General features: G+C 50.8%; 91 protein-coding genes and 1 tRNA gene (1 of these 92 running past the window's edge). 63 read left to right on the top strand and 29 right to left on the bottom strand.

Features of this window, described 5'->3' with window-relative positions:
- Positions 1-355 precede the first annotated feature (355 nt).
- A complete protein-coding gene (locus tag GS398_RS12360; RefSeq protein ID WP_160907057.1) occupies positions 356-526 on the top strand; it encodes a hypothetical protein in 171 nt (56 codons plus the stop codon).
- A 252-nt stretch (positions 527-778) separates the two neighbouring features.
- Here the strand turns inward: GS398_RS12360 and GS398_RS12355 are convergent, their stop codons facing one another.
- Entirely contained in the window at positions 779-1,306 is a 528-nt protein-coding gene (locus GS398_RS12355; RefSeq protein WP_160907056.1) for a DUF4199 domain-containing protein, read from the bottom strand.
- A 107-nt stretch (positions 1,307-1,413) separates the two neighbouring features.
- Positions 1,414-1,887, bottom strand: coding sequence for a response regulator transcription factor (locus tag GS398_RS12350; protein ID WP_160907055.1), 474 nt, complete (start codon positions 1,885-1,887; stop codon positions 1,414-1,416).
- Between the two features lie 40 nt (positions 1,888-1,927).
- On the opposite strand from GS398_RS12350, the gene GS398_RS12345 reads away from it, so the two are divergent.
- The gene (locus GS398_RS12345) at positions 1,928-3,826 is read left to right on the top strand and encodes an AAA domain-containing protein (RefSeq protein ID WP_160907054.1); all 1,899 of its coding nucleotides are present in this window, start codon (positions 1,928-1,930) and stop codon (positions 3,824-3,826) included.
- Entirely contained in the window at positions 3,774-4,763 is a 990-nt protein-coding gene (locus GS398_RS12340; protein ID WP_160907053.1) for a family 43 glycosylhydrolase, read from the top strand. Before GS398_RS12345 ends, GS398_RS12340 begins: the two co-directional genes overlap by 53 nt.
- 5 nt (positions 4,764-4,768) lie before the next feature.
- Here GS398_RS12340 and GS398_RS12335 read toward each other — a convergent pair whose 3' ends face one another.
- Positions 4,769-5,563, bottom strand: coding sequence for a 3-keto-disaccharide hydrolase (locus GS398_RS12335; protein WP_160907052.1), 795 nt, complete (start codon positions 5,561-5,563; stop codon positions 4,769-4,771).
- A gap of 67 nt (positions 5,564-5,630) precedes the next feature.
- On the bottom strand, positions 5,631-6,923 hold the full coding sequence (locus GS398_RS12330; RefSeq protein ID WP_160907051.1) for a DUF3472 domain-containing protein: 1,293 nt from the start codon (positions 6,921-6,923) through the stop codon (positions 5,631-5,633).
- A 246-nt stretch (positions 6,924-7,169) separates the two neighbouring features.
- Here GS398_RS12330 and GS398_RS12325 point away from each other — a divergent pair, with 246 nt between their 5' ends.
- Genes GS398_RS12325 through GS398_RS12315 form a run of 3 tightly spaced genes read left to right on the top strand, consistent with a single transcriptional unit; the run spans position 7,170 to position 9,077 of the window.
- Positions 7,170-7,724: a YceI family protein gene (locus GS398_RS12325; RefSeq protein ID WP_160907050.1), complete on the top strand. Its 555-nt coding sequence runs from the start codon at positions 7,170-7,172 to the stop codon at positions 7,722-7,724.
- Complete coding sequence (locus GS398_RS12320; RefSeq protein WP_160907049.1) at positions 7,721-8,641, top strand: DUF5777 family beta-barrel protein; 921 nt, start codon at positions 7,721-7,723, stop codon at positions 8,639-8,641. Before GS398_RS12325 ends, GS398_RS12320 begins: the two co-directional genes overlap by 4 nt.
- A gap of 4 nt (positions 8,642-8,645) precedes the next feature.
- Positions 8,646-9,077, top strand: a complete 432-nt coding sequence (locus tag GS398_RS12315; RefSeq protein ID WP_160907048.1) for a QcrA and Rieske domain-containing protein — start codon at positions 8,646-8,648, stop codon at positions 9,075-9,077.
- 98 nt (positions 9,078-9,175) lie between these two features.
- Here GS398_RS12315 and GS398_RS12310 read toward each other — a convergent pair whose 3' ends face one another.
- Together GS398_RS12310 and GS398_RS12305 are read right to left on the bottom strand one after the other, a co-directional pair.
- Positions 9,176-10,657 carry a SusD/RagB family nutrient-binding outer membrane lipoprotein gene (locus GS398_RS12310; RefSeq protein WP_160907047.1) on the bottom strand — a complete coding sequence of 494 codons (1,482 nt, stop codon included), beginning with the start codon at positions 10,655-10,657 and terminating at the stop codon, positions 9,176-9,178.
- Between the two features lie 11 nt (positions 10,658-10,668).
- Positions 10,669-13,797 carry a SusC/RagA family TonB-linked outer membrane protein gene (locus GS398_RS12305; protein WP_160907046.1) on the bottom strand — a complete coding sequence of 1,043 codons (3,129 nt, stop codon included), beginning with the start codon at positions 13,795-13,797 and terminating at the stop codon, positions 10,669-10,671.
- Between the two features lie 275 nt (positions 13,798-14,072).
- On the opposite strand from GS398_RS12305, the gene GS398_RS12300 reads away from it, so the two are divergent.
- The 6 genes from GS398_RS12300 (at position 14,073) to GS398_RS12275 (ending at position 23,602) form a co-directional block, all read left to right on the top strand.
- Complete coding sequence (locus GS398_RS12300) at positions 14,073-14,780, top strand: DUF4397 domain-containing protein (protein ID WP_160907045.1); 708 nt, start codon at positions 14,073-14,075, stop codon at positions 14,778-14,780.
- Positions 14,781-14,921: 141 nt separating this feature from the next.
- Positions 14,922-16,100, top strand: coding sequence for an SGNH/GDSL hydrolase family protein (locus GS398_RS12295; RefSeq protein WP_160907044.1), 1,179 nt, complete (start codon positions 14,922-14,924; stop codon positions 16,098-16,100).
- Between the two features lie 224 nt (positions 16,101-16,324).
- Positions 16,325-19,708, top strand: coding sequence for a ThuA domain-containing protein (locus GS398_RS12290; protein ID WP_160907043.1), 3,384 nt, complete (start codon positions 16,325-16,327; stop codon positions 19,706-19,708).
- A gap of 379 nt (positions 19,709-20,087) precedes the next feature.
- Positions 20,088-22,442, top strand: coding sequence for a TonB-dependent receptor (locus tag GS398_RS12285; protein ID WP_160907042.1), 2,355 nt, complete (start codon positions 20,088-20,090; stop codon positions 22,440-22,442).
- 10 nt (positions 22,443-22,452) lie between these two features.
- The gene (locus GS398_RS12280; protein WP_160907041.1) at positions 22,453-22,830 is read left to right on the top strand and encodes a transmembrane 220 family protein; all 378 of its coding nucleotides are present in this window, start codon (positions 22,453-22,455) and stop codon (positions 22,828-22,830) included.
- Positions 22,831-22,897: 67 nt separating this feature from the next.
- Positions 22,898-23,602, top strand: coding sequence for a DUF4397 domain-containing protein (locus GS398_RS12275; protein ID WP_160907040.1), 705 nt, complete (start codon positions 22,898-22,900; stop codon positions 23,600-23,602).
- A 256-nt stretch (positions 23,603-23,858) separates the two neighbouring features.
- Here the strand turns inward: GS398_RS12275 and GS398_RS12270 are convergent, their stop codons facing one another.
- On the bottom strand, positions 23,859-24,035 hold the full coding sequence (locus GS398_RS12270) for a hypothetical protein (RefSeq protein WP_160907039.1): 177 nt from the start codon (positions 24,033-24,035) through the stop codon (positions 23,859-23,861).
- Positions 24,036-24,480: 445 nt separating this feature from the next.
- Here GS398_RS12270 and GS398_RS12265 point away from each other — a divergent pair, with 445 nt between their 5' ends.
- Both GS398_RS12265 and GS398_RS12260 read left to right on the top strand, forming a co-directional pair.
- Positions 24,481-25,143: a sensor histidine kinase gene (locus GS398_RS12265; RefSeq protein ID WP_160907038.1), complete on the top strand. Its 663-nt coding sequence runs from the start codon at positions 24,481-24,483 to the stop codon at positions 25,141-25,143.
- On the top strand, positions 25,140-25,862 hold the full coding sequence (locus tag GS398_RS12260; RefSeq protein ID WP_160907037.1) for a LytR/AlgR family response regulator transcription factor: 723 nt from the start codon (positions 25,140-25,142) through the stop codon (positions 25,860-25,862). The genes GS398_RS12265 and GS398_RS12260 overlap by 4 nt, the downstream gene beginning before the upstream one ends.
- On the opposite strand, the gene GS398_RS12255 is transcribed toward GS398_RS12260, so the two are convergent.
- A complete protein-coding gene (locus GS398_RS12255; protein WP_160907036.1) occupies positions 25,859-28,873 on the bottom strand; it encodes a lantibiotic dehydratase in 3,015 nt (1,004 codons plus the stop codon). The two genes, GS398_RS12260 and GS398_RS12255, sit on opposite strands and share 4 nt — an antisense overlap.
- 83 nt (positions 28,874-28,956) lie before the next feature.
- Here GS398_RS12255 and GS398_RS12250 point away from each other — a divergent pair, with 83 nt between their 5' ends.
- Together GS398_RS12250 and GS398_RS12245 are read left to right on the top strand one after the other, a co-directional pair.
- Positions 28,957-29,430, top strand: coding sequence for a MauE/DoxX family redox-associated membrane protein (locus tag GS398_RS12250; RefSeq protein WP_160907035.1), 474 nt, complete (start codon positions 28,957-28,959; stop codon positions 29,428-29,430).
- Positions 29,431-29,503: 73 nt separating this feature from the next.
- Positions 29,504-29,791, top strand: a complete 288-nt coding sequence (locus GS398_RS12245; RefSeq protein WP_160907034.1) for a DUF6520 family protein — start codon at positions 29,504-29,506, stop codon at positions 29,789-29,791.
- 40 nt (positions 29,792-29,831) lie between these two features.
- On the opposite strand, the gene GS398_RS12240 is transcribed toward GS398_RS12245, so the two are convergent.
- The 3 genes from GS398_RS12240 to GS398_RS12230 are packed head-to-tail and all read right to left on the bottom strand — an operon-like array spanning position 29,832 to position 35,772.
- Positions 29,832-31,208, bottom strand: a complete 1,377-nt coding sequence (locus GS398_RS12240) for a RagB/SusD family nutrient uptake outer membrane protein (RefSeq protein ID WP_160907033.1) — start codon at positions 31,206-31,208, stop codon at positions 29,832-29,834.
- 19 nt (positions 31,209-31,227) lie between these two features.
- On the bottom strand, positions 31,228-34,422 hold the full coding sequence (locus tag GS398_RS12235) for a SusC/RagA family TonB-linked outer membrane protein (RefSeq protein WP_160907032.1): 3,195 nt from the start codon (positions 34,420-34,422) through the stop codon (positions 31,228-31,230).
- A gap of 21 nt (positions 34,423-34,443) precedes the next feature.
- A complete protein-coding gene (locus tag GS398_RS12230) occupies positions 34,444-35,772 on the bottom strand; it encodes a TlpA family protein disulfide reductase (protein WP_160907031.1) in 1,329 nt (442 codons plus the stop codon).
- A 592-nt stretch (positions 35,773-36,364) separates the two neighbouring features.
- Here GS398_RS12230 and GS398_RS12225 point away from each other — a divergent pair.
- The 14 genes from GS398_RS12225 (at position 36,365) to GS398_RS12160 (ending at position 48,451) form a co-directional block, all read left to right on the top strand.
- Positions 36,365-37,099 (top strand): hypothetical protein, encoded by a 735-nt coding sequence (locus GS398_RS12225; protein WP_160907030.1) that lies wholly within the window; start codon positions 36,365-36,367, stop codon positions 37,097-37,099.
- 43 nt (positions 37,100-37,142) lie between these two features.
- Entirely contained in the window at positions 37,143-38,015 is an 873-nt protein-coding gene (locus tag GS398_RS12220) for a TolB family protein (protein WP_160907029.1), read from the top strand.
- 101 nt (positions 38,016-38,116) lie between these two features.
- Positions 38,117-38,581 carry a (2Fe-2S)-binding protein gene (locus GS398_RS12215; protein WP_160907028.1) on the top strand — a complete coding sequence of 155 codons (465 nt, stop codon included), beginning with the start codon at positions 38,117-38,119 and terminating at the stop codon, positions 38,579-38,581.
- Positions 38,578-40,683 carry a xanthine dehydrogenase family protein molybdopterin-binding subunit gene (locus GS398_RS12210; RefSeq protein WP_160907027.1) on the top strand — a complete coding sequence of 702 codons (2,106 nt, stop codon included), beginning with the start codon at positions 38,578-38,580 and terminating at the stop codon, positions 40,681-40,683. The genes GS398_RS12215 and GS398_RS12210 overlap by 4 nt, the downstream gene beginning before the upstream one ends.
- Positions 40,684-40,761: 78 nt before the next feature.
- Positions 40,762-41,907, top strand: a complete 1,146-nt coding sequence (locus GS398_RS12205; RefSeq protein WP_160907026.1) for an XdhC family protein — start codon at positions 40,762-40,764, stop codon at positions 41,905-41,907.
- The gene (locus tag GS398_RS12200) at positions 41,904-42,491 is read left to right on the top strand and encodes a nucleotidyltransferase family protein (RefSeq protein WP_160907025.1); all 588 of its coding nucleotides are present in this window, start codon (positions 41,904-41,906) and stop codon (positions 42,489-42,491) included. Before GS398_RS12205 ends, GS398_RS12200 begins: the two co-directional genes overlap by 4 nt.
- A gap of 3 nt (positions 42,492-42,494) precedes the next feature.
- The gene (gene moaA / locus GS398_RS12195; RefSeq protein ID WP_160907024.1) at positions 42,495-43,475 is read left to right on the top strand and encodes a GTP 3',8-cyclase MoaA; all 981 of its coding nucleotides are present in this window, start codon (positions 42,495-42,497) and stop codon (positions 43,473-43,475) included.
- Between the two features lies 1 nt (position 43,476).
- The gene (locus tag GS398_RS12190) at positions 43,477-44,661 is read left to right on the top strand and encodes a molybdopterin molybdotransferase MoeA (protein ID WP_160907023.1); all 1,185 of its coding nucleotides are present in this window, start codon (positions 43,477-43,479) and stop codon (positions 44,659-44,661) included.
- 23 nt (positions 44,662-44,684) lie between these two features.
- Entirely contained in the window at positions 44,685-44,912 is a 228-nt protein-coding gene (locus GS398_RS12185) for a MoaD/ThiS family protein (RefSeq protein WP_160907022.1), read from the top strand.
- The gene (locus tag GS398_RS12180; protein ID WP_160907021.1) at positions 44,909-46,012 is read left to right on the top strand and encodes a HesA/MoeB/ThiF family protein; all 1,104 of its coding nucleotides are present in this window, start codon (positions 44,909-44,911) and stop codon (positions 46,010-46,012) included. Before GS398_RS12185 ends, GS398_RS12180 begins: the two co-directional genes overlap by 4 nt.
- Before the next feature lie 15 nt (positions 46,013-46,027).
- A complete protein-coding gene (locus GS398_RS12175; protein ID WP_160907020.1) occupies positions 46,028-46,477 on the top strand; it encodes a molybdenum cofactor biosynthesis protein MoaE in 450 nt (149 codons plus the stop codon).
- The gene (gene moaCB, locus GS398_RS12170) at positions 46,474-47,379 is read left to right on the top strand and encodes a bifunctional molybdenum cofactor biosynthesis protein MoaC/MoaB (protein WP_160907019.1); all 906 of its coding nucleotides are present in this window, start codon (positions 46,474-46,476) and stop codon (positions 47,377-47,379) included. The genes GS398_RS12175 and moaCB overlap by 4 nt, the downstream gene beginning before the upstream one ends.
- Positions 47,380-47,484: 105 nt before the next feature.
- Complete coding sequence (locus GS398_RS12165; RefSeq protein WP_160907018.1) at positions 47,485-47,934, top strand: BlaI/MecI/CopY family transcriptional regulator; 450 nt, start codon at positions 47,485-47,487, stop codon at positions 47,932-47,934.
- Positions 47,935-48,097: 163 nt separating this feature from the next.
- Complete coding sequence (locus GS398_RS12160) at positions 48,098-48,451, top strand: response regulator transcription factor (protein ID WP_160907017.1); 354 nt, start codon at positions 48,098-48,100, stop codon at positions 48,449-48,451.
- Positions 48,452-48,576: 125 nt separating this feature from the next.
- On the opposite strand, the gene GS398_RS12155 is transcribed toward GS398_RS12160, so the two are convergent.
- Entirely contained in the window at positions 48,577-49,032 is a 456-nt protein-coding gene (locus GS398_RS12155) for a PA2169 family four-helix-bundle protein (RefSeq protein ID WP_160907016.1), read from the bottom strand.
- Between the two features lie 126 nt (positions 49,033-49,158).
- Here GS398_RS12155 and GS398_RS12150 point away from each other — a divergent pair, with 126 nt between their 5' ends.
- Positions 49,159-49,554, top strand: a complete 396-nt coding sequence (locus tag GS398_RS12150; RefSeq protein ID WP_160907015.1) for a hypothetical protein — start codon at positions 49,159-49,161, stop codon at positions 49,552-49,554.
- A 43-nt stretch (positions 49,555-49,597) separates the two neighbouring features.
- On the opposite strand, the gene GS398_RS12145 is transcribed toward GS398_RS12150, so the two are convergent.
- The 4 genes from GS398_RS12145 to GS398_RS12130 form a co-directional block, all read right to left on the bottom strand.
- Positions 49,598-50,110: a glutathione peroxidase gene (locus GS398_RS12145; RefSeq protein WP_160907014.1), complete on the bottom strand. Its 513-nt coding sequence runs from the start codon at positions 50,108-50,110 to the stop codon at positions 49,598-49,600.
- Positions 50,111-50,161: 51 nt separating this feature from the next.
- The gene (locus GS398_RS12140; RefSeq protein WP_160907013.1) at positions 50,162-50,671 is read right to left on the bottom strand and encodes an RrF2 family transcriptional regulator; all 510 of its coding nucleotides are present in this window, start codon (positions 50,669-50,671) and stop codon (positions 50,162-50,164) included.
- Positions 50,672-50,743: 72 nt separating this feature from the next.
- Entirely contained in the window at positions 50,744-51,331 is a 588-nt protein-coding gene (locus GS398_RS12135; protein WP_160907012.1) for a precorrin-2 dehydrogenase/sirohydrochlorin ferrochelatase family protein, read from the bottom strand.
- Positions 51,332-51,419: 88 nt separating this feature from the next.
- Positions 51,420-53,513, bottom strand: coding sequence for a nitrite/sulfite reductase (locus tag GS398_RS12130; protein WP_160907011.1), 2,094 nt, complete (start codon positions 53,511-53,513; stop codon positions 51,420-51,422).
- A gap of 163 nt (positions 53,514-53,676) precedes the next feature.
- Between GS398_RS12130 and GS398_RS12125 the strand changes: the two genes are divergently transcribed.
- Together GS398_RS12125 and GS398_RS12120 are read left to right on the top strand one after the other, a co-directional pair.
- Positions 53,677-54,642: an isopenicillin N synthase family dioxygenase gene (locus GS398_RS12125; protein WP_160907010.1), complete on the top strand. Its 966-nt coding sequence runs from the start codon at positions 53,677-53,679 to the stop codon at positions 54,640-54,642.
- Between the two features lie 94 nt (positions 54,643-54,736).
- Positions 54,737-55,363 (top strand): Uma2 family endonuclease, encoded by a 627-nt coding sequence (locus tag GS398_RS12120; RefSeq protein ID WP_160907009.1) that lies wholly within the window; start codon positions 54,737-54,739, stop codon positions 55,361-55,363.
- Positions 55,364-55,369: 6 nt separating this feature from the next.
- Here the strand turns inward: GS398_RS12120 and GS398_RS12115 are convergent, their stop codons facing one another.
- On the bottom strand, positions 55,370-55,849 hold the full coding sequence (locus GS398_RS12115) for a hypothetical protein (RefSeq protein WP_160907008.1): 480 nt from the start codon (positions 55,847-55,849) through the stop codon (positions 55,370-55,372).
- Between the two features lie 2 nt (positions 55,850-55,851).
- Positions 55,852-57,189, bottom strand: a complete 1,338-nt coding sequence (tilS, locus tag GS398_RS12110) for a tRNA lysidine(34) synthetase TilS (RefSeq protein WP_160907007.1) — start codon at positions 57,187-57,189, stop codon at positions 55,852-55,854.
- Positions 57,190-57,241: 52 nt separating this feature from the next.
- Between tilS and GS398_RS12105 the strand changes: the two genes are divergently transcribed.
- Complete coding sequence (locus GS398_RS12105) at positions 57,242-59,254, top strand: OstA-like protein (RefSeq protein ID WP_160907006.1); 2,013 nt, start codon at positions 57,242-57,244, stop codon at positions 59,252-59,254.
- 39 nt (positions 59,255-59,293) lie between these two features.
- Here the strand turns inward: GS398_RS12105 and GS398_RS12100 are convergent, their stop codons facing one another.
- From GS398_RS12100 to GS398_RS12090, 3 genes are all read right to left on the bottom strand, one after another.
- Complete coding sequence (locus tag GS398_RS12100; RefSeq protein WP_160907005.1) at positions 59,294-60,022, bottom strand: head GIN domain-containing protein; 729 nt, start codon at positions 60,020-60,022, stop codon at positions 59,294-59,296.
- A 78-nt stretch (positions 60,023-60,100) separates the two neighbouring features.
- A complete protein-coding gene (locus tag GS398_RS12095) occupies positions 60,101-61,756 on the bottom strand; it encodes a M1 family metallopeptidase (protein WP_160907123.1) in 1,656 nt (551 codons plus the stop codon).
- Positions 61,757-61,758: 2 nt separating this feature from the next.
- A complete protein-coding gene (locus GS398_RS12090) occupies positions 61,759-63,624 on the bottom strand; it encodes a CocE/NonD family hydrolase (protein ID WP_160907004.1) in 1,866 nt (621 codons plus the stop codon).
- 141 nt (positions 63,625-63,765) lie between these two features.
- Here GS398_RS12090 and lpdA point away from each other — a divergent pair, with 141 nt between their 5' ends.
- The 3 genes from lpdA to GS398_RS12075 all read left to right on the top strand — a co-directional run bounded on the left by lpdA (position 63,766) and on the right by GS398_RS12075 (position 66,983).
- Positions 63,766-65,169: a dihydrolipoyl dehydrogenase gene (gene lpdA / locus GS398_RS12085; protein ID WP_160907003.1), complete on the top strand. Its 1,404-nt coding sequence runs from the start codon at positions 63,766-63,768 to the stop codon at positions 65,167-65,169.
- 95 nt (positions 65,170-65,264) lie between these two features.
- Positions 65,265-66,281 carry a UDP-N-acetylmuramate dehydrogenase gene (gene murB, locus GS398_RS12080; protein WP_160907002.1) on the top strand — a complete coding sequence of 339 codons (1,017 nt, stop codon included), beginning with the start codon at positions 65,265-65,267 and terminating at the stop codon, positions 66,279-66,281.
- 162 nt (positions 66,282-66,443) lie between these two features.
- The gene (locus GS398_RS12075; protein ID WP_160907001.1) at positions 66,444-66,983 is read left to right on the top strand and encodes a sigma-70 family RNA polymerase sigma factor; all 540 of its coding nucleotides are present in this window, start codon (positions 66,444-66,446) and stop codon (positions 66,981-66,983) included.
- Between the two features lie 105 nt (positions 66,984-67,088).
- On the opposite strand, the gene crtID is transcribed toward GS398_RS12075, so the two are convergent.
- Entirely contained in the window at positions 67,089-68,573 is a 1,485-nt protein-coding gene (crtID, locus tag GS398_RS12070) for a bifunctional phytoene desaturase/3,4-desaturase (RefSeq protein WP_160907000.1), read from the bottom strand.
- A 117-nt stretch (positions 68,574-68,690) separates the two neighbouring features.
- On the opposite strand from crtID, the gene GS398_RS12065 reads away from it, so the two are divergent.
- The 4 genes from GS398_RS12065 (at position 68,691) to GS398_RS12050 (ending at position 71,047) form a co-directional block, all read left to right on the top strand.
- Positions 68,691-69,530: a phytoene/squalene synthase family protein gene (locus GS398_RS12065; protein ID WP_160906999.1), complete on the top strand. Its 840-nt coding sequence runs from the start codon at positions 68,691-68,693 to the stop codon at positions 69,528-69,530.
- Between the two features lie 107 nt (positions 69,531-69,637).
- Positions 69,638-70,141: a hypothetical protein gene (locus GS398_RS12060; protein WP_160906998.1), complete on the top strand. Its 504-nt coding sequence runs from the start codon at positions 69,638-69,640 to the stop codon at positions 70,139-70,141.
- Positions 70,134-70,808: a lycopene cyclase domain-containing protein gene (locus GS398_RS12055; protein ID WP_160906997.1), complete on the top strand. Its 675-nt coding sequence runs from the start codon at positions 70,134-70,136 to the stop codon at positions 70,806-70,808. Before GS398_RS12060 ends, GS398_RS12055 begins: the two co-directional genes overlap by 8 nt.
- Complete coding sequence (locus tag GS398_RS12050) at positions 70,805-71,047, top strand: cytochrome b5 domain-containing protein (protein ID WP_160906996.1); 243 nt, start codon at positions 70,805-70,807, stop codon at positions 71,045-71,047. Before GS398_RS12055 ends, GS398_RS12050 begins: the two co-directional genes overlap by 4 nt.
- Before the next feature lie 46 nt (positions 71,048-71,093).
- On the opposite strand, the gene GS398_RS12045 is transcribed toward GS398_RS12050, so the two are convergent.
- Positions 71,094-72,239 (bottom strand): M28 family metallopeptidase, encoded by a 1,146-nt coding sequence (locus GS398_RS12045; protein WP_369410256.1) that lies wholly within the window; start codon positions 72,237-72,239, stop codon positions 71,094-71,096.
- Between the two features lie 183 nt (positions 72,240-72,422).
- Between GS398_RS12045 and GS398_RS12040 the strand changes: the two genes are divergently transcribed.
- The 4 genes from GS398_RS12040 (at position 72,423) to GS398_RS12025 (ending at position 84,073) form a co-directional block, all read left to right on the top strand.
- Positions 72,423-73,268, top strand: coding sequence for a hypothetical protein (locus GS398_RS12040; RefSeq protein ID WP_160906995.1), 846 nt, complete (start codon positions 72,423-72,425; stop codon positions 73,266-73,268).
- 167 nt (positions 73,269-73,435) lie between these two features.
- The gene (locus GS398_RS12035) at positions 73,436-82,858 is read left to right on the top strand and encodes an IPT/TIG domain-containing protein (RefSeq protein WP_160906994.1); all 9,423 of its coding nucleotides are present in this window, start codon (positions 73,436-73,438) and stop codon (positions 82,856-82,858) included.
- A complete protein-coding gene (locus GS398_RS12030) occupies positions 82,855-83,544 on the top strand; it encodes a hypothetical protein (RefSeq protein ID WP_160906993.1) in 690 nt (229 codons plus the stop codon). Before GS398_RS12035 ends, GS398_RS12030 begins: the two co-directional genes overlap by 4 nt.
- 154 nt (positions 83,545-83,698) lie before the next feature.
- A complete protein-coding gene (locus GS398_RS12025) occupies positions 83,699-84,073 on the top strand; it encodes a DoxX family protein (RefSeq protein ID WP_160906992.1) in 375 nt (124 codons plus the stop codon).
- A 69-nt stretch (positions 84,074-84,142) separates the two neighbouring features.
- On the opposite strand, the gene GS398_RS22465 is transcribed toward GS398_RS12025, so the two are convergent.
- Positions 84,143-84,454: a hypothetical protein gene (locus GS398_RS22465; RefSeq protein ID WP_237488160.1), complete on the bottom strand. Its 312-nt coding sequence runs from the start codon at positions 84,452-84,454 to the stop codon at positions 84,143-84,145.
- A complete protein-coding gene (locus tag GS398_RS12015) occupies positions 84,447-85,211 on the bottom strand; it encodes an SDR family NAD(P)-dependent oxidoreductase (RefSeq protein WP_160906991.1) in 765 nt (254 codons plus the stop codon). The genes GS398_RS22465 and GS398_RS12015 overlap by 8 nt, the downstream gene beginning before the upstream one ends.
- 325 nt (positions 85,212-85,536) lie before the next feature.
- On the opposite strand from GS398_RS12015, the gene GS398_RS12010 reads away from it, so the two are divergent.
- Positions 85,537-86,124, top strand: a complete 588-nt coding sequence (locus tag GS398_RS12010; protein ID WP_160906990.1) for a pentapeptide repeat-containing protein — start codon at positions 85,537-85,539, stop codon at positions 86,122-86,124.
- Between the two features lie 73 nt (positions 86,125-86,197).
- Positions 86,198-89,047, top strand: coding sequence for a lantibiotic dehydratase (locus tag GS398_RS12005; RefSeq protein WP_160906989.1), 2,850 nt, complete (start codon positions 86,198-86,200; stop codon positions 89,045-89,047).
- Here the strand turns inward: GS398_RS12005 and GS398_RS22830 are convergent.
- Positions 88,977-90,107, bottom strand: a complete 1,131-nt coding sequence (locus GS398_RS22830) for a sensor histidine kinase (protein ID WP_160906988.1) — start codon at positions 90,105-90,107, stop codon at positions 88,977-88,979. The two genes, GS398_RS12005 and GS398_RS22830, sit on opposite strands and share 71 nt — an antisense overlap.
- Before the next feature lie 91 nt (positions 90,108-90,198).
- Here GS398_RS22830 and GS398_RS11995 point away from each other — a divergent pair, with 91 nt between their 5' ends.
- Positions 90,199-90,342, top strand: coding sequence for a hypothetical protein (locus GS398_RS11995; RefSeq protein WP_160906987.1), 144 nt, complete (start codon positions 90,199-90,201; stop codon positions 90,340-90,342).
- Positions 90,343-90,360: 18 nt separating this feature from the next.
- Here GS398_RS11995 and GS398_RS11990 read toward each other — a convergent pair whose 3' ends face one another.
- A complete protein-coding gene (locus GS398_RS11990; protein WP_160906986.1) occupies positions 90,361-91,113 on the bottom strand; it encodes a LytR/AlgR family response regulator transcription factor in 753 nt (250 codons plus the stop codon).
- A 536-nt stretch (positions 91,114-91,649) separates the two neighbouring features.
- Here GS398_RS11990 and GS398_RS22275 point away from each other — a divergent pair.
- From GS398_RS22275 to GS398_RS11980, 3 genes are all read left to right on the top strand, one after another.
- Positions 91,650-93,023: a hypothetical protein gene (locus GS398_RS22275; RefSeq protein ID WP_202406031.1), complete on the top strand. Its 1,374-nt coding sequence runs from the start codon at positions 91,650-91,652 to the stop codon at positions 93,021-93,023.
- Position 93,024: 1 nt separating this feature from the next.
- Positions 93,025-93,849, top strand: a complete 825-nt coding sequence (locus tag GS398_RS11985) for a glycoside hydrolase family 19 protein (protein WP_202406030.1) — start codon at positions 93,025-93,027, stop codon at positions 93,847-93,849.
- 92 nt (positions 93,850-93,941) lie between these two features.
- On the top strand, positions 93,942-95,015 hold the full coding sequence (locus GS398_RS11980) for an acyltransferase family protein (RefSeq protein ID WP_160906985.1): 1,074 nt from the start codon (positions 93,942-93,944) through the stop codon (positions 95,013-95,015).
- A gap of 273 nt (positions 95,016-95,288) precedes the next feature.
- Here the strand turns inward: GS398_RS11980 and GS398_RS11975 are convergent, their stop codons facing one another.
- Positions 95,289-96,425, bottom strand: a complete 1,137-nt coding sequence (locus GS398_RS11975; RefSeq protein WP_160906984.1) for an alpha/beta hydrolase — start codon at positions 96,423-96,425, stop codon at positions 95,289-95,291.
- Positions 96,426-97,086: 661 nt separating this feature from the next.
- On the opposite strand from GS398_RS11975, the gene GS398_RS11970 reads away from it, so the two are divergent.
- From GS398_RS11970 to GS398_RS11930, 9 genes are all read left to right on the top strand, one after another.
- Complete coding sequence (locus tag GS398_RS11970) at positions 97,087-97,551, top strand: VOC family protein (RefSeq protein ID WP_160906983.1); 465 nt, start codon at positions 97,087-97,089, stop codon at positions 97,549-97,551.
- 151 nt (positions 97,552-97,702) lie between these two features.
- Positions 97,703-98,521, top strand: a complete 819-nt coding sequence (locus tag GS398_RS11965) for an SLATT domain-containing protein (RefSeq protein WP_160906982.1) — start codon at positions 97,703-97,705, stop codon at positions 98,519-98,521.
- 49 nt (positions 98,522-98,570) lie between these two features.
- Positions 98,571-99,908, top strand: a complete 1,338-nt coding sequence (locus GS398_RS11960; RefSeq protein ID WP_160906981.1) for a DUF4062 domain-containing protein — start codon at positions 98,571-98,573, stop codon at positions 99,906-99,908.
- 25 nt (positions 99,909-99,933) lie between these two features.
- A complete protein-coding gene (locus GS398_RS11955) occupies positions 99,934-100,872 on the top strand; it encodes an AAA family ATPase (RefSeq protein ID WP_160906980.1) in 939 nt (312 codons plus the stop codon).
- Positions 100,873-100,882: 10 nt separating this feature from the next.
- Positions 100,883-105,064 carry an OmpA family protein gene (locus tag GS398_RS11950; protein WP_160906979.1) on the top strand — a complete coding sequence of 1,394 codons (4,182 nt, stop codon included), beginning with the start codon at positions 100,883-100,885 and terminating at the stop codon, positions 105,062-105,064.
- 366 nt (positions 105,065-105,430) lie between these two features.
- Entirely contained in the window at positions 105,431-106,480 is a 1,050-nt protein-coding gene (locus GS398_RS11945) for a GAF domain-containing protein (protein WP_160906978.1), read from the top strand.
- Between the two features lie 677 nt (positions 106,481-107,157).
- Positions 107,158-107,493: an ArsR/SmtB family transcription factor gene (locus tag GS398_RS11940; protein WP_160906977.1), complete on the top strand. Its 336-nt coding sequence runs from the start codon at positions 107,158-107,160 to the stop codon at positions 107,491-107,493.
- Entirely contained in the window at positions 107,483-107,935 is a 453-nt protein-coding gene (locus tag GS398_RS11935) for an SRPBCC domain-containing protein (RefSeq protein ID WP_160906976.1), read from the top strand. The genes GS398_RS11940 and GS398_RS11935 overlap by 11 nt, the downstream gene beginning before the upstream one ends.
- Complete coding sequence (locus GS398_RS11930; protein ID WP_202406029.1) at positions 107,935-108,798, top strand: alpha/beta fold hydrolase; 864 nt, start codon at positions 107,935-107,937, stop codon at positions 108,796-108,798. The genes GS398_RS11935 and GS398_RS11930 overlap by 1 nt, the downstream gene beginning before the upstream one ends.
- A gap of 264 nt (positions 108,799-109,062) precedes the next feature.
- Here the strand turns inward: GS398_RS11930 and GS398_RS11925 are convergent.
- Positions 109,063-109,139: transfer RNA gene (locus GS398_RS11925), tRNA-Asn, on the bottom strand.
- A 129-nt stretch (positions 109,140-109,268) separates the two neighbouring features.
- Here GS398_RS11925 and GS398_RS11920 point away from each other — a divergent pair.
- From GS398_RS11920 to GS398_RS11910, 3 genes are all read left to right on the top strand, one after another.
- On the top strand, positions 109,269-110,189 hold the full coding sequence (locus GS398_RS11920; protein ID WP_160906975.1) for a PfkB family carbohydrate kinase: 921 nt from the start codon (positions 109,269-109,271) through the stop codon (positions 110,187-110,189).
- A 169-nt stretch (positions 110,190-110,358) separates the two neighbouring features.
- Positions 110,359-112,758, top strand: coding sequence for an ATP-binding protein (locus GS398_RS11915; RefSeq protein ID WP_160906974.1), 2,400 nt, complete (start codon positions 110,359-110,361; stop codon positions 112,756-112,758).
- 132 nt (positions 112,759-112,890) lie between these two features.
- Positions 112,891-113,288 carry the start of a Gfo/Idh/MocA family protein gene (locus GS398_RS11910; RefSeq protein ID WP_160906973.1) on the top strand. 733 nt of this gene lie beyond the right edge of the window, so the window shows 398 of its 1,131 coding nt (coding positions 1-398); it begins with the start codon at positions 112,891-112,893; the stop codon falls past the right edge of the window.

The following is a 113,288-nucleotide window of genomic DNA, read 5'->3' as shown; positions in this document are numbered from 1 at the left end:
CATGCGTGATGATTGCGCCTGAATGAACGGCCTTCCCGTGCATGCACCGGATCAAGCAATGTTATGGGACCAGGCAAAATAATAGATCCCAAACTTTTATGCTTGGTCCATAGAATGCCCGTGAAATGGCTATAGAACGCGGGCGTTCTTCCCTGGCATCTTATAGATTCCGGGCCGGGTTGGCCGGTGACAATTGGCAGAATTTTTGCCCTGCAAGCAAACCCATAGTTTGAGAAAACCGTACGTTCACGTAACCGTAACCTGGGTATATATTTTACTAAAGGAAATTTTAACGCATTGCGAAAACCAACCTTCTCATTATATTAGCAAACTACCCAATTAACGCTTAGAGAAAGTGAAAGATAAAGATAAAGACAAACGTTTTCGCGTATGCCCCGCCTGTAACGGGCAAAAAGTAGAGCGGATCTCGCGCGGAACGATCCTTAAAACGCTGCTTTTCTGGTTGCCTGTTCAAAAATACTACTGCTTTAAGTGCTTCCGTACGTTTTACAGGTTTGGAAAGTAGCCTCGCGGCGTTTTCTATGGTAACCCGGAAGGTTATGGAGAACATTTGTCAGGATTCATCCGCCTCCGGCGCCTCATCCTCAGCGGAGGATAACACACGGTTAATAAACAAGTAAACAACAATTTGATTGCTGGGCCTTTCCGCTTCAGGGGAGACTGCCGCATGCGTGTTCAATTATTCAGGTTGCCGGAATACATCCGGTTTTTCCGCGAAGAGGCGCCGGAGGCGAAGAAGATATTGATCACAACGAGGTTAGACTACCGCTTTCTTGCTGCTTTTCATCAGCACCAACGCGGTGATGAACGAAATGATGATTCCCACCGGTAATATCTCGGCATAGGTGATCCCGACAAAGAAGAGGGGATTCTTATACATTTCATTCGATTCGGCCATCTTGGCGGCTTCTGCGCTGATCTCGGCCGGGGTATGTCCTTCGGCTTTAAAGTTCTCCAAAGACTTGGCGGTAAACTTATCCATAAAATCGGGGAGAAAGTAGTGGTAGTCGATGGCCCACGTGATCACATACAGGGTAGAAGCTACCAGCGCGATCAGCAACCCCAGTTTTAATGCCTGTCCGAACGAGATCAGGCCCGCGTTCTGCTTGTCGCGATAGTTTTTTACGCCGACGAAGATCATCGAGAATGCAAGGATCATAGAGCTGTAGCCTACCAGCATGGCGTTTACCATGTTGCTGTGGTCGGCGAAGGCCATGGAGACTACCATGAACGCGGATACAAAAATGCCGGCGATGAGGCCGTAGGTGAGGACAGTTTTTTTCATGAGTTCATTATGATTTATGCTCAAATGTGGATCATTTGCTAAAATTTGGGCTCATACTTTCGGGTGATTTTGCATAAAAACCGCTTTTTCAACCTAAAGTGTGAGATTCACGGGATCAGTCCCATCCGCCGGGCTTTATCAATGGCCTGGGTACGCCGCCGTACCTCCATTTTGCCGAACACGCGCGACGAGTGTGTTTTTACCGTATTTAACGAAACGAACAGGCGTGCCGCGATCTCCTCGTTACTAAGCCCTTCGGCGATAAGGGTAAGCACTTCCATCTCGCGTTTACTGATACCCAGCCGCGCGATCATTTCGTTGTTCACGCCTGCGCCAGGGCCCGGTACAAGTACTTCCCTTTCCAGCACCACAACTTTCGGCCGGGTCAGTTTATGCGATAACCAGATACCAAGCAGCGTAAATACCAGGGCGATGCTGCCAATGTACAGTTCGATAGAATAATGGATGAACAGGAAGCGTAACTCGAGCCATTTAAGCAGGAAGAGCAGCGACGCCAGTGCCACGCCATAGAGAAATAGCGATCCGTAGCGCCGTAAAAAAGATAGAACGGAGGTCTTCATACCATTAACTCAACTAAAATAGGTTTTTTTACCTTTGCCCATGTCTTATTTCGAGAACCTGCTCCAACTGCTGCTTACCGAGCGCGGCGCCGACCGCCGGATTTACCAGCTGCTTACGCAAACCGCTTCGGTGCCTGAGCGGCGCGCCAACGGCTTAACCTGGTACCCGGTAGCGATACGGGGATCTGAGTTCGGGAGGGGCGATTACCTCACGGTGGAGCTCGAGCGGACCACCCACCAGGATATTCCTCACCAGTTCCGTTTTGGCGCTGCCGCGGCCCTGTTTTCCAACCACGATGCGGGGAATTGCCGGGTGGAAGGCACAATTACGCATATCAGCGGCAATAGGATGAAGGTGACGCTTAAAACGGATGAACTGCCGGAATGGTCGCGCAACGGCAAGCTGGGCGTAGACCTGTTGTTCGACGAAAACAGCTACGACGAGATGGAAGCCGCTCTGAAGCAAGCCGTTAAACCGGATAAGCCTGCAGCTACCGGCAGGCTCGTGGATATCCTCACCGGGGAAAAAACGCCTACGTTTGCCGAAGAACGGGAGTCGGCACCGGGTTCAGTCCTCAATCGTTCGCAGCGGGCTGCCGTGCAAAAGATATTATCGGCCAACGAGCTCGCTATTGTGCATGGTCCGCCGGGAACGGGCAAAACCACCACGCTGGTGGAGGCCATCTGCGCCATGATCGCGCGGGAGGATAGGCAAATACTGGTGGTGGCGCCGAGCAATACGGCGGTAGACCTGCTGAGCGAAAAACTGGCCGCACAAGGGCTGAACGTGTTGCGCGTAGGCAACCCGGCCCGTGTGTCTGAACGCTTGCTGGCGCTTACGCTCGATAACAGGATGAGCGCCCATCCCGGCATGAAAGATGCCCGGGAGCTGAAAAAGCGGGCCAATGAATACCGGAATATGGCGCATAAGTACAAGCGGAATTTCGGCCGTGCCGAGCGCGACCAACGGAAGGCGTTGTTTGATGAAGCGCATAAGATCATGAAAGAAATAGGCATGATCGAGCAATTTGTAACCGACGACCTGCTGGCGAAGGCGCAGGTGATCACCGCTACGCTGGTAGGAGCCACCCATTACACGGTGAGGGAGCTGCGGTACCATACCGTGGTGATCGACGAAGCCGGGCAGGCGCTGGAACCCGCCTGCTGGATCCCCATCCTGAAAGCGCAGAAAGTGGTGCTCGCCGGCGATCACCTGCAGCTGCCGCCTACCATAAAATCTGAGGAGGCCGCTCGTAAAGGCCTTGCAACCACGCTTCTTGAAAAATGCGTGGCGCTGCATCCCGGCGCGGTTACGCTGCTGGAGGAACAATACCGGATGAATACCAGGATCATGGGGTATTCGTCGGATGTATTTTACCACGGCCGGCTGCGGGCGCATGCTTCCGTTGCCAGCCGGGTGCTGTATCCGGGTGATAATCCGCTGGTATTTATAGATACGGCAGGCTGCGGGTTCGAAGAGAAGGCCGAAGGTACCAGCACCACTAACCCGGAAGAAGCCGCTTTTATAGTGAAACACCTGGCGCAATTGCTCGCAGCGGCGGATGCTGCGGGTGCATTGCCTTCTGTGGCCGTTATTTCCCCGTACAAACAGCAATTGCCCATCCTGAACGGGCTGGTACAACAATCCCCGTCGTTGCAGCCGCACCTCTCCCGCATTTCGGTGAATACCATCGACAGCTTCCAGGGCCAGGAGCGCGATGTAGTGTACATCGGGCTTACACGAAGCAATGCCGAAGGAGTGATCGGGTTTCTCTCAGATACCCGCCGGATGAACGTGGCCATGACCCGCGCCCGCAAAAAACTGGTGGTAACGGGGGATAGCGCTACGCTTTCCGGTTCGGCATTTTATCGTAATTTTATCACCTATGTGGAAGAAAACGGCGCTTATCAAACTGCCTGGGAATTTATGGAAGCTTAGCTATGCGGCGTTGTTATTGCTGGTGGCCGCGTTCCCGGCAGCTGCGCAGGTAAGGGACACGCTAAACGCGCCGCCGCCCGTACTGCCCGGCGTATACGCCGATCCGCATATCGCCGTGTTCAACAAAACGTTTTACCTGTACCCAACTACCGATGGCACCACCGGCTGGCTGTCTGCCAGTTTTACCTGCTGGTCGTCAAAGGACCTTGTCAGCTGGAAGAATGAAGGCGTTATACTCGACCTGCCCCGCGACCTTACCTGGGCTAAAGAACGTGCCTGGGCACCGGCCATCGCTGTAAAAAACAAGAAGTTCTATTACTATTATTCGGCTGATGTAAATATTGGCGTGGCGGTGGCCGATAAGCCTACCGGTCCTTTTAAAGACCCCCTTGGCACGCCGCTCATAAAAAAAGGTACCCGCCGGGGGCAGATGATCGACCCGATGGTGTTTTCAGACGACGATGGAGCGGCCTACCTGTACTTCGGCCAGGGGCAATGCAACATTGTAAAGCTGAACGACGATATGGTCTCCTGCGACACTTCGAAGATCGTTTCCTTTCGCCCGCAAGGGTACAATGAGGGTCCGTTCGTTTTTAAAAGGAACGGGCTTTATTACCTGATGTGGTCTGAATACGACACCCGCGACCCGCGCTACTCCATTGCTTATGCCACCTCATCATCCCCGATGGGACCGTTTAAAAAGGCCGGGGGCTATCCGGTACTTAAAGGCAGCGGCGTGGTGAAGGGCGCCGGTCATCATTCGGTGGTACAGGTGCCGGGTAAGGACGAGTGGTATATCGCTTACCACCGGTTTAAGATCCCGGGAGGAAACGGGTATAACCGCGAGACCTGTATTTCGCCCATGCGTTTTGATGCGGAAGGACATATCCTGCCGGTGAATGTTTTCGAGAAGGTAAAGCCGGTAAAGGTAAGGTAACCGGCTTATTTTTTCGGCGGAAGGACCATGATCTCTACATTCCTGAAGTCGACCGGCTGACCTTCGCTTTGCAGGGCGATGAACCCGCTTTTAAGCGCGGTGCCGTCGATCTTGATCTTCGGATCATACCGGTTCACCACGTCTCCCCCGATCTGCGGTTTGGAGTATTGCATCACGGTTTCGCCGTTGATCTTATGGGTAATGAGCGAATCGCCCAGCACGATCAGCTCTCCCTGTACCCACTGGTCGCCATCATAAGTTTTAGAAGAAGAATCGATGCAATGCCGTTCGTCAAAAACGCCCTTGTACACGATGTTGGTTCCCGGAGAGCACATGTTGCCCGTGGTGCGTGGTTTGCCGTCGCCGAGACCGCCCAGCAGCTGCATTTCGATGGAGATGGGCCAGTCCTGTTCCTTTGGCATGGTGCGCGGGTCCTGTGAGTGGAACATCACGCCGCTGTTTAGGAGCGTGTAACCTGGTGCGCCCTGCTGCAGCTCACCCACAAAACGGTACTCGAATTTAAGATGGTAGTACGAGAACGGTACTTTATAATAAAGGTGCCCGAAGCGGTCGTTAAACGGGCCGTACTGGTCGTAGCGCACCTTAATGATCCCGTCTTCCACCCGGAAGGTGTTGCCGAAGTTCTCCCCGCATTCGTAATGGTGGATCTTTACGATCCAGTCTTTAATGTCCGTGCCGTTAAAAAGCGGGATCCATTTCCCCGTCGCTTTATTAAGTTGCACGGTATGACAGCTTAACAGGAAAACCAGGCTGAAGGCGGTGAGTAACAGAGATCTCATGTGTAGGGCGATTAGGTGACTGAAGGTAACAATATTGCGTTACTTATGGTGACTTTTGACCATTATGTTAGGGCAGTTTCGTGAAATCGATCGCGGGGTGGTCGCCCGGGACAGCGGTCTTGTTCAGTAACGACTTTGCCGGGGTGAAATCGTTGAAAAAGCCGCAGTTGCGCAAGTAAAAGCGATCCCCGGCAACGCCGCCGCTGTAATCTTTGCGGTAGTTGATGTTCGCGGTAGCATCTACGGTAAAAATTGCCGATGCTGCGGGGATCCATTTCCCGGTGGTAGTTACCGCCCATTGGTTGCCGTAAAGCGCTTCGCGCCGGATATTCCCCCGTGAAGGGTCGAAATTTTCGAGGAAAGAATGCATACGTTCCAGGTAAAACCCCGACTGCGGCCGCTTAAAGCTGGCGATCAGCAACCAGTTATCTTGCCCCGTTTCCCTGAAGTAAGCGGTGTAAACGGTTGTTTTTGATGCGGCATCTGCTTCTGCATGCGTTAAAAATGCATAGGTTTTGCCGGCTCGCCAGGGGAAGTTGAGGTAGCTCTGGCCGCCCGAGCCTTCGTTGCCGAACTCGCCGGTGTATACGCCAGGGCCTTTTTTTAACAGGCGGATCTTCAGGCTGTCGGGGATTTTCCCGGGATCGTCCGTAGTGAAGGGCGCCCACACCGAAAACAGCACGTGACGCTCCGTCGGCGAGTTTACCTGCATGCCGAAATAGCCCACATTGAAGCCGTTCGCCATAAAATACGACCCCTGGACATCATTACCTTCCGGGACCGTGATCTCGCTGTAAAACCATTCGGCGGTATTTTTTATTTCCGGGGGGAACTGGTAGTTGAGATGGACCGAGGGCCCGCGGTGCCCCCAGTAAAAGTAATTGCTTTCGTTGTTTTTTACGTAGGCGGCGCCTTTGGATAGCGCGCTGCCGCTGAGCAGGAGGTCGGATACGTCGGCATACGTGTCCAGGGACCTGCCGATCCGCACCAGCCTGACCTGTTGGTAACCCGGCGCCTTTACGGTGATCCCGCCAAACTTTACGACCTGGAAGTCCTTATTGTCAACCTTTTGAATAAACGATCGGTTGTTGACGGCCATTTTTATGCGGCTGGCGCCCCCGGTAACGCGGAGGCGAAGCGACAGGTTGAGCGTTCCCGCCGCTTCCAGCCTGACAAAGATCCCGACCGTGTCGTTGGACGAGACCCAGTTGATGAGCCCCGTATCGGTTAAACGGGCCTTCGCGTTCTTATTTAGCCAGGCGTTTCCGCCTAACGGGACGCTGACGGCTGGGTCCTGTGCGTTACAGGGAGCGGCCAGGGCCATAAAAAGGCAGGTGGTAAGGAGGACGGATCTTTTCATCGCGCGGGTTAACTATTGGCTAACGGTTATTGGCTTGCGTATGATCAATTATAAAGCACTCGGCCGATAATTGAAACGGTGCTGGTCACTAGCCGTCAGCCATCGGTCACTAGCCAACAGCCGTCAGCCATCAGCTAATATATTACGATCGGGGTAAATCTCCGCTATTTTTTTGCCGTCAGGCAACCCTTCGCCTGTTAAATCCGTGTAGGGGGTAAAGGCAAGTCCTAATTAAAACCGGAGATTATGAAAACGTCGGGCTTACTGCTTTGTTTATTTTTCGCTCTCGGCGCCCATGCCCAGGGCACTGTTTATACTTCGAAAGAAATCAAAAGCCGGATCTATTCCGAAGCCCCGATGGAAAATATCGAGGCCGTTTCTGCCAAAGGGATCTCGGTATTAAATGCCGCAACGGGCGAGATACAGGTGACCATTCCCATCCGTTCCTTTCAGTTCAAAAAGAGCCTGATGCAGGAGCACTTTAACGAAAATTACCTGGAGAGTGATAAGTATCCCAATGCAGTATTCAAGGGCAGGATCAACGGCCCGCTAACACTTACCGACGGCGAGTATAAGGTAACCGTAACCGGCGATCTCGATGTGCACGGGGTGAAGCAGCAGCGAACCATCAGCGGCACGATCAGGATAAGCAAAGGCGTTGTATCCATCAACTCGGTATTTATGGTGATGTGTAAGGACCACAATATCAAGATCCCTACGCTGGTGTTCAAAAACATTGCGGAAAGCATCCAGGTCAGCATTTCAGGAAATTACACCATTTATTCAGCCCCAAAACCATGATCAACAAAAAGTACTTTTTTTTAGCGGCCTTATTCGCGCTTAATTATGCCGCATCGGCGCAAACGGATTCGCTGATGAAAGCGATGGAAAAGGAGCAGGGCGGCGCGCGCGAAGTGTCGGGCGCGGCGTTCAAATCCGGCAGGCTCATTCTCTCGGAGACCACGGCGATGGTTAAAAAGTACGACCTGGACTTTAAGGTCGTTCACCGTTTCGGCGACATCGCCGGCACCGATGGCGGGGGTAAGACGCTGGTGGGGCTGGATAATTCGTCTGACATTTACATTAATTTCGAATATGGGATCAGCGACCGCCTGAATATCGGGTTTGGCAGGAGCAAATATGAGCAACTGCTGGACCTGCAGCTCAAGTACGCGCTGATGCGCCAGTCTACCGACGGGCGCGTGCCATTCTCCATCGGCCTGGTGGCCAAAACAGGATTTACGCCGTACGAGGTAACGACCGATATTTACGACGATTATATCAACCGGTTCTCGTACCTCGGGCAGGTGATCATTGCCAGGAAATTTTCGCCGGACTTTTCGCTCCAGGTTTCGCCTACGCTTCTGTTAAGGAACAGGGTGCTGGCGCCTGGCGACGAGGCATCGCTGTTTGCACTGGGCGCGGCCATGCGGTACAAATTCACCAAACGGTTCGGCATCGTGGCCGACTACTACCACCCCTTTTCGAACTACCGCGATAACCATCCGACCACCAGTTTTTATGATCCGCTGGGCGTAGGTATCGAGATCGAAACGGGCGGGCACGTGTTCACCATGAACTTTGTAAACGCAAAATCGGTGGTGGAAAACAACTTTATCCCCAACTCCACCTCTTCCTGGGGGAAAGGACAATACCGTTTCGGATTTACTATTTCCAGGATGTTCACCTTGCACCAATCAAAAACCAACAATAAATAAAGTCATGAGAAGAGATGAATTTTTAAGTACCCTGGGCATCAGCCTTGCGGCAGTTTGTGCAGGCGGATGTTTAGCGGCCTGCGGCAAGAGCGATAGCGGCGAACCGGGTGGGGAGATAAACCCTCCGTCGAACGTAAGCTTTACCGTAAACCTTGCCAGCCAGATCACCGCAGTGGGCGAAAGCCTTGCCAGCAATGGGGTTATTGTGGCGCGCATCGCCACCGGTAGTACCGCCGCCTCTTTTACCGCCGTGCAGCAGGCGTGTACCCACGAAGGGACCTCGATCCTTTACACCACCTCAAAAACCCGGTTTACCTGTCCTAACCACGGAAGCGAGTTCTCTCCCAGTGGCTCGGTGCTTCTCGGGCCAGCCACAAAAAGTCTAAAGGTGTACAACATCGCCATAGCGGGGAATATGATGACCGTGACGGGATAGTGATCGCTATCAGTTATTAGTCAGGCTCCACTACGACAAAGCCTCCGGTCTTTCAACCAAAGGCTTTGTTGTACACACAAACTTTCTCTTCGCGGCAGTTATTTATCCCACCATACCGGGATGATAATGGCCTGCAGGTGGGCCGAAGGGATCTCGGCAGGAATGTTTTCCTGGTTGTAAGACCTTTCGGAGGACGGATAGGGGAACCTGACGGGGATCGAGTTGATCACGGGTGCGGTTCCGCCGGGAAGACCGGTATACGCCTCGTTGTTAATGGGGAGCAGCGGGTAGCCTGTTCTTCTCCAGTCGTTATATGATTCGAACTGCAGGTAGTTGGCGATGTATTTCTCCGTCATGATCTGCGCGTAGGCGGTGGCGGGGACGGCGCTCAGCACGTGTGCGGCGAGATAAGTGGTGATGTCAGCGGCTGCAACGCCATAGATCGTCATGGAGGCGGTAACGGCCTCGTTATAAGCGGCTATAACCGCGGCGTTCACCACTTTGCCGGCTTTGAGGAATTCGGCTTCGGCTTTGATGAAGGCGGGTTCCGAGTTCATGAGCAGGTTTAGCGATGCATCGGCTGCGCTGTAGAAGGGTGCGATAGACGAGTAGTTGTTTAACGCAAAAGGCGGCGCATCGTTCACCACGCCCGAGTATTTACCGGCATTTGCGCCCGCGGCTGCTTTGGATACCTGGTAGGGCAGGCGGGGGTCGTTGCGGTTAACCAGCATAGAAACGTAAAAGATGGACGGCTTATCTGAAGTGCTCCATTTACCGTCGATGGCATATTGGTACCATGGGTTTTCGGCATTGGGCTTGGCGGCGTAGGCTACCTTCGGCATGTCGGCCGTGCCGGTGATGCTTCCTGCGGCCAGGGCGGTAAGCGCCAGGTTTGCCTGCGTAGCGGCAACATAACCCGGGGCATTGCTCAGGCGCAGATAGAAACGGGCTTTTAAGGTGCGTGCCAGTTTTTGCCATTTGGCCATATCGCCGGCATAGATAAAGTCCTCGGTACCGGGTTTGAGACCGGTGGTAGCGCCTGCTTCGGTAATGCCCTCGTCGAGCAGCACCTGGATAGCCTTGTAGATGTCTTCCTGCTTATCATATTTCGGCTTGATAATGCCCGATTCGCCCTTAAATGCCTCGGTTAAAGGGGCGTCGCCGAAGGCATCGGTTACGTACGACATGTTCCAGGCCAGCATGATCTTGCCGATGGCACTGTAACGCGGGTTGTTATTGGTCTTTGCCAGCGCGATCATGTCGTTGGCCGTCTTCATAATGTGCGTGTACGAGGAGGTACGCCAGAAGTTGTTCACGTCGTTGGCAGTGATGAGGTAGTTCCCTTCGTGCGGCGCAGCCGTGGCGGTGGCCAGGTGTTTGGTCCACAAGACCGAGGTGCGCACGGGTAAGCCTCCGGCCACTTCGTAAGCAAAGGTGCTGATAATAGAAGGCGTCATTAATTTTTCCGTCACTTCCGACGGGCTGTTGGGATCCCGGTTAATGTCCAGGTATTTATCGCATCCGCTGAGAGCGGAAACCGAAAGTAATGCGGATAGGATGAATTTATTCGTTCTTTTCATGATCATAGCTGTTAGAATTTAACATTCAGGCCAAAGGTTACGCCCCTGGTACCCGGAGTTACGGCATTATAAAAACCCTGGCCGTTGGTGTTGCCAAGGAGGGCCCCTTCAGGATCGCCAAAGCTGAAGTCAGACTTGGTCCACAGGTTACGCCCGGTTACTGAGAAGTTCACGGCATCGAACGTCGATTTTGCGAGGATTTTTTTACCCAGCGTGTAACTGAGGGTAACCTCTCTTAACTTGATGAAGCTGCCATCTTCAACGAAATTCTGATCGATGGAGGAATACCAGTTCTGGTAGTAAGCCTGGTCGCGCTTGATCTTCACGTCGTTCTGTTTACCGGTGGTCTCGTTTACGCCATCGTAGGTATACATGGTGTTGCGGTTAGCCGTAACCGCCGAGGTGCCGTAGAAGGTAGAGTAGTATAAGTCGAAGTTCATGATGTCCCCGCCTTTGCGCACATCGAGCAAGCCGGAGAGCGTGAGCCCTTTATATGACATGCTGCTGCGGAAACCGGCATTCCATTTCGGGGTGGCATTGCCGATAGGGCCGAGCTCGTCGGCGAGTACGGGCAGTCCGTCGTCGTCAATCAGCAATTTACCTTCGGCATTGTGTTTAAAGCCCTGGCCCCAGATCACGCCGTAACCGTAGTTTTTATCGGCCCTGATCTGCGGCGACGAAAATCCGCCGAGGAAGATGTTGTCTACGCCTTCGGCGATCGATTTGAGTTTATACTTGTTCCTGCCAAAGTTTACGGCCAGGTTCCAGCTAAAGTCTTTGGTCTTAACCGGGGAGCCAGTCATGATCAGCTCGATCCCTTTGTTGGAGATCTCACCGGCGTTGGCAGTCCTAACGGCATAACCGCTGGCAGCGGAGATCTCCTGCTGCAGGATCTGCGACTCGCTCGTTTTATCGTAGTAGGAGAAGTCGACGCCCAGGCGGTTGTTTAAGAAACGGAGATCGGTACCCACTTCTATTTCTGTTACGATCTCTGGTTTCAAACGGTTATTTGCCAGCAGGTCGGAGGTCTGGAACCCGTTCACGCCATTGTAAGGGAATGCGATATTCCCTCTTCGGCCGTCGCCGGGGTTTGCCTGTGTGAAGGTTTGATTAGTAAGGTATTCAGATGCATCATTACCTGCCTGGGCATACGATAGCCGGACCTTTCCGTAAGGAAGGTATTTGTTTCCCGACATTCCCAGGAGATCCGTGAATACAAAACCCGCCGATACCGATGGATAGAAATAAGAGTTATCGCCTGTGGGGAGGGTTGACGACCAGTCGTTACGAGCCGTGGCACTCAGGAACAGGTAGTTTTTATAGTCGAACGTTACGCTGGAATAAACCCCAACCAGCCTTCTCTTAGAATCGGCTTGCAGCGACTCGGTAGTTTCTGCGTTGGTGATGTCGTAGAAGTTAGGGATGCTCAGGTTTAAGCCGCGGATGGTCCTGCGGGCGTAATTCCGAGAGTTGATGTTGTTCCCGATCAGTCCCGAAAAGGTGATATCCGGGCTGATCTTTTTGTCGGCGGTTAAGATCAGGTCGTTGTTAAACTGGGCTCTTTTAATGAGCGATTCATACATTCTCCCGTTGGGGATGCTGATGGTACCGATGTTTACCTGTTCCCGCTGCTCATCTGTGTAGGTATCGACACCAATGCGGTTAGTGAGCTTTAACCAGGGCAGGATCTTCACGGATGATTCGTTGGATGCGATCAGCCTGTCGACGCTGCTTGGCATCAGGATGTTATTTACCAGCCAATAGGGGTTGTTGAACCCGGTGGCGGTGCTCCAGGAAAGGTTGCCGAACTTTTCGTACGCGTCTTTGCTGTCGAAATTAATGGGTGCAAAGTTTAACGAATACAGGAACGAGCGCTTGGTATTTCCTTCGGGCATACGCTTGTTGGCGGAGTTGATGTAGTTTACCGAAGTGCTGGTAGTAAACGCCTCGGTTAGCTGCGAGGAGAAGCTTGCCGTAACGCTGTTGCGCTTAAAGTCGTTATTCTTTACGATTCCTTCCTGGTTTACGTTAGAATACCCGAGTATGTAGGTGGTTTTGTCGTTACCGCCGCTAAGCGAAATGGAGTTGTTGTAAACGCTTCCGGTCTGGTAGAAGGATTTTCGCGGATCGAGCACGGTAGGCCGGCCTACGGCTGCGATCACGGCTGCGCTTACCGAATCTTTGTGCGGCCCCCAGCTTGCCGTACTTTGTGTAGCGCCGCCGGCTGCTTCAGAATAGCCACCCGCACTTGCCGGCAGTCCATTTTTGTACAGGCCCAGGCTTCCGCCTAAATAGGAGGTCTGGTACCCGGTCGTATACGCATTGTCTGCGGCATAACTCGAAGAGAAGGATATTTTAGGGAACTTACCGCTGCTTTTTTCGCCTTTCTTAGTGGTGATAAGCACCACGCCGAAGGCGCCCCTCGATCCGTAAATGGCGGTGGCAGAGGCGCCCTTAAGTACGGTGACGTTTTCGATGTTAGCGGGGTCGATGTCGATCCCGCGGTTACTGCCGTATCCGTTAAAGAGGGCGCTTTCTGTCGCTTCGCCGATGGCCCTGTTGGTGGAATTGTCCACCGGGATGCCGTCGATCACGAATAACGGCTCATTGTTGCCGGTTAGTGAAGTGTTACCGCGGATAACGATCCGTGACGATGAACCTGCCTGCCCGCCCGAGTTATTAATGGATACGCCGGCTACTTTACCAGAGAGCGCGTTGACGATGTTCGTTTCGCGTGATTGTACGACCTCGGCCGGGTCGACCGACTGAACGGAGTATGTAAGCGCTCTTTTGGCTCTTTGGACACCGAGGGCGGTTACCACCACTTCACCAAGCAGCTTGCTGTCGGGTACGAGGGATACGTTGATCACATTGTCTGCTCCTGCCGCGATTTCCTGCGTGGCATAGCCGATGTAGGTAAAAGTGAGTGTTCCGTTGCCGGCCGGCAGGGCCAGCTGGTACTTGCCGTCTGCGTTGGTTTGCACACCGGTGGTGGTGCCTTTCAGCCTGACCGATACTCCAGGGAGCGGTAGTCCGTCGTCTTTTCCGATCACTGTTCCGGTAATGGTCCGGTTTTGAGCAAATGCGTAACCAACGGTTAGCAGGCTCAAAAAAAATAGGGTGAGTAATTTTTGTTTCATAAGTTCTGTGTTTACTTTTTAAAAGCTTTTGTCATCATTTATAAAGGAGATTTCGTAAAACCCTAAGGTTGGAAATTAACGGGCAGCAGGATGTGCGAAACCCACCAAGTTAAGCGGACGAGAAGTTAATGTTAAGTTTTGATGGGGATTTTAGCTCATAGGAGAAATAGGAAATAGACCGTACTTCCCAAATACGCTTGTCGCGTTACACTAATTAATACTTGCTGCCGAAAATGATCGTTCTAATTAGATCAACTATTTATGAAAGAGATCATATGAAATCCAATTTATTAAAGAACAGGTTAAATCTTAGAGGTTTAATGCTGTTCGGCGCGGCGGCCGCGTTTTTTTTATCGGTAGCAGCAGGGTGCAAGTCGGACATAGATGATGCGACGCCGCAAGAGGCGGCGGCTTTTAATGTGTACAACGCCTCCCCGGGCCCGCTGGCGGTGAATTTTTACCTCGATAACCTGCTGGTGAACGGTCCGGCGCTGGCCTTTACGCAGCAGAGCGACTATATCCTGGCATATACCGGCCAGCGGAAGTTCGACATAACGGTTGGCGGTACCAACCAGGTGTTGGCTACGCAAACCCTCAGTTTCACTAACAACCATTATTATACTGCATTTATCGCCGGCTCCAACAGCGCACCGGTAGTGGTAGTCACAGACGATGATCTTGCTGCGCCGGCAAGCGGTAAAGCGAAGATCCGCCTGGTGCAAATGATCCCTGATGCCACATCGGTAGACCTGAACGTTTCCGGCGGGGCCACGCTATTTGCCGATCAGGCTTTTAAATCGGCCTCGGCATTCGCCGCTATCGATCCGGGTACGTATAATTTTACGGTTCAGGCCAGTGACGCAGCTTCGGCGGCGCTCAACAACATCACCATACAAGCGGGTAAAAGCTATACGGTAGTTGCCAGGGGAATGATCGCCGGGAACGGCGATTTCGGCGTTGGGGGAAGCGTTTATTCCAGGTAACGGTGAGTTGCTGGCATTTAATGTAACAGAAGGGTTACAATTTTAAAAATAAGTTGCTGGTTGTCAGTAAATAACTATTTGGTGTAATTTAGCAAGGTGTAATGTTTTCGCTATCTTCAGCACATTAATCTGCCCCAAGTTATGTTTAAACACCGTGGTTCTTTACTGTTACTTACTTACCTGGTTATCAGTTTCTCTGCCTGCAGCAAGAAACCCAAAGACCCTGAGCCTGATGGAATTGACCATACAGACAACTCGCCGCTAACTGCAAATACGGACCAGTTAAAGACCTGGACCGCCTGGAAGAGTTCCAAAAATTCGCGGTTCGACATGGTATTTATCGGGGACTCCTACATACAGGCAAATTTCTTTGCTTATAAGGTACACGACGCGTTGCTTAGCGGCAGTTTTGCCGATGGCGGGCCGGGATATTGCAGTTTTGCGCGATGGAATGCCGATTTGCTTAACTCGATAGACGGTTCTATCGATAATGATCAGCTCACGTTTACTTACGAGCCGGCAAAATGGACGTCGAGCACGGCCGGGGCAGCAACATTAGGACCTTGCGGCTATGTAACAAGCAAAGCTGCCAATGCACCGATCCAGGTCATTGGGAAAGTTCCGTTGGCCTCCCTTACATTGGAATATGAAAAACATCCGAACGCGGGTGAATTCCGGTATAGGTTGAACGGCGGCAGCTGGATAACGGTTGATGAGTCTGCGGCAACCCAGGCAGTGGGAACGCTGGATATCGACGTTTCGGGCGCCGGAAGCAACTTTACCGTTGATATAGAGCCGCTAAAAGCAGGTGAGATCTTTTTTGGCGTGTTAGGGAGGCGCACAGGTAATGTGCTGGCTTTTCATAAACTGGGTATCGGCGGCGCCACCGCCGGCGTATTCGCGCAAAGCACGTTGTGGAGTACCTCTACCTCGCTCATGACTCCCAAAACCGCTATTCTTCTATTTGGGACCAATGAGATGGATGGGAACATCAGTCCGGCGGAGATGAAGGTGACCATGCAGAACCTCGTTGATAAGGTACGCCAGATGAACGCTGCCTGCGATATTATGATCGTCTGTCCGCCGGAAACGAAGTTGCAGAAAGAAGATCCGCGTAAATATAAGCTGGGCGATTACGCAAATATGCTCTACCAGCTGGCGCTGGATAACCAGGCGGCATACCTGAACCTATCCAAGGTTTTAGGGCCATTCAGCCAGGCTTCTGTCGACCAGGGGCTGATGTCTGACGATCGCCTGCATCCCGGGGCAAAGGGCAGCGATAAAATAGCAGACGCGATTCTCGCCATCTTAAATAAGTAGGATCGTGTACAGAGCTTAAGGTTCACGTGAAGGGCGCAGCGTTTTTCGCAAGGGTCGCAAAGTTAATCTCTGCGCCTTTGTGTGAACCGTTGCGTCTTTTGCGTAGCCCCGTCACCTAAATTCCAATAAAAAATACACGACAGTACAGGACAGTTTTATATCTTGCAGCCACTAATCATTAAAGATCCACCTGCAATCGTTTGCATGAAACACCCTGGCTGCTGATGAAAATTTTACGTAACTTGTTGCTTCCCGGCCTTATACTGGTAGCGCTGTATTCGTTTAATAAATGGTATTTACCCGCAAAACCGCGCGTGTTGGTTTTTAGTAAAACGACCGGTTTCAGGCACGGCTCCATTGAAGCCGGTAAAGCCGCCCTGGTAAAAATGGGGAATGAACAGGGCTTTTTGGTAGACACCACCGAAAATGCCGATTGGTTTACCGAAGATTCGCTGAAGCATTATGCGGCGGTGATCTTCCTGAGCACTACCGGGAATGCCTTAAACGGGATCCAGCAGGCAGAGTTTGAACGTTACATCCAGGCGGGAGGCGGCTACGTAGGCGTACACGCCGCCGCGGATACGGAATATGACTGGCCGTGGTACGGGAAACTGGCAGGCGGCTGGTTCCTGAGCCACCCGAAACAACAGGAAGCGGTGATAAATGTAGTGAACGGTGACAATATCGCCACCAAACATTTACCGGCTGCCTGGAAGCGCTTCGACGAGTGGTACAACTATAAAGATCTCAACCCTGATGTAACGGTCCTTCTCAAGCTGGATGAGAAAAGCTATGAGGGTGGTAAGAACGGCGACAATCACCCGATCGCCTGGTTTCATGCCTTTGATGGCGGACGGGCATTTTATACCGGTCTTGGTCATACAGATGCGTCGTACCAGGAACCGCTTTTTCTTGCTCACCTGCTTGGGGGAATTAAATACGCCATCGGCGGGCAGCCGCTCAACTACGCCAATGCCAAAACAGCACGTGCACCCGATAACAATCGCTTCGTAAAAACCACGCTTACGCAGGGAACTTTATACGAACCTACTGAAATTGCCGTGCTGCCGAACCTCGACGTGCTGATCTCGCAACGCAGGGGCGAACTGATGTTATATAAGAACGAAACAAAGCAGGTGAAAAGCGCCGGCGCTCTCGACGTATACGCAAAGACTAAAGTGAATACCAGCGTAAACGCCGAAGAAGGGTTACTGGGCATTGCCGCCGACCCCGATTTCGCGTTGAATAAGTTTGTGTACGTTTTTTACAGCCCGGCAGATACCTCGGTGAACCGGCTGTCGCGGTTTAAGTTTGTGAACGACCAGCTGGATAAAAGCTCGGAAAAGATCATCCTCCAGTTTTATTCGCAGCGGGAGATCTGCTGCCATACCGGCGGGTCCATCGCTTTTGGGCCGGGAAAAACGCTCTTTGTGTCAACCGGCGATAATTCGACCCCGTTTGATGCACCGAAGGAGAAATTTGTGAATAAAGGCTACGCGCCGATGGATAACCGCGAAGGCCTGCACCAATATGATGCCGGTCGCTCCTCTGGAAATACCAACGATTTGCGCGGTAAGATCCTCCGCATCGTGGTAAATTCCGATGGTAGCTATAAGATCCCGCAAGGTAACCTTTTCCCGGAAGGCACCGGTAAGACGCGCCCGGAGATCTATGTAATGGGCGACCGTAATCCTTACCGGATCGCGGTGGACCAGGAAAGCGGGTACCTTTATTGGGGAGAAGTGGGGCCTGATGCGCAGGGCGACGATCCTGCCCGCGGCCCGCGTGGTTACGATGAGGTGAACCAGGCACGCAAGGCCGGTTATTTCGGCTGGCCGTACTTTATCGGCAATAACATCCCGTATAACTATTACGACTACAAAACCGGTGAAAGCGGGGCGAAATTCGACCCGGCAAAGCCGATGAATATTTCTGTGAACAACACCGGGTTAAAGGATCTTCCGCCCGCGCAGCCGGCCTTTATCTGGTATCCTTACGGCAAGTCGAAGGAGTTTCCGGATGTAGGAGATGGCGGCCGTACCGCGATGGCCGGGCCTGTTTACCACAGCGGCAAATACCCGGCGGCCACCCGTTACCCTTCATACTATGATGATAAGCTGTTTATTTATGAGTGGGTAAGGAATTGGATAAAGGTAGTGACCATGAAAGAGAACGGGGATTACACAGGCATGGAGCCATTTATGCCGGGCCTGCCGCTTTCGGCGCCGGTAGACATGGAGCTCGGTCCCGACGGGCGCTTATACGTGCTCGAGTACGGGAAAGGCTGGTTTGCTAAAAATGCCGATGCAGGCCTGTCGCGGATCGATTACCTCGCCGGCAATCGTCCGCCGGAAGTGAAACAAGTAACACTCAGCCAAACCAGCGGGCTGCTGCCGTTCACCATTACCGCAAAGGCAGAAGTTACCGACCCTGACCGGGATGCCGTTACCTACGTATGGAACCTTGGCAACGGGATTCGCAGAACCACCACCACGCCGACGATCAGATACACATACACCAGGGCCGGCGCATACCCGGTGAGCGTGCAGGTATTGGATCCGAAGAAAGCGTCGGCGAAAAGCGACGTCACCACGGTTTACGCCGGGAACGCCCAACCTGAAGTGAGCATAGCCTTGTCGGATAACCAGACTTTCTATTTCCCGGGTAAGCCGGTAAGTTATTCCGTAGCGGCAACTGATAAGGGCGCCGTGGTAACGAAAGCCAATATTTACGTTTCTAACTCTTACCGGGAAGGTATGGACATGGCCGGCGCTGCGTTGGGTCACCAGGTAGTGGCCGATAACCTCGCCGGGAAGGCGTTAATGCAGAAATCTGATTGTATGACCTGTCATAAGATCGATACCAAATCGATCGGGCCGGCATTTACGCAGGTGTCGGCAAAATATAAGGACAATGCCGATGCCATGACTCACCTCTATAACAAGATCCTGAAAGGCGGCGGCGGCGTTTGGGGAGAGGTGCCCATGCCTGCCCATGCCAGCATGCCGGTGGCCGATGCCAAAAAGATCGTGGAATGGGTGCTTTCGTTAAATAACCAGGAAGCTGCAAAACCATCGCTTCCGCTGGCCGGAAAGATCGTTCCGGAGCAGCAGGTAAAAGATAGGCGTATAATGGTGATCCAGGCTTCTTATGCCGACCGTGGCGCCTCCGGTGTGAAACCATTAACCGGGAATGCCGCGGTATACCTGCGCAGCAACTTGTTAGATGCCGCTGAGCTGAAGACCCCGGCAGGGTTAGCCGTCCGCGACTCATCCGGCAATAAGTATCTGGTTTTCCCGGAGAAAACGGGCTCCTTTAAAACGGGGGCGATCGATCTTTCGAACATCGGAAGCATAAACCTGACCGGTTTCTCGCGCGGCGATGCGGCAAGTTATACAGTTGAAGTAAGGCTCGATAAGGAAAATGGCGCATTGATAGGCCATGCGACCTGGAACATTCCTGCAGCCAAACAAGCCGTAAACCTACGGGTACCTCTTCAGCCGGCGGCTGATAAAAAACTGCACGACGTGTATGTGGCCATTAAATCGGCGGGTACCGGCGTTAAGCAAAAACCATTGTTAAAAACGATGGTAGTGGAGCATTTATAAGTCCTGTGTTATCGCTGCAGCGTTGTTTGCGGATTGCTTTGCAGGTTGGTATTACAGGAATTTATGAGGCCTGATCCGAGCAACATCGCCAGGAACAGAGAAAAAAGCCGGAATTTATAATCGGCTGATCTTTTTGGGTAAGTACGGGTTCTTTTCATAGTGTATCTGTTTGTGATCACCAGTGCAAAAAGTGCACCAAATCAGGGAGTTGTCATATCATAGCGGGAAAAAGGCTATCGGATGCATTATGAAAAATTATCTGTAGTATTTGGTAGACACAGTAATATACATTTCATAAATCGTTACACTATTTTTACCTCGCGCGACAAGGCGAAATGATAAATAGTTGCTTAATTTGCCTGCTTAAACAATTTAGCACATGCTTAAAAAAATCCTACTTTTTGTGCTTGCCGTCGGTTTTTCGGTTACTGCAAGTGCACAGCTTGTTTCCCTTTCGGGAAAGGTTACTACGTCTTCTTCCGCCGGCATCAGCGGCGCAACGGTTAATATTTTGAACACGGGCTTCACGGCTATCACGGGCAGCTCGGGCTCATTTTCGATCAATAAGGTTCCGGCCGGTACTTACGAGGTGCAGGTGAGCGCCTTCGGATATGCCGCCGCTACCCGGCGTGTGGTGCTGAAGAACGCCGACGCGCAGCCGGACTTCGTGCTGCGTGAGCAGACCTTACAGCTGGACGAAGTAGTAGTTACCGCCCAAAAGAGGGAAGAGTCGCTGCAATCCATCCCGGCCAGTATTTCCGTCCTTTCCGCTAAAAAGGTGCAGGATTACCGGATCTGGAATACCCGCGACCTTAGCGCACTGGCGCCGAACCTGTATTCGGCCGGCCCTGGCGATAACCGCAACATCACCGCTATCCGCGGGATTTCGACCACTTCTTATGACCAGGCCGTAGCGACTTATGTGGATGGCGTTAACCAGTTCGGTCTCGATACTTACATCGCGCCGTTACAGGATGTTGAGCGTATCGAAATATTACGCGGCCCGCAAGGAACCTTGTATGGCAGAAACGCGATGGGCGGGGTGATTAACATCATCACCAGGCAACCTGGAAGCAAGCCGGGCTTTTTTATAGAAGAGTCTTTTGGTAATTACGGGCAGCAGCGGCTTACCGGCGGCTTGCGTGTGCCGGTGGTAAAAGACAAGTTGTTTTTTGGCGCTTCCGGCCTCTACTCGGGCCTCGGCGGGTTTTATACCAATTCGTTTAACAATTCCAAGTTTGACAAACAGCATTCTACCATGGGTAACTATTACCTGAAGTGGCTTGAAAGCGACCAGTTAACCATTACCCTTAACGTAAAGCATAATGCAAACAGGAACCTGGGAACCTTTCCGCTGGCATCGAGTATTAATGATGCCCTAGAGAACCCGTTCACGTTAAACCAGGACGCACAAACCAGGCTGATCGACAACATCTTTAACACCTCGCTTTCTTTAAACTATTCGGGAAGTAAAGTTAATTTCAGCTCGCAGACCGCTTACCAATACAATAACCGGTATTATAAAACCCCGATCGACGGTGATTTTTCGCCCATTGACGGCGTTACCGTGGTGAACAACTACGGCAATGACTGGAATCATGTAAAGGTATTTACCAACGAGTTCCGGTTAAGTTCGCCGGCATCGTCGGCCTCCGACTTTAAATGGACCGCCGGAACGTTCACCTTTATCCAGGAAACCCCTGTAAAACAGGGAACGCACTTTGGTAAAGACGGAGGCTTGCTTGGGGCGCCGTTCCCTAACTTCACGGCTATTAATATTAACAACGGCAGTGCATCCGGGGCGGCGTTTTTTGGCCAGTTCACCTACACGCTCGCGCCGAAGCTGGACCTTACCGCGGGCATGCGTTATGACTACGAGCATAAGCGGCAGGCAGTGAGGGGAGAGTTCCAGCCAGATGGTACGGATGCGATAATAACACGCCCGGATACCTCCGGGATAGCTGATTTCCATGCAGTATCACCTAAGGTGAGCCTTGCTTACAAGTTTTCTGACCGGCATAATTTATATGGATCTTATAGCCGTGGCTTCCGTGCAGGCGGTTTCAGCCAGTTGTCGTCCGACCCTTCGCAGCCACCTTTGTATGCGTATGAGCCGGAATACAGCAACAGCTTCGAGGTTGGGTTTAAGAACTCGCTCGCCAACCACCGGCTGCAGTTGAATTTAACCGCATTTTATACCGCCGTACGTAATGCACAGGTGCCCACCCTGGTATTGCCCGATGCCATTACCGTTACCCGCAACGCCGGTAAGCTGAACAGCAAAGGCGTGGAGCTGGAATTGTCTGCTGCGCTGGGCCAGGGATTTAATGTCGACTATAACGCGGGTTATACCGACGCCACCTATAAAAGCCTGGTTGTGCCGTCAAACGGTGCCGCGGTAAATCTCGATGGCACGAGGCAGGTGTTCACCCCTAAAATGACTTCGATGTTAGGTGCGCAATATACCCGCCAGCTGGGTAAAAGCGTAAGGATGTTGCTGCATGGCGACTGGAAGTACCTGACCAACCAGTATTTCGATCTTGCAAACCAGCAGGAGCAACCGGGCTATAACCTGTTTAATGCAAGGGCAGGCGCGTATGTTGGCGTGGTAGAAGTATTTGTTTGGGGCAGCAATCTCGGCGATAAAACCTATGTTGATTACGCGTACGATTTCGGCGCCGCACACCTTGGTAATCCACGCACGTATGGCGTATCCCTGGGAATGAAATTTTAACTGTTTGGCAATGAAAGCTTTCAATATCACTTTCTGTGTGCTGTTTATATTGTGTGCCGCGCTGCAGTATAACGATCCGGATCCTTATGTCTGGGTGCCGATCTACCTCTACGGCGCCTGGTTATGTTTCGAAGCTTCACGTAATAAGTTTTATCCAAGGGGCTACCTGGCCGGGATGGCGGTTTACCTCGTTTATGCCGCATACCTGTTCTTTGATAAGACGGGCGTACTCGACTGGTACCAGGAACATAACGCAGAAAACATCGCGCAATCCATGAAGGCCACCAAGCCCTGGGTAGAGGAAACCAGGGAGTTTGGGGGATTGCTGATATTGATCATCGCATTGGCAATAGACTGGGTTTGGAGCGCACGTAAGCTGCGCACCTAACCCGGTTTTTCATTTATTTTTCATCTTCTGCGGATAACTTGCCTCACTAAATCTTAAAGTCAGCTACATGAAAATTAATTTACCCGCCGTCAAATCACGGGCGTTAGCTATGGTGTTGATGCTTGCCGGCACTGCCTCCCTGTTAATTTCTGCTTGTGTTAAATCATCGGACGAGCAACCCATGCTGTACACTGCGCTCCAGGTGGTAAATGCTTCGCCGGGGCTTCCGGCCATCGATCTCTTTTTTAACAATAACCGCGTAAATGGAGACCGTGAGATAAACTATAAGGATACCATCTCTTACAAGAGCTTTATCCAGCAAACGGCAAACATCGTGATCAAGAAGCATTTCTCTTCTACCGCGTATATAAACCAGAACATTACGTTCGATGGGGCTAAATATTATACGTTGTTCCTGATCGGTAAACCGGATTCTCTTACTTACGTTATTACCGAAGACAATACCACCATTCCTGATGCCGGGAATGCCCGGGTGCGCTTTTTACACCTGGCACATGATACGCCTGCATTGGAAATGCGGCTGGGAGCCAACAAGCTCTTTTCAGGAGCTGCGTACAAGTCGGCTTCTCCATACTCGCTGGTGGTACCGGGCACGTATACGCTGGGGCTATACAAGTCGGGCACAGATCAGCTCCTGTCGCAGCAATCCGTTACCATTAAAGACAAAAAGATCTATACTATTTATGCAGCCGGGTATACTACGAATGCGGTAGATTCGCTAAAAATGAGCGCAAAGGTGTTAGAGTACTAAAAGGACTTTACAGCCATGCGTTAACAGGCGCAGGATGACATGATCTGTCAATCCTGCGCCTGTTCTGTTTTAATCGCTTTAGGCGACGGGTGAGGCGTTAACCAGGTAATTAATGATGTTAATCCGGTAACTGTTAATCAGAGCGAGGTTGAGTAATATTCTTTAAGGCAGTAAAATGACGTCCGGCGCCAGCAAAGTTCTTCGGTGAAATCGTTAAGAACTATGCTGGTGCCGGGCTTGTGGTGTAGATCAAACGTTAATTAGGGCAAGTATCGCTGGGTAATTTCGTGTCGTCACAAATTGCAGTTGAAATAGTTGTTAGCGTGAAGGTGCCGGGGTCTGTAGTGCTGCGATAGCCCTGGATTTCGTTTTTTCCAAATTTAAATAAGCTCTTGACTTCGAGGTTTAATTTTTGTTTTGACAGTGTTTTCATGTTATATTTATTTATATCTAAAGATAACTTTTTGAGCTGTGACGCATGCGCGTTTTACATGAAATAACGGTTTGTAATGATGAAAAATAGCTCCATGAATACCGCGGTAAAACCCGCTAAAGTTTTTGATTTTCCCTTAAAATATCATCTTGCCGGGTGGTTGATTTTTCTTTTATATGAGAAGTCGGCCTATCTTTTCATTATACATGATTTTTCCAAAATATCAGGTTACCTGGCTTATGATGCCGTGAATGTTTTTCTTGTATATTCAAATATCTATATCATCAGGTGGGGCGTGAAAAGAACGGCCAGGCCTGCATTTACTGTCCCCCTGTTAATGTTTGCGGAATTGTCGGCGTATGTTTTGTTGTCAATCCTGGCAGGAGTTTTACTCTTATACCTTCTCGGCGCTGAAATTTCTAACGCAGTTACAAGTGTATCAGTCGTGCGAACTGCCTGGCGCGGCGTCTATTTCCTCCTCCTCAGTACCGGCTACTGGTTGGCCACGCGTACCGTAGACCAGCAACGGGAGATCCAGGCTACCCGCAATGCCTTCCTGCAATCGCGGTTAAGCCCTCATTTACTGTTTAATACGCTTAATTATGTGTACGATTGTGTGTATGGGGTTTCGGCCGAAGCTGCGAAAGCGGTGATGTTATTGTCGAACGTGATGCGGTTTTCGCTGAGCAAAGTTTCTGCCGAAGGCAAAATAAAACTGGTTGATGAAGTCGAGCAGGTGCAGCACTTGATTAACCTTCACCAGCTACGGGTAAACAATCGATTGAATATCGATACGCATTTCGGGATCGATGACAATGAGGCCGAAATTATTCCACTGGTTATTCTCTCGCTGGTGGAGAACGTGTTTAATCATGGTAATTTTTCGGAGCCCGGTAAAAAGGCGTTCATCGGCATTTCGTTAAAAGATGGCCGGTTTGAATTTAGAAGCGTGAACCATAAAAAAGAGTTCGACCGGGCCGGTTTTGGTACAGGAATTTCTAACAATAAAAGCCGCCTGGAGAGTTATTATTCAAAGAAATTTTCGTTATCTTTAGTCGACACACCTATTACCTACGAGGTAAAATTGACCATCGACCTAAGACCATGAAAACAATCACCTGTTATGTGATCGACGATGAATTTCGCGCGATCAGCCTCCTGTCTAAATTTATTGAAGAAACGCCGGGTTATGAATTAACAGGTTCGTCAGAAAATCCGATGGAGGCGTTGCCATTCATTTTATCGGCTCCGCCGGACTTGCTGCTGGTTGATATCCATATGCCGCAGATCTCGGGACTCGACTTTTCGAAGATGGTGCCAAAGCAAACCGCCCTGGTCTTTACGACGGCTTACGCCGAGCACGCCATCCGGGCATTTGACCTGAAGGCAACGGACTACCTGTTAAAGCCCTTTACTTATGAGCGGTTTATCGAGGCCGTCACCCGTGTTTGGCAGCCCGCCGAAAGCCCGGTAAACCAGTATAGTGACGATTACTTTTTTATAAAAGTAGAGATGAAAGGAAAGCTGGTACAAGTAGCCTACGAAGAGATCAATTACGTGGAAGCCGCGCAGAATTACCTCACCATTTTTTTAGATGATACCAAGTACCTGACTTACCTCACCATGAAGGAGATGGAGGCGCAATTTGAGGGGCGGCATTTTATGCGGATCCATAAATCGTATATCGTAAATATCCGTAAGATCAGTTCTGTACAAAACAGCGCGGTGATCCTGAAGAACAGGACGATGCTCCTGATCGGCACCAAGTACCGGGATGAGTTTATGAAGCAGGTATCGCTGAAGACCCTGGTAAGCAAACGCGGTTAATGGCCGCGTTTGCGTGCTTTCTGATCGCCCAGGGTAAATTTGTACAGCACGTAGTAGGTGGTGAGCTCGAGCTTGCGGGAATCCTGCACGAAAATGCGGTTCATATGCATGTGCAGGATATCGCGGTAGCGTGCAATATGTTCAGCCGGTGGAAGCTTTGACGTAAGTTTCCGGAGTTGTTTTAACGAACCGCGTATCGCCGCAAAGCCCGACCCCAGTCTTAGTTGCGACAAGTAAGACTGATCTTTTAAGGCGGCTTCAAACTCCTTCCTGAACTTTCGGAACAGCTGATCAAAACTTACTTTCAACTCGCGTTGCCGGCCATATTCGGCCAGGAAACCCTTATAGGTGTGCTGTAAAAAGCTGAGTCTTTCCGTCTCATCGGGAAATAGTATCTTAACCTGCTCGTTCACGGTAACGAGGGCAAAACTGTAGTAGTTATATCGCGAGCGTCCCTCCTCAAATTTTTTTATGAATGTTGCCACCAGCACGCTGCTTCGGTAGAACAGGGTTTCGGTGATATCGATGGTGCGTTCGCCGTACCGCTCCAACTCGCGGACGTAAGTGTCCGTTTGGATCTTTTCCACCTGTTCGCCGTCTACGGCGTTGCCTAGCAGTTCATTGCATTTTTCGAGAAAGTGGGCTGCATCTGCCGGCGAAATTTTTAACCGCACCCTCAGGTGAAATGAGGGGTCCTGGTACCTGACAAAAAACCACTCCCTGCTTTTGCCGGTGCCAGCGATGGCGGGCACCAGGTAACCGGAAAGGATTTCATTCGAACGGTTGGGGTGACAGTATATTTTCAGGTATAGCCAACCGCTTCCGGGTACGAATTTACGTTTAGCAACATCGCTCTTTTTTAACTGGAACGTATAAGGGCGGTAAACCTGTTGGTTGCTGGTGGCACAAGTTAGGAACTGGTTGATGAACGGGTGTCCCTGTTGCCCTTTTACCAGCGCATCTTTTTCAAGGATGAATTCTTTCAGTACCACGCTTCCTGCGTTTTTAACCGTTTCCCAGAATAGCAATACATCCTGTTCGTTTTCGGTATCGAATACCAGCTGATGGTCATTCCTGGTAAGGGAGAAGTAGCGCGGCACGCCGTGTTCCCTGAAAAATCCCGGTTGGTCGCCGGTTAGCTGGGCTGCTTTGAAATGCCATGCGGCCAGGTGCAGGATGCTTTGCCGGTATTCTATCCGCGGGTAAAACCCAAGGCCAGGGAAGAGCCTGGTGAGATCGAGTGAGAAGCTGCTTTTCAGTCCCTGGAACTGCAGGTCGCATAAGAATCGAAACAGCGGCAGGTCATTACGCAGGTAATTAAATGCGGTGCTTAACCGCGGGATCACCCTCTTTTTTAAGCGCCCGGAATAAAGTACGAGCTCATTGTTCTTTACGGCGACAAACAGGTCGTTTAGCAGCAGTTGTTGTTGTGCGGGCAAGGCCGACTGGCAAAGTACGGGGATCTCGAGCTCGTGGATAACGGTACGCCGGTTGATGTTATCTGCGTGTGTATCGCAAAGGTGCACGATCTCCGCGAAGGCGATCCCGGGGTTGGCGGCTTGTTCCTGCCGGGCGAGTGTTTTCGCCACGCACGCCACCTCTTCGCTGAAAAGCGAAAAACGCCCGATCAGTGCGGTGGAGGTTGCACCGCCTGCCTGTTCGATAAGCACCTTGTCGTCAAAAACCCGGAACAGTACCGAAATCCCTGCAGGGTACGGGGAGGTGGGCTCCGGTAGCTGCATCAGGTCGGCATCCGACAGTTGAATGGTGGCCGGTTCGTTCTCCGCATTGGGATATTGTTTCCATTTTTGGAACAACAGGCGGTGGGTGGCGGTCCAGTGTAGTTTCTCGGGCGCCGGGTCTTCCTTTACGAACTGAACGGTTTCCAGGAGCTCGTCGGTATTACCTACTGCGTGCGAGTTCCCGTAGCCCACACCTGCTTCCGGGTCGAGCGCCAGGAGCAGCGGTATGGTCCTGCCTTCGAACTTTTGCTGAAATGCCTCTTTAAACCGTTCTATTGCCGGGTTGATCTCCGGGGCGGGCAGCAGCCGGTCGAGGCATCGGATACCGCTTTTTACGGAGGCCAGTATCGATTGATCCAGTACCGGGTTCATTACCTGGTGCTCATAGGCGCTGTAAAAGCATCCTTTACCCGGTACATCCAGCCCTGAAGCAGAAAGTTTATCCGCTATTCGTGCCGTAAGCGCCTTATCAGGCAAGTGATGACCGTATAACAAGGTGGTAAGTGTTTGTATGTTGTCGATGTCGCTGCCGGCGATACCCAGGTCCCGGCATTTTACAAGTAGGGAGATCTCATAGGAATCGCCGGTTATCGGTTGATCGTCAGCGCTTTCCAGTACCTGTTTAGCAGCCAGCGAATCGATATAATCCATCGCCTCCTGTTCGCTGCAGCCGGCTTTTTCGCAAATAAAGGCCGTAATTTCCCGGGTAGTGCGATACCCGCTGCAGAAGCTTAATATGCCCCGGATCAGCGGATTGCGTGCAAAGGAATCCAGGTTAAACTGGTAGCGGCTTTTACCCTGTACCTTTTGTGCAAACAAATACCGGTATTCCTGTCCCGGGGTATAAATCGTCGGGTTAACGCGGTATTGTGCGAACGGTTTGAGCCTGCTTTTGAGTATCTTACCGAGCGCTGCCGATAGCCCATGATCGGCATGCAGGTGCACCTTTCCGAATGGCGCTTTAATAGTGACCGGGCCTTCTTGCACTCCCCATTGCAGCACGGAAAACCCGGAGAACAGCCCGAAAGGTGTTGGCCTGAAGCACATGCGGTTTACGTATTTCATCAACGTGATTCGCTGGGCGCTGTTAAGCAGGCTCATCTCGAAACGGTTTTTCTCCAGCTCCTGGTAAAAGCTTTCGCTGGCGAGCAGTATCGCCGATTTAAAGAAGTCCGTGCGGCAGAGCGCCTCCGCATATGCCAGCGAGTAGTTCGCATAGCTGATAGCGGGGCTGCGCATCACCAGTTCGGGCAGGAAATGATAGTTCATGGTTGCTTGCTGCGGGTTATACCTTTTTACCACTGTTTGCTCATTGTTGGGGAGAGTTACTTTGTGGTATCAAACCCTGACGTATGCCTGATTATCCTGCCCGTCGTGCCGTTTTTCCCGAGATCGTGGTAAACGCCGCTTGTTTCCTGCTCATTTTGTTGTGGACTTATGCTGCGCTCTCCAAGCTGGCCGATTATTCCCAGGCCCGCCAGCAGATGCTTAACCAGCTGTTCCCATTCTGGCTCTCCGGGATACTGGTATGGCTGGTGCCCGTTACCGAGCTGGTTGCTGCCGGGCTCCTGTCGGCTGCCCGTACCCGCAAACAGGGCCTTTACCTCTCGTCGGTGCTGATGGCCGTTTTTACCGGCTACATTATCCTGGTGATGTGCCGGGTATTCGACCGGGTTCCCTGTTCCTGCGGCGGCATTCTCAGCGCCATGAGCTGGCGGGTGCACCTCGTATTTAACCTGTTTTTCCTGGTACTGGCATTCACTGCCATCTGCCTGTTCAAAATATCCGGGAGCAAGAGCGGGAAGCCCGCTTATCCACATTCCTGATCCAACAGGGGAAAGCTGAAAACCTGCGAAAAGAGTAAGCGTCATTTTTTAATTCTTTTAATTTTTTAACAGTATGAAAACTTTAAAATTTCCTTCGGGCATCATGGCCCTTGCACTGGGTTTGGGATTGGCATTGACCACGCAAAGCTTTAAGGCGGAAAAGACCGGTGAACTGTACGGTTACAATCAGTCAGCTGAACAATGGGAGCAGGTTTCCGAGATCGAAGAAGGTTACACCTACCGGTGCGACCTGAACCCGGCAAAAGAATGTACCGCTGAGTTCACTACCGATCCTAACCAGGACCCGTCATCCCAGGCAAACACTGAGCATGGGGTGTATACCATCGTGGAGATCCAGTAACCCGATCGCCGCTCCTGTTAGTCATGCAGGAGCGGCAATTTTACCTCGGGTTTTGCGCGATGCTATTTCCGGCCAGCTCGTCTTGGGGAATGAGAAACACATACCGCGGATCATTTGGCGGCAGCATGTACGTTTGCGTTCCAAGTATTCGCTTAAGTGTGATCGCGCGGGACAGTTCCAGGTTCAACCTTCGCAGGTCGGTCCATCTCAATCCCCTGAATAAGAGTTGTTTTCTCCGTTCAGTTAAAATAATGTTCAACGCAGCTTCAGCGGTACTGGCGGTGTACGGAACATAGGTGCCTTTCTTGAAGCGCGTAACCAGCAAGGTGTTCAGGTCGGCCAGCGCGTTCACTGCGTCGCCTTTACGTGCATAACATTCCGAACGGACCAGGTAAACTTCGTCCGTGGTCATACCGGTAAAATGATTAGAGAACCCGCTCCCGGAATAAGCGCCCTTGAAAGTGATCACCCCCTTTCCGCGATCATTAAAGAAAATTACTTTTCGCAGATCGTTTGAATTGTACGACCGGTACAGCGTAGAATCCACCATCGTAGTAGTATTTGCGGTGAAACTATAGCTGAGAAAGCACGAGTAGTACAATACCTCGTCATTTGCATAGGGCAATACCGCAGGAAACGGTCTTGTCGAGGCAGCGTTCAGTGTGCTATAATCGATTAATTTAGATTGAAGCGCGAGGCATGACGTGGCAAAACTCAACGCTTTTTCGTAGTTGCCCATCGTTAGATACGTCCTGGCCAGCAACGCGAGTGCAGCGCCTTTGCATGGCCGGCTCTTAACGGGAACGGTGACCGGGAGTACGCCGGCGGCATCTGTAAGGTCGGCAATTACCCGGTCATAAGTTTGCCGGAGCGTTCCTCTTCCTTCCCTCACGTTTACGTCAGACACCATTACAAGGGGAATTCCCGGGGTTTTATCCGCTTTAGCTTCTACATAAGGTTCTGCAAAGATCTGCGCCATCTCATAAAATGATTGCGCCCGGAAGAACAGCGCGGTGCCTTTAGCGAGGTTGTATTCCAGTTGATTTTGCGGTGTTTGTTCAATTTTTTCCAACCCTTCTAACACGATGTTGGCATACTTTACATGGATGTACATGTTGGTCCAATCCCCGATAAACCCTGGAACAGGCTCTTTAGACCAGGTATAAGCGCTTTTTTCGGTCTGGCTGGTTAAACCGAGGTAACCGGCTTCGGTAGTGTAATTGTCGTCCGAGGCAATTTCGCCCTGGATGGGTGTTGTGTTCATCAGCGGGTAGTTGTCCAGCATCGCCTGGAAATCGGAGATGTTTTGAGGTACGAGCAATGCTTTGTCTGCTCGTTTGTCGAGAAAGTCCTTCCCGCAGGCGGACACGAACAATACCGCTGCTCCCAGGCCGATTAGTTGTATGATCTTTTTCATGTGTCTGTTAAATGATTGGTTAGAAATCTGCCCTGAATCCCCCGGCAATACTTCGCGGCAGCGGGGCGACATTAATGTAATCCGGGTCGTAGTTGCTTTTTGTCGCTTTCCATAACACGCCAAGGTTACTCGCATAGGCAAAGAACTGGCCCCCGGAAAGCGCTAATTTTCTCAGCTTCAGTTTAGGAAGATTATAGCTTAGCCGCACGTCCTGTAAGCGGACATGATCTCCCTTTTCCACGTTTACCGACGAATGTGCGAAAAAGGAATCCCGGTTGCTGTTGGCGGCCGCTGGCATAGAGGGGATAGTTGTAAATGCCTCGTCACCGGGTTTCTGCCACCTCAATGCATAGTCTGACCTGCTCACGCCGGCGCCATACAGTACCGTGTAACTCACGGTTGGCCGCTTGAAATAATACCCTAACCGGTAACTCAAGTTTGCCGAGAGCGAAATGCTTTTATAATTTACCGTGTTGCGGAATGCGCCGTATACCACGGGATTTACCGGCCCGTGATAAATAATATTTGCCGGGGTGGAAGACGAGATGATCTTCACGTAGTCTTTGCTCAGCACGCCGTCCAGGTAACCACGCGGATCACCGTTTGCCGGATCGAGACCGCCCCATTGGTAACTGTATACTGCATAAAGCGGTTTACCTTCAAACGGTGCGATGGTGCCGCTGCCGCCGTCGCCGTTGGTTACATACAGTGAACCGGAAGACGCTACCAGGTATTTGGTGATCCGCTCTTTGATGTAGCTCATAAAAAAGTTGCCCTGCCAATTAAAACTTCCCGCGGGGATTTTGGAGGTCAGGTTAAGATCTGCGCCGTTCCCGCTGGTGTTTGCTACGTTGCCGCGAAAGTTGCTGATGCCTGTAGAAGGAGGGAAGGGTGCATCGCCGATCAGGTCGTACCCAAGTTTCCGGTAAATCTCCAGGGATCCGGACAGGAGACTGTTTTTAAGTGTGAAATCAACCGCTGCATTCATGATCTTCACGCGCTCCCATCTTAGTTCAGGGTTAGGGGCGCTGTTGAGGGTGGCAAAAGGTAACCGCGTAAGCGATGAGGCGCCGTTGTTGTAGTTCACGGTGGTATAGGCGGTAAGCGATTTGTTTACGTTCCCGCTATAACCGTAGGTGAGCCTTAATCTCAGGGAAGGGACCAGCCCGGATTTGTAAAATCCTTCGTCGGAAATGTTCCAGATCGCGCCTGCAGACCATAGCGGGACACCTTTCTGGTTGGTGTTCACCCCGAAAATGTTGCTCTGGTCGAACCGTGCGCTGCCCGTTACCGTGTACTTTTTCCTGAACGTGTACCCCGCATTTCCGAACCAGGAGATGAACCGGTCCGTAGTTTCCTTAAACACGTCATCAAAAGGGATTTTAAGCGTCGACGCTGAATTGGTGTACGATTTAAACGAAGTTACATAGTCGACCACGCTTCCCAATGCGTGCACGTCGTCATAGCCATAGGTCGTGTTGTAACGCGAGCTGCCTTCATTGTTCTTCACCTCTCCGCCGGCGAGCGCCGTCACTTCGTGGTCATGATGAGAGAACGAATAGTTTAATTGCCCGCGGGCCGTGTGGGTATACGAAGAAACGTTACCCATTTCGAGTATGGCGCCTACCGGGACAGGGCGTGTTAACGTACCGTCGGCATTTACGATGGTTACCTTGTTGATCAGGTCGCGGGTGGTCCATAGCGCTGTTCCCCGCAGGTTGCGCTCTTCGACCCCGCCTTTCCAGTATTGATAAATTCCCTCGGCGGAAAGCCCGGCAGGAAGCCGGTATTTTAGCGAAATATTCGCCCGGTAGTCCGTGGTCTTGCTGTTGTTGTCGTTGGCGTAAAGTTCCGCTAATGGCTTGTATTCCCAGTTCAGCAAACCCTGTGCAGCTGCGGCAGCGTTCAGGGAAGCCCGGTAACTGCGGGTAACCGTGAGCGGATTACCGTTTTCGTCTGCCAGGCGGCTGTAAGGATAGTTCATGGCTGTCAGGGTGGTAATGATCGGTGAGCCATTGGTAGTGGTAAGACCGCTGGTGTAATAGAGCCCTGCGGTAACATCCAGTTTCTTGTTCATCAGCGAATAAGTGTTCGTCGCATTCAGGGTAACGCGCGAGTATTCGTTGCCGATATTGGTTTCCTTATTCTTATCGTAGCCGCCGGATATATAGTACCGCTGGAATTCACTTCCTCCCGAAATGTTCAGTGCATGCTGCTGCCTGAAAGTGTTGCGAAAGAAGTATTTATCGAGATCGCTGCGTACGTCATGTTCCTTTAAGAGGTCTATCTGGCGGTCGGCTTCAGTTGCGGACAGCTTGCCGTCGCGCCTGGCGATCAGCAGCTCGACCACCGGAGAGAGCGCTGTTTTAGCCACGGCGGTTTCCATCGCTGTGTAATATCCCCTGCTGAAAAGGAGCTTTTCAATGTCTACGAAATCTGCGCTCGACATCCGGCTTACGTAGAATTGATCCCGCTTGTCCGTCGTCGTAAAATTGGAGTTGAAGCTGATCTTTGCGGCCTTGTTATAGCCGCCTTTTTTGGTGGTGATCACAATCACGCCGTTTCCCGCCCGCGAGCCCCAGATGGATGCCGCGGCCGCGTCTTTCAATACCGTAATACTTTCCACATCTGAAGGGTTGATATTATCCATATCCCCTTCGTAAGGGAAATTGTCGACCACGATCAGCGGCTCCGCATTGGAAAATATGGTACTCGACCCCCTGATGCTGATGTCGCTCTTCGCTCCGCGGTAGCGATTAAACACCAGTCCCGGCACCACATCCTGCAGCCTGTCGAGAATATTCGTGCTTATGCTGCGGTTCAGCAACGCATTGTCTACCTGCACAAACGAGCCCGCCGCACGTTCTGCGGAGATTTGCTGGTAGCCGGTAGATACCACAACTTCCTTGAGCTGGTTAGCCGCGGGCTCCAGCGCAATGATAAGCAAACGTGTAACCGGTAACGTTACTGTCGTCGTTTTAACGGAGTAGCCAATGTAGGAGACCGATAACGTTGCCGTTGTGCCTGAAACCGGGAGAGTAAACGTTCCTGTGGAGTCGCTGGTCGTGGCGACGGGGCTGCCTGTAAGCCTAACGGAAGCTCCGGCCAGGGGAATGGATTCGGTGGTGGTTACCCTGCCCTTAAGCTGCTGCTGTGCCAGTACAGGCAAAAGGCCGGCCACACACACTATAATTAGTGATAAAGATCGTTTCATGCTAAGAAAATTTAGGGGTGACTAATTCTTGTCGGAGATAACTAATACATCTATTTCCAGTTCTTTTTTAGTGAAGGTTACATCATATTTGGCGAGCTCGCGGTTGACCGCTTCCAGGTTCCCGAGATTTCCATTTATTTTAAGATCGACCCGGCCGGTAAAACCGGTATCATTTACGATGGGATACGGTAAGTTTTGCAGGTAGTAAAAGTCAAGTCTTGTTATCAGGTGACTGAGAAAGGTATTGGTGAGCGTACAACCAAATCTGTCTGCCGTTACGGCGGGCTCCTCGCCTTTGGTGGTTAATTTGTCCTCTTTTGACGTTCTCACCAGGGCGAGGCAAGTGACGCTTCTCTTTTCCATTTTTGCTGAGTAATCAGGAAAATACCGGTTAAGGTCTTGCCGCATAAGTTCAAAGCCGTAACCAGCCGTGTTTTTAGGTCCCCAAAGTTCGTAGCAATAAGCGTTTTCAGCCACCCATTTTTCTTTGACAGCGGCATCCGCAGATTCGGGAAATTTAACCCGCGCGGAGTCCTTTACATTTAGCATCACTCTCGCATGCATGATTTTCCCTTCACCATAGGCAAGCTCAAATAGTTTTGGGATAGTAGTATTCCTGCAGGTGATCTTTAAAAAAGGAAGCGTATCATGAAGTTTATCAGGAGCACTGCTGCCCGAGTTTAGTCCCGGTATAAATCCGGCCAACAGGGAGCGTCCGATCACGGTGGAGCCACCGCCCCCGTTATTTTCTATGAATAACGGCTTCGATCGGTCATATTTAGTGTAGTAATCTCTTTTAGTCCTCAGCCCCGGTGCCCCCGTCAACATCTTCTCAATGTTATTCTTATTCACATCTGTAAACCCCGTGATCGCCAGCACCGTTCCTGCCCCATCTATCCACACGTAGTGCGGCAGCTCCCGGTGCGGGAAAAGGTTGTGCAGCGCTTTATCTTCATAGAGCTCCGGCACCGGCGACGGCACCCGCTTTCTCATCCGCTCTGCGAAAGGCTTAGCCACGCTTTCCTTTTCATAAGTTACGGCCAGGAACTGCACCTTCCCCGTGAACTCCTTTTGTAAACTGTCTATCTTCGGGATCATCGATAAACAAGGCGAGCACCAGGACGCCCAGAAATCGATGATCAGCAGCTTTCCCCGGAACTCGGAAAGCTTAATGTCAGGCGAAGAATAGTTCCGGAGCCCCGTGAGTGCAATGTCCGGAACTTTCCCGCCTACCCTGATGCCGGTTAATTCCTGTTGTGCGGTTAAGCGTATGGAACCTAACAGGAAAACGGCTGATACCAGGAAATATCTTAGTGATGGTCTTTTTAGACAATTGTATAATGATCTCACAGCGCGCAATGGCGCTGTAAAGCAAGTTTTTAGATTCATTGCCGTGCGTTTTTAGAAATAGATAAGAAAGAAAAATTGTGATGAAAACCAGGCTACTCAGGCGGCGAAATAAGCAGCGTCCAATCCTGCAAAGAAATGCGGGAAGGCGTACCGGCGCGAGGGAACGCGCTGCTGCTGAAATGGATGTTGACCGGTTTCATATCAATAAATAGAACTGTTCGCAGAAATGAGACCTAACTAAAGCCGGCTTCGTTTTAGTTATTTATCTCTTACGAGAATTAGATTATTTAAGAAATGTAATGGTATAAATATTGCAATTATTATGCTTAAGTGCAAGAATATTTCACACATAATGCATAATTATTTCACAATCGGTTGATATTCAGGCGAAATAATTTAGATAAAAATTACGTACCTGTTTCGCTTTTGAATTTCCTGAAAAGAACAAGGGTATGTATGTTCAGATAGTGGAAAGTAAAATTGGTCTATCTAAACTAAATGGTGGTGTAAAAAATGGAAAAATCCGTTGAGATACCCCTAGTTTGATTTTCAGCGAACCATGATTTCGCTCAGATAAACAAAGCCGATGCACATGAACGATACCGGGATCGGGACTAAGCTTACCAGCAGTAATCTTTCGCCTGCTTTTTTCAATGTTATTTCAAGTTATTTTTCAGGTTACAAAACTGGTAAGTCCTCCGTAAACGCCCGCGGCTACCATGCGGAATTATCGGCTGCGATCGATGCTTTTTTCCAGGACCGGCCGCACTGCGATCCCGAAACAGGGTTGACCGACCTGCTCCTCCGTATGAATTTTAATACGTCGCCTTTCATTGCCTTTTACCAGTCGAAACTGCAGGCAGCGGTCGATGCCATTCCCGATGCGTCGCTGCGCCTGGCCGCCATCGCCGATAAGGCAACTAAGCTCCGCAAATCGCCGCTTAGTTCACGCGCCTGCTGCCCTGGTCGCCCTTCGGTCCGCGAAAGTGCGCTGGAAACTCTGCACGAATTGTTCGTGAACACGCTGGTATGCGGGTTGTTTCAGCCGGTCCGCGACGAGCCCGGTACCAAGCTCGCCCTGAATTTTTCCGTTGCGCAGCTTGCCCTGTTTGTAAAGCTGCAGGCCGACGAAGGGCTGTTCCGCGCCTGCTCGGTAACCCAACTGCTTAAGTTTACCGTGCGTAACTACCGGTCAAAGCGGCAGGATGATTTTTCGTACCGCACACTATCCAAAGAGTATTATGGTGCAAACCAGGTGACGGCGGCCGTGGTGCGCGACCTGCTGGTAAGGATGGTGGCCCGGATCGACCGGAATTTCTTCCCATAAATTGCTATCTTGAGCCATCGGCCATAACCGGCCGCCCGATAACATGAAATTTTATCCCTGCCTTTTCTTTTTATTGCTCGCACCGGCTGCGCTTCATGGCCAGGCAGGCTCTGAGATCTACCTGTTCGATCTTTCCGTTGTTCACGGTGTGCCTGCATTAAGCAACCCCATAAATATCACTAACCGGCCAGGCTATGATAACCAGCCTTCGTTTTACAGCTCCCGTGATCTGGTGTATTATGCGTCGATGGATACCACCGGGCATACGGACATCCATACCTACAATTATAAAACCGGCAACGCAGGCATCCTTGCGCGTTCGCGCGAAAGCGAATTCTCTCCCACGGTCACGCCCGATAAGCGGTTCATTTCGTGCATCATCCAGCGGGAAAACGGCGTGCAGGACCTCGCGAAGTTTCCTGTAAAAGGAGGCTTTCCCTCGGTGATCATCAATAACTTAACGGTGGGATACCACGCGTGGATAAATAATACCAAACTGGTACTGTTTACGCTGGAGGCCGGCGATACCAGCGCCCTGCGGGTTTACGACGTACCTACAAAAAAGGACACGATAATTACCACGGCTATCGGGCGGTCCCTGCACCGGGTCCCCGGGCAGCGGGCCATAAGCTTCGTCTCAAAAAGGGAAAAGGATGCATGGAAGATCATGCGCCTGGATATGGCGACCTATAAAATAACGGAGCTGATGCCCTCGCTGCCAGGTAAAGAAGACCTCACCTGGACGAAAGACGGCACAGTGATCATGAGCGACGGGCAAAAGCTTTTCTGGCGCAAGCCCGGAAGCGCTGCCGGCTGGCAGGAAATTAAAACCGGGAATTACCCTTTCCTGAAAGGCATTACCCGCATTGCCATCGACCCCGCTAATAAAAAGCTGGCGCTCGTGGTGAGTGAATGATACGGGTGCGGTGTAATTTTTTTGTGCGGGCGCCCGGCTGCACGGACATGCCTGCCGCAGATGACCATTAAATATTATATTTGATAAACTAAATAAACCTGATGGCAAAGTTTAACCTGTCTGTCAACAACAAAGCAATGTCTGTTGATGTAGATGCCGACACCCCTTTGTTATGGGTGCTGCGCGATCATTTAAACCTCGTGGGAACCAAGTTTGGCTGCGGGCTTGCGCAATGTGGAGCCTGCACGGTCCACTTAAATGGAACGGCAACGCGTTCGTGCCTGTTACCGGTGTCGCAGGTTGGCGCCAATAAGGTCACCACCATAGAAGGGCTAAGCGAAAAAGGCGACCACCCGGTACAGCTTGCCTGGGACGAGGTAGATGTTGCGCAATGCGGCTATTGCCAGTCGGGCCAGATCATGCAGGCGGCGGCCTTGCTGAAACGGAATCCGAGTCCTACAGATGCCGATATTGATGCGGCGATGACCAATATATGCCGTTGCGGTACCCATTTCCGCATGCGGAAAGCGATTCACCTGGCGGCAAAGAAGGGGGTTAAGCGATGAGCACACAGGCAGTTTCCCGTCGTCACTTTTTGAAAGTTACGTCGATCGCCGGAAGCAGCATGCTGCTCGGCTTCCATTTAAGCGGGGGCGCCCGGGCAGCGGGCATTGGCGACGCAGTGTTTGCGCCCAATGCGTACCTGTCTATCGATTCGGCGGGGTTGATCACCCTGATGTCGCCGAACCCGGAAATCGGGCAGGGAATTAAAACGGCCCTGCCGATGATCCTGGCCGAGGAATTGAGTGTTGGCTGGGACAAGATCGTGGTCGACATGGCCCCGCTGGACCCGTCGAAATACGGTTCGCAAAGCGCGGGAGGCAGCGGCGCCATCCGCGGCAGGTTTACCGACATCCGCAAAGCGGGGGCTACCGCCCGCGTGATGCTCATCAACGCGGCCGCACAAAACTGGAACGTGCCCGTAACTGAATGCATAGCCGAGGACGGCGCCGTATTACATAAAACAAGCGGCAAAAAAGCCAGCTACGGCGAACTTTCCGCCAAGGCGGCATCCATGCCTGTTCCGGCAGAGGTCACATTAAAGGACCCTAAAGATTTTAAGATCATAGGCACACGTGTGCGGAACATCGACAATAAGAAAATTATTACCGGTAAACCCCTGTACGGCATAGATACGCGTCGCGAGGGAATGCTGTACGCCATGGTGGTGCGTCCCCCCGCTTTTGGCAAGGTGCTGAAATCTTTCGACGACACAGAAACGCGTAAAGTAACCGGCGTAAAAAATGTAGTACGTGTAAAGAACGTGGTCGCCGTGCTGGCAGATTGTACCTGGGCCGCGAAGAAAGGCAAAGAAGCCCTGAAAGCCGTGTGGGAGGATGCCGGCAAGCTGGAAAGCACCACCGAGCACGAGGTGAACTACAAAGACCTGATGAAAAAGCGGACGGAGAAACCCGTTCGCAACGATGGTAACGTAGATGAAGCCATGGCCGCTGCCGCTAACGTGCTGGAAGCGGTATACGAGGTGCCTGCCCTGTCGCATTCGCCCATGGAGCCGACTAACTTTTTCGCGCATGTAAGCGGGGGCAAGGCGGAACTGTTCGGCCCTACGCAGGTGCCCGGCAATATGCGGGGAGAGGTAGCCAGGGAGCTTGGGATCCCGCAGGAAAACGTAACGCTGGCCATGCCCAGGCAGGGTGGAGGCTTCGGACGAAAATTGCGCCCTGACAACGGCGTAGAAGCTGCCCTGATCTCCGCGGCGGCTAAAGCGCCCGTGCAAATGTTATGGACGCGTGAAGACGACATCCAGGGTGATTTTTATCGCCCCAGCGGAATGTTTAGCTACCGCGCCGCTATTGGCCCTGATAACCAGTTAGCCGCATGGCACATTACCAGTGCGGCACTCAACTCGGGCAGGTCGTCGGTAGCGAATGGCTTCCCTGCGGCTGCGATCCCGAACTTTCGTGCAGATAACCATAACCTGCAGTCGAACATCGCTACCGGCCCGTGGCGCGCGCCAACCAGCAACGCCGTAGCTTTTGCAGACGAAAGCTTCATGGACGAGATCGCACGGGCGATGAAAAAAGACCCGGTACAGCTCCGGCTGGAACTGCTGGACAAAGCGAAGAGCTCCCCGGTAGGACAACCCGGTTACGATGCGGATAAGTTAAAAGGCGTGATCAGCCTGGTGGCTGAAATGAGCAGCTGGGGAAAGAGCCCGAAAGGGGTGTTCCAGGGATTTGCTGCACACTTTTCGTTCAGCACCTATGTGGCGCAGGTAGCGGAAGTGAAGTTGTTTAACGGCAAACCACGCGTTACCAAAGTGTACTGTGCCGTAAATTGCGGCCGCGTGGTGAACCTGAGCGGCGCCGAAGGCCAGATCGAAGGCGCTATTATCGACGGTTTAAGCCATGCTTTACACAGCGAGATCACTTTCGACAAAGGAGCTACCGAGCAAACAAACTTTCATAATTATAAATTTGCCCGTATGAACGAAACGCCGTTCGAGATCGTCGTTAAATTTATGCAAACGGATAACCCGCCTACCGGTCTTGGCGAACCCGGTCTTCCGCCGATAGCCCCTGCCGTTGCCAACGCGATTTTCGCCGCTACAGGAAACAGGATCAGGAAAATGCCGTTTAACGTGTAGGAGGGATCAGGAATCAGCCGTCAGCTTTTAATATGACGCCATACAAAAGCTGACGGCTGACAGCCAATAGTCTAGTCTATGACCAAAGAAATCGACCTCATTCTCGCAGCATACCGCAAAATCGACTTTAACCGCCAAAAAGCGGCGTTGGCTACCGTGGTGCTGGTAGAAGGATCGTCATACAGGCGGCCGGGCGCACGCATGCTCATTACCGATGACGGAAACCTTACCGGCGCTATTAGTGGCGGCTGCCTGGAAGGCGACGCTTTACGCAGGGCGCGCCTGGTAATGCACCAGGGCGAGCCCACCATAGTGACCTATGACACCACCGACGAGGACGATGCTGCCCTGGGCGTAGGCCTCGGCTGCCAGGGCGTCATTCACATTCTTATCGAACCGCTTGACGCGGGTGATCCCCATAACCCGGCGGAGCTACTGCGGATCGCGCGCAGCGAACGGCAAAGCGCAGTGATCGTTACCCTGTTTTCGTTAAGCGGCAAACGCGGGGCGCTACCGGGAACGTGCGGTGTGTATACGCAAAAGTCAGGGTTTGTATTCCGCGGCATGCCGCCCGGGAAGGTGCAGCAGCAGGTGGAAAGCGATACGCTTAGCGCAATGGAAACAGGCTCATCCATCGTAAATTCTTATGGTGAGCAGGGACAATTTACGGGGTTCATAGAATTTGCCCGCCCGGCCATCGCGCTCGTAGTGCTGGGTGCGGGCAATGACGTGATCCCGCTTACGGAAATGGCTTATGTACTGGGGTGGGAGGTGACCGTGATCGATGGCCGTCCCGCATACGCCAAAGCGGAACGGTTCCCGCTGGCCCGTCGGGTGGTAGTTGCCAGGCCCGCACAGGTGCCGGACCATTGCGTTCCCGATGCGCGGACGTTTTTCGTGCTTATGACCCATAATTATAACTACGACCTGGCGGCGCTGAAAGAATTGCTCAACCACCGCGTAACATATATCGGCGTACTTGGACCCCGTAAAAAGATGCAGCGCATGCTCCTCGAAACAGGTGAGCACCCCAATATCTACGGGCCGGTTGGACTGGATATCGGCGCGGAGGCCGCCGAGGAGATCGCGCTGTCTATCATCGCCGAAATAAAGATGGTGGACGGCAAACGAAATTCAGGCTCCTTACGGGAGCTTCCTGTACCCATCCACGCCAGGGAGATACGGGAAGCCCCCATCGGTCATTACCAACCGACTACCCTATGAAAACAGGTATCGTGATCCTTGCCGCCGGTGACTCGTCACGTCTCGGCTCGCCCAAACAGCTGCTCGGTATACGCGACACCACGTTACTGAACCACACCGTAGCGGTTGCGGCCGGGCTGAAAGAAGCAGCACTGGCACTGGTATTGGGCGCATTTGCAGACCAGCTGCTGCCGCGCATCGCCGTTTCCCGTGCCATTATTGTGCATAATAACGGGTGGGAAGAAGGGATCGCTTCTTCTATACGTACCGGGCTCGCCGTGCTTACCGATTATTTACCGGGACTTGACGCGGTGATCTTTATGGTCTGCGACCAACCGTTTGTCACCACCGAGCTGCTCGAACACCTTGTGGACGCAGCCACCTGTAACGATAAGGGCATGGTGGTGAGCCGTTACGCAGGAGCCCATGGCGTGCCTGCACTCTTCAAAAGCAAATACTTTGAGGATTTGCGTAACTTGCAGGGCGATACCGGGGGTGGGCAGTTGTTTGCGCGGTACGCCGGCGACCTGCTTTTCGTCGACTTCGATAATGGAGATATCGACATCGATACCCCGCAGGACTATGACAAGCTACAGGCGAGATGAGAAATGATAACTGATACATTTAACCGGATACATACCTACCTGCGGATCTCGCTTACCGATCACTGCAATTTACGCTGCAGTTATTGTATGCCCGGGGAAGACCAGGTATTTGCCCCGTCATCGCGGCTGATGCAAACGCATGAGATCATTCAGCTGGCCGGGATCTTTGTTAAAGCGGGCGTCACCAAGATCCGGTTAACCGGCGGAGAGCCGCTGGTGCGGAAAGATGCCGGCGACGTGATCATGGGGCTTGCGCAATTACCGGTATCATTGAGTATCACCACTAACGCCACCCGTATTCACGAGCACATTGAAGTGCTCGAAAAAGCAAAGGTGCGTTCGGTGAACATCAGCCTCGATACGCTGGATGCCGACAAATTCAGCATTATCACCAAACGCAACTACTTCCACGAGGTGATTCGTAATATCTCGCTCCTGCTGGCACGCGGCTTCCACGTGAAAGTGAATGTAGTAATGATGAAAGGGGTGAACGATATGGAGATCCCCGACTTTATCCGCTGGACGAAAAATGAGCCCGTGCACGTACGCTTTATCGAATTTATGCCGTTTGACGGTAACCGCTGGAGCAGCCGGCAGGTGATCACGTGGCAGCAGATCCTGCAGAAAGTATCGGAACACGAAAATGTGATCGCGCTACCCACGGATGCGCACGATACGGCCAAAACATATACGATCCCAGGTCATGCCGGAACCTTCTCGGTGATCAGCACCATGAGCGCCCCCTTTTGCGGCTCCTGCAACCGCATGCGGCTTACCGCCGATGGCAAAATGAAAAATTGTCTTTTCTCTACCCACGAAACCGATCTGCTGCAGGCGCTCCGCAGCGGTGAGGACGTCGAGCCGCTTATTCACCAGTGTATTTTAACAAAAGAGGCTATGCTTGGCGGCCAGATGAACGTTCCCTTTGCCGAACTGGACGCCGCTACCCTGCGCAACAGGAGCATGATTGCCATAGGAGGTTAACATGATCAGCGTTAGCCAGGCCGTACAACTTATCACCGACCATTGCATGCCGACGGAACCGGTACGTGCAACCCTGTCAGAAGCTGCGGGACTGGTGCTTGCAGCCGATGTCGTTTCTCCCATCGACCTGCCCCCTTTTAAACAATCGGGGATGGACGGATATGCATTTCGCTTCCAGGACCTCCCCCCTCATACTACCTTAACAGTAACCGGTGTGATCGCTGCCGGCGACTCATCGCCTCGCGCGATCCAGCAAGGCCAGGCGGCACGCATTTTTACCGGCGCCCCCCTGCCGGAAAACGCGGATACCGTGGTGATGCAGGAAAAAATATCATTAGAGGGGGACCAGCTTCGCATTTTGCAAACCGATCTGGCCAAAGGAGATCATACCCGTTTGCCGGGAGCCGAAGTGAGAAGCGGCACAGTAGCGCTACAAAAAGGCGTGGTGCTGGGTCCGGCGGCCATCGGTTTCCTGGCGGGAATGGGTATTACCTCGGTACTGGTTTTCAAAAAACCGGTAGTATCGCTCATTATTACCGGGAACGAGCTTACGCAACCCGGTAACGCGTTGCCGTTCGGCCAGGTGTACGAAGCGTCGTCGTTTGCACTCAGGGCAGCTTTCCGGAATTTACCGGCCGTGCTTAGCGAAGCCGTGTATGTTCCTGATGACCCGGAGCGGATCCGCGAAACATTAAAAGAGGCCCTGCACGCCAGCGATATCGTATTGCTTACAGGCGGCGTGAGCGTGGGAGATTTCGACTTCGTGACCAACGCTGCAGAGGAGGCAGGTGTTACCCGGCTCTTTCACCGCGTAAAACAGAAGCCCGGAAAGCCTTTGTTTGCAGGCAAAATCGGGGCAAAAGTGGTCTTCGGCCTGCCTGGGAATCCCTCATCGGTACTTACCTGTTTTTACCGCTATGTGGTTCCAGCCATCGAAAGACTCACCGGCAGGGGGCAGCTCCTCATTACGCTCACGGTGCCGTTTACCGGCGATTACCACAAGAATGCGGGAATGACCCACTTTCTGAAAGGAAGTTTCCGCAACGGAACTGCTAGCGTATTAACGGCACAGGAATCGTACCGGTTAAGCTCTTTTGCCCATGCCAACTGCCTCATCTGCGCCGAAGAGCACCGCGAACATTATCAAACAGGCGATATGGTAGAAATTTATCTGCTGCCGGATTAAATGATGTGTATTTTTGTATTACTATGAAGATTTCTTTTTTCGGCCAGTTAACGGATATCGTTTCGGGAAGCACCATCGAGATCGACGCGGTGAGCTCCACGGCGGCGCTGGTAGAAGCGCTTAACCGCCGCTATCCCGCCATGCGGCAGGTCAGCTACGCCATCGCCATCAATAAGAAGATAGTTAACGGGAACGCGGAGATAGTTTCGGACGCCGAGATTGCCTTGCTTCCGCCATTTTCCGGGGGATGACCGGGTCAGAAAGATACAGCCGGCAGGTTATCCTTCCCGGGTTAGGAGCCGCCGGGCAGGAGAAGCTGGCCGCCGCGCGTGTGCTCGTGGTGGGCGCCGGCGGCCTTGGCTGCCCCGCGTTGCAATACCTGGCTGCCGCAGGGGTGGGGATGCTTGGCATTGTGGACGGGGATGTTGTAACCGAATCGAACCTGAACAGGCAGCTGCTGTATTCGGCCGCGTCGATTGGCCGGGCGAAAGCACCGGAAGCCGCCGCTGCATTGAAAACGTTGAACCCCGGGCCTGTTTACCAGCCGCACCGGCTGTACCTCGGCAACCGGGATGCCCTGGCGATCATCCCGGACTATGATGTAGTGATCGATGCCACCGATAACTTCGAAACCCGCTACCTGCTCAATGATGCCTGCGTCCTCTTGGATAAGCCGCTGGTTTATGGCAGTATATCGCGTTTCGAGGGCCAGGTAAGCGTTTTTAACCAGGATAAGCAAAGTGCCAACTATCGCGATATTTTCCCCGTTCCGCCTGCCAGGGAAACTATACTTAACTGCGCAGAAAGCGGCGTGTTGGGTGTTTTACCGGGCATCATCGGTACGATGCAGGCGGCGGAAGCCATTAAACTGGTGACAGGCATCGGCAGGACGCTCAGCAACCGGTTAGTTACCTTTAACCTGCTCCGGCAGGAATGGATCGAGCTCGCGTTAACACCCCGGCCGGGTACGCCGGACCTTATTCCCGCGGGTGCGGAGGCCTTTATGGCGTATAATTACCGGGAAAACGGCACTTCGTGCGAGCCGGAGTATACAGACGTCGGCCCCGAAGCTTTTGACGAGCTGCTCGCATCTCCGGGCGCCGTGGTGATCGATGTGCGTGAGCATGGGGAACATCCCAGGATCACGCAGTTCCCGCACGTGGCGATCCCGATGTCGGAAATAGTAGAGAAGGCCGCGGCGTATCGTCATCGCACGATCGTTTTGTTTTGTCACGCCGGTATCCGCAGTGCGGAAGCGGCTGCATTTTTTCCCCGCGGCAACAAGGTCTACCACCTGAAAGGCGGGATCGTTAAATGGTTACGTTATCACCAGCGGCGTGTATCGCACTAAACCCCGGTTATTTATATGGCGGAACATAAAATAAGATCAATTTTCAAGCAGGGGCCGGTTGCCCCGGCGTTCATTGCAGAAAGCATCGGCAAGCACAGTACGAAAACCGGTATCGGGGCGCACAGTATTTTTATGGGGCAGGTGCGCGGCGATACCATCGACGGGAAAGAAGTGATCGCTATTGAATATACCGCTTATGAAGAGCTTGCAATTGCGAAGTTTCACGAAATAAGACAGGAGATCTTCGACAAGTACCCGCTCACCTGTTTACATGTGCATCACAGTCTCGGGCGGGTGAGCGCCGGCGAGCTCTGTCTATTTGTGTTCGCTTCATCCGCACATCGTGCAGCGGCCACATCCGCCTGCGGCGAAGTAGTGGAGCGCATCAAAGCCGATCTTCCCATTTGGGGGAAAGAGCTGTTTGCTGGCGAAAGTTACCAATGGAAGGAAAATAAACCGCTATGAATACCATCACCCGGAAAATAACGACCCTGCGTAAAGCCGTCGCGGAAGCCACCTTGCTTGTTTCGTCGGCGGATACCATCGCCGCCATCCAAAACGGGCAGGTACCTAAAGGGAATGTGTTCGAGTTTTCGCGTGCGGCAGGCTTGCTGGGGGTTAAACGTACCAGTGATATGATCCCAGACTGCCATCCCCTGCCCATCGAGTATACCGCTATTACGCATGCCATCAGCGACCTCACCATCACCGTTACGGTGGAAGTGCACACCATCTACAAAACGGGCGTGGAGGTGGAAGCCATGCACGGCGCTTCTGTTACCGCGCTCACCATGTACGATATGCTGAAACCCATCGATAAGGGCGTAGAGATCACCGGGATCAGGCTGCTAAAGAAAACCGGCGGAAAGTCTGACCGGAAAGCTTTACAGCACTCCGTAAAATGCGCCGTTGTGGTATGTTCAGACAGCATCGCCGCCGGCGAAAAAACGGACCTGAGCGGCAAAGCGATTATCGCGAAGCTGGAAGGATGGGGCATAGACACGGACTTTTACCAAGTGGTACCGGATGACGCCCCCACGATCGAACGTACCGCGCTGGCACTGAAAGCAGCTAACTACCGGCTTGCCATCTTTACCGGTGGTACGGGTCTCTCGCCCAGGGACATTACACCCGATACGTTAAGCGGCCTGGTAGACCGCGAAATTCCAGGCATCATGGAAGCTGCTCGCAGCTACGGCCAATTACGCACACCCTATGCCATGCTCTCCCGCGGCATAGCCGGGTTTGCCGGCGATATGCTGGTGATTACCGTTCCCGGTTCTTTAAAAGGCGCAGAAGAGACGATAGATGCCTTGTTCCCACATGTGTTACATGTGTTCGGTATTGCGGGGGGCGAGGGTCATTAATATCCTGTGTGAGATCCGGGTACTAAAAAAAACCGTAATAATTTCGTGCTTTCGCCGCAAATGATAAATTTGTAGGACACACACACAATTTAATAATTTCTTGATATGCCTAAAGTAACTGAACAGGATGTGGTCACATTCCTGGAAGAGAAGGTTCAGTCGTTGCACGCTGAGCTAAAGAAAGCGCAGGAGCTCCTCCAAGTATTTACCGGGACGCTTTCTGCCACACAAACCAACGCTTTTAAGTCGCCGGTATTGCCATTAAGCGGCGCAAAACGGGGAAGAAAGCCCAGGCCTGCCGGGGCGGATTCGGCCATGATCGTAGCGCCGGCGGAATTTCATCCCAAAGCCAAAATGGAACTGAAGGTAGCCTATGCCCTGTCGCAAACCGGTCCGGCTTTTAAGGAAGAAGTTACCCGGGTGCTAAACGACCTTGATCCGGAGGCGGATCCTAAAAAGCTGGACAAGGACGTTACCGTTAAGCTTTCGTCGCTGTATAAAAAAGGCCGTATTAACGCGGTCCGCGAAGGCAGAAAGTACAAGTATTCTTTGTAATGTTAAACACGTGTTAACAGGAACGCTCTCATGATCCTGTTAACACTTCTGTAACTGAAAAATTTCCCGCTTTGCTAAACAATCTTTCCTTAAGGCTGTAGTGTATACAGGTAGTTACGTTACCATTTAACACCAGTGTAAACACTAAGCATTTTGTGAGAAGATGAGCAGTAAACTAATGATCATTGAGGATGATCACGATATATTATCCATACTTTCGCGAATCTTTGAAGATGAAGGTTACGAAGTGAAAATATCCACGAACGGTGATGTGGAAGAAGTGATACGAAACTACCAGCCCGACCTGGTGCTGTGCGACATCTGGCTGCCGAAAAAGAAAGGTACTGAGCTCTGCCGCAGTCTTAAAGCCGACGAATCTACCCGTACAATCCCTTTTATCTTAAGTTCTACCTCCATGAACCTGCCCAAGCTCGCACACGAATGCGGGGCCGACTCTTATATTGAGAAACCCTTTAATATAAAAGAGGTGTTAAATATTGTGAAGGCTTACCTGTAGCATTATACGTTTTCTATCCTTACTTGTTTGTTATTAGTACAACGTCAAACGTCAGCGTGGCGTATAACTAAAAAAAGCCATCCAGGTTTCCCTGAACGGCTTTTACTCACACATATCCCTCTCACTTAAACTTGCGAATCACGCAATGCTTTTATGCGGTCGTGCGACACTTTAAGCTTTTGCTGTTGGTCAAACACGAGGCTGCTGATGTGGGCCGGAAGATCGTCGTCTTTAAGCGCCATTTTATATGCTTTCTGGGCGGCATCTTCGCCGAACTCGCAGTTAGCCAGCACAGTTTTACGGTCATGCCCGGTAAAAACTGCTTTGATATCCATCCAAGCGCGGTACACTTTACCGCTGTTGGTAGTACCTGTTTCGATGCTTTCGCCGGCTGCGGCAACTTCGGTGGCCAGCGCCATTTTTAAATCGTGGCTTTCGCGGATCATATCAACGAATAAAGCTTTCAGGTCGCTGTCTTCTTCTTTTAATTCTTTGATCGCTTTCTCATAACCGGTGATCCGGTCATTGTTGATCTGTACCAAATCATTCAGGATGGTGGTGGTCATTTCAGTAGTTTCCATGGTAGATAGATGTTGTTTGCAGAGTATATTGCAATTACCATTCCAAGCCTGTTTACTGCGCCGGATGCCGTATATTCGGCCATAAATTGTCTAGTTTTCTGTCTAAACTGCCCCAAACGGTAGCCTATGCGCAAAGAAAATAACCCGGTTGGCAGCGAGCAACTGGTAGCCCGTCTTACCGTACTGATCGCGGGCTTATACCTGTTCCGTATCGCGGTAATGCCGGAGATCATCCAGGCATTGTTTAGCAACTTTCTAAGGAGTTGGCAGGATTGCCTGTATTACCTGTTTAACCAGGTATTAGTGGTGCCGGGACTGGTGGCGTTCTACCGGCGGAAATGGTTAGGGTGGGCACTAATGATAGTTTATACCGGTTACCAGGCGGTGCATAACATCGTCCTGTTATCGTCCGGCAGCCTGCAGGTAATGGGCTACCTTACACTTGGGGTGCTCCTTGTGGCCTACGGGTATGCGTTTATTGCCCTTTGTTTACCGGTCTTAAAAAAAAGGAGCAATGCGTAGGGACGACTGTCCTTGTGCATTGTTCCTTTTTTTGGACAGTTTCTTACAGATACCTGGTAAGCTCTTCCGACATCGGTTTTACTTTCGATTTAAACCGGTGGATCAGTTTACCGTTTTCGTCGACCAGGAATTTTTCGAAGTTCCAGGAAATATCGCCGGTGATGCCTTCCGCATTTTCCGCCGAGATGAGGTATTTGAATAACGGATCAATGTCGTCGCCTTTTACGCTTACTTTTTCGCTAAGCGGGAAAGTAACGCCGTAGTTGGCTTTGCAAAACTCTTTGATCTCGAGGTTAGTGCCCGGATCCTGCTCTTTAAAGTTGTTGGCAGGGAAACCGATCACTACCAGCTTATCCTTGTATTTTTCTGATAACTGCTGCAATTCAGCATATTGAGGTGTGTAGCCGCATTTTGAAGCTGTATTAACGATCAATACCTTTTTGCCTTTGTATTTTTTGAGGTCGATCTTTTTGCCTTCAATAGAAGCCACCTTGTACTGGTAGATAGATGCCGGAGCTGCCAATAACAGCGTAAGCATTAAAGCAATTACTTTCATCTGGTTAAATTTTAGTGGTGCAATATACTAAGGTTCTGTGTTTTAAAAGTGTCACAAATCTATGATGTCTGCCTGCCGCTGTCCTGTGTTGCCGCCAGGCGCCGGCCCGTTCATTTCCTGCCCGGGAAGGCTTTCCGTTAGGGAATCTTCGCGGCTGATCATGTCGGCAATGCTTGTTTCGCCAATGATCTTGAGGGTGGCGTCGCGCACGTCTTTCATCACATCGCGGATGCCGCAATAAGGCTCATTGGAGCATTCTTCGCAACGCTCGTAAAAGTTCAGGCTTACACAGGGGAGCAGCGCGATAGGGCCATCTATTATGCGAATGATCGCCGACATTTTGATCTCAGCGGCGGGTTTCATTAAGTAGTAGCCGCCACCCGCACCCTTTTTGCTGCCAAGGTAACCGCCCCTTTTCAGCTCCAGGAGGATCGCTTCGAGAAATTTCTTTGGCAGTTGCTCTTTCCGGGCGATATCAGAGATCAGCATCGGCCGGTTATCGGTATTGCGGGCAAGGGCGATAAGAGCTTTAAATGCGTATTTGGCTTTTTTGGTTAGCAAGATGATTGAGTTTGGATAAAATTAAAGAATAAACTCTAATACTCCTATGGGGTATTGGTGCTTGGTAGATTTTTAATTCTCCGTATCTGTTTTTTTACCGAGAATGGAAGTGATCTCGTTCAATTGCTTTACCTTTTCGGTAAAATCGCCCGAAAGCGTCCCCCGGATCCGCTCGATATTGTTTAAAACATCGTCAATCTCAGCCGGGAAGCTCTCATTAAGTATGTCTTTTACCCGTTTGGCAACGGTGGGCGATTTCCCGTTGGTAGAAATAGCGATCTTCAGCGCGCCTTTCCGTACGACCGAACCCAGGTAAAAATCGCATAGACCGGGGGTATCGGCCACGTTCGTAAGGATGTTACGGGAAGCGCAGTATTGTTTGATTTCGGCACTTACCGCTTTGTCGTTTACGGCGATAACGGCGATACGCGTATTTTCGAGGTCGCTTTCGCGGAAGGAGCGCTCCTGGAAAGGGATGCTTCGGGCCAGCAGGAACTCTTTTACCTGCGGGTTAATGCGGGTAGCAACCACGCTTACCCTGGGATCGGGGCAATTCTCGTAGAGTGCCGTCAGCTTTTCGAGCGCCACATTTCCGCCGCCGACCAGTAAGAGCCGCAGCGACTCGAGTTTGAGGAAAACGGGAAAAAGGGGGTTGGACATGGGAGGGGTTATCAGTTATCAGCGGTCAGTTACCAGTGCCGGTATGGCGCCATAAAGATACTGATAACTGACCATTGATCACTGACCGTTAAATCAGTTGTCCCCGCCGGAACGCCATCGCATCCTTATTAAACAGTTCCGCCTGCTCCATATAATATCGTGCGAATTCGGCCGAAGGCTCCTGCTGGTTGAGCTGGTAAACGAGCGCCGCAAAAGTTACCGGCAGTGTAAACCGGCCGGTAGCAACCAACAGCTCGTCGAAACTCTTTACAATGCCCGCCTGCGAGTTGGTCTTAACCTCTTCGCTGGTTAGGATCGCTTTAGCGGTATTAATGAAAGAGGTATAGGTGTAATAGATCGAGTCGGCATAGTCGTGCGAGGCCAGGGCGGCAGCCGAATTAGCGAGCTTTTCGTCGCTTTCGGCCAGCAGGGTGGCCACCAGGTCGATCATTACGCCGGCGCACTCGCCTACGCCGATGGCGGTTTCGTAAGGTTTATCCTGCTCCCAATCGATATAATCGGCAGGGGTGATGTTTTCATGGCTGGCGAGCGGGTTTAACAGGTCGTAGAAGTAAATTTTCCCCTGGCGTGCATAGTACTGGTTAAACAGCTCGCCTTCCGCTGCATGTTCGGTATAGTCGTTCAGCAGGGTACGCAGCACCGCAGGTCCGCGGCGGCTGGGTACTTTTATCACCTTGTCGGAAACCGTACCGTGCCCGTTCCCGGTAGGCCCGCCGCCAAGCAGCACCTGCAAAGCGGGTGCAACCAGCTTGTTGACCTTCATGCTCGAGCCGTGAAAACCGATGGCGGCCATTGCATGCTGGGCGCAGGCGTTGATACAACCGCTTATCTTAATGGTAATGTCTTTATTGTAGATCAGTTCCGGGTATTCTTCGAACATTACCCGTTCCAGTTCCCGGGTGATACCGGTGCTGTTTGAAATGCCCAGGTTACAGGTATCGGTTCCCGGGCAGGAAGTGATGTCTACCACGCTTTCAAAACCCGGTTTTGCGAGCCCCAGCTTGTTTAATTCTTCAAATAGATAGGGAAGGCTCTCCGTGCGCACGAACCGCAGCAGGATGCCCTGCGTATTGGTGAGCCGTATGTCATCGGCCGCCGCGGTGCGCACCAGGTTGGCCAGCTTACGCGCAACGGGCGTTTTTATATCCCCGTTTTGCACTTTAATGCCCACGGCATGGAATCCTTCCTGTTTTTGGGTGTACACGTTGCTCTTAAGCCATTGCTCGTATTTCAGCGGATCAGCCGGCGGCGTTTCAAGCAAAATGGCCGGCGTATTCACCTTTTCGGGTGCAACGTGTGCGATCTTAAAGGTTTTGTTCTTTAAGGCAAGCTGCTCTTCAGCCGCCAGGCGGAGAAATTCTTCCAGCCCAATTTCCTGCACGAGGTATTTCATGCGCGCTTTATGCCGTTTTACACGTTCGCCATACCGGTCGAATATGCGAAGTACAGATTCCCCGAACGGGATGATCTGGTCCTCGTGCATAAACTCGCTCACCACCTCCGCAAGGTGCGGCTGTGAACCAAGTCCGCCGCCAAGCACTACCTTAAAACCGCGGACCTCTTTTCCATTCTCTATGCGGATCTTGGGGATGAACCCGAGGTCGTGCATAAAGGCATAGGCGGTATCTGATTCTGACGAGGAAAAGGCGATCTTAAACTTCCTGCCCATTTCCTGGCAGACCGGGTTGCGCAGAAAATACTCGAAATAAGCCTGCGCATACGGGCCGACATCAAAAGCTTCACCCGGATCGATGCCCGCCATGGCAGAAGCGGTTACATTGCGCACGGTATTCCCGCAGGCTTCCCGCAGGGTGATGTCGTCCTGCTCCAGCTCCGCCCATAACTGCGGGGTGCGGTCGAGACTTACAAAGTGGACCTGGATATCCTGGCGGGTGGTGATATGCAGGTTACCGGTGGCGTATTCATCGGATACATCCGAGATCCTGTCCAGCTGCCTGGTACTCACCTTGCCGTAAGGAAGCTTGATCCGGATCATCTGCACCCCGGGCTGACGCTGGCCGTACACGCCCCTGGCTAACCGGAGGCTGCGGAACTTCTCGTCGTCTATCTTTCCTTCGCGGAACAGGCGGATCTTTCTTTCAAGGTCGATAATGTCGCGCTCAACGACCGGATCCTCCAGTTCTGTTCTAAAACTTTGCATAATCTATAGAAATACTATTTTAAGTGCAATGATACAGTTTTCGGCCATGAAGATAAAATATTTGAAGTTGATCATGAGGGAAATGACGTTAAAAACATATATCGTGTTTTATAGGTTCCTTGCAAATACAGTATATTCGTTCATTTAACTAAAACCGTCAGCTATGTCAGCAGAAATTAATATTCCACGACTTGATCTTAATGATTACATCCACGGTACGCCGGAACAGAAAAAGCAGTTCTCCGATGATATCGGCAAAGCCTTTAACGATACCGGTTTTGTAACGATCGCCAATCACGGGATGACGCAGGAGTTAATGGACGCCCTTTACGCAGAGGTGAAGAAGTTCTTCAGCCTGCCCGAGGAAACAAAGCTAAAATATGAGAAACCGGAGCTTGCCGGGCAGCGCGGATATACTAGCAAAGGAAAGGAGAAGGCAAAAGATTCCAAAACTCCCGACCTGAAAGAATTCTGGCAGCGCGGGCAAACGGTCACCGACGGGGACCCGGTAAAAGCCGAGTACCCGGACAACGTGGTGGTGGAAGAGCTTCCGGCGTTTAATGAAACAACCGCGGAAGTGTATAGCCGGCTGGAGTACGCGGGAAAATTCCTGCTTCGCGCCATTGCGGTTTACCTTGGCCTCGACGAGAACTATTTTGATGATAAGGTACATAACGGGAACTCGATCCTGCGCGGTATTCATTATTTCCCGATCGAAAACCCGGACGCGCTTCCGCCGGATGCGGTACGTGCGGGCGCCCACGAGGATATTAACCTGATCACGCTGCTGATCGGCGCCAGTGCCGACGGCCTTGAGGTATTAACCCGTGAGGGAAGCTGGTACCCGGTAAAAGCGCAGGTGGCCGACATCGTGGTGAACGTAGGCGATATGCTGCAGCGCCTTACCAATAATAAACTGGTTTCTACTACCCACCGCGTAGTAAACCCGCCGCGCGAACTGATGAAGACTTCCCGCTACTCGGTACCGTTCTTCCTGCATCCCAAATCAAAAATGGACCTTACCAGCCTGGATTCCTGCATCGACGATGAACACCCTAAGGCCTATGCTGACATGACGGCAGGGGAATACCTCGATGAGCGCCTGAGAGAGATCGGCTTAAAGATGTAGCCAAGAATCACGAAAGCGCCCTTTCTTAATTTCTTTTAAATTACCAAAATTAACTATTGTTATAATATTGGTTGATTTATGCTTTTATTTGTGCATGAAATGGCACGAAGACGAAGCGCATAATATGCTGCATGATCCCGCGGAAAACTACCCCAGGCAAAAAATGACGATAGAAGAGTACCTGGAATTAGATAGGAGTTCGCCGGAGAAACATGAATATTTCGAAGGCGGGGTGTTTAAAATGGAGGGAGCGAATTTTACGCATGGGCAGATCATAGATAACACGAATGTCCAGCTTCGGCAAAAGCTGAAAGGATCGATCTGTCAATCGTATACGTCGAATATGCGAACACATATTCGCGAAAACTCTTTATTCACCTATCCTGATCTGTATGTAATTTGCGGGAAGCCGTTCTTCCTCAATAACGATGAGTGCAACTTGTTAAATCCCACGGTGATCATCGAAGTACTCTCTCCATCGACGCGAAACTATGACCGTGGCGCGAAGTTTAAGCTTTACCGGGATATCCAGACCCTGAAAAGCTATATCCTGATCGATTCCACCGCTATTCACGTAGCGTGTTACCATAAAGACCCGATGACGGGCTGGGGCGATTCGAAAAATTACACGGCGCTCCATGAAGCAGCCTTGTTTGAGCACTTAAATGTTAAGGTCCCGTTGAAGAAAATCTATGAGGATACCAGGCTGGCAGCGGAGTAAGCCGGGTTAATCTTTACGCGCCCATTCTTGCCGGATTGCCTGTTCGAGCTCGGCGGGGCTTTGCGTGCCGATCACATACATCAGCCCGTCCCGGTCGGTAAGCCTGATGGCTTCGCGGCCGCCTGCATAAAAACGGATCTTGCCCTTCTGGTGAAGGTTGTACACCGGGTTGTTGATGATGTAGGTGCTATAGGGCGTACGTTCAATTTTGACGATGCTCTGGAGGTCGATCTTTACCAGCTTGGTGGTCCATAAGCCGTCGAGGATCACGCTTTTATTGATCACGGTAGTGCGGTAATGCAGCATAAACATCATGATCACAGAAGCTACCAGCGTACCGCAGCCCACGAGCAGGAAGAGGTCGCCGCGTTCCTCGGTAATGTAATACGCGGTAAAACAGAACAGGATCACTACCAGCCTGATACTAATGCGGGTATAATCCCTCCCAACATATTGTTTCTCGGTGAAGACGGCGGTATTTTCCATGATTATTTGACCGTTTCGAATATAGTAACTTTTTTAGTATGCTGATTAATTTTATACCTGTCGTCCATACGCCATCCCGCGACCCAGATGATCTCACCATTGCCATTAACCAGGACCGCGATCGCTGATTTCTGGTTCAGCGGTATTTTCTGGCTGGTAAAGAAATCACTTAGTTTCTTTTGTCCTTTCATCCCCAGCGGGCGAAATACATCGCCTTGCCGCCAGGAACGGACCAGGAGCGGGTATACAAGTCTTTCGGTATCGGTGAAAGCCCTGGTCGTTTCGGAAGTGAACATGGTGTTCTCCCTTTCCCTGGTAGTTTGAGAGAATACCAGGCCGTTCCAGGTAATCATCGCATCGGTTGCCTGCAGTACCGTTACTCCTGCCGGATCGTTTTCTTTCACCGGGCTTAAGAAGAGATATTCGCGATCAGCCAGCAACTGATGAGTTTTCGACCGGAAGATCTTTCCGCTGCATGTCGGTAAGCTGCCTGCCAGGTCGTCCAGTACCGCAGCACTGAAGCCGAACGGCCTGAAAAGGCCAAACCACAATAGCTTGCGGGGATGCAAGGTCATTAACCGGGAGATGTTGATCTTTATGAACGGGCTTGTTTCTGAAAACAGCTCTTCCCGGAGTTTATCAACCTGGTAGTTAAGAAATTCTTCCAGCTCCGCGAAATATAGCGCGCCGCTTTCAAAGGTGTTTTCCAGGTCGGGGTTTAATGTTTTCAATACCGGGATCACCTGCCGCCGGATTTTATTCCGGGCATATTTTACCGAGAGGTTCGAGCTGTCTTCGCGATAGGCCAGCCCGTTTTGAGCCGTCAGCTCGTCGATCTCGTCCCGTTTAAGGAACAGGAGCGGGCGGATCAATGACCCGCGCTTCGCCCTGATGCCATGGAGGCCGGCGATTCCCGTTCCCCTGGTAAGGTTTAACAGCATCGTTTCCACGGCGTCGTTCCTGTGGTGAGCAATCGCGATAAATTGATAGTCGTTGGCCTTGCGGATTTCTTCAAACCAGTCATACCGGAGCTCGCGTGCCGCCATCTGTACGGAGATCTTCCGCGTCGCCGCAAAAAAACCGGTATCGAAATGAACTGTATAGAACGGTACCCCGAACCCGGCGGCAAGTTCCCGGGTAAACGCCTCATCGCCGTCTGATTCCGCGCCCCTGAGGGTAAAATTACAGTGCGCAATACCAAACCGGAAACCCGCTTCGTTAAACAGGTGCGCCATCAGTACGGAGTCTTTTCCACCGCTTACTGCCAGCAGGATTTGGTCGGAAGGATCAAAAAGCCGTTGTTCATGGATAAAATCGCGGAAGGCAGGAACTGGCAGCATTGCTCAAAAATATTTAATTTAATATCCTTAGCCAAAAAACTAATTTTGTAAGGTGAAAAAATGGTTCCTCCTGTTCATCGTGTTTATTGGTCTCTCTTCGGCTTATGCGCAGCAGCCTACACGAATCAGCCTGTTGTCTTCAGACCAGGTGCAGGTAACGAATAACAACAAGGATTTGCAGCATATCGGGCACCCGATTGCCCAACACGACGGGTCGACGCTCGCTTCCGACAGCGCCAACCTGAACTTAAAACTAAATACCTTCGATGCTTTCGGTCATGTGGTGATCACGCAGCCGGACGGAACGGTGATCTATTCAGACCTGCTGAATTACGACGGCAATACCCACGTTGCGGTGCTTACCAATAATGTACGCCTGGTAGATAAAGATGGGGCCGTACTTACCACTAATTACCTCACCTATAACACGTCTACCAAAATCGGTACGTATATAAATAACGGAAAGATCGAGAATAAAGGCGATGTGCTTACCAGTAAAACCGGCTATTATTTTGTAAATACCAGGGATGCTTATTTTAGGTATAACGTGGTAATTACCAACAAAGATGCGGTGGTTAAGGCGGATACGATGCGTTATAATACCGGTACTTCGATGGCTTATTTTTATGGTCCCACTCATATTTATGGAAAAGAGGACACCATTCACACAGATTTCGGTGATTACAACACCAAAACCCGGCAGGCGCATGGCTACAAGAATAATCTCTATCAACAGTCCACTAAGTTTTTGAGGGGTGATTCGATCTTTTACGACGATATCAAAGGCTTTGGTCGGGCAAGCCGTAATGTAGTTTTCCTGGATACCGGTTCTCAAAAGATCATGTTATACGGCCAGAAGGGGTTTTATAACCGGCTGGATTCAAGCGCGCTCATCACTGAGCATCCTTATGTGATCTTGCTCACCCAGGATTCTTCAAAGGTGGACTCCATTTACATGACCGCCGATTCGCTGTACACCAGGCTGATCGAGAAGCGAAACTTTGTCCGCGTATCGATGGAGCGTTTCGATCCGGATGAAGGCGAAACCGTTTCGGATGAGCCTGATCCCGCCGACAAGCCGCGACGACTGCTGCCTGTAAAGAAGCCGGCGCCTAAGGTAGTCGCCCGGCCGGTGGAGAAAAAAAAATCGCGCAAAGAAAGAAAGCAGGAGAAGAAGAACAAGAAGAGCGAAGCGGAAAACCCGCCCGCACCGGCGGTCGATTCGGTGGCCGTTAAATCGCCTGTCGCCGATTCCGCCAAAGTGGCGATACCCAGGGTCCGACCCAAAACGGCTGCGCAGATCGCGGATTCGATCCGGGTCGACAGCCTTCGCAGGGATTCTGTAAAGCTATCGCTCGATACGACCAAAACACGGATCGTGCTGGCCTATCACCATGTAAAGATCTTCAAATCAGACCTGCAATCGGTGTCGGACTCAGCGTTCTACAGCTATAAGGATTCCATCATTCGCAGTTATGGCAAGCCGATGATCTGGTCGCAGGGGTCGCAGCTGTCTGCAGACACGATCTACATGCAGCTAAAAAACAAGAAGCTGGATAATATGCTGCTCCGTCGCAACGGGTTTATTGTGAGTACGGAAGGCGACTCCCTCGAATTTAACCAGGTAAAAGGCAAGGTGATCACCGGGTATTTCCGGAATAACGAGCTGCGGGAAATGTACGTGGACGGTAACGCCGAAAGCATCTACTTCATCAGGGATAGTCTCCTGAAGCCCACTTCGCTGAATACTACGACGGGCAGTGTGCTGAGGATCAATTTTGGCGACAAAAAGCTGAAAACGGTAACCGGCGTACATAAAATGACCGGGCGCGTGATCCCCATCGAGGATGCCCGGGAAAAGAAGCTGAAAGGATTTTTATGGCGGCCCAAGGACCGGCCGAAGTCGAAAGATGAGATCGTGCCGCCGTCGCCTAAAAAGAAAACGCCGGCGAAAGCACCCGTAAAAGCCCCTGTAAAAAAGCCGGCGGCAAAGCCTGCCGCAAAACCGACAGGTAAAGCGCCTGCCCAAAGTACGGACACGAAAAAGCCGGCAGCAAAACCTTGATAAGCGGTTCACTGCCGGCTGGTTGAACTTAGTTAAACGTTATATTTTCTTTACGCTGCCCGAGCCGCTTTTTACCATGCTCACCTGTGCGTTACCCGAATATCTTACAGATCCGGATCCGCTAAGTTTGGCATCCAGTGTTTTCTCGGCCGCTACATGTACTGATCCCGAGCCGCTCACTTTTACGCTGGTGGAAGAAGTGCTGAAGTCGCTTCCCCTAAAACCGCCGGAGCCGCTTACCAGGATGGACGCATCGGTTGCCGAACCTGCAATAGAGATCGAGCCCGAGCCGCTGATCACCGCGTTATAGTCTTTGGTATCTGCAGACAACCGGATACTACCCGACCCGCTTACGACGGTGTTCAGTTCGGCGCTTTTCAGGCGGTCTTCCACGGTGATCGACCCGGAGCCGCTGCAGGTTAACGTGCTTAAGGAACGGGCAGTAACGTAAACATTCACTTTCCCGGTATTCCAGCCCCAGTTCATGCCACGTTTAGTGCGGATCACCAGGATACCTTTTTCAACCACCGTTTCGATCTTGGCCAGCACTTCACTGTCGCCTTCGATCTTGAGTGATTCCTGGCTGCCGATATTAACCGTCACGTTAAAACTTCCGCCGGAGGCGATGCCGTGAAAGCCTGAAACCTGGCGCGTTTCACTATCGGAAGGCGTATGTTTAATCACCGGGTAAATGGTCCGTGTTCCTGCCATGGTAAAGAACGGGATCAGCAGCATAAGCCAGCCAAGAGAAGTTGCAATTTTTTTCATGGGAATTTCTTTTAGGTTGTTTGATTTAAAAGCCATCAGCTTTTCTATTAGACGATTGTTCCTAAAAAAGGTTGCAAACTAAATGGCGGTTGTTTTGATATAAAAGTTGTCGGTATCAATAACCAGCGGGCTGGCGGCGTCTTTAACCGAGCTCTTTCCCCATTCGGTGGTAGGGGTGATCCAGGTCCAGCTCCCTGTTTCGCCAAACTTTACTTTTATCGGCATCTTGAAGTCTTTTACATCAGTTGCCCAGCGGAACAACACTTTCCCGTTTTCCTTTTTATATTCAAGGTCCGGGATATTCGGGTAGCGCAGGTATTGGTCGAATACCGGCTGCAGGTCTTTACCCGATTTTTTGGTGATATAGCTTACCACTTCCCCGGTGGTAGTGGTTTTCAGACCGAGGTCTTTATTTAACCCGCGGAGGATGCTTCGCCATTTTTCATCGTCGTTGATCACCGACCGTACCGTATGCAGCAGGTTCGCACCCTTGTCGTAAATATCGGCGCCTTCGCGGTTCACATTATAGGGGCCGATCATGGGGGCACGGTTCCGGATCCGTTTCCGTACGCCGGCGATGTATTTGGCGCCGGCTTCTTTGCCTTCCTGCGATTCCACGAACAGGCCTTCCGAGTACATCGTGAAACCTTCATGGATCCACATATCGGCGATATCTTTAGCGGTGACGTTATTGCCGAACCATTCGTGGCCGCTCTCGTGAACGATGATGTAATCCCATTTCATACCATACCCGGTACCAGACAGGTCCGAGCCGAGGTAACCCTTCATAAACTTGTTGCCATAGGTAACTGCCGACTGGTGTTCCATCCCGAGGTAAGGCGCTTCCACCAGCTTATAGCCGTCGCGGTAAAAAGGGTAGGGGCCAAACCAGTATTCGAAGCTTTTCAGCATGGGCTTCACATCATCGCCGAAGTGTTTTTGGGCTTTCCCGAGATCCTCGCGCAGTACATAGAAATCCAGCGTAAGCGGGCCTTTTTCGCCCGCGTAGGTGTCGCTGAAATGTGCATAATCGGCAATGTTAATGCTCACCGTGTAATTATTAATGGGGTATGACACGAACCAGTTAAATTTGGTATACCCATCGCCGGTGTCCTGTGTCGACCTCAGCCGGCCGTTACTCACATCCATCAGCCCTTTTGGCGCAGAAATACTGATCAGCATGCTGTCGACCTCGTCGGCCTGGTGATCTTTGGTAGGCCACCAGGAGCTTGCGCCGAAACCCTGTACCGCGGTCGCCACCCAGGGTTTGCCCGCCTGGTCCTTTGAAAACACGAAGCCGCCATCCCACGGCGCACGCCGGGCCACTGCCGGGTTGCCGCTGTAGATCACGGTGAACTCGTCTTTCGCACCCTTACGGATCATTTGCGGGAAGTCGACAAACACCGCGTTAAATTCGCGGGTATAAGTCAGTTCAGCGCCCTTATACAGGATCTTTTCAATCTTCATGGCTTGAAAAAGGTCGAACTGCAGGCGCTTGAAATCCTGCGTGGCCGTAAATTTGAACAGGTTGGTGCCGTTAATAAATTTCTCGTCGATATTCACCTTCACATCCAGGTGGTAATAGTTAATGTCGTAACACGTTCGAAGCGGGGTCAGCATCCCGCGGAGCGTATCCGCCCGGGTAAATTGCCTGGCAGGTCCGCCGAGCTGCGCATACGAGGGTAATGTAAAGGCGGCTCCGGTGAGCAAGGCCAGGGTAAAAAGTTTCTTCATCATTATTTTAAGATCTCAAAGTCAATATAACTGTCGCCAAACACCTTATGTGTGGCCTTTATGTAGTCGCTTTCGTTTGCTTTGTAAGGATTAGCGACAAATTTCTGCGGATTACGCGCCATCAGGGGAAACCAGGTGCTTTGCACTTGTATCATGATGCGGTGACCTTTCTTAAAAGTGTGCAAAACATCCTGCAGCTTGAAATTTACGTCGGTTTTCTGGTCAGGAATAAACGGTACAGGCTTCTCGAAACTGTTACGGAACCTTCCCGGCATGATCTCCGAACGTACCATCTGCTGGTAATTGGCCAGCAAAATATTATTGTTCGGCATGTAAGCGTGATTGGGCTCGTCGGGCGGGTAAACATCGATCAGCTTTACGATCCAATCGGCATCGGTGCCGGTAGTGGCCACCTTCAGGTGCGACATGATCTCGCCGCCAAGGGTGACGTCGTTCGTAAGCACTTCCGTTTGGAACACCAATACGTCAGGTCTCTTACCGGCAAATCGCTGGTCTTCACTCATATAATTATGCGGGGTAAAGCCCATGGTGGTGGTATTGTCTTCGGTATGCGGCACGGGTTTTAGCGGATCGCTGACAAAAGATACGAAGCTTGCTGCCGGAGACGGCGCCGTACCCAGCTTACCGTTACTGTTCAGGAACATTTTCTGGTGGACGGCCGCGGGAGATGGCCATTTATCGAAAGTTTTCCACTCTTTTTTACCAGTGTCGAACATATAAGCGTTGGGCAAACCGGAGTTTTTGTCGCCGCTGCCTTTCAGGAAATGATGAAAGAACTTTGCCTCGATGCTGCGCTGGTAAAACGTGGCGATACTGTCGCCAAAGTATACATTGCTATGCAGGGTGTGCCCGGTTTCGCGCGACCAGCGGCCATGCCCGAACGGTCCCATCACCAGGGTGTTATAGGCCGAAGGGTCTTTCTGCGCGATGGTCTTGTAGATCGCGAGGGGACCGGTAAGATCTTCCGCATCGAACATGCCGCCTACGACCATTACTGCGGGCATCACCTTCCCGTAATGTTTCGGCAGGGAGCGTTTCTGCCAGAACTCATCATAATTAGGGTGGTTTACCGTTTCCTGCCAATAGAAATTATCTTTATAAAACTGGTCGAAATTTTTAAGCGGCCCCATATCGAGTAAATACTGGTAGCCGTCTTTGGTAGGCGTTTTAATGGTTTGGTGGCTGTACCACGATTTGCTGGTGGTATCGGTTTTCTGCACACCAAACGTGGGGAATGTAAAAATATAACTCTCGAGAAATGCACCGTTATGGTGAAAATCGTCGAAGAAGAAATCAGAAATGGGCGCCTGCGGCGAAGAGGCCTTTAACGCGGGGTGGTTGGAAAGGATCCCGGCGGCGGTATAAAATCCTGGGTATGAGATCCCCCATTGACCTACGCGCCCGTTGTTAAAAGCTACGTTCTTAACGAGCCAGTCAACGGTATCATAGGTGTCTGAACCTTCGTCTACGTCGGTTTTACTTTTTTTGTCATCGATCACAGGAGTCATGTTCGTCCACTTTCCCTCGCTTTTCCACCGTCCGCGCACATCCTGGTATACCGCGATATATCCTTCCTTCATCATGATCTCCGACGGGCCCAGTTTTGCAGGAAATTTGTCTTCCCCGTATGGAGCTACGCTGTAGCAGGTACGCTGCATGATCATCGGGTACTTCTTTTGCGCCGAAGCGTCTTTAGGCGTATAGATCGCGGTGAACAGTTTCGTGCCATCGCGCATGGTGATGTACACTTCTTTCTTGGTGTAATTCGTTTTGGCGTATTGGCTTTGCGCGAACGCCGGATGGCGGGAAATAAACAGGATAAGTGCTATCAGCAGGGTTTTCTTCATCAATAAAGGGTTATGAATGGACTAATTTACAAGTAAATCCCGTTTCGCGCAGGTCTATCTTAATTCTGTTACAAAAGCCGGGTCCATAAATTGGGGTGCCCCTGAAAATTCTTACCTTTGCGGCGAATTAAATCTATTTACATGCAATACGACGTCGTAGTGATCGGGAGTGGTCCCGGGGGATATGTAGCCGCCATCCGCTGTGCTCAGTTAGGGTTAAAAACCGCTATTATCGAAAAGTATGCTGCCGTTGGCGGAACCTGTCTCAATGTGGGTTGTATCCCTTCGAAGGCGTTGCTCGATTCTTCAGAGCATTACCACAATGCTGCCCATACTTTCGGTATACATGGCATTAAGCTGAAAGACCTGGAGGTCGATCTGCCGCAGATGATCAGTAGGAAAAGCCAGGTTGTGGCAGAAAACGTGGCCGGTATCGAGTACCTTTTCAAGAAAAATAAGATTACCCGTTACCAGGGCCTTGGCTCTTTTAAAGATAAGAACACGATCAATATCACCAAGGGCGACGGCACCGCCGAAACCGTCACCACCACGAACGTGATCATCGCCACAGGTTCCAAACCTACGGCGCTGCCTTTTCTCCCGATCGATAAAAAGAGGATAATCACTTCTACCGAAGCCCTTAACCTGCCCGAAGTACCCAAGCACCTGGTGGTGATCGGCGGCGGTGTGATCGGCCTCGAGCTTGGCTCCGTATATGCACGCCTTGGCGCGAAAGTGACCGTGATCGAATTCCTCGACTCGATCATCGCTACCATGGACAGATCGCTGGGCAAAGAGCTTCAGAAATCGCTGACCAGGATCGGTTTCGAATTCCTGCTCAGTCACAAGGTGACCGGCGCAACCGTGAAAGGAAAAAAAGTAACCGTTACGGCCGATAGTCCTAACGGCGGAAAAGTAACGGTAGAAGGCGATTACTGTATCGTAGCAGTAGGCAGAACGGCGTACTCAGAAGGCCTGGGTCTCGAAAATATCGGCCTTGCCGCGGAAGAACGCGGTAAAAAGATCACCGTGAACGACCACCTCGAAACCTCGGTGAAAGGGGTATACGCCATCGGCGACGTAATAAAAGGCGCCATGCTCGCCCATAAAGCAGAAGAGGAAGGCGTATTTGTAGCGGAAACCATTGCCGGTCAGAAACCGCATATTAATTATAACCTCATCCCTGGTGTGGTCTATACCTGGCCGGAAGTGGCCAGCGTAGGGTATACCGAAGAGCAACTGAAGGAGAAAGGGACCGCTTATAAAGCAGGTTCGTTCCCGTTCAAAGCCAGCGGGCGGGCGCGGGCGAGCATGGATACCGACGGTTTTGTAAAAGTGCTGGCAGACGCCTCTACCGACGAGGTGCTGGGTGTACATATCATCGGTCCCCGTGCTGCCGATATGATCGCAGAAGCGGTTGTCGCTATGGAGTTCCGGGCCTCCGCCGAAGACCTCGGCCGGATCAGCCACGCACATCCTACCTATACCGAAGCGCTTAAAGAGGCCGCATTGGCAGCTACCGCGAAAAGACCTATACATATTTAGTGATCAGCGATCAGTTATCAGTGGTCAGTCCCTGCTACGCGCCTACGGAACTCATAACTGACAACTGACAACTGATCACTGATAACTGACAACCAATGATCCCCATACACGAGCATTACTCCCTGAAAAACCTGAACACGTTTGGCGTGGCGGCCTCTTGCCGTTGGTTCGTGGAGATCAATGAGGAGGGCGACCTGCAGGAGCTTTTTAGTGATCCGCAATGGCTCAGCGTTCCGCGACTGGTATTGGGAGGCGGCAGCAATATCCTGTTCACGCAGGATTTCGATGGATTGTTAATAAAGATCAATATTCCCGGGATCAATTATGTGGAAAACGGCGACGACCTGTTTGTTACCGCAGGCGCCGGGGTGATATGGAACGATTTTGTTAATTACTGCGTGGATCACGGGTTTGCCGGTGTGGAAAACTTAAGCCTGATCCCCGGCTCTGTAGGGGCTTCACCGATCCAGAATATCGGTGCCTACGGCGTAGAGATCAAAGATGTGCTCCATTCCTGTGAGGCTTTCGAGATAAAAACCCGAGAGACACGGCATTTTACAAACGAAGACTGCCAGTTCGGCTATCGCGACAGCATTTTCAAAAGCCGGGTCAAAGGACAATACATCATTACGGCGGTCACCTATCGCTTATCGCGCCGATCCGCCATCAATACCAGTTACGGCGCAATCGCGCAGGAGCTTGGTAATCGCGGCATAGCGCACCCTACCATCAGCGACATCTCAAATATAGTGTCTGCCATTCGCGTCAGCAAGCTTCCCGATCCCTCAACCATCGGCAACGCCGGCAGCTTTTTTAAAAATCCGGTCATCGAGGTAGACAAATTCAGACAGTTACAGTCTGCTTTTCCAGACATTGTACATTTTTCTGTATCCGATGGCATGGAAAAACTCTCCGCAGGCTGGTTAATTGAAAAAATTGGCTGGAAAGGTGTAAAAATCAACGAAACCGGTACCTGGAAAAACCAGGCCCTGGTACTTGTTAATTATGGAAACGCCTCAGGAATAGATGTTTATAACCTGTCTGCCGCAATCATCCAGGATGTGGAAAAACATTTTGGCATTACCCTCGAAAGGGAAGTAAACGTCTTTTAGCCTTGCCGGTCCCGGTTTCTCTATACGGTATTAATACCCGTCTTTACCGGGAAAAGTACTCGTTTCTGCTCATTTGCATAGTTGTTGTATTAAAACGATCACAGGCCGGAAAGTACGCCTGAATAAAAAAAGATTGTTTGACATCACCTGACCTCTAACATTATGACAAAGATCGAATTCAACACCATGGTAATGCGCCAGACCAGCTCCCTGAAAATGTACGCTTTACATTTTACACATGATGCAGATGATGCCAACGACCTGGTACAGGATACCATGCTGAAAGCCATAACTTACTATAACAAGTTTAAAGAAGGTACCAATCTTAAAGGATGGCTCTATACCATTATGAAGAACACCTTCATTAATAACTACCGCAGGTTTGTAAAGATCAGCTCTTTTGTGACCAAATCAGAAGAGATTTCATCCGCTAACCTCGTGTTCAGCTCTACCAAGAACCAGGGTGAATCGAAATTCATCATGGACGATATCAAGATGGCGCTTGGAAAACTGCCCGAAGAATATTATGTGCCATTCAGCATGTATTTCGAAGGACACAAGTACCACGAAATTGCCGATCACCTGAACATCCCGATCGGAACCGTAAAAACAAGGATCCACGTTGCCCGCAAGCTGCTTAAGAAAAGCTTGAAGCCGTATGATAACGGCGTAAAAAAACCGGTGTACGCAGAGATCGATTAATCAGCCCCCTTTTCTAAACTCATCATATGAAGCGCGCAGGATCCCAACCTGGCGCTTTATCTGTTTTAGAGGTACCCGGGCCGGGCAGCGCAAAGTCTATAGAGCTCACTCCCGCTGTTTACCCTTAAGATACCTGATCACTTCCTTTGCCGCCACCTGTCCCGAAATGATCGCCGGGGGTACTCCCGGTCCCGGCACCGTCAGTTGCCCGGTATAAAAAAGATTTTTGACCTTTTTCGAACGCATTTTGGGCTTTAGGAAAGCTGTTTGAAGCAGCGTGTTGGCCAACCCGTACGCATTTCCTTTAAACGAATGGTAATCGGTCGTAAAGTCATTTAAGGCATAGCTTCGTTTTACCATGATGCTGTCCCTGATCCTCTCTCCGGTCACGGTTTCAAACCGGGTGATCATTATTTCGAAATATTTTTCGCGGAGCTCGTCGTTATCGGGGAGGCCCGGGGCCAGCGGCATAAGAAAGAACAGGTTCTCACACCCGGCCGGCGCTACGCCCGGATCCGTAACAGAGGAGCAGGAAACATAAAAAAGGGGTTTCGATGGCCATACAGGCTGTTCATAGATCTCGTGCGCATGGCGTCCGAAGTCCTGGTCGAAGAACAATTGGTGATGACGCGCATCACTAAGTTTCTTGTTGATCCCGAGGTAAAAGATAAGGCAGGAAGGCGACAACGTCCTCGATTCCCAGTAGCGGGTGCTGTAACCGCGAAACTTCCCGGCAAGCAGCTGCTGGTCGGTGTGCTCGTAATCTGCACCGGAAAGTACGAGGTCTGCCTGGAAGATCCCCTGGTCTGTTTCTATCGCGGAAGCTTTATCGCCTGTTACCACGATGTGTTTAACAGCGGTGTTTAACCGGAACTTAACGCCTTGCGCCGCAGCGACGCTCACCATTGCGTTTACTACCTGGTGCATTCCTCCCATGGGGTACCAGGTACCGAGAACGAGGTCGGCATAATTCATCAGGCTGTACATGGCGGGTGTGTTTTGCGGCGTGGCCCCCAGGAAAAGCACGGGAAATTCGAGCAGGCTCACCAGGCGTGGATCTTTAAAGTACTTTCGCACGTGTTTGCGCATGCTCGTGAGCAGTTCGATGCGCAGCGCCTGGATAAGTAACCGGGGCTCCAGGAACTCCAGGATGGAAAGCGAGGGCCTGAAAACGTAGTCTTGCATGCTCACCCGGTATTTGTAAGCGGCCTCTTCAAGGAACTTTTTTAGCGAAGGGGTGCTTCCAGGTTCGACGGCTTCAAATAATTGTTCCAGTTCGGCCATGCCGGCAGGAACGTCGATCGCGTCATTTTTGGCAAACCATACCCGGTAGGAAGGGTCGATCCGCACAAGGCGGTAATAATCGCTCACCTTTTTGCCGAAGAGGGCAAAATAATTTTCGAATACTTCCGGCATCCAGTACCAGCTCGGGCCCATATCGAAACAGAAGCCCCCGCTTTCCCAGGTTCGTGCCCTTCCACCCGGCTGGTCATTTTTTTCGTAAATAGTTACTTCAAAGCCTTCCCGCGCAAGGATTGCGGCAGCAGAAAGCGAGGAAAAGCCGGAGCCGATGATGGCGATCTTATACAAGGAAAAAGGAATAAACAACGATAAATACCAGGTAACGAACAATAAGGATGGCGGTAGTGTTCATGTAAATCAAGATAACGTGATGGTAAATTTAGTCAATTCAGTAAATTTGGAGGAATGCGGGTGAACAATGAACTATATGATGAAGCATGTTTTGCATGCTGCAAGGTAATTACCCGGAAATACAGTACCTCTTTTAGCCATGGGATCCGGGCGTTCGACCGCAAGCTGCACAACCCCGTGTATGCCATTTACGCATTCGTACGGTGCGCCGACGAGATCGTGGATACCTTTCACAGCCACGACCAGGCTGCCATGCTCGGCAGCTTCAGGGCCGAAGCGTTCGAGTCGATTAATAAAGGGTTGAGCCTCAACCCGGTACTTCACGCTTTTCAATGCGTGGTGAACCGTTACAGCATTGATCATCACCTGGTCGGCTCGTTCCTCGATTCGATGGAGATGGACCTTCACCGCACCATCTATTCACCCGAAGGGTATCGCAGTTACATTTACGGCTCGGCGGAGGTGGTAGGCCTGATGTGCCTGTACGTATTTTGCGAAGGCGACAACCGGCTGTTCGGTCATCTCAAGCCCCATGCCATGAGCCTCGGGTCGGCTTTCCAGAAGGTGAACTTTTTGCGCGATATCCGGGCGGATTACGAGGAACGCGGCAGGATCTACTTCCCAGGGGTGGATTTTAAGTATTTTAACGAGGCGGATAAACATCACATCGAGCAGGATATCCAGCAGGATTTTAACACTGCGCTGGAGGGGATCCGGCAATTACCGGAATGCGCCCGTAAGGGTGTGTACATCGCTTATACCTATTACCTGGGGCTTTTTAGCAAGATCAGGCAGTTGCCGGCCGCAGCGGTAACCGAATGCCGCATAAGGGTATCAGACAGGCGTAAGGTGTGGCTGATGGCAAACGCGCTGGTGAAGGAGCGGATGTTGTGAAAAACTATCGGTTGTCAGAGGCCGGTTATCAGCCCGCGGCAGGCCGTTGGTTTCCGGTTGCGGGGTACCGGCTTTTGTGCGGGATTTTATTAATGTGCTGCTGGTTGATGGCCGTGGGGTTCAAGGCAGCCCGGCATAGCCCTGAAGACATTAAGCAAGTTCGCGAAGAGTTTTACGTAGCGGTAAACAATCCGGCGGCTGCCGACAAGTTTTACGATAAACTCAACGGCCTTAAACCTGCCGAGCCGGTATTGATGGCTTATTATGGCTCTGCGCAGGCCTTAAAGGCCCGGTATGCCTGGAACCCATATAAGAAGCTCAGCTACTTGAAACAAGGCAGCAAAACGCTTAGCGCGGCGGTAAAGGCCAACCCGGATAATTTCGAGATCAGGTTCCTGCGGTTTTCGCTGCAGCATTTCGTGCCTGCTTTTCTGGGCTACAGTAAAGAGCTGGAAGAAGACCGCCGGCAGCTCATCGCCCTGGCGGTGAAAAGACAATTCGGGTCGATGGATAGGCTGCTCATCAACCACCTGCTGGAATTTATGATCGATACGAAACGCTGTACCGCCGAAGAGATCACCCTGTTGAAAAAAGCGATGGCCGATGGATAAACAGTATACCTACCTGCTGATCAACTTCCTGACCGTGTTGTTCCCGGTGGCGCTTTCGTTTGATAAACGTGTGGCATTTTACAAAAACTGGAAGTTTATTTTCCCGGGGCTTTTCCTCTCCGGATGCCTGTTCCTGGTTTGGGACTATGTATTCACGCTTACGGGTGTATGGACCTTTAACCCGGAATATATCGTCGGTATCTATTTATACCGGCTTCCGCTGGAAGAGATCCTGTTCTTTTTCACGGTGCCTTTCTCCTGTATATTTATCTATGCGTGCTTAAATCATTACTTTAACAAGCCCATGCCGCTAGGCCCGGGCAGGTATGTCAGCTTTGCGCTGATGGGGGTATCGCTGGTGCTGGTATTGGTGTTTCGCGGCAGTGTGTATACGGTGGTTACATTTTCGCTGCTGCTGGCTTTGCTGTTCTACGCGTGCTTTATCCTCCGGGTAACTTTTCTTAACCGGTTTTACCGTGCATACCTGGTTTCGCTGCTGCCTTTTTACATCGTGAACGGCTTGCTGACCTCCATCCCCGTAGTACTGTATAACGATGCCGAAAACATGGGCGCCAGGGTGGGCAGCATTCCGTTGGAAGACCATTTCTACCTGATGGCCCTGCTGCTTACCAACCTTTTGTTCTTTCATTATTTCAAAAAGAAATGACCGACCACCTCCCGCATTATACCCGCTCACAGCTCGCGCTGCGCAACGGGCAGGACAAACCCCAGGTCTGGGTGGCTTACCAGGGTGTGATCTACGACGTTACCGAAAGCCGCTTATGGCGTAACGGAAAGCATTATGAACACTGGGCAGGACAGGACCTCACCCATGAACTGAAAGACGCGCCGCACACGGTCAGTGTATTCGCACGATTTAAAGCGGTGGGCGTTATCGCAAATTAACTGATAAGTCGCTCACGGAACGTTTTGGTGCAAACAGTTATGCGGGCTACTTCTGCAGCAGAGAAGCAAATTGAGTGAGTAGCCTGAAAAGGTCGTTATATTTATTTAAGGGTAGTGTTTTACTGATGTCGAACACGTCGTGATAGGCTTTAATCCCGCCCATCGTGTAGATAAAAAATGCCGGCACGCCTTTCTCCGTAAAAAAGTAATGGTCGCTGTTGGCCGCTTTACCGCGGGAAACCACTTTTGGTAAGTAACGTCCCTGCCCGTTCAGCTGCCTGATCAAATTGAACTCCTCCGGGTAAACCGTGGCATTTACTACCGTGATCCCTTCTTCGCCGGTACCGGTGATGTCCATATTTACCAGGAAACGGATGTTATTTAACGGGACCAGCGGTTTTTCGGTGAAATGTTTTGACCCCAGGATACCCGCTTCTTCGCCCGCAAAACAGATAAAGAGAACCGAATAGCGTTGCGGATGGGCGGCATAGAATTTCGCTAAACTTAGCAGCATGCTTATACCGCTCGCATTATCGTTAGCGCCGGGAAACCAGGTTTTGGCACCCATACCGCCCAGGTGATCGTAATGGCCGGTGAATACGATAAAGGAATCGGGTACCGCCGTTCCCCTCACCACGGCCGCAATGTTGGCCGCCCGGAAGTTACGGACCACTTCGTTCCCGATATTTACGCTGACGGTGACCGGCGGCCCCTGGATCGATTTCTTATCGATCTTAATAACGGTGTAGTCCGCCGCTTCCTGTGCTACAGACCAGGTGAGCTTATCTTCCAGCGTCACCAGGATCCGGTTGGCCGGGTCGGAGAAGTTTAGGCTGTCCTTTCGTACCAGGGTGCCCGTCGCCTTAATGCCGCGGCTTTCCGGGCTGACGATAAAATCGCGCCCGGGTTCCAGGACGGCGCCATTGACGGTTACCTCCATTCGCCCCGGAAACGTGTTCACATCGTAACCGAACTCCTGCAGGTAGCTTTTACCGTTAACGGGCTTAAGCCCGAAAGCCAGGAACTGTGCGCCGATAAACCTGGCGGCCTTGCCCATTCCATCGTTGGTATAACCGCGTCCCCAGAAGTACCTGGAGGTAAGCGTATCCACGATGCCGCGCGCAAAGAGCGAATCCTGGGCGAATAACGCGTTCGCGGAAAAAAGCAGGAGGAGGGTAAGTTTGAGTTTCACGGGGGGCGTCAGTAATCAGTTGTCAGTAATCAGTTGTCAGTAATCAGCTATCAGTTCCTGCGGGCGTCATGCCGGAACTGGCAACTGATGACTGACCACCGGTCACTAAATTATAAAAATCTTGTTACCGTATCTCTTTTTACGAATAATTCGTAGTTTTACGAAATATTCATAATAATCAAGATGGAAAAAAAGAACAGCTTCAGCTTTATCATGGCCGGTATCCTGTTTACGGCCTTTTTATCACCTGCATCCGCGCAAAAATTACCCGACAACCAGGAGGTGGGTATACGCGCCCCGCAAGCCGTTAAGATCGACGGCAAGGCATCGGAATGGGGAACGCTGCAGGCTTTTAACAAGAATACGGAAGTTGCCTACACGGTGGCTAACGACGACAGTACCCTGTACCTGGTAGTGCAATCAACTGTCGGCAATGTTATTTCTAAGATCACCGGAGGCGGGATTACGTTCTCTATTAACACGGAGGGCAAGAAAAAAGAGAAAGATGCCGTGTCGGTTACCTTTCCTGTAATTGCGCCGCCAAAGCCCGTGGCCGAAACCGCAGTTGCAGGCGGCAGGAGCGGGGCGCCGCTCACGGTGGTAGGCGGCGGCATGTCGGCAGGGCCAGGTATGAACGCGGCGGCGCTAAAAAAACGAAAGGATTCGATCATGTTTGTAAACACCAACAAAAAGATTGATAAATTTAAAGACGTACAGGTATTGGGGATCCCTGCAATCAAAGATACGTTGCTTTCAATTTACAACGAGGAAGGCATAAAAACGCGTTGCACTTACGAGGAAAGCGGTCTCTATACTTACGAGCTTGCTATTCCGCTTAAATACCTCGCTATTAATATCAGGAACCCGAAAGAGTTTCTTTTCAACCTCAGGCTAAATGGTATCAACCTCGGCGCTCCGTCATCCGGAGGATCAATTTCCATCGTGAGCACCAATGGCGGCGGCGGCGATTTCCAGGCGATGTTCTCACCGACAGATTTTTGGGGAAAGTACCTGGTGGTGGCAAAGTAGTTTAGGTTGTACGTTTGACGTGGTAGGTCCCTGTTCCGTTGTTATGAGCCGGTCAGGCGACGGCGTCTAAACGGCTGACGTCAAACGTACAACCTGCTCAATATCAAATAAATCAATCTTCACATCCGTTTTTTTGTGTACCTTTACGGGATTTTAGAATCCTGTAAATGCTCTCAAAATCTTTTATTTCGCTTACGGGCAAGTTGCGACCGTACAGATACTTCCTAGTGTTTGTGCTCACCCTGCTTTCGCAGCGGGGCCTTGCACAAACGCCTTCCGGTTCGTCTGATAATTACCTGGTTCCGATGAACCTCCCGGCCATCCTCCCGGTGAAGGACAATGATGCCGGTAAAACAGGGACTACGGTGGTCGCTTCGGCAAATCCGTCTCATGGTACCGTAACTTATAACGCGAATGGCACGGTGACCTACCAGCCGGCAACCGGGTTTTACGGGCAGGACAGGTTTGAATACAAGCTCAGGTCTTCCGCCGGTGTGCTTTCCGCAAGCATCGATGTACGGGTGGCGGTGAGACCGGCAGGCAGCCCGGATGCCGTGTTTACCCCGTACAATACATCTTTCGTTTTCCCGGTGATTACCAATGATGTGAGTAAGACCGGGACGTCTGTTTTTGCTGATGACCAGCCGCTTCACGGCTCGCTGGTAATCGACAACGCTACACGCGAATTCACTTATGCTCCTTTTAATGACTTTTGCGGGTACGATACTTTTCATTATAAACTGCTCACCACGGTTGACAACGTAGCTTCCGAGCCTATCCTGGTGACCATAGGCGTACGTCCCCTGGGAACACCAGACGTGGCTGGCTTCTCATTGAATACAGACGTGGCGATCCGCGTAAAAGACAACGACCTGAATACGGTTGGTACCTCGGTGAAAATCGTTGCCCCGCCAACGTCGGGAACCATCGTCCTGGCAGATGCGGTAACTAATACGATTACCTACCGGCCTAACACCGGTTTTACCGGGACGGATACTTTTACGTACGCATTGGTAACCACAGACGGGTTGGAATCACTGCCAATAGTGGTGAAGTTAATTAAAAAACCTGCGGGAACTAACGACTACCAGGTGACAACTACCGGGCTTAAGCCAGTGAAGATCGCTGTAAAGAATAATGACGAGTCAAAAAATGGAACGTCTGTGATCCTGACCAGCAACCCGACAAAGGGAACGGCGGTGGTGAACGCAGATAATACGGTCACTTACACACCTGCGGAAGTTTCAGTAGGGCATGACGTCTTTACTTACCAGCTTGAACTGGAAGGCGTGCGGTCTAATACCATTTACGTGGGCGTTATACTAAGTCCTGCCGGCACGGATGACCAGGTGTCGGTACCGATGAACACTGCTACTTCGCTGAACGTGCTGGCGAACGACCCCGATGGTGCAGGCTCACCCATCACCATCAAAGTAGACCCTTCCCATGGTACGGCGGCAGTTTCAAACGCGGCGGTAACCTACCGGCCGGTAACTGGTTTCCACGGGAAAGATTCTTTTAAGTATTATATTACGAAGAATGAGCTAGAGTCTGACCTGGTTACTGTTTTCATAAATGTTAAACCTGCAGGTACAAGCGACACGTTTACTACGGGGGTGAACACACCGGCTGTATTGGCCGTAAAAAACAATGACGCGGGCGCCGTAGGTTGTACCGTGGTGATCTCCACTTCGCCCTCACACGGATCGGTGGTTGTAAACCCAAATGGTACGATAACTTATACCCCCGCAGCAAGCTCCACCGCCGGCGACAGCTTTTTCTATATACTACGCGATGAAGATAACGTGGACTCTGAACCCATCGCGGTGGCGTTGAATATCGCCCTGCTGACCGAGGCGGATGTAGTTTTCACCGATAGGGAGGCTGCTGTAAAAATTGCGGTTAAAGATAACGATGTAAGTAAAGGCGGCACAACCGTGCTGCTCGCAACGGCGCCCATGCATGGTTCGGCAATAATAAACGGCGATGGTACGGTGACTTACACGCCGGTTGCCGGTTTTTACGGCGCCGACAGCTTCAAATATGTGTTAAACAACGCATCAAGTTCCAGTGCAAATACGAATGTAACGATATACGTAAGACCGCGGGGCACACCCGATGCGGTATCTACCGTGATGAGCACCCCTGTGAACATCGCGGTAAAAACGAATGACCCTGATACATTTGGTACCACGGTGGTGAAAACTACCAGCCCGGTAAACGGAACGGCTACGGTTAATGCGGATAATACCATCACCTATATCCCGGCGGCCGCGTTCCACGGAAAAGATACGTTTAGCTATTTGCTGAAAACGGCAGATGGCAGCGAGTCTGCGCCGATCAGCGTAACGGTAAGTGTAATTCCTTCCGGTACGGCGGATGTTGCTTCGGTTATTGCCAACTCCTCTACCGATATCCAGGTTAAGCTAAATGACGAAGGTAAAACAGGAACGGTGGTGTCCTTGTCAACTTTCCCTGAACATGGCACCGCGACCGTTGGAACGGACGGCGTTATTACTTATAAACTTGCTTACAACAGCGTTGACCCATATACCGGGCTGGATAAATTTACTTATACCCTGTCAAACCTCGATGCCTTAAGGTCGGCGCCGATAACCGTCACCGTTCAAGTAAAACCAAGCTCGACCAGGGACATCGTAGAAACCTTGATGACGCAACCGGTGGTTATCCCCGTTACTATAAACGATCTTTATACGTTGGGCACCACGGTGGTTAAGAAGAGCGAAACAACACACGGGACCGTGGTGGTGAATGCCAACAATACCGTTACTTATACACCTGTAGCGGGCTACCTGGGGCAGGATGCCTTTAGTTATGTGTTGAGGACGGCAGACGGGGTGGAATCGAACGTGGTGACCGTCACCATTACGGTGATCAACCCGGTGGCTGCCGCGCCTACCATCGTATCATTTACGCCCTCATCCGCAGAGATTGGTACACCGGTTACCATCACCGGCACTAATCTTACAGGAACCACTGCTGTTACTTTCGGCGGGGTTGCAGGTTCGTTCCTTGTGAATTCTTCCAACTCCATCACCGCAGTGATGACAACCGGTACTTCGGGCAGTATCGAGGTGACCACGCCGGCAGGAAAAGCGGGCAAGGCGGGGTTTACTTCTCTCTCAATCCCGCAGATATCCTATGCATCTCCCAAAGATTTCGGGTCTGGTGACGCGGTCGTTATTTCAGGTAGCCAGTTTAAGAACGTAAGCCAGGTAAAATTCGGAGGTGTTCCGGCTGCTTCCTTTGTCGTGGGGACGAACTACGAAATCACTGCCATTGCCGGGACCGGAGCCTCCGGAGCTGTAGAAGTGATTACGCCCGGCGGGACGGCCACTTACGGTTCATTAACCTACTATGTGAAGCCCACTATAGCCTCATTTTCACCCTCGGCTTCCGGCATGAGCCAGGACGTACTGATCACAGGTACCAACCTGGCCGGGATCAAGAGCGTTTTGTTCGGCGGAAAACCTGCAGCTAGCTGGTCGCTAAGATCGCCGACCCTCCTGGTAGCAAGACCTGCATACGGTTCACAGAGTGGCGACATCACCGTCATCGGCTTCGGCGGAACGGTAAGACTGCCCGGTTTTACTTTTATCCCGGGGCCGGAAATAACGGCTATTACGCCTTCGACCGTAGGTCCGGGTGATACGATGGAGATCACCGGTAAGAATTTTACAGGCATTACCTCGGTGCAGCTTACCAGCGGAGGCGTGGAATCTTTTACGGTTAATTCACCAACCAGTATAACCGCTAAGCTGGGCTCCTATGTTTATGGAACATTGGTAATAACCGCGGCTAATGGTACGGCGACTTTTGAGGGACCTGCTATCGTCCAACGTACTTATATAAGTTCAGTCGCTCCGTCAAGCGGCAAGGAGGGAGATGCCATAATTATTTACGGGGCAAATTTTGACAACGTAAGGAGTGTCAGTATAGGCGGAGTCCCGGTTGACGTGGTCAGCGTGTTCAATAGTTTCGAGATCAGGATCGTGCTCGGCAAAGTACTTAGCGGCGAGGTGAAGGTCGTTACAGATCAGGGTATAGCCACCAAAGCCGGCTTTAATTTTTACCTTCCGCCTTCAATTACCTCGTTTACGCCCGGATCCGCTAAAGCGGGCGGCACGGTAGTTATCAAAGGGAAAGACTTCACGAATGTCAAATCAGTAAAATTCGGCAATATGAATGCCGCTTCATTCAAGGTCGACTCGGCGGCAGGCATCACCGCGACTATTGGAAACGGGGCAAGCGGCGACGTTTCGGTAACTACATTGGGAGGAACCACAAGCGCAGGCGGCTTTACTTTTATAAATATCCCGGCTCCTGCGTTAACTTCCGTTACACCGACGGTGGGAATTGCAGGTACGGTAATCACTTTGACGGGTACCAACCTTAATGATGTAACGAGCGTAACGGTTTACGATACCAAGGTTTCCTCGTTTACCATTTTATCGCCAACTACCATAACGGCCGTGCTGGCCCCGTCGTCCGGTCTTAACGTCGGTTTGGCGATGGTTAACAGTCCCGGGGGCAGTGCGTCGATCGGGTTCAGGTTTATACCAACACCTGGAATTACTTCCTTTTCGCCTGCCGTTGCTAAAACAGGAACAGCGGTTACGATTTACGGATCCAATTTTAAAGAAGTGTCCGGGGTCACTTTTGGAGATATCCCGGCCGCATCCTATGTGGTCAGCCAATCTGGCAATAGCATTACGGCCATTGTAGGGCAGGGCGCTAGCGGCGAGGTAAAGGTGGCCACGCAAGGAGGAAACGCCGTTTTAGGCGGTTTTAAGTTCGCGCTCCCGCCCGTTATTACGTCTTTCAGCCCTACAACTGCTAAAACTGGCGATAGAGTAGTGATCACCGGGGAGAATTTTATAGGCCTTACTACCGTTTATTTGGGCAGCTCTGTATTGGGCAGCTATGAGAAACTTTCCGACAGTTCTATCGCCGTTATCGTTCCTTCTTCGAGTACCAGCGGCGAAGTCTCGCTAACTGCGCTTGGAGGCAGGGCCGCCCTGGCAGGATTTACCTTTATTCCGGCTCCCACTATTGCTTCTTTTTCGCCAACATCGGGTACAACCGGAACGGCGGTCACTATTACGGGCACTAACTTTACCGGTACAACATCTGTAACTTTCGGGGGGGTGCCGGTCTCATCTTTTACGGTTGATTCGCCAACGAAGATCAACGTGGTAATAGGTGCGGGCGCTGCAGGGCCTTCCGTTGTTAATACCCCGGGCGGCACAGCCACACAGAGCGGTTTTACCTTCCTGGGGGGACCGTCGATCAGCTCATTCTCGCCCTACACGGTAAAAACCGGCACCACGGTCACCATTACCGGCACCAATTTTACCGGTGCTACCGCGGTAACCTTTGGCGGGGTTCATGCAAGCTCCTTTGTCGTGAACTCGGCCACCAGCATTTCGGCTGTGGTGGGTGCGGGCGCATCAGGCGCCGTTTCAGTAGTTACACCTGCCGGTACCGCTACCCGGAACAGCGGATTCTTTTTCTATGATCCCCCAAGCATCACCTCATTCAGCCCGGCAAGTGCCGCCGTTAACCAGGAAGTGACTATAAAAGGGACCCACTTTATCCAGATCCATAGCCTTGTAATAGGAGGCAAGCCGGCAGCCAGTTGGCGGCTGGTTACAGACTCACTGGTCATTGCTAAAGTTGGCGAAGGTGCTGCAAGTGGCGACATCGTACTTACCGCCGATGGTGGAACTTTCGCCATTCCAGGATTCATCTTTATCCCCGGACCGGAAGTTACTTCGATCTCCCCGGACCATGCTGCTGTAGGGCAAACCATCGAGCTTACCGGGAAACGCTTCGCCGGGGTAACCAACGTAGCTTTCGCCGGCAATGCGGTAAGCAGCTTTACCGTGAATTCTGATACGCGTATTACCGTTACCGTGCCTCAAAATGCGGTTACGGGACCGGTACTGGTTACCAGCCCGGATGGCCCGGGTAGGAGTAACGTCAATTTAACGATCGTCGAAAACGTGGCTGTACCGGTTATTACCTCCTTTTTACCATCTACCGTGGCAGTAGGGACAACCGTCGAAATTCTTGGGAACAACTTCCTGAATGCCACTGCCGTGAACCTCGGCACCACGCCTGCCGCATCGTTCATCGTGCGGTCGGCTACACGTATCACAGCGGTAGCGGCTTTCGCCCCAAGCGGCGACGTTACCGTTACCACCCCAGCGGGAACAGCCAGGAAAGCGGGGTATGTGGGCATAATGCCGCCGATCGTTGGAGGGTTCTCGCCACATGTTGTTTCACCTGGAGATGTAGTGACCATCCACGGTGAGGGACTGGATGGCGCAACCGCCGTAAGTTTTGGCGATGTGCAGGCAGCTTCGTTCGTGGTTAATTCATCAACCAGTATCACCGCAGTGGTTGCCGGCGCATCATCGAGCCTGGTAACCGTGGTTACACCCGGCGGTATATCTACTTCCAGCGGCCTAACCTTTAATACACCGCACGTAGGCTCCTTTATTCCCCAAACAGGTAAGGAAGGCACGGTAATAACGATTACGGGCTGGAAGCTTGAGAACGCGACTGCGGTGCGCGTTGCAGGGATCCCCGTAGCATCGTTTACCATAAAACCGGGTTCTCCAACGGAGATCGTAGCCGTTCTTGCCAATGGTGTTGGCGATGGCAGTACCAATGTATCTGTAACGGTACCCGAGGGGGTGCTCGTCCAGTCGGGATTTGTGTTTATCCACAAGCCTGTTATTACGTCTTTTGCGCCGCTTACAGCCAAAGCGGGCGATGTTGTAACGCTTACCGGTTATAATTTCACCGATGCCGCGTCTGTAAGTTTCGGTAATACGCCTGCAGCCTCTTTTACCGTCAATTCCCCGCAAAGTATTACCGCGGTAATAAGTAATGGGGCGAGTGGCGATATCGCAGTTACTGCGGCAGGAGGAACCGCCTCCTTTCCTGGCTTTACGTTCGGTTTCGAACCGGCTATCACTTCCTTTTTGCCCACCGTTGCCAAAGCCGGAACTGCCGTAACCATTACCGGTACTAACTTTACAGGTGCCAACGCCGTTTCTTTCGGCGGTGTTGCAGCAGCGTCGTTTGTGGTAAATTCCTCCACCAGTATTACGGCGGTTGCCGGAACCGGCGCAAGCGGCCAGGTTAAGGTAGTAACGCCGCTAGGCACCGCTGCTGCGGAAGGGTTTGAGTTTGCACCCATCCCGGTTATCACTTCTTTCTCTCCGGCTTCAGCGGGACGGGGCACCGAAATTACCATCACAGGCACAGGGCTGGGGAGTACTACGGCAGTGGCAATTGGCGGTGTTGCAGCCACGTCTTTCACCATAAATTCGCCAACGAGCGTTAGCGCCATCGTGCCGGTTACCGCAAGCGGGCCGGTAAGCATAACCACCGTGGGCGGAACGGCCACAAAAACGGGTTTCAGCTTTATTCCGCCGCCCGAACTTTCTTCGTTCACGCCAGAAAAGGCGAAGGCGGGCACAACTATAACTATTTACGGCTTCGGGTTTACCAATGCTACCGCGGTGAGCTTCGGCGGAATTCCCGCTGCTTCGTTCACCGTGAAGTCTACGGCCGAGATCACCGCAGTGGTGGGTACCGGCGAAAGCGGCGAGATATCTGTGACCGCACGCGGCGGAACAGTAACCAAGGCCGGATTTACTTTTATCGCACCACCGGTGATCACTTCATTTACGCCGGCAACTGCAAAATCAGGCGATGCGGTAACCATCACGGGTGATAATTTTACCAATGCCAGCATGGTAACCTTCGGAAATGTGAATGCGGCATCATTTATTGTGAACTCCCCTAAAAGCATTACCGCGATTGTGCGAAATGGCGCCAGCGGAGAAATTGCCGTAACCACCGAAGGCGGAAAGAGCGTAAGCCCGGGATTTACCTATATCCCGCCTCCCGTCATTACCGGTTTTGCGCCGTTAAGCGCGCGTTCGGGCGTACCGGTCACTATCACCGGTACCGGGTTTTCAGACGTTACTTCCGTCACCTTTGGCGGTACGCCGGCTGCGTCTTTCGTGGTTAACTCGGCTACCAGTATCACGGCAGTTACTGCCAACGGATCAAGCGGGGTCATCCAGGTATCCGGCGCCAACGGAACAGCTGCCTTAAGCGGGTTTACGTTTGTGCCGCCTCCGGCTATCTCCTCTTTTGCGCCGTCAAGCGCTAAAGCCGGTGCCACCGTTACCATAACCGGCACGAATCTTACCGGGGTAACAGCGGTAAGATTTGGTGGTGTAGCAGCCACCTCCTTCGTGGTTAGCTCACCTTTCAGTATCCTGGCAGTAGTGGCTGCGGGCGCCTCGGGCGATGTATCGATTGTTGGCCCGGGCGGCTCGGCTAGTACTCCCGGCTTTACCTATCTGCCGCCCCCGGTCGTGACTTCGTTTACACCGTCGGTCGCGAAAACAGGGTCGGTGGTGACCATTACAGGAACGAACCTGGATAGTGCTACTTCCGTTCGGTTCAGTAATGTGGCCGCGGCATCCTTTACGGTAAATTCAACGGGGAGCATCTCCGCCCTGGTAGGCGAAGGAGCATCAGGTGAAGTCACGGTAGTTACACCAACCGGTACGGCACAGCTAACCGGGTTTACCTTTATGCCTGTGCCCGCAATTGCAGCCGGGCAAACCACGTTCGCCACCGGCGGTGATGTAACGCTCCGGGTTGCCCCGGTTGCGGGTCTTACCATTCAATGGGCGCGTGATGGCGCAGATATTAACGGCGCTACAGATGCGGCGTATGTGGCTACTCAGGCCGGATCCTATACCGTAAGCCTCGTGGCAGGTAACCTACGTACAACTTCGGCAGCAGTGGCCTTGCGCAAGATCTTTACGCTGCCTGCCAGTAACTTCAGGTTACTGGTAACCGGGGAAACCTGCAGGACCAGCGACAACGGATCCGTGAAGCTTACCGCCGCGGCATCCTATAATTACACAGCTACACTGGTTGGACCAAATAAGCGGATCACCTTACCGTTCACTACTACGCTAACCTTTGGCGACCTTGCAGCGGGCGCTTATACGCTCGAAGTTACGGTAGAAGGTCAGCCAGACTACAAACAATTATTCCAGGTAACGGTTACCGAGCCCAAAGACCTGGCGCTTATCGCCTCCGTAAACGCGGACGATAAAAAAGTAATCCTGAAAATGGCTGGAGGCGCGATCTATTACGTGCAGCTGAACGGAGAAAGCTACAGCACCGCTGATCCGGAATTGACCCTGCCGCTGGTAAACGGAGTGAACCAACTGACCGTTTCTACCGACAAGGATTGCCAGGGAGCTGTTACTAAAATGATCACGCTCGAAAGCAAACCGGTGCTTTACCCTAACCCGGTAGAAAAGATCCTGACGATTGCCGACAGTCATTTCACGAAAGTGTACGCCGAAGTAAGAACCCTTGATGGCAAACTGGTAATCTCAGGTACTTATATAAGCGAGTTCGGCGTAATAGAAATGGATCTCGGCCAGGTACAAACCGGTGTTTACTTACTGAAATTGGTTTCTGATAACAAATCTATGTCCTTTAAGATCATCAAAAAATGAAGCGACTGATCCTCCTGGTAATATTATCATCGTCACTTTATAGCTGCGGTAGCGCAGGTGACGATCCGCAAACGGAACCTGTACTGCCCCCGGCAAAAGCCACACTATTGACGCCTGCCATGAACGAAGCCTGTACCACCGGTACGGTAATTTCTGATTCCGAGAGCCGGATCACCCTCAAATGGACGGCTTCGGACCATACCGACGGCTACGAGGTGAACATTAAGAACCTCGCAACCGGCAGCACGGTAAAACAGCCCAGCATTAAGGCGGAACTCGAAATCGCATTGCTGAGAAACACACCTTATTCCTGGTTCGTCGTGTCGAGGTCGCTTAAGTCGACCGATATCGCGCAAAGCGACACCTGGAAATTCTATAACGCAGGAAGTGGTGTACAGGCTTACGCGCCTTTTCCGGCGGAAGCCGTAACGCCGGTGATCGGTCAGCAGGTAGCGGCGGGTACCGTTAAACTCGAATGGCGGGGCGGCGATGTAGATAACGACATTACCGGGTACGACGTATATTTCGGTACCAGCAGAACGCCCGGGGTATTAAGCAGCAACTTGACCACCAGTTCGGTAAACGCCTCTACGGCCGCAAAAACCACGTATTACTGGAAAGTCGTTTCGAAGGACTCCAGGGGGAACTCCTCGGACTCGGGCGTGTTCGAGTTTAGTACCAACTAGGACGCGCTACCGGCTTATCTATTCACTTTTTGGTGAACTTTTGGGTTTTTAAAACGGTTTATTGGTTCCCCTGATTTGGGAAATACACATATTTATGTGTAATATCGGTACAAATTACAACCAATTTAATCTCTCAACACTTAACTGACACATTATGAAGATCGCAATGATTGTGGTAAGGAGCCTGATGGGCCTTTTACTGTTGTTCGCCTCGGTGACGTACTTGTTTAAGCTATTCCCCGTACCGGCGATGGAAGGCGCCATTAAAACGTACAACGAAGGCCTGGCAGTAGTGAACATGATGTTTTATGTGAAGATTATCGAGCTGATCTGTGGTATTGCGTTCCTGACCGGTCGTTTCGTTACCCTGGCGGTGGTAGTAATATTCCCGATCATTCTCAATATCGTGTTGTTCCACGCGGTGGTACAGCCGGCCGGTCTGCCCGCAGGCGTATTCCTGCTGGTAGGAAACCTGTTTATAGCCTATTACTACAGGAAGAATTACGCGCCGTTGTTTTCGATGAAATAGGCTAACCTGGGGAAATTAAATATCGCTTTCTATTTCGTCTGGGCATCCGGAGTAACGCTTACGCGCTATTTACTCCTTTATTTTAAAGATGAAAGACGAGGCCGTCATGTACTTTCCGCCCTGCGAAGTAGTAAACAGGTAAGCAGGTTCGCCGTGCTGGAAAAGTAGCTGCGGACGTTCGAACCGGCCGTTTTCGATTGCATCAGCAAGCCAGTTCTCCGCTACCGCTAGACCATTTGCGGTTCCCCCGTACCAGCGGATCGTAGAAGTCTCGTGTTCGCTGGTACGGGGGCCGTGCGCGTCATAGTGATCTTTTTTAACATTGCCGGGCGCGGAATTTTGGCCTGGAAAAAGTACTGCCTTTTTTGGAATGTTAAACAAACATTCCGCCCGAAACCTCGATGCGCTGGGCGTTCACCCATTTGGCATCGTCTGAACATAAAAAGGCCACTACACCGCCGATATCATCGGCCATTCCCGGTCTTCCCAGCGCGGTAACGCTGCTTACGAAGTTCATGAGTTGCTCGCTGTTGCGCAGGTGTGCGTCGTTAAAGTCGGTGGCGATGGCGCCGGGAGCCACCACGTTTGCCCGGATGCCCCTGGGGCCGAGCTCCTTGGCCAGGTATCGTGTGAATACTTCTATCGCACCTTTCATAGACGCGTACACTGAAGATCCCGGTACGCTGAATCGTGCAAGGCCCGAAGAAATATTTACAATTCCGCCGCCCTCGTTAATCAGCGGCAGGATGCGCTGGGTGAGGAAGTAAACGCCTTTAAAATGAACGTTCAGCAGGTCGTCAAACAACTCTTCGGTTACTTCGCCGATCGGCGCATTGCGGCCCATACCCGCGTTGTTTACCAGGAAATCGAGGTGTGCCGCGCCGAATTCCGAACTTAATACTTCCTTTACCTGGTCTGTAAAGGAACCGAAGCTGTTTATTTCACCAGTATTTAGCTGCAGTGCGGCGGCTTTCCTTCCGCTTTTGCGGATTTCGGCGACCACACTTTCGGCATCCGCCGACCGGGTGTGATAGGTAATGATCACGTCGATCCCTTTCCCGGCAAGCCTCAATGCCATGTCTTTGCCCAACCCGCGGCTGCCGCCGGTTACCAGGGCTATTTTTTGTGTTGTTTCCATCCTGTTGTTTTGTAATACAAAGATGGGAAGAATGGGGGGCAGGTGTTTGAAAAAATCAATCGGTTATTTGCGAATTTCAAATAATGGCGTCTTGCGGAGACCGCAAAGTCCTGCAGTTACTTTTTAAGCGCCTGATTTTGTTTTATCTTGGCGTCCTTTCGTGAACGGACCAGGAATAACATGCAGCAGTATCGAAAATGACACCGGGCTGGTGTTTTTAACAACAGGATACCGGTACATGAGGGCAACTAAGCTGCTGTGGTTCGGCAACCAATGGGTTCGGCAGACCCGCAATAAGCACCTGCCAGCCGCGAATTAATTTTATATGGAAGAAAAGGAAGATATACTGCATGAAGGAAAGAGGTTCACGGATGTCGATTATTCGGGGAAAAAGCTGGCGGACCGCGAATTTGTACGATGCATTTTTGAGCGATGCGACTTTTCGAACAGCGACCTGGGCGACGCTGACTTCGTAGACTGTGAATTTCGCGGCTGTAATTTCTCCATGGCAAAGCTACAGGGTGCAGGCCTTAGCAATACGTGGTTTGCCGGTTGCAAGCTGATGGGTGTTGACTTCAGCACCTGCAACAAATTCCTGTTCAGCTTTACGTTTGAAGATTGTATACTGGATTATTCCACGTTTGTAAGAACGAAAATTAAAGGGACGAAGTTTAAGAACACCTCGCTTAAGCAGGTGGATTTCGAGGGAACGGACCTCACTGCGGTGTCTTTCAGCCACTGCGACCTTGCAGATGCCACCTTCGTAAATTCCATCCTTGAAAAGACGGATTTTAGTACAGCGAGGAACTTCACCATCGATCCCGATGTGAACAGGATGAAGAAAGCGAAGTTCGCTTACCGCGATCTGGCAGGCCTGTTAGGAAAATACCAGCTGGATATACGGTACGATTAACCAATTCGCCGCCAGGGCTACCGCCGGTATGCGCTTCAGCGACTTTCGGGCCTTCTATGAAATATCTAGAGATATGAAGTTAGCAACGCTTGACCAGGCCATTTGCCGCACGCCCGCTTTCGCACTGGATGCCACCCTTGCGGAAGTATGGGACGAGCTGAAGGAAAAGATCAAAGCATCATCGCCGGCATTTTACGAGGCGGTTGCTCACCTCTCTGCCGGCGACCTGGACAGTATCGACCAGAAAACCCGCTACTCGATCTGGAAGTACTTTAACCGCTCGAAATACCGGGGCACGCCATTTGGCGAATTTGCAGCTACCACCATCTTCCCGCTTACGTATGATGAACAGTCGCCGGTGGTTATCGCCCGGAACATGCGGCGCCACCGATTTACCGATTGGCGCCAGAAGGAAGCGGTTATCCCGGGTGTACAAGCGCTTGTTAAGACCGCGGCGGCTTTCCACGCAAACACATCCGTTTATTACCTGGAGGAAGAGATCAGGTATATCCGTTTCCGGGACGGGAATTTTGAGCTGGCTGCTGTGCAATCATTCCCGCAGTTAAAGGCATTAATGTCTTTCTGTTCAACCCGGCGGCTTAAGGAGGAAATAGCGAATGAGCTGTTTGCGCAGTTCTCGCTGGACACGGAGAGCGTGGATAACCTGCTCGGGATTTCGGTGGAACACCAGCTGTTGCTAACAGACAGGCACCCCAACATTACCGGGCCCGATTTTTTTAACCGCGTCTGCCCGGGTACCGCGACGAGCGAGAGCAGTTATCTCTTATCAGAGCGCGCACACATTTCCGGCAGTCTTCGGAAACAGGTGTTGAAAGACCTCCCGGAGCTGCTTCAATTTTTAAACAGGGTACTGCCCGCACCCGGTAATCAGGACCTGGACCGTTTTAGAACGGCCTTTCTGAAGAGGTTCGGTCAGGAGGAGATCTCCCTTGCGACAGCCATGGACCCCGAAACAGGTATCGGGTACGGCAACCTGGAGGAGCAGGGTTCGGGGGACCTGGTTGAAGCTATAAAATCCGGCGGCGGCCCGGAGGACGACGGAGAAAATCTTTTCTCTCATCCCTATACTGCCTTCACCAGTTTCCTGGTGAACGGCGTTGTCCGCGGAGCTCCCATCAAACTCGAGCTGTTTGAGGGCGATGCCCGGACAGGACCGCCGGAGATTCCTAATTCATTGAGCGTTATTTTTCATGTATGGCAGGGGCGGCCGGTGATCGCCAACGCCGGGGGCTGTTCTGCAACCGCTTTATTGGGCCGTTTTACGCTGATGGGCGAACGTTTCGAAGACTTCGGCAAGTCTATAGCTGCCGCCGAAGCCCGTGCCAATCCCGGCATCATGTTTTTCGATATCGCCTACCAGGCGGAAAAAGAAGTGGATAACGTGAACAGGCGAAAATCGCTGTACGGAACTGAATTACCTGTACTCAGCTGGTCCTGCCTGCCGGAACCGCTCACCTTTAACGAGATACTGGTAAGCATACACGGGAGCAGCATCATCCTGCGGTCGAAACGCGATGGTGCGCGACTGGTGCCGCGAATCCCTTCCGCCTATAACTATACCCGGTCTGATCTAGCGGCTTTCCGCTTTTTATGCGACCTTCAGTACCAGCAGATCCGCCCCGACCTGGGTTTTAACCCGCAGCATTTTCTTCCCGGGCTTTCGTATTATCCCCGGGTCACTTTTAAAGAAACGATCGTTTCGCCCGCAAAATGGCTGGTGCCCAAAGAACTGCTGGAATATGGAAAAAACGATAGGCCTGAAATAAAAAGATCGTTGCTGAAAGATTGGCTCAGCCGCGAAAAGATCGACTTCCTGTTCAAAGCCGGCGATGCCGATCATACCCTGTGCTTTGATCCGGGCAGTACCTGCGACCTTACCGCTTTCCTGCTGTTTTGCAGGCAGCACCGCAGTGGCGATCTGCTGATCTCGGAGGCCCTGGTGGATGAAGACGAAAGTGTCCGCGATGAAGGCGGGAAACCTTATTTTGCCCAGTTTATAGCCAGTTACGGTCATCCGGGATGTGTTTACCGGGCGGTTACGGGGTATGGCAGCCCTGCGATCGATCCGCGCAAAAAACAACCGGAAGAGATGCTGATCCCCGGCGGTGATTGGTTATACTTCCAGCTATTTTGCTACCCGGCACGAACGAATAGCCTGCTCCTTGGTCACGTGGCGAAGTTTATCGGCGAGATCAATAAGCTGATAAAAGAATGGTTTTTTGTCAGGTACGATGATCCTGCGCCCCATATCCGGTTAAGGGTGCACCTGAAGTCGCCGGATGACGGATTTAGTGTGATCGCTGTGCTTAAAGACATCATCGCGAAAGATCTCCGGTCGGGCATTATCCGGGATTTCAGCATTAAGCCGTATATCCGCGAATTGACGCGTTATGGCATCGCCCGGATCGGGCTGGCGGAGCGTTTTTTTTGGATGGACAGCAAGTATGCGCTTGATCTGCTTTCCCGTGCGGTGTCCACAGAGCAGTTGTATGCTACTACGCTTTACACCGTTCGCTTCTTTTTATCGCTTTGCTTTGCCTCGGCCGCCGAGCAGGCGGAGGTGGTGCAGGCTATTGCAGGCAGTTATGCAAATGAAATGGAAATGGGACCGGCGATTTTTAAAAAGCTCAACCAGTCGTTCGCTCAATTGTATGCGGGCGTTCATCCCGGGGTGGTGCCGCAGGCCGCCAGGCGAGCTGCGAGGCAGGGGCCGCTGCTCAAACGCCTGATGGCGGCATGCACGGACGCCGAAAAGGTACAGCTATTCACAGACCTGGTACACATGCACGTCAACAGGCTGTTCTCCTCAGACCAGCGCGTGCACGAAACCATTATCTATCAATACCTTTTAAAACTGCTGCGGATGCCGGCAGCGCGGTTAAAGGCAATAACGGGATACTGACCGAAACGGTGAAATAGTTATCGTCGCCGGCGCCGTAACTAAACCGCTTCAGGTCGCCATAGGTATAACCGAGGCGTCTTTCGATGTTGTCCAGCCCCGTATGCGGGATATCCGGGTTGTGTTTATGGCCGATCAGGTTGCTGGTATTGAGGTGCAGGTAGTTGTCGTCCCTGTACACCTCTATCAAAGCCTCATGACCCGGGGAGTTAAGGTCGCCGTGTTTAAAGATATTTTCTACCAGGGTGAGCAGTACCAGGGGAATGATCTCCAGCCCGCCCACTTCGGGCGTATGTTCGAAGCGGATGGCCAGTTCGTTATTTTTCCGGAGCTGGTATAAATGCAGCAGGTTTTCTACCTGTTCTATTTCTTCCGAGAGCACCACGAAGTCGCCTTTTTTGTCGGAATCGATGGCATAACGCATCATTTCCGCCAGGGTGATGATGGCGTCGCTGGCGGCGAGCGACAAGGTATTCACCTTATGATAAACGAAATCGAGCGTATTAAACAGGAAATGCGGGTTGATCTGCGCTTTCAGGAAGGCATTTTGCGCTTTTGAGAGCTCGTGCTCAGTTCGCTGCTGGTTGATGATGTTATTTAAGCGGATCCGTTCCAGCTCTTCCGCGCGGCGTTTTTCTTTGTTGTAGGTGATCATAAAATAATAACCGCTGGAGATCCCGATAAAGTAGAGCCCCCGGTAAAGCGCCCGCAGGATGAACTGGTAATCGAATTTCGCCACTTTAATATGGGTGATAGACTTGATGGCAATCAGCACGCTATCCACCGCAAACGTACCGCATACATATACCGCCATTTGAAATACCAGGATCAGCGGTAAACGCCAGAATGCGCCCACACGGGTCTTTTGCGCCCAGGGAAGCGCAATAAGCGAGTGGAAATAAAACAGGGAAAGTATGAGCGTATAATGCGCCACGTAGGTAAGCAGATTGCCGAAGACGCCAAAAACCACGCCTACGATCACCGTTTCGTACATAATGAATATTCCCCAAACCAGCAGGTGGATCTTATTCCTTTTGAGCCATTCTGAAAAGATCTTTTTCACCAGATAATTCCTTCCTAAATAGAATACTGACCGTTCTGTATAACGATTTTTTTTGGGCCGAAATGCCCGGGTATGTTCCGTGAAAAAAATCATGAAACAGAACCAATTTAGCATTAAAGACACTACGCTTGTTGTCTATCGCAGAAACAAATCAATGAGCGGAAACAGGAACACCGACCCAACCACAACTACGATTACCATCACATTAACCGGCATCGCCCGCGGTCGTAAGTAATTATTTTAAGGCATGGCGCTAATTTTTGCGCCCTGCCTTGATTAGTTTCTCGGACACAAACGCCGTGAAATGTTTCCGGTAGTATTCGCCCACGGTAATCGTGATCCCGTTATTCATTTTTATCATATTGCCATCGATAAACTCGATGTGATTCTGGCTGATAATAAAGCTTCGCTGGAAGCGTACAAACCCGGGATATTCCTCTAATATCGCGGAAATTTCGCGTAACGAGATATATGCCAGTACTTTTCGCTTGGTGGTGTGTATCATTACGTAATTGAGTTTGCTTTCCACGGCGATCACGTCGGCAAAAGAGATCCTGATCAGCTTCAGGTTGTCCTCTTTGCTTTTTACAAAGAAAAAGTCGCTTTTTTCCTTTGGTGTTTCCATAAGCAGCGGCTCTTCTGCCGCCATCCTTTTGGGGAACAGCTTGCTGATGGTGGCGGCAAACTTCGCGAGCGAATAGGGCTTGAGCAGGTATGCGTCTGCCTCCGCCTCAAAGGCGTCGTACCCATACTTGGTATGCGCGGTAGTAAATATCAGCTTATTGGTTTTGCCCCTGATGTGCCGCGAAAGCTCGATGCCGGTTATTTTTGGCATATCGACATCAAGAAAAATAATGTCGACCGGGTCGCTTTCGCTGATCTCCCTTAAAGCATCTATGGGGTCCATATAGCTTTTAACAAGCTCTAAATCCGGGATTGAATTGATATAACGTTCCAGACCCTCAATCGCGTGAGATTCGTCGTCAATTATGACACATTTGTACATACACCTGATCCGTAGAACAACGCCCTAAAGATACTGTTTCCTGTTTGATATAGATAATAACCACTTACATATAGAAAATACACCGTTCCGGATAAAATATTACCGGTTGAGGCCGGGGATGCCTACCTTTCTCTTAAGTGCAATGGTCACTTGCTAAAGGCAAAGCAAGCGAGCCGGAATAATCTCAAACCGAAGGGCGTGCTGGTGTGTGTGCACCCCTTCGGTTTATTCTTTTCCGGGGTCTAAAAAAAATCCCGCGTTATTGAAATATTTTAAAAGAACCTTATATTAGTCAACATAAGATTCGCTCCACCCAGCCAGAGTAATGTGCTGTTTTCGGGAAAACATACAGGTGTTTCCAACCGGGCAGGTGCTATCCAATTTGATTTTATTGAAATAATTTGATTTTATTGAATAAGTAATGATCAGTTCACTGCGGATATGATGAGGCTCCTGTGCGGTGGATCGAATAAGCGGCGAAAACGGCTCAATCTGGTTTGATCCAGAACCGGAAAATAACCTAACCCTTAATTAATATGTTCAACAATGTGGTACTGGATGTCGTTATAGGCATCGTCTTTATTTTTATGCTCTACAGCCTGCTGGCGACCTCGATCCAGGAGGCGATCGCCACGGGATTCGCCTTGCGCGCCCGCACCCTGCGGGACGGTGTGATTAACGGCATGCTGTGTAACACGCCTAAGATCTCGCTCTGGAAGAGTATTATTCTCGGTGTCTGGGGCTTTCTGAAAGAGGCTGTGTATACATTTATCCATCGTCCCGCGGTGAGCAAGAAACACAAAAAGCTCGGGCATTTTTTCTACGACCATCCCATCATTAAGAACTACGGCTCGAGCCGGGTATTCCGGTTCCCGTCTTACATTGCCGGCGGCAATTTCTCTATCATCCTACTGGATGTGCTTCGCGACGAGTTCAGTAGGCTGGAGGACGGGATCATTGCCTTTAAGCTTGCCGGAACAGCAGGCAGCACCGAAGACGCCGTACGCGGAGAACTGATCAATGCCGCCGATACGCTAAAGCTGAAAGATCTGTTCAGCTATTATGCAAGTGAGTATAAAAAGCCGGTCGCGGAACGGGTAACTGGTCTTGTGATCGAAGAAGATACGCTGCGCATCCTGCAATTACACCTGCGCAACAGCGCATACAACATGGACGAATTTAAACGGCGCCTGCTGGTTTGGTATGACGACAGCATGGACCGGATCTCCGGTTGGTATAAGCGGCAGGTACAGTTCATCCTGTTCTTCATCGGCATTTCCCTGGCGGTGATATTTAACGTAGACGTTATCCAGATCGCGGGAAAACTGTCCACGGATAAGGACGCACGCAAAAACCTGGTAGACCTGGCGGTTAAAGAGGCCGAAAGTTACCGGACCGTGGTAGATTCACAACGCAGCGCAAAACAGGTGGACTCGGTCAGTGCGCTTTACCGGAAAAGTTTAGACGATGCACGTAAGAAAATAGACTCAGGCGTGGTCAATGCCAACCAGGTGCTGGCACTGGGCTGGGGAGATTTTGGACGAAAAGCGGATAGTGCAGCCATCATTAAAGCGGAATTTGGCGAGGCCAAAGTTGCGGATACGATAAAAAAGCAGCGGCTCGATTCGCTGTACGAAAAACACTACGTGCGATATAAAGCAGGGCATGTGTTGTCGGCCACGTTTACCAATCCCAGCAAGATGACGGGGTTTTTACTAACCGCCCTGGCTATTTCGTTAGGTGCGCCGTTTTGGTTCGACTTGCTTAATAAGCTCATCAATATACGCGCTACAGGCAAACGCGAAGAAAATAATAACAGCAGTGGAAGTACGGCGGGAGTGAGCCCCGGGCATCAGGCCGTAAATGTACACGTAGGTTCTCAAACAACTGACGAGGAGGCAGTGGGATAATATGGCACAATACCAGGTAACCGCAAGCAAATTAAATAAAAGGACCGTTGTTCCCGCAAATTTGCCGGACAAGCGCAACATCGCCGGGACGGTCTTTAAGGGGTTTAAGTTTGAAGGCCGGGAAGCCGATCCTTCGGAAGTGCCCAACCCGGATATCGGGAAATGGATAAAGGACACGGCAGGCTTCTTTTATTGGGGAGGGGCCCTGGCCCGGGTGACCCTAGCCGAAGGCGCCGAGCTGACCGCCGAACAGGTGAAGGCCGCTACCGGCGCCCGCCTGTTAGCTACCGCCCAGAAATTTCTGCCGTTCATTATCGATACCTGTAAGCAATACGACATCGATACACCCGGCAAGCGCCTGGCTTTCCTCGCACAGCTGGGCCATGAAAGCGCCGGCCTGTACTATACCGAAGAACTCGCCAGCGGGAAAGCGTACGAAGGTCGCGCAGACCTTGGCAATAGTGAAGCCGGCGATGGCATCCGCTTTAAGGGACGAGGGCTTATCCAGATCACAGGACGTGCAAATTACAGATCTCTGTCTTCTGCCTTTAAGGTTGACTTTACTGCTAGCCCACCCTTGTTAGGAGGTAAAAATGCGTCTGTTTGTTCACCCGATCAGCTCAAATACGCCACGCTCAGCGCGGGCTGGTTTTGGGACAGCCGCAAGCTAAACGACATAGCCGGCAAGATCGATTTGCTTAAACCGATCGATGCGGATGAGAACCTGGTCTATTTTAAACAGATCACCCGCAAGATCAACGGCGGCTATAATGGATTATCTGACCGGATATCGCGTTACAACGGAGGGATCGACTTGTTTAAATAGGTAGGAGGGGATGCACCGGTAAGCCGGTTCCCCGGATCTTGCGGCTTTTTTCTATCTTGCCGCCGGCTTACCGCGGAGCCTTATCCCTTCTAATGAACAGAATTAAGAGTCTTGACGGCTTAAGAGCGATATCCATTATATTGGTATTAATAGGGCATTGCAGGCCGACCATGCCACCCGTACTTGCTCAAAGCCTCCTTTTTGATATTCTGCCGGGCGGGGCGTTGGGTGTGAATATTTTCTTTGTGATCAGCGGGTATTTAATTACCCGGCTCTTAATCGCAGAAAAGAATAAAACCGGCAGAAACAGCCTTAAGCAGTTCTATTTGAGGAGGATCCTCAGGATATTCCCGGTTTTCTACCTTTATATACTGGTCATCATACTGCTGAAAGTATTCTTCATGCCCGACATTATTAACGGCTTCACGACCGTTGCGGTTGCCGGGCTTTATCTTTGGAACTATGCCGTGTTTTTTCATTTTGACCCGGGGCCCATCGGCGGCTGGTTCCTTGGTCATTTCTGGTCGCTGGCCATGGAAGAGCAATTCTACCTGCTCTGGCCGCTGGCGTTCGTCCTGGCGGCCAGCCTGAAGAAGTTGAAGAAAGCCGTTGTGGTAATTATATTGCTGATGCCGGTCATCCGGGTAGGCAGCTATTTCCTGGTCCCCATGATCCGGCCGGAAATTGGCCTCATGCTGCACACCGCCGGCGATTACATCCTGACAGGTTGTTTGGGTGCGTTGATTGAAATGTCGCCTGAATTTGAGGCCAGGTACTTAAAGTACGTCAAAAGCAAGTTGATCGTCATAGTAGCTTTCTTCTGCCTGCTGGTGATCGATCCGGTGCTCACACATTATTTCGCGGGGGCCTATAACCTTTCGGTAGGCATGAGCGCAAACAACCTGTTCATTTTAATTATCTTATTCTGGAGCATGTATGTGCCTTCCTGGTTTCAGCGTATGCTGAATAAGAAATTGATGGTGCGGATCGGCTTGCTGTCTTACTCCCTGTACATCTGGCAGCAGTTAATTCTGACTCCTCACATGGATACCTGGCTCAATAAGTTCCCGCAGAACCTGGTGGTGGTATTTTTGATTGCGCTGCTATCATACCACGTGGTTGAGAAGCCGGTTTTAAGGTTAAAAGAGCGGTTTAAGGCGGTGTAGCTCATCAAAGCGATTGCTCCTGTAACTTATCTCCCTTATTATGGCAATTCATCTGTAAGACTTTTTTATAAGACGAGATCTTAATCTGCCGGGTTTTATTACCCATGCGGGGATTAATTGTAATAACATGTGTTTTTCAGCCAGTGTCATCACGGCGGAAAGATCTCGGTGACTGTTTACGCCTTGTATGGGCGGCCATGACATTCCGTAGCGTTGGAAAAATTATCAATAAAAAAGCCCCCGGTGAAAGGGGCTTTAAGTTTCGAATACCTGTTACTTACCGAATGCTTTCTTCAGTGCATCGGCGGCGTATTGCTGGGCGTCTTTCGCTTGCGGAACAATGGCCGGCATCCCAAAGAATTCGTGGGTAACGCCCGTATAATTTTTACTATCCACTGAAACGCCGGCCGCTTTCAGCTTATCAGCCAGCATCATCCCATCGCTGTTTAGCGGGTCTATTTCAGCCGTGATAATGGTTGTTGAAGGTAAATTCCTGAGATTTGCCATCACCAGGGAGATCCTTGGATCTTTTGCTTCGGTCATGCTATTCAGGTAATGCCTGGTGAACCATTCCATCATTGGTTTATCCAGGGGCTTTGCAGCTGCATATTTTATATAAGCGGGCGTGTTCATATCTGATTGAGCTATCGGATAAATCAGCACCTGGTAAACCGGCACCGTTATCCCTTTATCCCTGGCCATAATGCTCACGTTGGCCGCCAGGTTACCGCCTGCACTTTCTCCCACTACTGCGATTTTCTTAGGATCGCCCTTCATACTGCTGGCATTCTCCGTCACCCATTTATAAGCGGCAAATGCATCGTTATGGGCAGTAGGGAATTTGTGCTCAGGCGCAAGCCTGTACGCCACGGAAACAACTATGGCGCCCGTAAGATCAGAGAGGCCCTGTGCCGAAGCGTTGTAAACGTCGATATTTGCGATCACAAAACCGCCTCCATGATAATAAACGATAACAGGGAACGGACCGGCACCGGTTTTCGGCGTGTATACCCGCGCGTGAACAGTGCCGCCGTTTACAGGTATCTCCTTTCCGGTAGTATCACACATGGGAGGTGGAATGGTACGATGATGCTCACTGATGAGATCCATCACCGCATCTGTCGGCGTGTGATTTTTACGCGCCTCTGCCGGGGTAAGCTCCGGGATAGGCTTGTCACCATATTCGGCGAGCTTTTCAATCACCGCATGCATTTCGGGTTCGATGGTCTCGCCCCAGGCTGGCTTCGGGCCGGTGGCCGCAATTACCGTATCCGTTGCGGTACTATCTGTCATAACGGCACTTGAGTCGCCTGCGGGCTTTGTTCCTGAACCCGCACAGGAAGCCAGCATCGCGACCATCGCCGGTACAGCGAAGGCCAAAAGAATGGATTTAGAAAGTGTTGTTTTCATAAGTAGATGAATAGATTCTTAATCTACTAACGAGAAGAAAGGGAATACGGTTCTATGGCTGGTTCGATTTTGAGCCATTCGGACCCCATGTCGGTTATGCCGCAAGCCTAAATCCTATGGGGCTTGTTAATAAGCTATCTACTGTATCAGCCAGCGGACAGGCGGATAAAACGATATATGAATTGTTATACAGATACAGCCTGGAAAAAATGATGTAAAATTTGCGGAACCGGAAAGTTGCACATATGCCTGCAATCGAATAGTTGCATATATAAATTTAAAAAAATGAGGAGACATTTCAAGCAATAGCAGATCCAACCAGGCGGCAATGATCGCCCTAATTGCGTTACAAGCAATGCACCCAACGCTATTTGCTATTCTCCTGAAATAAACTATTTTAGAGTTGGGGGCAGAAGATTTTATGCAATGGTAAGCCGGGATGGAGCGGAAATAGGTTGGCAAATCCTTGAGTTTACTTCCATTACACCAAATCAAATTTAAAATGCCTGAGTGTTTTTACTGATAAGGATGAAACGTTACATCTGCGATTGTCTTTTGTTTGACAATTTCTTGTCAAATCCAAATCAGCCAGGTATCCCTGATAACGCAATCAATAAAACCGTAATTGCAAATGATCCGGTGAAAACATTAAAATAAAAGTATGATTACTCAAAAAATTACGCCCTATTTATGGGTAGAGAAAGATGCCAAGGCTGTAGCAGATTACTACCTATCCATTTTTAAAGACGGTAAGCTGAAAGATTTTCGGGAGTTCGATAGTGACGAAAGTGGAAATGATGCGGGCATAGAAACAGCTGTAATTGAAATAGCAGGAATGGAGTTTAGTATATTAGCAGCAGGCCCACTATTCAAATTTAATGAAGCGATTTCTTTTGTTATCAATACAAAAGACCAGGCTGAAACGGATTATTACTGGGAAGCTTTTACTAAAAATGGTGGGGAGGAAGGCTCTTGTGGATGGTGTAAAGATAAATACGGATTATCATGGCAAGTTGTGCCCACTGAATATTTTGAATTAATACATAGCGATGACCCCGCAGTAAGGGAAAAAGCAATGAAGAACACTTTAAAGCAGAAAAAATTGATACTTTCAGAACTCAAATGAACAGATATCATTATTCATGGTAAGTAAGATATATAGCCTGCGGTGAGTCTTTGATTTATCGCTTATTGACTGGCTAACTTAAAAATACTATCTTAAGACCATCGGTTTTCTTACTTAACCGGTAAGTAAAACTGGTGCAAATTTTAACACAGTGACTGATAGAGCAATAGAAGCGGGTTCATTAAAAAAGCTTGTCGACAAGAATTTTTCGGACGTCTCGGCTGAAACGCTGGGCCAGGCGGAATGGTATCAAAGCCGGAAGCAAAATAAAAGCAGGTGGTCGCAAACCATCCGGTTCGCCTCTATTGTCCTGATAGGACTTGGAGGAATATTCCCGTTGATTGGCACGATAAACTTCAGATCGGGTCCTGTCGTGGTAACCAACTGGGGATATATCGCCATTGCAATTGCCGGTGTGCTCATTTTCCTCGATAAGTTTTTTGGGTTTTCTTCAACCTGGATCCGCTATATCAACGCCGAAATGGAGATCAGGAAGTTACTAAAAGAGTTCACCAGCAAATGGCAGATTGAAATGGCGAGGATCGAGCTTTGTAACGTGGAACTTACTTACGAAAAAACCGTGGAATTGTTAGTCTCCCTTCGCGATTTCAGATCGGTTATCGATGAACTGGTGAAGCAGGAAACCCTGATCTGGACATCGGAGTTCCAGTCAAATATTGCAGAGCTTCAAAAAATAGCGAATACGAGGACAGAAGCGACACAACCGGGTGCTGTACGCGTGGTTTTGAAGGATCATACAGCTTACCAGGACATCAGCATTAAGCCCGGCCAAATGGAAAGCAGGCCGTTTACCGGCGGACAATCGCTGCTAAAAAACATGAGCGTAGGCCCGCACGAGATCTGCCTGACTGCAAAAAAGAAGACCGGCCAATCTATCGTAATTGTGAAAGGTGTAGTAGATGTGGAGGCAAACAAAACAGCAGAACTTCAACTGGAATTTCCTGCTTAGCTATGAGAACTTCCACGATTGATCACATCGCGAAAGCAAGTATATCACTATGGCAAAGCCGGTAATTTACTTATCATCTACCTTTTCCGACCTGAGGGAGCACCGGAGTACCTTATTGCAGGTATTACGCGAGACCAGGTTATTTGAAGTGATCGGCATGGAAGATTACGGGACCATAAATGAGACGCCGCTCTACCAATGCCTGAAGGATGTCGCATCGTGCGAATTCTATATCCTCCTTATCGGGAAACGATACGGCTTCATTCCCCCGGGTGAAAAGTGGTCGATCACCAACCTGGAATATAAAGCAGCCATCGACGATAACGATAATAACGTCGCCGCCGTTGCGTACAGGCGTGATAAGGGCAGTAAACGGTGCGTGCTCCCTTTTGTCCTCGATGAACGTTATGAACTTGGTAATGATATCGACGACCTCATAAAAAAGGAAAAAGATGGAGACGGCAACGCGCTTACTGCCCAAAAAGAAGCCAAATACAACGAATTTAAGAACCGCATTTTATCAGATTTTACCATTAGTAAAAGATTTACACGCCCTGCAGATCTTGGCATGATGGTCATGGCAGCGCTCATTCCCGAGCTGGTATCGCGAAACTATGCCTCTGTGAGAGAAAAACTCCTTCTTCCGGATAATGTGGTCAATCGCTGTGACCGTATCGCCCCCACGAACCGCTTCCGGAATACCAATAAGAGTATCAGGAACCAATTTTTTAAATCATTTATTATACACGGTGAGGAGACCGACTTGCCTGAAGAATTTTCGAAAAGTATCTCGAATTTCGAATTGCGGAATAGCGAGATTAAACCGCTGCAGGTGGATTGCAGTTATGTAACCAAAGATGAGCTTATCGAAAACGTCGCGTTAGAATGTCACAAGAATCTCTTTACCGGCGACCCGGCTAACGATCCCTATTCATTCATGGACATGGCCCTTGACCTGGTCGTACACCCGACCTATCAAACGGTAGTATTTCAACTGAGTGTTGGGTATATTGCCTGGGAGCGAACCCATCCCTTGATGCTGCACCTGTTTAGAACGTTAAACAGCATCCAGGTTCCGGGCGACACGAAAGGGAAGTCGGTGTATTTCCTCGTCAACCTTTACTACAACGATCCCGACAGCGAAATTGCAAAACACGAAGAGGTGAACGTGCTGCCGCGCCTCGCGAAAGTGACTGACAACGACATCCGGAACTGGATTCAAACATATTTTACAGAAGAGGATAAGATTGGGCTTCCCTTAAAAATCAAGAAAAAATACTTCCCGGGCGTCGACGCCGAATTCACTATGGCGGAAACTGCCGAACGCCTCGAAAAAATAGTGGCAGACTACAATGCGAAAAGAGAACTGTTCGCCGGAGCTGATTAACCCCAGTGTTTAAAATTATACGATCATGAGCACTTATATTTCATCTTCAACCCTCGATAAAGCGGTTGAAATTGCCTTATTACTAAACAAACCGCTATTGCTTTGCGGTGAACCCGGAACCGGCAAGACAGCGCTCGCCAAAGCATTAGCGACGCGGTACAATAAAAGCGCTCCTAACGGATGCAGCCCTTTCCTGCCAGAACCGTTGATCTTTTCTACCAAAACCACTTCCGCAGCCACCGATCTTTTCTACACCTATGATTCGCTCGCCCGTCTCCGGGATGCGTATAACAATGAAAAAAAAGAGGCTGAAGATTACATCCGTTTAAATGCGCTCGGGAAAGCCATCGCGATCAAACATGGCCGAAATTCAAAAGGCCTGGATAAACTGGTAAAATTGAAAATATTTGACACCGTCAATCTTCCCAACACGGAACCTTTAAGTTCAGTAGTACTTATCGATGAGATCGACAAAGCGCCCCGGGATTTCCCGAATGACATCCTGAACGAGATCGATGAATATGCTTTTGAGATCCGCGAGATCCCGGCGGAGATCCCGGCAGCAGCGAACGATGCGAAGATCCTGGTGATCATGACGAGCAATAACGAAAAATCGCTTCCGGATGCTTTCTTAAGAAGATGCATTTTCCACTACATCGAATTCCCTGAGACGCAGCTGGCCGCGATATTGGAGTCCCATTTACCGGGGATCAGCACTGACCTGGATGTTTTAACCCCGGTGATCGATCTTTTTAACAAATTTCGTGGTCTTGCTGTCATTAAAAAACCTGCTACCGCCGAGCTAATCAGCTGGGTCACTTACCTCCAAACCAACAATCTTCTTAAAACCATACAGACTAAAAATAAAATAGGTGAAAATGAAGCGATAACGGCCGGCCTCGGCATCTTGTTCAAGAACCAGTCAGACCAGCTGAAGGCAAAAGAATTCCTGTCTAGATATTAATTATCCGTCTGTGGCGTCGCCGATCGTAAACAAAGCCCTGTACCTCTGGCTTACCCCTTTTCTCGATGCACTTGAGAAAAAAGGTATGCATTTTGGGCCGGATGCACGCCTCCAGGTGCTCCAGGTACTGGAGGCCTATGCCGGCGAGATCACCAGCGACGAGGACCTTTTCAATTATATCGCCCCAATCCTGGTAAAAAACCGGGAAGACATGCTTCTTATTAAGAAGGAGTTTAACGCCCATTTTCCACCGGCCCCGCATAATGTGGTAGTGGTCAAGAAAACCTGGCGCAAATGGGTGTTCGCAGCGGGGGGCACCCTGCTTGCCCTGCTGGGTTTGTTACTGTATCACCTCCCGGAAAACGAGGTCTATTTAAAATCTTCATTTGATATTCAAGTCATTTCCGTAAAAGAACCGGTAATTGTTTCCGCCTCCGGGTTCGAGAAACCGGCAGACACCATTTATGCCAGCTTTGTATGGGATTTCGGCGACGGGACAAAAGATACCACCACCAGCGCAACCGCCAGGCACCAATACCGCGAACCGGGAGGCTACCAGCTATCGTTACATCTTTTACCGCGTAAACCTGACAAACATATCCATTTGCCCCCGAAGGATACAATACAGTCGGTCAATGTTTGCAAACCGGCATTTACCGTTGAATCCGAAACCGGTGCAAAAGCTACGCTCAACCAGCCGGTCCGGTTTTTTGTCCGTTATGATTCCCTCTATCCGCCGTCGGGAGCCAATACCTGGAAAGTAAACGGAAAAGTGACGGAGCAAAACCAGTCTTCATTTACCATCACTTTCAGTAGACCCGGAGTACAAACGATCACTTATACCGATGCCTCGTACACAACCGGCACGGCATGCGACTCGGTAGCGGAGACCACCATCGACATACAGCCGGCATCGCAAAGCGGTGTGAATATTCTCCAGCGTAACGACTCCGCGTCCCTTCATAATTATGTGAACCCATGGATGATCGCTGTAATTCTTTCCCTGGTCATGCTATTATCCTGGATCTATTTAAAGGCCCGCAGCCGCGGAATGCTGGTGCCTGAAAATTCAGATTCCATCCTGAATAAGCTAAAAGGAAGAGGCCCGCCGTACGAAATCCCGTTTAACGATACCACCAGGCTTATTACCGACGAAACGCTCATCAACCCGGTTGCAGAAAGCTGGAAACAACGGTTCGCCGGTGAAGGGTTTACACTCGACATCAGGAAAACGATCGCCAATATTCCATTGTCCGGTGGCCAGATTGTCCCTGCCTGGAAGCGGCGGACCATTGCGGCCGAATATTTGGTGCTGATAGACCGCACGGTAAGGAACAACCAGCAGGTAAAACTTGCCAGCTACCTGCTCCAGCGTTTTTCGCGAAGCGAAATCTACATCAGGGAGTTTTATTTTTCGGACCTCCCGGACCTTTACATTAACAGCGAATTTCCCCAGGGTTTACCGATCAGCCGGTTGTACGATCTTTACCCCGACCATGTGCTTCTTATATTTAGCGACGGTAAGCCTCTGCTCCGCGATTTCTACCCGGTAACGAATAAGTTCCTGGTAAAACCGCTGGAACGATGGTCGCGCCGCGCTATTATTACCCCGATACCGTTTCCCGACTGGGGCGCCAATGAACAGGCATTACAGGAAAACTTCCTGGTACTCCCTTCCGACCTGAAAGGTCTGATGCTGATATTTACACTCACCGAAGCGGCTGATATTTATGATCAGCGATACAACCGCGGGATCAGCGATAGTTATAAAGCAGCAGGAGTAAATTTTACGAGGATCGATGACGTTAAGAGCTATCTCCGCGAGGATCCGTTCCTGTTTCAATGGCTCTGCGCCTCGGCTATTTATCCTTCAGTAGAATGGAACGTGTTTTTAGGCATCGGCGACGCCCTTCGTCATCAGCGATATACCAACGATCTCGTTTCATATAGTGGGCTACTCAAGCTCGTAAGGATCAGCTGGATGAAAGACGGCATAATGCCTGATTGGCTCCGCCTGGAGCTATTAAAACAACTCGAGCCCCTTAATGAGAAAATAGCCAGGGAAACCACGGTAGCACTGCTGGAATACGTGCTTAAAAATCTCGACGGCATCAAAAACCAGGTGGTAAAACGGATGCAGCTACAGCTGATAACCGATAAGTTCCTGCTCTATGCACATGCACCCTTAAATCCCGCTTATCAACGTTTTGAAGAAGCCTACGCGCAGTTTAAAACGCTTTGGCAGGATAAACAGGTAACCATGGATCCCATCCTGCAAGTATACCTTCAAAAGGACGGGGGATGGAACACCCTTGTAGGTAACCGCTCTTTATCCGACCGGTCGTCAGCCAGCGAAGCCGTCGATACCTTTTTTAATAAGGAGACTACCGCCAAACTACGTAACCTTTCGGTCACAAAGATCGCCGCCTCAGTTCTTTCGACATTGCTGATTCTCCTGCTTATAGCTTTATCTGTCTGGAAATCGGAAATTAAAGGCACCAAAGCGGATAAATGGCTGCATATCGTAAAAGAAGACGAAAGTATGCTAGTTCCATTTACCATTCAGTTCTCGGTAACGGGCTATCCCGAAACGGCCAAACTCCGCGCCGACTCGGTATCCATCTGGCTTTACCTGCAGCAAAATGATTCGGTAAAAGTGGGCGTAACCGACACGGTGATCACCAGGCAGCTTCCCTACCAATGGATCAGGGAGAAAAAAGTCAGGATGAAGATCCTTAACAGGCGGAATTCCTTTAAGCCCGGCACCATCTACCTCCACAAGAACAACGTAACGGTGAAGATAATCAGGGATAAGAACTCGTGCCTGTTCCTGTCGTCATTTATCGATCTTCAACTGCAGAATGATCTTCGGGGGCAATGGGTTGACGGCCGTGATAGGAAAACACCGGTAATGACTTATTCTCGCGGAAGGCTAAACGGCGATACGGTGTTGCTTTACCTGCGCTGTGACCAGAATAGCGAAAAGTTTAAAGCCATAACCACTAACGGCCGGCAATTCTTCACCTATTATTTATCCCGGATAGATAGCCTTGGCCGCCTGGGATATTATAAAGATCCTAAATCGTACACAACGCAAAACGAAGCCCTGTCGCAGCAGCAAAACCCGGCCTTAAGATTGCTGGTGGATCCTTCGGCTGTCGTACCAGAAGTAGCGGCTCAATTGCCGGACTTTACCCAGGATAACTGGAGGAGCGGCACCGGTGAACTGATCGCCATTGACCTGTATTATAACGCACTGTATTACACTACCGGCAACAAAAAGAAATATGCAACCTATCTTTTAGGTAAGGTAACGGTTAAGGACGGAGTGTACCGTGTAATTTCATCGACCGGTCAGAAGACCTATCGGGTGATTTTCCTGAAGGACCTGGGTCCGCAGGCCATTTCGGTGTCGCTTTGCACGCAGACATTTTCAACGGCTGCCGAAGCCGCAATGGTAAAACCAGGCTCATGCGGCAGCTTTAAACGGATGACGGTTTATCACGGCAGCGCACCGGCTAATGCCATTTATGTAAGGCCGGGTGGACAAGGAGCAATATCGCCGAAATCGGAAAGGCAAATAAAAGATATTTACAAGCCTGAAATGATCTACCAGACGGGGACGATAGATATCTATATGAATAGCATGGACTCCCGCGACAATGGCACTGATCAGAAATGGATCGAGGCCTTGTTTTTCTCACATATCGGGATGGATGAAAATGACGCACGACACGTCTCAAATTTCAATTTCGTGATGCACCCCTACTTTGACGGAACGCCATTTGACCGGAGTTATATTGTATATACGAAAGGCATTTCCCTACCTGAGCTGTATGGCAAGATCGGGTTTGAATATAATAGTTTGGTATTGCGAACTTCATCATATCCATTGCTGGATAAGTTAGCGGCAGAAATGAAATCCACCACTGCGCTTTCTGTGTGGCTTCAAGGTTACATGTCGTCCGAAGGAGCTGATGAATATAATTTAAGGCTTTCTGCAGATATGGCGAATTCGGCAAAAACCTACCTGGTAAATTCCGGCGTCGACCCTTCCAGGATCATGGTTAAAGGCTATGGAGAAGCCAATCCAATCGCAAGTAACAACACAGAGATAGGCCGCATACAAAACCGCCGTGTAGAGATCCACCTCAAGTATAATCCCCTTTATCAAAAACCAACCACTAACTAAGCTTACTCACTTTCATTCGCTGTAATTCCCGCTAAATATTTTATTAGGTTCTTATTAGCTGGAATTGATGTTCGTGAAAAAGATTTACCACCTGCTGTTGTTCACGTAGCTCTTACAAGCTCGATCATCTTTAAACAGCTGCTGGGTCCTTCGGAGGAAAAATAACTTTTAAGGATGTTGTAAAAGCCGGCAGCCACCCGCTCCTTAAACGTCGGATAACGATCTATAACGGTGAGTGCCGTTACTTCGCTGGTTGAATAGCCCCAAAGTAAAGGTCTGTCACCAAAACTTATTCTCATGCCCAAACGTACTTAGTTGGATATGCCCAAAAAAGAATTAGAACGGCTACAAGCCGTCAACCGGTTTTTGAAACTAGATATAGACCGCGAAAAGGAGTTGCAGGAGATCGTTGAGTTGGTGGCCAGGATTTGCGGTACACCTACCGCGCTGATTACGCTGATTGCGGAGGATTTGCAGCATATTAAATTTAAGATCGGCTTCGACAAAAGCACGACGAGGCGCCAGGACGCCTTTTGCAACCATGTAATAGAACAAAAGGGGGTGATGATCGTGCCCGATGCGACGAAGGACCTGCGTTTTGTTGACAATACGCTGGTCACCGGACATCCGAATATCCGGTTTTATGCCGGTGCGCCGCTAACCACGAGTGACGGCCATAGCCTGGGTAGCTTGTGCGTGATCGACCGGGAGCCCAGGGAACTTAGTCCGCTGCAAGAACAAATGTTGGCGGCATTGGCTAAGCAAGTGATCCAGTTGTTGGAGTTCGATGCGAGCGTGCAGATTTTGAAACAACAGTTTATCGACGCGCGGGAATCGGAAAATAAGCTGCGTTCCTTTTTCGAGAGCTCGTCTTCATGCCATTTGTTATTGAATCGAGACATGGAGATTGTAGTATTTAATAAAGCGGTAGAAAATTTTCTTCGTGCCGTTAAAGATGCTGAATTAAGAACGGGGGCGAAGATGATCGACTTTATCGATCCTTCGCTAATTCCGGTATTTCATAAAAACTTTAAGAAAGCCCTGGCGGGGAAAGTCACTACTATCGAGCGAATGGTTGATTACAAACACGGCAAGATGTGGTGGTCTATCACGTTCGACCCGGCACGAAATGCTGCCGGTGAAATTATCGGCGTTTCTTACCATGCGAGCGATATTACACGTCGCGTGGAAAAGGAAAAGCAGGTGCAGGCGCAAAACGATTCACTGCGGCATATCGCGTTCATGCAATCACATGAGCTGAGGCGTCCGGTAGCATCCATCAGCGGTATCATGAACCTGATCAAAGCCGGAAACTACGGCGCGGATAAAGAACTTTACCAGCTTATGGAAGCGGCTGTGAATGAGCTTGATGAAAAGATCAAACTTATCGTAAACGAAACGCTCCCTGCAAATTAATCGCTTCGCAAAGCTGCTCCTCATCACAAAGCGTGTAATGCTGTTACAAAGCAATAACGCTTCAACCAGTCGCCGTGGATTCGTCGGTACTCACTCCAACAACTATATGACGAATTAATTATTCTCCTGTTTGAGATCCGGCAATACCCCGATTGCGGCGTATACAGTTTGTCGTTCTAAGCCTCCTCCAGGCAGATTTGAGTAATATCGAATATTGAAAGATACTCCCGTCTCTGGCTATGAGTGATAGTGACTGCATTTCCTGTGAAGCCGCAAGGCCTGCGTTTTTTGAACCCAAATGTGTGAGAAATGTGTGAGAAAAAAGCCTCAGTCTTTAAAGTGGGGCTAACTACTTGTTTCACAAGCTCCCCTGAGTGGGCAGTTTTTGAACCGTTTGATAGAAAATTTGAAACTGTTGGGTGATTTGCCTTGCGCTAACTAATCGGTTCGCGTCTTGTTCCGGCTACCCCAAGTAATAAGCCTTAGCCGAAAGATTAAGACTTTTTTTCGTTAAAGTTAATTTTCACGCTGGTATGAGCCTTAATGGCCATCGATTCGAATCCTGTTTCCGTTGTCCAACTACGGTAAGGAGGGCTATAGAAAAATTCAAGATGAATTTCGATTCTGCTTGCGCAAGCAAATGATTGCGTTTATATTTGCAAGCATATACTTGCATAATGATACAAAGAAGAGATGTTTTTCAGGCAATTGCTGATCCTACCCGCCGGCAAATCATAAACATGGTGGCCGAAAAGCCGCTAAACGTAAATGCCATTGCCGAAAGCTTTGATGTTAGCCGACAGGCTGTATCCTTACATATCAAGGTTTTAATCGAATGTGAATTACTTAAAATTAAAAAACTGGGGCGTGAACGATATTGCGAAGCGCAATTGGATCAGCTGAAAGAAGTAGCAATTTGGGTTGAACAGTATCGCAAGCACTTTGAAAGCAAACTAGACAATTTAGAAACTTATTTAGATAAACTTAAAAAAGAAAGACAGCATGGTAAGTAACACTAAAGACCGCGAACTACGCCTGATGAGAACCCTTAATGCCCCCATCAATCTGGTTTGGGAAGTATGGACAAAGCCCGAACATATAGGGCAATGGTGGGGACCTAACGGGTTTACTAATACGATAACCATCATGGACGTGGTACCGGGCGGTCATTGGCACCTGGTGATGCACGGGCCTGACGGTACCGATTATCCGAATAAAAGCAGGTTTATAGAAGTGATTGAATTTAAACGGATAAGCTATGAACATTTCAATCCGCACATTATAGCCACTATTAATTTCGAAGAGGATGGCGAAAGAACACACCTTGACTGGCATATGTTGTTCGATTCAGCAGAGATTTTTCAGGCCGTGGTCAAAGCGCATAATGCAGCCGAAGGATTGAAACAAAATGTGGAAAAACTTCAAGTTTACTTAACTAATCAATTAACCAAATAATGACCTTTAACCCCCGCGTACTGTCTGCATTATTTATGTTATTGCTCACAGGACAGGTTTCAGCACAAAAAACGCCAGTCAAAATGGGAACAATTATCACATCAGGAAAAGCTCCGATCAATGGCATTGATATGTATTATGAGACTCATGGCAAAGGCAAAATGCCTTTAGTCCTGATTCACGGAGGCGGTTCAACCATACAAACCTCTTTCGGAGTTTTATTGCCGTTGCTTGCAGTCGATCATCAAATAATAGCTGTGGAACTGCAGGCGCATGGCCGAACCAGCGACCGTAATGCCCCGGAATCCTTTGAACAGGACGCCGATGACGTGGCAGAATTGCTTAACTATTTAAAAATAGATAAGGCAAATATTGTTGGTTTTAGTAATGGGGGTACCACCACGTTACAAATAGCGATCAGGCATCCGCAATTGATGAATAGAATGGTGATGATGTCAGGTGCTTACAAACGCGATGGCTTCATCGATGGCTTTTTCAATTTTATGAAAGCAGCCACGTTTGAAAGTATGCCGGAGCCGTTAAAAGAAGCTTATTTGAACGTTACGCCGAGCCAGGCCGGACTGTTGAACATGTTTAATAAAGACAAACAACGGATGATTGATTTTAAAGACATTAGCGATGAAGCAATTGGAAATATAAAAGTTCCTGCGCTTTTTATGGTTTCAGACAAGGACGTAGTAACGATAGAGCATACCATAGGCATGTCGCGATTGATAGCGGGAGCTCACCTCATTGTTTTACCCGGCATGCACGGCCAATTTTTTGGCGAGATGGGATCGGCAAATGACAGCAATAAAACACCTAAGGCTACGGCAATATTGATTAACGAATTTTTAAAATGATAGTAAGCCAGCCTACTGAAGTACTTCCTCTTGCTGGAAAACGCTTACGGGAACTCAAATAATTAAGTTAATATACCCTGCAATGTGATTGAGACGCCGATAACTTAGCGCTTTGTTGATAGTTGATTATGGCCTCAGGGGTTCGATGCTCCGGTGTCCTATGCAGAGTGGGCTCGAACCAGAAGGTGGCTTTTTGGGGCATTAAACCACATTTAAAAAATGCCTAAAAACCAAAAATGGCCTCTACGATATCGTTGAGGCCATTGGCTCCTGAGGCTGGGCTCGAACCAGCGACCCTCTGATTAACAGTCAGATGCTCTAACCGGCTGAGCTACTCAGGAATTTTATCCGGTTATGGAACATATTTTAAGGCTAAACCTTAAAATCCATTCCCCCGTTTTGGGACTGCAATGTTCGGGATTTAAAATTATTTATGCAATATTTGCGGGGAAAAAATTTAAAAAAAATATATGAGCCTGGTCGTTATAGGAACCGTTGCATTCGATGCCATCGAAACCCCTTTTGGAAAAACTGATAAGATCGTGGGCGGCGCCGCCACTTATGCGAGCCTGGCCGCATCGTACTTTTACGATAAGGTAAAGATCGTCGCCGTGGTGGGCGATGATTTTCATAAAGAAGATATAGCGGATTTTAAGAACCACGGCATCGGCGTAGAAGGGCTGCAGATCAAAGAAGGGGAGAAGTCCTTTTTCTGGGCCGGCAAGTATCATAACGACATGAACAGCCGCGATACGCTGATCACCGAGCTCAATGTACTGGCGGATTTCGACCCAATCATCCCGGATTCGTACCAGGATTGCGAATACCTGATGCTGGGCAACCTCACGCCGCAGGTGCAGCGCACCACCATCGAAAGGCTAAAGAACCGGCCCAAGCTCATCGTGATGGATACGATGAATTTCTGGATGGACATCGCCATGGACGACCTGAAGCAAACCATTAAACTGGTGGACGTGCTTACCATCAACGATTCGGAGGCACGCCAGCTTTCGGGGGAGTATTCGCTGGTAAAAGCCGCGAACAAGATCCTGCAGATGGGCCCTAAATACCTGATCATTAAAAAAGGGGAGCATGGCGCACTGCTGTTCCACGAAGACCTGGTCTTTTCTGCGCCGGCGCTGCCGTTGGCGGAAGTGTTCGACCCTACCGGCGCCGGCGACACGTTTGCAGGCGGCTTTATCGGCTATATGGCTAAAGTGGGCACCGTAAACTTCAATAACATGAAGAACGCCATTATCTTCGGCTCTGCGCTGGCATCGTTCTGCGTAGAGAAATTCGGTACAGAGAAGATCAGGAACTTATCGTCGGAAGAAGTAAGCGCACGCGTACAGCAGTTCGTCGGCCTCAGCAGCTTTGTGATCGGGCAATAACGATTTGGACGCAAACAGCACGAAGCTTTAACGTAAAGGACGTAAAGGATATTAACCTTTGCGTTAAATTGTTAGCCCCGAAGTGGTTTTCGCCTGCCCCGGTTTCTGCGCCAAATGCGTATCTTTAGGCTTCGAAATCCTGCGGCTGTTAGCCCGGGTTTCCATCGCCATGTACCCGTGTTTTAAGATACTGAAAAGAGCCTGCTGTTGTTTCTTCCTGTTAGTGCTTTCGGGCACCGCTTCGGGCTATTTATCCGACCGGCCTGGTGTACCGGTGGCCGAAAACGGCGTGATCGATCTGCGCGGCGAGAAGTTCGGCAACGAGATCGCCCTCAACGGGCAGTGGGAATTTTACTGGCGGCGGCTGCTCGATCCCGCATCGTCCGTTAAGGGTAAACGCGAGTTAGTGGACTTTCCAGCGAAGTGGAACGGGTCTGTGTATAAAGGAGAACGCCTCGGCGGATTTGGTTATGCCACCTATAAGGTCCGGGTGCTGCTTCCCCATAGGTCAGAAAGGCTGAGTCTCACTATGCCCGACGTCTATTCGTCCTACAAACTTTTTATTAATGGGAAAGAGATGGCCGCTAACGGGGTGGTAGCTACCACGGTGAAAGATTTCGTGCCACATTGGGAGTATCATGCCGTGAACATCGAGCCGGGTACCGATACGCTGGACCTGGTGCTGCAGATCGCCAATTTCGTGCATAGCTCCGGCGGGATAAATAAACCGCTGACGATCGGGCAAACGGACGCGGTAGACCTGCTCCGGCGGCAAGGCGAAGCCATCGACCTGCTCCTTACTGGCTGCCTGTTTATGGGCGGGTTGTTTTTCCTGGGACTGTACCTGCTTGGCAACCGCGATAAGGCGATCCTGCTGTTCTCTCTTTACTCGATGGTATATAGTTACCGGATCGTGGGCGTCGACAATTACGTGCTCCATTCGCTGCTGCCGGGTTTAAGCTGGCAGATCGCCGTACGGCTGGAATATATCACGCTGTTTACAGGGATCGGCCTGTTCGGCCTGTATACGCGGCACCTCTACCCGGAAGATATCAACAAACTGATCGTTAAGGGGATGCTGGTTATTTGCGTGACCTTTTCGCTGGCGACGCTGCTGCTGGCACCGGTTTATTTTACACGGTTGATCAACCCGTTCCTGCTGTTTACGTTGTTTTGCCTGGTGTACATACCTTACGTGTATACGCAGGCCTATAAAAGGCGCAGGCCGGGAGCCATTTATTCGCTCATCAGCACGGTGGCGCTGATGTCTATATTCGCCATCTCGCTGTTCCATTACTGGGGATTTATCCCGGCGCTGCAGCTGCTCAGCTTCTTGTGTTATGTGAGTTTTTTCTTCCTTCAGTCGCTGGTATTATCTCACCGGGTGTCGTTTACCCTTAAAAAGGCGCGTGCACAGGCCGAGCAAGGCCTTACGGCAAAAAGCGAGTTCCTGAGCACTATGAGCCACGAGATCCGCACCCCGCTCAATTCGGTGATCGGTATGAGCCATCTCCTGCTAAAGAATGATCCGCGCCCTGACCAGGTAGCGCAGCTGGACGTGATGCTTTTCTCGGCCAACAACCTGCTGGCGATCGTGAACGACATCCTGGATTATAATAAAATCGAGGCCGGGAAGATATCCTTCGAGCATATCGAAATGGACCTGGTATCTATCACCCGAAACATTGTAATGGGGTTGCAGGGACCTGCGCAGGACAAGGGGATCGAGCTGAAACTGCAGGTGGACAATGCGCTTCAGCACAAACTCCTGGGCGACCCTACGCGGATCTTCCAGGTGATAAGTAACCTGGTACACAATGCCATTAAGTTCACGCAGAAGGGATATGTAGAGATTGGCATCGCGGTACAGGCAGAAACAGAACGGACTATTACACTGCGCATCCGCGTGAAGGACACCGGGATCGGGATCTCCAGGGAAAAACAAAAGCTCATTTTCGAACGGTTTACGCAGGCCGATTCGTCCACATCAAGAGGATTCGGCGGAACGGGCCTGGGCCTGGCTATCTGCAAGCGTATACTCGAGCTCCAGCATTCGTCGCTGCAGCTGCAAAGCGATGAGGGGATTGGCTCGGAGTTCTTTTTTGTGCAAACGTTCGAAAAAAGCATCCGCACACGCGGGCAGGAAACACGGGAGAACAGCCTTCCCAAAGAGGAGGATAAACCGCTGACGGGCGTTTGTATCCTGCTGGTAGAAGATAACCCGATGAATGTGCTGGTAGCTCAATCGTTCCTTAAAAAGTGGGGCGCGGCTACGGACGTGGCGCAAAACGGGCGGGAGGCCCTGGATAAACTGGACACCGACCGCCATAAACTGGTGCTGATGGACCTGCACATGCCCTTAATGGATGGCTACGAGGCCTCAAAACGCATGCGTGCCAGCGGAGTTACCATCCCCATCATTGCGCTTACCGCTAACCTCCCGAACGAAATTGAACAGGAGGTCACCGCCACCGGGATCAACGATATCGTGGTAAAGCCGTTCCTGCCGGATGAGTTGTACAGGAAGGTGCTGCATTATGTTGTCGGGAGGATGGGGAATGGAGAATAGTCACATAATACGTTTTAGCATTCCGTATTTGGGGTTTTTCCCATTTCTTTGGCAGAAAATACCTACTTTGTAATACCGTTTGCCCTGCCCGGTTAATGAGGATGCAGGCACCTAAACCTCCAAATTATTGTTATGAAAACGAACTTCCTGGTAAAACTCTTTTTACTGACCATGTTGCTGCCGGCGTTCGCGGGAACAATGCGGGCGCAAACGTTAAGTAATGCGCCCGTACGGGTGGCCGTCGCCGGGTTGGTACATGGTCATTCTGCCTTTATTCTTGGACGAAAAAGTAAGACCGATATTGTGCTGAGCGGTGTTTTCGACCCTGATGCGGCACTTGCACAACGCTATGCCAAACGGTATAATTTCGATCCGGGGATCATCTATACCGACTTTGATAAAATGCTCGACGAAGTAAAGCCGGAAGCCGTACTTGCCTTTGGCAGTATTTTCGATCACCTCGCAGTAGTAGAGAAGTGCGCTCCCAGGGGAATCCATGTAATGGTTGAGAAGCCGCTCGCCACTACCCC

It is taken from the genome of Hufsiella ginkgonis (assembly GCF_009834915.1).
In the GTDB taxonomy this organism is placed as follows: domain Bacteria; phylum Bacteroidota; class Bacteroidia; order Sphingobacteriales; family Sphingobacteriaceae; genus Hufsiella; species Hufsiella ginkgonis.
This window is presented reverse-complemented; position numbering and strand designations above follow the sequence as displayed.

Bases quoted from the DNA above. Each gene is read 5' to 3' on its own strand.
- GS398_RS12355 (WP_160907056.1), bottom strand. From the start codon at position 1,306: ATGAAAAAAACTGTCCTCACCTACGGCCTCATCGCCGGCATTTTTGTA.
- GS398_RS12350 (WP_160907055.1), bottom strand. From the start codon at position 1,887: ATGAAGACCTCCGTTCTATCTTTTTTACGGCGCTACGGATCGCTATTT.
- GS398_RS12345 (WP_160907054.1), top strand. From the start codon at position 1,928: ATGTCTTATTTCGAGAACCTGCTCCAACTGCTGCTTACCGAGCGCGGC.
- GS398_RS12340 (WP_160907053.1), top strand. From the start codon at position 3,774: ATGTGGAAGAAAACGGCGCTTATCAAACTGCCTGGGAATTTATGGAAG.
- GS398_RS12335 (WP_160907052.1), bottom strand. From the start codon at position 5,563: ATGAGATCTCTGTTACTCACCGCCTTCAGCCTGGTTTTCCTGTTAAGC.
- GS398_RS12330 (WP_160907051.1), bottom strand. From the start codon at position 6,923: ATGAAAAGATCCGTCCTCCTTACCACCTGCCTTTTTATGGCCCTGGCC.
- GS398_RS12325 (WP_160907050.1), top strand. From the start codon at position 7,170: ATGAAAACGTCGGGCTTACTGCTTTGTTTATTTTTCGCTCTCGGCGCC.
- GS398_RS12320 (WP_160907049.1), top strand. From the start codon at position 7,721: ATGATCAACAAAAAGTACTTTTTTTTAGCGGCCTTATTCGCGCTTAAT.
- GS398_RS12315 (WP_160907048.1), top strand. From the start codon at position 8,646: ATGAGAAGAGATGAATTTTTAAGTACCCTGGGCATCAGCCTTGCGGCA.
- GS398_RS12310 (WP_160907047.1), bottom strand. From the start codon at position 10,657: ATGAAAAGAACGAATAAATTCATCCTATCCGCATTACTTTCGGTTTCC.
- GS398_RS12305 (WP_160907046.1), bottom strand. From the start codon at position 13,797: ATGAAACAAAAATTACTCACCCTATTTTTTTTGAGCCTGCTAACCGTT.
- GS398_RS12300 (WP_160907045.1), top strand. From the start codon at position 14,073: ATGAAATCCAATTTATTAAAGAACAGGTTAAATCTTAGAGGTTTAATG.
- GS398_RS12295 (WP_160907044.1), top strand. From the start codon at position 14,922: ATGTTTAAACACCGTGGTTCTTTACTGTTACTTACTTACCTGGTTATC.
- GS398_RS12290 (WP_160907043.1), top strand. From the start codon at position 16,325: ATGAAAATTTTACGTAACTTGTTGCTTCCCGGCCTTATACTGGTAGCG.
- GS398_RS12285 (WP_160907042.1), top strand. From the start codon at position 20,088: ATGCTTAAAAAAATCCTACTTTTTGTGCTTGCCGTCGGTTTTTCGGTT.
- GS398_RS12280 (WP_160907041.1), top strand. From the start codon at position 22,453: ATGAAAGCTTTCAATATCACTTTCTGTGTGCTGTTTATATTGTGTGCC.
- GS398_RS12275 (WP_160907040.1), top strand. From the start codon at position 22,898: ATGAAAATTAATTTACCCGCCGTCAAATCACGGGCGTTAGCTATGGTG.
- GS398_RS12270 (WP_160907039.1), bottom strand. From the start codon at position 24,035: ATGAAAACACTGTCAAAACAAAAATTAAACCTCGAAGTCAAGAGCTTA.
- GS398_RS12260 (WP_160907037.1), top strand. From the start codon at position 25,140: ATGAAAACAATCACCTGTTATGTGATCGACGATGAATTTCGCGCGATC.
- GS398_RS12255 (WP_160907036.1), bottom strand. From the start codon at position 28,873: ATGAACTATCATTTCCTGCCCGAACTGGTGATGCGCAGCCCCGCTATC.
- GS398_RS12250 (WP_160907035.1), top strand. From the start codon at position 28,957: ATGCCTGATTATCCTGCCCGTCGTGCCGTTTTTCCCGAGATCGTGGTA.
- GS398_RS12245 (WP_160907034.1), top strand. From the start codon at position 29,504: ATGAAAACTTTAAAATTTCCTTCGGGCATCATGGCCCTTGCACTGGGT.
- GS398_RS12240 (WP_160907033.1), bottom strand. From the start codon at position 31,208: ATGAAAAAGATCATACAACTAATCGGCCTGGGAGCAGCGGTATTGTTC.
- GS398_RS12235 (WP_160907032.1), bottom strand. From the start codon at position 34,422: ATGAAACGATCTTTATCACTAATTATAGTGTGTGTGGCCGGCCTTTTG.
- GS398_RS12225 (WP_160907030.1), top strand. From the start codon at position 36,365: ATGAACGATACCGGGATCGGGACTAAGCTTACCAGCAGTAATCTTTCG.
- GS398_RS12220 (WP_160907029.1), top strand. From the start codon at position 37,143: ATGAAATTTTATCCCTGCCTTTTCTTTTTATTGCTCGCACCGGCTGCG.
- GS398_RS12215 (WP_160907028.1), top strand. From the start codon at position 38,117: ATGGCAAAGTTTAACCTGTCTGTCAACAACAAAGCAATGTCTGTTGAT.
- GS398_RS12210 (WP_160907027.1), top strand. From the start codon at position 38,578: ATGAGCACACAGGCAGTTTCCCGTCGTCACTTTTTGAAAGTTACGTCG.
- GS398_RS12205 (WP_160907026.1), top strand. From the start codon at position 40,762: ATGACCAAAGAAATCGACCTCATTCTCGCAGCATACCGCAAAATCGAC.
- GS398_RS12200 (WP_160907025.1), top strand. From the start codon at position 41,904: ATGAAAACAGGTATCGTGATCCTTGCCGCCGGTGACTCGTCACGTCTC.
- moaA (WP_160907024.1), top strand. From the start codon at position 42,495: ATGATAACTGATACATTTAACCGGATACATACCTACCTGCGGATCTCG.
- GS398_RS12190 (WP_160907023.1), top strand. From the start codon at position 43,477: ATGATCAGCGTTAGCCAGGCCGTACAACTTATCACCGACCATTGCATG.
- GS398_RS12185 (WP_160907022.1), top strand. From the start codon at position 44,685: ATGAAGATTTCTTTTTTCGGCCAGTTAACGGATATCGTTTCGGGAAGC.
- GS398_RS12180 (WP_160907021.1), top strand. From the start codon at position 44,909: ATGACCGGGTCAGAAAGATACAGCCGGCAGGTTATCCTTCCCGGGTTA.
- GS398_RS12175 (WP_160907020.1), top strand. From the start codon at position 46,028: ATGGCGGAACATAAAATAAGATCAATTTTCAAGCAGGGGCCGGTTGCC.
- moaCB (WP_160907019.1), top strand. From the start codon at position 46,474: ATGAATACCATCACCCGGAAAATAACGACCCTGCGTAAAGCCGTCGCG.
- GS398_RS12165 (WP_160907018.1), top strand. From the start codon at position 47,485: ATGCCTAAAGTAACTGAACAGGATGTGGTCACATTCCTGGAAGAGAAG.
- GS398_RS12160 (WP_160907017.1), top strand. From the start codon at position 48,098: ATGAGCAGTAAACTAATGATCATTGAGGATGATCACGATATATTATCC.
- GS398_RS12155 (WP_160907016.1), bottom strand. From the start codon at position 49,032: ATGGAAACTACTGAAATGACCACCACCATCCTGAATGATTTGGTACAG.
- GS398_RS12150 (WP_160907015.1), top strand. From the start codon at position 49,159: ATGCGCAAAGAAAATAACCCGGTTGGCAGCGAGCAACTGGTAGCCCGT.
- GS398_RS12145 (WP_160907014.1), bottom strand. From the start codon at position 50,110: ATGAAAGTAATTGCTTTAATGCTTACGCTGTTATTGGCAGCTCCGGCA.
- GS398_RS12135 (WP_160907012.1), bottom strand. From the start codon at position 51,331: ATGTCCAACCCCCTTTTTCCCGTTTTCCTCAAACTCGAGTCGCTGCGG.
- GS398_RS12130 (WP_160907011.1), bottom strand. From the start codon at position 53,513: ATGCAAAGTTTTAGAACAGAACTGGAGGATCCGGTCGTTGAGCGCGAC.
- GS398_RS12125 (WP_160907010.1), top strand. From the start codon at position 53,677: ATGTCAGCAGAAATTAATATTCCACGACTTGATCTTAATGATTACATC.
- GS398_RS12120 (WP_160907009.1), top strand. From the start codon at position 54,737: ATGAAATGGCACGAAGACGAAGCGCATAATATGCTGCATGATCCCGCG.
- GS398_RS12115 (WP_160907008.1), bottom strand. From the start codon at position 55,849: ATGGAAAATACCGCCGTCTTCACCGAGAAACAATATGTTGGGAGGGAT.
- tilS (WP_160907007.1), bottom strand. From the start codon at position 57,189: ATGCTGCCAGTTCCTGCCTTCCGCGATTTTATCCATGAACAACGGCTT.
- GS398_RS12100 (WP_160907005.1), bottom strand. From the start codon at position 60,022: ATGAAAAAAATTGCAACTTCTCTTGGCTGGCTTATGCTGCTGATCCCG.
- GS398_RS12095 (WP_160907123.1), bottom strand. From the start codon at position 61,756: ATGAAGAAACTTTTTACCCTGGCCTTGCTCACCGGAGCCGCCTTTACA.
- GS398_RS12090 (WP_160907004.1), bottom strand. From the start codon at position 63,624: ATGAAGAAAACCCTGCTGATAGCACTTATCCTGTTTATTTCCCGCCAT.
- lpdA (WP_160907003.1), top strand. From the start codon at position 63,766: ATGCAATACGACGTCGTAGTGATCGGGAGTGGTCCCGGGGGATATGTA.
- murB (WP_160907002.1), top strand. From the start codon at position 65,265: ATGATCCCCATACACGAGCATTACTCCCTGAAAAACCTGAACACGTTT.
- GS398_RS12075 (WP_160907001.1), top strand. From the start codon at position 66,444: ATGACAAAGATCGAATTCAACACCATGGTAATGCGCCAGACCAGCTCC.
- GS398_RS12065 (WP_160906999.1), top strand. From the start codon at position 68,691: ATGCGGGTGAACAATGAACTATATGATGAAGCATGTTTTGCATGCTGC.
- GS398_RS12060 (WP_160906998.1), top strand. From the start codon at position 69,638: ATGGCCGTGGGGTTCAAGGCAGCCCGGCATAGCCCTGAAGACATTAAG.
- GS398_RS12055 (WP_160906997.1), top strand. From the start codon at position 70,134: ATGGATAAACAGTATACCTACCTGCTGATCAACTTCCTGACCGTGTTG.
- GS398_RS12050 (WP_160906996.1), top strand. From the start codon at position 70,805: ATGACCGACCACCTCCCGCATTATACCCGCTCACAGCTCGCGCTGCGC.
- GS398_RS12040 (WP_160906995.1), top strand. From the start codon at position 72,423: ATGGAAAAAAAGAACAGCTTCAGCTTTATCATGGCCGGTATCCTGTTT.
- GS398_RS12035 (WP_160906994.1), top strand. From the start codon at position 73,436: ATGCTCTCAAAATCTTTTATTTCGCTTACGGGCAAGTTGCGACCGTAC.
- GS398_RS12030 (WP_160906993.1), top strand. From the start codon at position 82,855: ATGAAGCGACTGATCCTCCTGGTAATATTATCATCGTCACTTTATAGC.
- GS398_RS12025 (WP_160906992.1), top strand. From the start codon at position 83,699: ATGAAGATCGCAATGATTGTGGTAAGGAGCCTGATGGGCCTTTTACTG.
- GS398_RS12015 (WP_160906991.1), bottom strand. From the start codon at position 85,211: ATGGAAACAACACAAAAAATAGCCCTGGTAACCGGCGGCAGCCGCGGG.
- GS398_RS12010 (WP_160906990.1), top strand. From the start codon at position 85,537: ATGGAAGAAAAGGAAGATATACTGCATGAAGGAAAGAGGTTCACGGAT.
- GS398_RS12005 (WP_160906989.1), top strand. From the start codon at position 86,198: ATGAAGTTAGCAACGCTTGACCAGGCCATTTGCCGCACGCCCGCTTTC.
- GS398_RS11995 (WP_160906987.1), top strand. From the start codon at position 90,199: ATGAAACAGAACCAATTTAGCATTAAAGACACTACGCTTGTTGTCTAT.
- GS398_RS11990 (WP_160906986.1), bottom strand. From the start codon at position 91,113: ATGTACAAATGTGTCATAATTGACGACGAATCTCACGCGATTGAGGGT.
- GS398_RS22275 (WP_202406031.1), top strand. From the start codon at position 91,650: ATGTTCAACAATGTGGTACTGGATGTCGTTATAGGCATCGTCTTTATT.
- GS398_RS11985 (WP_202406030.1), top strand. From the start codon at position 93,025: ATGGCACAATACCAGGTAACCGCAAGCAAATTAAATAAAAGGACCGTT.
- GS398_RS11980 (WP_160906985.1), top strand. From the start codon at position 93,942: ATGAACAGAATTAAGAGTCTTGACGGCTTAAGAGCGATATCCATTATA.
- GS398_RS11975 (WP_160906984.1), bottom strand. From the start codon at position 96,425: ATGAAAACAACACTTTCTAAATCCATTCTTTTGGCCTTCGCTGTACCG.
- GS398_RS11970 (WP_160906983.1), top strand. From the start codon at position 97,087: ATGATTACTCAAAAAATTACGCCCTATTTATGGGTAGAGAAAGATGCC.
- GS398_RS11960 (WP_160906981.1), top strand. From the start codon at position 98,571: ATGGCAAAGCCGGTAATTTACTTATCATCTACCTTTTCCGACCTGAGG.
- GS398_RS11955 (WP_160906980.1), top strand. From the start codon at position 99,934: ATGAGCACTTATATTTCATCTTCAACCCTCGATAAAGCGGTTGAAATT.
- GS398_RS11940 (WP_160906977.1), top strand. From the start codon at position 107,158: ATGATACAAAGAAGAGATGTTTTTCAGGCAATTGCTGATCCTACCCGC.
- GS398_RS11935 (WP_160906976.1), top strand. From the start codon at position 107,483: ATGGTAAGTAACACTAAAGACCGCGAACTACGCCTGATGAGAACCCTT.
- GS398_RS11930 (WP_202406029.1), top strand. From the start codon at position 107,935: ATGACCTTTAACCCCCGCGTACTGTCTGCATTATTTATGTTATTGCTC.
- GS398_RS11920 (WP_160906975.1), top strand. From the start codon at position 109,269: ATGAGCCTGGTCGTTATAGGAACCGTTGCATTCGATGCCATCGAAACC.
- GS398_RS11915 (WP_160906974.1), top strand. From the start codon at position 110,359: ATGTACCCGTGTTTTAAGATACTGAAAAGAGCCTGCTGTTGTTTCTTC.